General features: G+C 55.4%; 106 protein-coding genes, 3 tRNA genes, 1 other RNA gene, 2 pseudogenes and 1 riboswitch (2 of these 113 running past the window's edge). Of the genes and pseudogenes, 78 read left to right on the top strand and 34 right to left on the bottom strand.

What is annotated here, in order from left to right; all coding sequences use genetic code 11:
• On the top strand, positions 1–449 hold the final stretch of the coding sequence (gene pgm / locus QNH99_RS15775) for a phosphoglucomutase (alpha-D-glucose-1,6-bisphosphate-dependent) (RefSeq protein WP_063878773.1). It extends 1,192 nt beyond the left edge of the window; 449 of the gene's 1,641 nt are visible here — the last part of the coding sequence; its start codon lies beyond the left edge, outside the window; its stop codon occupies positions 447–449.
• Positions 450–488: 39 nt separating this feature from the next.
• Here the strand turns inward: pgm and kdpE are convergent, their stop codons facing one another.
• Positions 489–1,163, bottom strand: a complete 675-nt coding sequence (gene kdpE, locus QNH99_RS15770; RefSeq protein WP_063878774.1) for a two-component system response regulator KdpE — start codon at positions 1,161–1,163, stop codon at positions 489–491.
• A 256-nt stretch (positions 1,164–1,419) separates the two neighbouring features.
• Between kdpE and QNH99_RS15765 the strand changes: the two genes are divergently transcribed.
• From QNH99_RS15765 to QNH99_RS15710, 12 genes are all read left to right on the top strand, one after another.
• Entirely contained in the window at positions 1,420–1,620 is a 201-nt protein-coding gene (locus tag QNH99_RS15765; protein ID WP_063878775.1) for a DUF2517 family protein, read from the top strand.
• A gap of 175 nt (positions 1,621–1,795) precedes the next feature.
• Positions 1,796–2,755, top strand: a complete 960-nt coding sequence (locus QNH99_RS15760; protein ID WP_063878776.1) for a YbgA family protein — start codon at positions 1,796–1,798, stop codon at positions 2,753–2,755.
• A gap of 12 nt (positions 2,756–2,767) precedes the next feature.
• On the top strand, positions 2,768–4,195 hold the full coding sequence (phrB, locus tag QNH99_RS15755; protein ID WP_410516905.1) for a deoxyribodipyrimidine photo-lyase: 1,428 nt from the start codon (positions 2,768–2,770) through the stop codon (positions 4,193–4,195).
• A gap of 17 nt (positions 4,196–4,212) precedes the next feature.
• Positions 4,213–4,956, top strand: a complete 744-nt coding sequence (locus QNH99_RS15750) for a type 2 GTP cyclohydrolase I (RefSeq protein ID WP_241567166.1) — start codon at positions 4,213–4,215, stop codon at positions 4,954–4,956.
• A gap of 157 nt (positions 4,957–5,113) precedes the next feature.
• Positions 5,114–5,770, top strand: coding sequence for a 5-oxoprolinase subunit PxpB (pxpB, locus tag QNH99_RS15745; RefSeq protein WP_241567164.1), 657 nt, complete (start codon positions 5,114–5,116; stop codon positions 5,768–5,770).
• Positions 5,764–6,696, top strand: a complete 933-nt coding sequence (gene pxpC / locus QNH99_RS15740; protein ID WP_256853143.1) for a 5-oxoprolinase subunit PxpC — start codon at positions 5,764–5,766, stop codon at positions 6,694–6,696. Before pxpB ends, pxpC begins: the two co-directional genes overlap by 7 nt.
• Entirely contained in the window at positions 6,686–7,423 is a 738-nt protein-coding gene (gene pxpA, locus QNH99_RS15735; RefSeq protein ID WP_145393806.1) for a 5-oxoprolinase subunit PxpA, read from the top strand. The genes pxpC and pxpA overlap by 11 nt, the downstream gene beginning before the upstream one ends.
• A gap of 58 nt (positions 7,424–7,481) precedes the next feature.
• The gene (locus QNH99_RS15730) at positions 7,482–8,210 is read left to right on the top strand and encodes a DUF969 domain-containing protein (RefSeq protein ID WP_410516904.1); all 729 of its coding nucleotides are present in this window, start codon (positions 7,482–7,484) and stop codon (positions 8,208–8,210) included.
• Positions 8,210–9,226: a DUF979 domain-containing protein gene (locus tag QNH99_RS15725; protein ID WP_096012123.1), complete on the top strand. Its 1,017-nt coding sequence runs from the start codon at positions 8,210–8,212 to the stop codon at positions 9,224–9,226. Before QNH99_RS15730 ends, QNH99_RS15725 begins: the two co-directional genes overlap by 1 nt.
• Positions 9,227–9,232: 6 nt before the next feature.
• Positions 9,233–9,880 (top strand): pyroglutamyl-peptidase I, encoded by a 648-nt coding sequence (gene pcp / locus QNH99_RS15720; protein ID WP_410516903.1) that lies wholly within the window; start codon positions 9,233–9,235, stop codon positions 9,878–9,880.
• 11 nt (positions 9,881–9,891) lie between these two features.
• Positions 9,892–10,680, top strand: a complete 789-nt coding sequence (gene nei, locus QNH99_RS15715; protein ID WP_096012125.1) for an endonuclease VIII — start codon at positions 9,892–9,894, stop codon at positions 10,678–10,680.
• 82 nt (positions 10,681–10,762) lie between these two features.
• Complete coding sequence (locus QNH99_RS15710; protein WP_410516902.1) at positions 10,763–11,335, top strand: GNAT family N-acetyltransferase; 573 nt, start codon at positions 10,763–10,765, stop codon at positions 11,333–11,335.
• Positions 11,336–11,493: 158 nt separating this feature from the next.
• On the opposite strand, the gene QNH99_RS15705 is transcribed toward QNH99_RS15710, so the two are convergent.
• On the bottom strand, positions 11,494–12,777 hold the full coding sequence (locus tag QNH99_RS15705) for a citrate synthase (protein ID WP_063878786.1): 1,284 nt from the start codon (positions 12,775–12,777) through the stop codon (positions 11,494–11,496).
• A 590-nt stretch (positions 12,778–13,367) separates the two neighbouring features.
• On the opposite strand from QNH99_RS15705, the gene sdhC reads away from it, so the two are divergent.
• From sdhC to QNH99_RS15590, 23 genes are all read left to right on the top strand, one after another.
• Entirely contained in the window at positions 13,368–13,790 is a 423-nt protein-coding gene (gene sdhC / locus QNH99_RS15700; protein ID WP_162287606.1) for a succinate dehydrogenase cytochrome b556 subunit, read from the top strand.
• On the top strand, positions 13,784–14,131 hold the full coding sequence (gene sdhD / locus QNH99_RS15695; RefSeq protein WP_063878787.1) for a succinate dehydrogenase membrane anchor subunit: 348 nt from the start codon (positions 13,784–13,786) through the stop codon (positions 14,129–14,131). Before sdhC ends, sdhD begins: the two co-directional genes overlap by 7 nt.
• Entirely contained in the window at positions 14,132–15,898 is a 1,767-nt protein-coding gene (gene sdhA, locus QNH99_RS15690) for a succinate dehydrogenase flavoprotein subunit (protein WP_063878788.1), read from the top strand.
• A gap of 14 nt (positions 15,899–15,912) precedes the next feature.
• A complete protein-coding gene (locus QNH99_RS15685) occupies positions 15,913–16,629 on the top strand; it encodes a succinate dehydrogenase iron-sulfur subunit (protein WP_410516901.1) in 717 nt (238 codons plus the stop codon).
• Between the two features lie 200 nt (positions 16,630–16,829).
• The gene (gene sucA, locus QNH99_RS15680; RefSeq protein ID WP_063878790.1) at positions 16,830–19,637 is read left to right on the top strand and encodes a 2-oxoglutarate dehydrogenase E1 component; all 2,808 of its coding nucleotides are present in this window, start codon (positions 16,830–16,832) and stop codon (positions 19,635–19,637) included.
• A gap of 15 nt (positions 19,638–19,652) precedes the next feature.
• Complete coding sequence (gene odhB, locus QNH99_RS15675) at positions 19,653–20,873, top strand: 2-oxoglutarate dehydrogenase complex dihydrolipoyllysine-residue succinyltransferase (protein ID WP_109717171.1); 1,221 nt, start codon at positions 19,653–19,655, stop codon at positions 20,871–20,873.
• A gap of 68 nt (positions 20,874–20,941) precedes the next feature.
• On the top strand, positions 20,942–22,108 hold the full coding sequence (gene sucC / locus QNH99_RS15670) for an ADP-forming succinate--CoA ligase subunit beta (protein ID WP_013025065.1): 1,167 nt from the start codon (positions 20,942–20,944) through the stop codon (positions 22,106–22,108).
• Complete coding sequence (gene sucD / locus QNH99_RS15665) at positions 22,108–22,983, top strand: succinate--CoA ligase subunit alpha (protein WP_410516900.1); 876 nt, start codon at positions 22,108–22,110, stop codon at positions 22,981–22,983. Before sucC ends, sucD begins: the two co-directional genes overlap by 1 nt.
• 630 nt (positions 22,984–23,613) lie before the next feature.
• Positions 23,614–25,185, top strand: a complete 1,572-nt coding sequence (gene cydA, locus QNH99_RS15660; RefSeq protein ID WP_063878792.1) for a cytochrome ubiquinol oxidase subunit I — start codon at positions 23,614–23,616, stop codon at positions 25,183–25,185.
• 11 nt (positions 25,186–25,196) lie between these two features.
• Positions 25,197–26,336: a cytochrome d ubiquinol oxidase subunit II gene (gene cydB, locus QNH99_RS15655; protein ID WP_063878793.1), complete on the top strand. Its 1,140-nt coding sequence runs from the start codon at positions 25,197–25,199 to the stop codon at positions 26,334–26,336.
• A gap of 15 nt (positions 26,337–26,351) precedes the next feature.
• Positions 26,352–26,465, top strand: coding sequence for a cytochrome bd-I oxidase subunit CydX (gene cydX, locus QNH99_RS15650; RefSeq protein ID WP_063878794.1), 114 nt, complete (start codon positions 26,352–26,354; stop codon positions 26,463–26,465).
• Positions 26,465–26,758, top strand: a complete 294-nt coding sequence (ybgE, locus tag QNH99_RS15645) for a cyd operon protein YbgE (protein WP_410516899.1) — start codon at positions 26,465–26,467, stop codon at positions 26,756–26,758. The genes cydX and ybgE overlap by 1 nt, the downstream gene beginning before the upstream one ends.
• A 181-nt stretch (positions 26,759–26,939) precedes the next feature.
• On the top strand, positions 26,940–27,344 hold the full coding sequence (gene ybgC, locus QNH99_RS15640) for a tol-pal system-associated acyl-CoA thioesterase (protein WP_063878796.1): 405 nt from the start codon (positions 26,940–26,942) through the stop codon (positions 27,342–27,344).
• Entirely contained in the window at positions 27,341–28,027 is a 687-nt protein-coding gene (gene tolQ, locus QNH99_RS15635) for a Tol-Pal system protein TolQ (RefSeq protein ID WP_063878797.1), read from the top strand. The genes ybgC and tolQ overlap by 4 nt, the downstream gene beginning before the upstream one ends.
• Positions 28,028–28,040: 13 nt before the next feature.
• Positions 28,041–28,469: a colicin uptake protein TolR gene (gene tolR, locus QNH99_RS15630; RefSeq protein WP_014606291.1), complete on the top strand. Its 429-nt coding sequence runs from the start codon at positions 28,041–28,043 to the stop codon at positions 28,467–28,469.
• A 26-nt stretch (positions 28,470–28,495) separates the two neighbouring features.
• Positions 28,496–29,767, top strand: a complete 1,272-nt coding sequence (tolA, locus tag QNH99_RS15625) for a cell envelope integrity protein TolA (protein ID WP_410516898.1) — start codon at positions 28,496–28,498, stop codon at positions 29,765–29,767.
• A 115-nt stretch (positions 29,768–29,882) separates the two neighbouring features.
• Positions 29,883–31,178, top strand: coding sequence for a Tol-Pal system beta propeller repeat protein TolB (gene tolB / locus QNH99_RS15620; protein WP_063878800.1), 1,296 nt, complete (start codon positions 29,883–29,885; stop codon positions 31,176–31,178).
• A gap of 52 nt (positions 31,179–31,230) precedes the next feature.
• Positions 31,231–31,755, top strand: coding sequence for a peptidoglycan-associated lipoprotein Pal (gene pal / locus QNH99_RS15615; RefSeq protein WP_063878801.1), 525 nt, complete (start codon positions 31,231–31,233; stop codon positions 31,753–31,755).
• A 9-nt stretch (positions 31,756–31,764) separates the two neighbouring features.
• Positions 31,765–32,568, top strand: coding sequence for a cell division protein CpoB (gene cpoB, locus QNH99_RS15610; RefSeq protein WP_063878802.1), 804 nt, complete (start codon positions 31,765–31,767; stop codon positions 32,566–32,568).
• Between the two features lie 166 nt (positions 32,569–32,734).
• Positions 32,735–32,810, top strand: a tRNA-Lys gene (locus tag QNH99_RS15605).
• Positions 32,811–32,870: 60 nt separating this feature from the next.
• A tRNA-Lys gene (locus tag QNH99_RS15600) sits at positions 32,871–32,946 on the top strand.
• A gap of 54 nt (positions 32,947–33,000) precedes the next feature.
• Positions 33,001–33,076 (top strand) — tRNA-Lys (locus QNH99_RS15595).
• Between the two features lie 43 nt (positions 33,077–33,119).
• A non-coding RNA gene (locus QNH99_RS15590) (RtT sRNA) lies at positions 33,120–33,252 on the top strand.
• 171 nt (positions 33,253–33,423) lie between these two features.
• Here the strand turns inward: QNH99_RS15590 and QNH99_RS15585 are convergent.
• Together QNH99_RS15585 and QNH99_RS15580 are read right to left on the bottom strand one after the other, a co-directional pair.
• On the bottom strand, positions 33,424–35,259 hold the full coding sequence (locus QNH99_RS15585; protein WP_283355897.1) for a methyl-accepting chemotaxis protein: 1,836 nt from the start codon (positions 35,257–35,259) through the stop codon (positions 33,424–33,426).
• A gap of 127 nt (positions 35,260–35,386) precedes the next feature.
• Entirely contained in the window at positions 35,387–36,829 is a 1,443-nt protein-coding gene (locus tag QNH99_RS15580; protein WP_410516897.1) for an AlkA N-terminal domain-containing protein, read from the bottom strand.
• A 158-nt stretch (positions 36,830–36,987) separates the two neighbouring features.
• On the opposite strand from QNH99_RS15580, the gene QNH99_RS15575 reads away from it, so the two are divergent.
• The 3 genes from QNH99_RS15575 (at position 36,988) to pnuC (ending at position 39,437) form a co-directional block, all read left to right on the top strand.
• On the top strand, positions 36,988–37,494 hold the full coding sequence (locus QNH99_RS15575) for a methylated-DNA--[protein]-cysteine S-methyltransferase (protein ID WP_096012134.1): 507 nt from the start codon (positions 36,988–36,990) through the stop codon (positions 37,492–37,494).
• 133 nt (positions 37,495–37,627) lie between these two features.
• On the top strand, positions 37,628–38,689 hold the full coding sequence (gene nadA, locus QNH99_RS15570; protein WP_063878806.1) for a quinolinate synthase NadA: 1,062 nt from the start codon (positions 37,628–37,630) through the stop codon (positions 38,687–38,689).
• Positions 38,690–38,714: 25 nt separating this feature from the next.
• Positions 38,715–39,437, top strand: a complete 723-nt coding sequence (pnuC, locus tag QNH99_RS15565; protein WP_063878807.1) for a nicotinamide riboside transporter PnuC — start codon at positions 38,715–38,717, stop codon at positions 39,435–39,437.
• On the opposite strand, the gene zitB is transcribed toward pnuC, so the two are convergent.
• The 4 genes from zitB to QNH99_RS15545 all read right to left on the bottom strand — a co-directional run bounded on the left by zitB (position 39,431) and on the right by QNH99_RS15545 (position 44,454).
• Positions 39,431–40,387 (bottom strand): CDF family zinc transporter ZitB, encoded by a 957-nt coding sequence (zitB, locus tag QNH99_RS15560; protein WP_109717176.1) that lies wholly within the window; start codon positions 40,385–40,387, stop codon positions 39,431–39,433. The two genes, pnuC and zitB, sit on opposite strands and share 7 nt — an antisense overlap.
• The gene (locus QNH99_RS15555) at positions 40,365–43,436 is read right to left on the bottom strand and encodes an ATP-binding protein (protein WP_410516896.1); all 3,072 of its coding nucleotides are present in this window, start codon (positions 43,434–43,436) and stop codon (positions 40,365–40,367) included. Before QNH99_RS15555 ends, zitB begins: the two co-directional genes overlap by 23 nt.
• Entirely contained in the window at positions 43,418–43,999 is a 582-nt protein-coding gene (locus QNH99_RS15550; RefSeq protein WP_410516895.1) for a LuxR C-terminal-related transcriptional regulator, read from the bottom strand. The genes QNH99_RS15555 and QNH99_RS15550 overlap by 19 nt, the downstream gene beginning before the upstream one ends.
• A 101-nt stretch (positions 44,000–44,100) precedes the next feature.
• Complete coding sequence (locus tag QNH99_RS15545; protein ID WP_145395023.1) at positions 44,101–44,454, bottom strand: YbgS-like family protein; 354 nt, start codon at positions 44,452–44,454, stop codon at positions 44,101–44,103.
• 294 nt (positions 44,455–44,748) lie between these two features.
• On the opposite strand from QNH99_RS15545, the gene aroG reads away from it, so the two are divergent.
• On the top strand, positions 44,749–45,801 hold the full coding sequence (aroG, locus tag QNH99_RS15540; RefSeq protein ID WP_096012139.1) for a 3-deoxy-7-phosphoheptulonate synthase AroG: 1,053 nt from the start codon (positions 44,749–44,751) through the stop codon (positions 45,799–45,801).
• A gap of 58 nt (positions 45,802–45,859) precedes the next feature.
• Here the strand turns inward: aroG and gpmA are convergent, their stop codons facing one another.
• The 6 genes from gpmA to modE all read right to left on the bottom strand — a co-directional run bounded on the left by gpmA (position 45,860) and on the right by modE (position 52,532).
• On the bottom strand, positions 45,860–46,612 hold the full coding sequence (gene gpmA / locus QNH99_RS15535) for a 2,3-diphosphoglycerate-dependent phosphoglycerate mutase (RefSeq protein WP_063878813.1): 753 nt from the start codon (positions 46,610–46,612) through the stop codon (positions 45,860–45,862).
• Positions 46,613–46,761: 149 nt separating this feature from the next.
• Complete coding sequence (gene galM / locus QNH99_RS15530; RefSeq protein ID WP_410516894.1) at positions 46,762–47,796, bottom strand: galactose-1-epimerase; 1,035 nt, start codon at positions 47,794–47,796, stop codon at positions 46,762–46,764.
• A complete protein-coding gene (gene galK, locus QNH99_RS15525) occupies positions 47,790–48,938 on the bottom strand; it encodes a galactokinase (protein WP_063878815.1) in 1,149 nt (382 codons plus the stop codon). The genes galM and galK overlap by 7 nt, the downstream gene beginning before the upstream one ends.
• On the bottom strand, positions 48,935–49,981 hold the full coding sequence (galT, locus tag QNH99_RS15520; RefSeq protein WP_096012142.1) for a galactose-1-phosphate uridylyltransferase: 1,047 nt from the start codon (positions 49,979–49,981) through the stop codon (positions 48,935–48,937). The genes galK and galT overlap by 4 nt, the downstream gene beginning before the upstream one ends.
• A gap of 220 nt (positions 49,982–50,201) precedes the next feature.
• The gene (modF, locus tag QNH99_RS15515; protein ID WP_096012143.1) at positions 50,202–51,674 is read right to left on the bottom strand and encodes a molybdate ABC transporter ATP-binding protein ModF; all 1,473 of its coding nucleotides are present in this window, start codon (positions 51,672–51,674) and stop codon (positions 50,202–50,204) included.
• Positions 51,675–51,749: 75 nt separating this feature from the next.
• Complete coding sequence (gene modE, locus QNH99_RS15510; RefSeq protein ID WP_410516893.1) at positions 51,750–52,532, bottom strand: molybdenum-dependent transcriptional regulator; 783 nt, start codon at positions 52,530–52,532, stop codon at positions 51,750–51,752.
• 140 nt (positions 52,533–52,672) lie between these two features.
• Here modE and QNH99_RS15505 point away from each other — a divergent pair, with 140 nt between their 5' ends.
• The 4 genes from QNH99_RS15505 to modC all read left to right on the top strand — a co-directional run bounded on the left by QNH99_RS15505 (position 52,673) and on the right by modC (position 55,486).
• Positions 52,673–52,828, top strand: coding sequence for an AcrZ family multidrug efflux pump-associated protein (locus QNH99_RS15505; protein WP_074181002.1), 156 nt, complete (start codon positions 52,673–52,675; stop codon positions 52,826–52,828).
• A gap of 140 nt (positions 52,829–52,968) precedes the next feature.
• Positions 52,969–53,742 carry a molybdate ABC transporter substrate-binding protein gene (gene modA, locus QNH99_RS15500; RefSeq protein WP_181377131.1) on the top strand — a complete coding sequence of 258 codons (774 nt, stop codon included), beginning with the start codon at positions 52,969–52,971 and terminating at the stop codon, positions 53,740–53,742.
• Entirely contained in the window at positions 53,739–54,428 is a 690-nt protein-coding gene (modB, locus tag QNH99_RS15495; protein ID WP_063878820.1) for a molybdate ABC transporter permease subunit, read from the top strand. Before modA ends, modB begins: the two co-directional genes overlap by 4 nt.
• The gene (modC, locus tag QNH99_RS15490; RefSeq protein WP_410516892.1) at positions 54,428–55,486 is read left to right on the top strand and encodes a molybdenum ABC transporter ATP-binding protein ModC; all 1,059 of its coding nucleotides are present in this window, start codon (positions 54,428–54,430) and stop codon (positions 55,484–55,486) included. The genes modB and modC overlap by 1 nt, the downstream gene beginning before the upstream one ends.
• Before the next feature lie 36 nt (positions 55,487–55,522).
• On the opposite strand, the gene QNH99_RS15485 is transcribed toward modC, so the two are convergent.
• Positions 55,523–56,344, bottom strand: coding sequence for a pyridoxal phosphatase (locus QNH99_RS15485; RefSeq protein WP_283355908.1), 822 nt, complete (start codon positions 56,342–56,344; stop codon positions 55,523–55,525).
• 155 nt (positions 56,345–56,499) lie between these two features.
• Here QNH99_RS15485 and pgl point away from each other — a divergent pair, with 155 nt between their 5' ends.
• Positions 56,500–57,501 carry a 6-phosphogluconolactonase gene (pgl, locus tag QNH99_RS15480; RefSeq protein WP_109717184.1) on the top strand — a complete coding sequence of 334 codons (1,002 nt, stop codon included), beginning with the start codon at positions 56,500–56,502 and terminating at the stop codon, positions 57,499–57,501.
• Positions 57,502–57,561: 60 nt separating this feature from the next.
• Here pgl and QNH99_RS15475 read toward each other — a convergent pair whose 3' ends face one another.
• Positions 57,562–58,038 (bottom strand): kinase inhibitor, encoded by a 477-nt coding sequence (locus QNH99_RS15475; RefSeq protein ID WP_145395030.1) that lies wholly within the window; start codon positions 58,036–58,038, stop codon positions 57,562–57,564.
• Positions 58,039–58,112: 74 nt separating this feature from the next.
• Positions 58,113–59,405 (bottom strand): adenosylmethionine--8-amino-7-oxononanoate transaminase, encoded by a 1,293-nt coding sequence (bioA, locus tag QNH99_RS15470; protein WP_410516891.1) that lies wholly within the window; start codon positions 59,403–59,405, stop codon positions 58,113–58,115.
• Between the two features lie 85 nt (positions 59,406–59,490).
• Between bioA and bioB the strand changes: the two genes are divergently transcribed.
• Genes bioB through bioD form a run of 4 tightly spaced genes read left to right on the top strand, consistent with a single transcriptional unit; the run spans position 59,491 to position 63,095 of the window.
• Entirely contained in the window at positions 59,491–60,522 is a 1,032-nt protein-coding gene (bioB, locus tag QNH99_RS15465; protein ID WP_063878826.1) for a biotin synthase BioB, read from the top strand.
• Positions 60,522–61,673: an 8-amino-7-oxononanoate synthase gene (gene bioF, locus QNH99_RS15460; RefSeq protein ID WP_410516890.1), complete on the top strand. Its 1,152-nt coding sequence runs from the start codon at positions 60,522–60,524 to the stop codon at positions 61,671–61,673. The genes bioB and bioF overlap by 1 nt, the downstream gene beginning before the upstream one ends.
• Positions 61,657–62,412 (top strand): malonyl-ACP O-methyltransferase BioC, encoded by a 756-nt coding sequence (bioC, locus tag QNH99_RS15455; protein WP_410516889.1) that lies wholly within the window; start codon positions 61,657–61,659, stop codon positions 62,410–62,412. The genes bioF and bioC overlap by 17 nt, the downstream gene beginning before the upstream one ends.
• Positions 62,409–63,095: a dethiobiotin synthase gene (gene bioD, locus QNH99_RS15450; RefSeq protein ID WP_410516888.1), complete on the top strand. Its 687-nt coding sequence runs from the start codon at positions 62,409–62,411 to the stop codon at positions 63,093–63,095. Before bioC ends, bioD begins: the two co-directional genes overlap by 4 nt.
• Here the strand turns inward: bioD and QNH99_RS15445 are convergent.
• Complete coding sequence (locus tag QNH99_RS15445; protein WP_096012522.1) at positions 63,081–63,803, bottom strand: ABC transporter ATP-binding protein; 723 nt, start codon at positions 63,801–63,803, stop codon at positions 63,081–63,083. The two genes, bioD and QNH99_RS15445, sit on opposite strands and share 15 nt — an antisense overlap.
• Positions 63,804–64,689: 886 nt before the next feature.
• Between QNH99_RS15445 and uvrB the strand changes: the two genes are divergently transcribed.
• On the top strand, positions 64,690–66,711 hold the full coding sequence (gene uvrB / locus QNH99_RS15440; RefSeq protein WP_096012154.1) for an excinuclease ABC subunit UvrB: 2,022 nt from the start codon (positions 64,690–64,692) through the stop codon (positions 66,709–66,711).
• A gap of 1 nt (position 66,712) precedes the next feature.
• Here the strand turns inward: uvrB and QNH99_RS15435 are convergent, their stop codons facing one another.
• Positions 66,713–67,618: a gluconeogenesis factor YvcK family protein gene (locus tag QNH99_RS15435; protein ID WP_283355914.1), complete on the bottom strand. Its 906-nt coding sequence runs from the start codon at positions 67,616–67,618 to the stop codon at positions 66,713–66,715.
• A 202-nt stretch (positions 67,619–67,820) separates the two neighbouring features.
• Positions 67,821–67,954: riboswitch (molybdenum cofactor riboswitch) on the top strand.
• On the opposite strand from QNH99_RS15435, the gene moaA reads away from it, so the two are divergent.
• The 5 genes from moaA to moaE all read left to right on the top strand — a co-directional run bounded on the left by moaA (position 67,941) and on the right by moaE (position 70,639).
• Complete coding sequence (moaA, locus tag QNH99_RS15430) at positions 67,941–68,930, top strand: GTP 3',8-cyclase MoaA (RefSeq protein ID WP_164484295.1); 990 nt, start codon at positions 67,941–67,943, stop codon at positions 68,928–68,930. (Overlaps the previous riboswitch by 14 nt.)
• A 14-nt stretch (positions 68,931–68,944) precedes the next feature.
• On the top strand, positions 68,945–69,460 hold the full coding sequence (moaB, locus tag QNH99_RS15425) for a molybdenum cofactor biosynthesis protein B (RefSeq protein WP_096012155.1): 516 nt from the start codon (positions 68,945–68,947) through the stop codon (positions 69,458–69,460).
• A 2-nt stretch (positions 69,461–69,462) separates the two neighbouring features.
• Positions 69,463–69,948, top strand: coding sequence for a cyclic pyranopterin monophosphate synthase MoaC (gene moaC / locus QNH99_RS15420; RefSeq protein WP_063878835.1), 486 nt, complete (start codon positions 69,463–69,465; stop codon positions 69,946–69,948).
• Positions 69,941–70,186, top strand: a complete 246-nt coding sequence (moaD, locus tag QNH99_RS15415; RefSeq protein WP_410515566.1) for a molybdopterin synthase sulfur carrier subunit — start codon at positions 69,941–69,943, stop codon at positions 70,184–70,186. Before moaC ends, moaD begins: the two co-directional genes overlap by 8 nt.
• The gene (gene moaE, locus QNH99_RS15410; protein WP_410515565.1) at positions 70,187–70,639 is read left to right on the top strand and encodes a molybdopterin synthase catalytic subunit MoaE; all 453 of its coding nucleotides are present in this window, start codon (positions 70,187–70,189) and stop codon (positions 70,637–70,639) included.
• Here the strand turns inward: moaE and QNH99_RS15405 are convergent.
• Entirely contained in the window at positions 70,636–71,421 is a 786-nt protein-coding gene (locus tag QNH99_RS15405; RefSeq protein WP_410516887.1) for an OBAP family protein, read from the bottom strand. The genes moaE and QNH99_RS15405 overlap by 4 nt on opposite strands.
• A gap of 117 nt (positions 71,422–71,538) precedes the next feature.
• On the opposite strand from QNH99_RS15405, the gene QNH99_RS15400 reads away from it, so the two are divergent.
• Positions 71,539–72,633: a DUF1615 domain-containing protein gene (locus QNH99_RS15400; protein WP_063878839.1), complete on the top strand. Its 1,095-nt coding sequence runs from the start codon at positions 71,539–71,541 to the stop codon at positions 72,631–72,633.
• 95 nt (positions 72,634–72,728) lie between these two features.
• On the top strand, positions 72,729–73,436 hold the full coding sequence (locus tag QNH99_RS15395; protein ID WP_014593230.1) for a Bax inhibitor-1/YccA family protein: 708 nt from the start codon (positions 72,729–72,731) through the stop codon (positions 73,434–73,436).
• A gap of 42 nt (positions 73,437–73,478) precedes the next feature.
• On the opposite strand, the gene QNH99_RS15390 is transcribed toward QNH99_RS15395, so the two are convergent.
• From QNH99_RS15390 to QNH99_RS15380, 3 genes are read right to left on the bottom strand one after another with little or no spacing between them, the layout of a single operon-like run.
• Complete coding sequence (locus QNH99_RS15390) at positions 73,479–74,444, bottom strand: lysylphosphatidylglycerol synthase domain-containing protein (protein ID WP_410516886.1); 966 nt, start codon at positions 74,442–74,444, stop codon at positions 73,479–73,481.
• Positions 74,444–75,688 (bottom strand): cardiolipin synthase ClsB, encoded by a 1,245-nt coding sequence (clsB, locus tag QNH99_RS15385; RefSeq protein WP_410516885.1) that lies wholly within the window; start codon positions 75,686–75,688, stop codon positions 74,444–74,446. The genes QNH99_RS15390 and clsB overlap by 1 nt, the downstream gene beginning before the upstream one ends.
• Complete coding sequence (locus tag QNH99_RS15380) at positions 75,685–76,446, bottom strand: endonuclease/exonuclease/phosphatase family protein (RefSeq protein ID WP_063878842.1); 762 nt, start codon at positions 76,444–76,446, stop codon at positions 75,685–75,687. The genes clsB and QNH99_RS15380 overlap by 4 nt, the downstream gene beginning before the upstream one ends.
• 178 nt (positions 76,447–76,624) lie before the next feature.
• On the opposite strand from QNH99_RS15380, the gene QNH99_RS15375 reads away from it, so the two are divergent.
• The 3 genes from QNH99_RS15375 to dusC all read left to right on the top strand — a co-directional run bounded on the left by QNH99_RS15375 (position 76,625) and on the right by dusC (position 79,545).
• On the top strand, positions 76,625–77,017 hold the full coding sequence (locus tag QNH99_RS15375) for a YbhQ family protein (RefSeq protein ID WP_063878843.1): 393 nt from the start codon (positions 76,625–76,627) through the stop codon (positions 77,015–77,017).
• Positions 77,018–77,239: 222 nt separating this feature from the next.
• The gene (gene rhlE / locus QNH99_RS15370; RefSeq protein WP_410516884.1) at positions 77,240–78,583 is read left to right on the top strand and encodes an ATP-dependent RNA helicase RhlE; all 1,344 of its coding nucleotides are present in this window, start codon (positions 77,240–77,242) and stop codon (positions 78,581–78,583) included.
• 2 nt (positions 78,584–78,585) lie between these two features.
• A complete protein-coding gene (gene dusC, locus QNH99_RS15365) occupies positions 78,586–79,545 on the top strand; it encodes a tRNA dihydrouridine(16) synthase DusC (protein WP_410516883.1) in 960 nt (319 codons plus the stop codon).
• A gap of 58 nt (positions 79,546–79,603) precedes the next feature.
• On the opposite strand, the gene ppk2 is transcribed toward dusC, so the two are convergent.
• A complete protein-coding gene (gene ppk2, locus QNH99_RS15360) occupies positions 79,604–80,521 on the bottom strand; it encodes a polyphosphate kinase 2 (protein ID WP_096012159.1) in 918 nt (305 codons plus the stop codon).
• Positions 80,522–80,535: 14 nt separating this feature from the next.
• Entirely contained in the window at positions 80,536–82,140 is a 1,605-nt protein-coding gene (locus QNH99_RS15355; RefSeq protein WP_410516882.1) for an inorganic phosphate transporter, read from the bottom strand.
• A gap of 163 nt (positions 82,141–82,303) precedes the next feature.
• Here QNH99_RS15355 and QNH99_RS15350 point away from each other — a divergent pair, with 163 nt between their 5' ends.
• A complete protein-coding gene (locus tag QNH99_RS15350) occupies positions 82,304–83,326 on the top strand; it encodes a transporter (RefSeq protein WP_063878848.1) in 1,023 nt (340 codons plus the stop codon).
• A 98-nt stretch (positions 83,327–83,424) separates the two neighbouring features.
• Here QNH99_RS15350 and QNH99_RS15345 read toward each other — a convergent pair whose 3' ends face one another.
• A complete protein-coding gene (locus QNH99_RS15345; protein ID WP_096012160.1) occupies positions 83,425–84,606 on the bottom strand; it encodes a L,D-transpeptidase family protein in 1,182 nt (393 codons plus the stop codon).
• Between the two features lie 195 nt (positions 84,607–84,801).
• A complete protein-coding gene (locus QNH99_RS15340; protein ID WP_410516881.1) occupies positions 84,802–86,616 on the bottom strand; it encodes a glycoside hydrolase family 15 protein in 1,815 nt (604 codons plus the stop codon).
• Positions 86,617–86,772: 156 nt separating this feature from the next.
• Between QNH99_RS15340 and QNH99_RS15335 the strand changes: the two genes are divergently transcribed.
• Positions 86,773–87,546, top strand: a complete 774-nt coding sequence (locus tag QNH99_RS15335) for an SDR family oxidoreductase (RefSeq protein ID WP_145395043.1) — start codon at positions 86,773–86,775, stop codon at positions 87,544–87,546.
• Here QNH99_RS15335 and QNH99_RS15330 read toward each other — a convergent pair.
• Positions 87,540–88,121 (bottom strand): DedA family protein, encoded by a 582-nt coding sequence (locus tag QNH99_RS15330; protein WP_410516880.1) that lies wholly within the window; start codon positions 88,119–88,121, stop codon positions 87,540–87,542. The genes QNH99_RS15335 and QNH99_RS15330 overlap by 7 nt on opposite strands.
• Positions 88,122–88,329: 208 nt before the next feature.
• Between QNH99_RS15330 and QNH99_RS15325 the strand changes: the two genes are divergently transcribed.
• The 3 genes from QNH99_RS15325 to QNH99_RS15315 all read left to right on the top strand — a co-directional run bounded on the left by QNH99_RS15325 (position 88,330) and on the right by QNH99_RS15315 (position 92,641).
• The gene (locus tag QNH99_RS15325) at positions 88,330–88,917 is read left to right on the top strand and encodes a Yip1 family protein (RefSeq protein ID WP_410516879.1); all 588 of its coding nucleotides are present in this window, start codon (positions 88,330–88,332) and stop codon (positions 88,915–88,917) included.
• Between the two features lie 175 nt (positions 88,918–89,092).
• Complete coding sequence (gene pbpG / locus QNH99_RS15320) at positions 89,093–90,040, top strand: D-alanyl-D-alanine endopeptidase (protein ID WP_063878854.1); 948 nt, start codon at positions 89,093–89,095, stop codon at positions 90,038–90,040.
• Positions 90,041–90,175: 135 nt separating this feature from the next.
• Complete coding sequence (locus QNH99_RS15315; RefSeq protein ID WP_172897780.1) at positions 90,176–92,641, top strand: DUF3772 domain-containing protein; 2,466 nt, start codon at positions 90,176–90,178, stop codon at positions 92,639–92,641.
• 64 nt (positions 92,642–92,705) lie between these two features.
• Here the strand turns inward: QNH99_RS15315 and dld are convergent, their stop codons facing one another.
• A complete protein-coding gene (gene dld / locus QNH99_RS15310) occupies positions 92,706–94,409 on the bottom strand; it encodes a D-lactate dehydrogenase (RefSeq protein ID WP_410516878.1) in 1,704 nt (567 codons plus the stop codon).
• A 151-nt stretch (positions 94,410–94,560) separates the two neighbouring features.
• Here dld and bglX point away from each other — a divergent pair, with 151 nt between their 5' ends.
• The 8 genes from bglX to QNH99_RS15270 all read left to right on the top strand — a co-directional run bounded on the left by bglX (position 94,561) and on the right by QNH99_RS15270 (position 104,871).
• Entirely contained in the window at positions 94,561–96,858 is a 2,298-nt protein-coding gene (gene bglX, locus QNH99_RS15305) for a beta-glucosidase BglX (protein WP_283355921.1), read from the top strand.
• Between the two features lie 199 nt (positions 96,859–97,057).
• On the top strand, positions 97,058–98,164 hold the full coding sequence (locus tag QNH99_RS15300) for a suppressor of fused domain protein (protein WP_096012167.1): 1,107 nt from the start codon (positions 97,058–97,060) through the stop codon (positions 98,162–98,164).
• 180 nt (positions 98,165–98,344) lie between these two features.
• The gene (locus QNH99_RS15295) at positions 98,345–100,240 is read left to right on the top strand and encodes a methyl-accepting chemotaxis protein (RefSeq protein WP_096012168.1); all 1,896 of its coding nucleotides are present in this window, start codon (positions 98,345–98,347) and stop codon (positions 100,238–100,240) included.
• Positions 100,241–100,388: 148 nt separating this feature from the next.
• The gene (gene idi, locus QNH99_RS15290; protein ID WP_145395046.1) at positions 100,389–100,922 is read left to right on the top strand and encodes an isopentenyl-diphosphate Delta-isomerase; all 534 of its coding nucleotides are present in this window, start codon (positions 100,389–100,391) and stop codon (positions 100,920–100,922) included.
• Positions 100,923–101,130: 208 nt separating this feature from the next.
• A complete protein-coding gene (locus QNH99_RS15285) occupies positions 101,131–102,033 on the top strand; it encodes an ABC transporter substrate-binding protein (RefSeq protein WP_241567315.1) in 903 nt (300 codons plus the stop codon).
• A 3-nt stretch (positions 102,034–102,036) separates the two neighbouring features.
• Complete coding sequence (locus QNH99_RS15280; RefSeq protein ID WP_410516877.1) at positions 102,037–103,218, top strand: ABC transporter permease; 1,182 nt, start codon at positions 102,037–102,039, stop codon at positions 103,216–103,218.
• Complete coding sequence (locus QNH99_RS15275; protein ID WP_063878863.1) at positions 103,205–104,140, top strand: ABC transporter ATP-binding protein; 936 nt, start codon at positions 103,205–103,207, stop codon at positions 104,138–104,140. The genes QNH99_RS15280 and QNH99_RS15275 overlap by 14 nt, the downstream gene beginning before the upstream one ends.
• Positions 104,140–104,871, top strand: coding sequence for an ABC transporter permease (locus QNH99_RS15270; RefSeq protein WP_410516876.1), 732 nt, complete (start codon positions 104,140–104,142; stop codon positions 104,869–104,871). The genes QNH99_RS15275 and QNH99_RS15270 overlap by 1 nt, the downstream gene beginning before the upstream one ends.
• 172 nt (positions 104,872–105,043) lie before the next feature.
• Here QNH99_RS15270 and QNH99_RS15265 read toward each other — a convergent pair whose 3' ends face one another.
• Complete coding sequence (locus QNH99_RS15265; RefSeq protein WP_063881135.1) at positions 105,044–105,778, bottom strand: MerR family transcriptional regulator; 735 nt, start codon at positions 105,776–105,778, stop codon at positions 105,044–105,046.
• A 147-nt stretch (positions 105,779–105,925) separates the two neighbouring features.
• Between QNH99_RS15265 and QNH99_RS15260 the strand changes: the two genes are divergently transcribed.
• The 4 genes from QNH99_RS15260 to ybiB all read left to right on the top strand — a co-directional run bounded on the left by QNH99_RS15260 (position 105,926) and on the right by ybiB (position 110,364).
• Positions 105,926–106,489 carry a helix-turn-helix domain-containing protein gene (locus QNH99_RS15260; RefSeq protein ID WP_410516875.1) on the top strand — a complete coding sequence of 188 codons (564 nt, stop codon included), beginning with the start codon at positions 105,926–105,928 and terminating at the stop codon, positions 106,487–106,489.
• Complete coding sequence (locus QNH99_RS15255) at positions 106,486–107,004, top strand: GNAT family N-acetyltransferase (protein WP_145395050.1); 519 nt, start codon at positions 106,486–106,488, stop codon at positions 107,002–107,004. The genes QNH99_RS15260 and QNH99_RS15255 overlap by 4 nt, the downstream gene beginning before the upstream one ends.
• 201 nt (positions 107,005–107,205) lie before the next feature.
• Positions 107,206–109,368 (top strand): ATP-dependent DNA helicase DinG, encoded by a 2,163-nt coding sequence (dinG, locus tag QNH99_RS15250; protein WP_063878867.1) that lies wholly within the window; start codon positions 107,206–107,208, stop codon positions 109,366–109,368.
• 27 nt (positions 109,369–109,395) lie between these two features.
• Positions 109,396–110,364 carry a DNA-binding protein YbiB gene (ybiB, locus tag QNH99_RS15245; RefSeq protein ID WP_410516874.1) on the top strand — a complete coding sequence of 323 codons (969 nt, stop codon included), beginning with the start codon at positions 109,396–109,398 and terminating at the stop codon, positions 110,362–110,364.
• Here the strand turns inward: ybiB and QNH99_RS15240 are convergent.
• Together QNH99_RS15240 and QNH99_RS15235 are read right to left on the bottom strand one after the other, a co-directional pair.
• Positions 110,361–111,524, bottom strand: a complete 1,164-nt coding sequence (locus QNH99_RS15240; RefSeq protein ID WP_109717202.1) for a M20 aminoacylase family protein — start codon at positions 111,522–111,524, stop codon at positions 110,361–110,363. The genes ybiB and QNH99_RS15240 overlap by 4 nt on opposite strands.
• A 142-nt stretch (positions 111,525–111,666) precedes the next feature.
• Positions 111,667–111,828 (bottom strand): annotated as a pseudogene (locus QNH99_RS15235) (substrate-binding domain-containing protein); the annotation flags it as partial.
• On the opposite strand from QNH99_RS15235, the pseudogene QNH99_RS15230 reads away from it, so the two are divergent.
• Positions 111,799–111,966: pseudogene (locus QNH99_RS15230) on the top strand (MFS transporter); the annotation flags it as partial. The pseudogenes QNH99_RS15235 and QNH99_RS15230 sit on opposite strands and share 30 nt — an antisense overlap.
• A 145-nt stretch (positions 111,967–112,111) precedes the next feature.
• Here the strand turns inward: QNH99_RS15230 and hutU are convergent.
• Entirely contained in the window at positions 112,112–113,794 is a 1,683-nt protein-coding gene (gene hutU, locus QNH99_RS15225) for a urocanate hydratase (protein WP_172897773.1), read from the bottom strand.
• Between the two features lie 10 nt (positions 113,795–113,804).
• A protein-coding gene (gene hutH, locus QNH99_RS15220; RefSeq protein ID WP_410516873.1) for a histidine ammonia-lyase crosses the window boundary here: on the bottom strand, positions 113,805–115,343 show its 3' portion. Its footprint extends 18 nt past the window's final position; 1,539 of the gene's 1,557 nt are visible here — the last part of the coding sequence; the start codon falls outside the window, past its right edge — the gene reads right to left on this strand; the stop codon is at positions 113,805–113,807.

Genomic DNA, 115,343 nt, shown 5'->3' with positions numbered 1-115,343 from the left:
TGCGCTTTGACGGTACGCCATGGTCAACTGACAAAGACGGCATCATCATGTGCCTGCTGGCAGCAGAAATTACGGCCGTTACCGGCAAGAACCCGCAGCAGCACTATGACGAACTGGCCGCACGCTTTGGTGCACCAAGCTATAACCGTCTGCAGGCATCCGCCAGTTCGGCGCAGAAAGCGGCGCTGTCTAAGCTGTCACCTGAAATGGTCAGTGCGGATACGTTAGCGGGCGATCCGATTACCGCGCGCCTGACGGCGGCGCCAGGTAATGGCGCGTCTATCGGCGGATTGAAAGTCATGACAGAAAACGGCTGGTTTGCTGCCCGTCCATCGGGCACCGAAGATGCGTACAAAATCTATTGTGAAAGTTTCCTGGGCGCAGAGCACCGTGCACAGATCGAAAAAGAAGCGGTAGAGATTGTCAGCGAAGTGCTGAAAAACGCCTGATAAGCCAGTTAAATGAAAAAAGCGCCGCTGGCGCTTTTTTTATGGCATAAAGCGGTAGCCGATGCCGGTTTCCGTTAACAGATGTACTGGCTGAGTAGGATTCGCCTCCAGTTTCTGTCGCAGGTGTCCCATATAGATGCGCAGGTAGTGGCTGTGCTCGACGGCGTTCGGCCCCCAGACCTGGCTTAACAGCTGACGCTGGGTCAACACTTTACCCGCGTTGTTCAGCAGGGTCGTCAGCAAGCGAAACTCTATAGGGGTGAGATGAACTTCCTCTCCGCCGCGCAGCACTCTGCGCGCCGCAATATCCACGGTGACATCGGCGAAGCTGACTTTAGGATCGGCATGTTGTCCGGCGTGGCGACGCAACGCAACGCGCACCCGTGCCAGCAGTTCACCAATGCCAAAGGGTTTGGTCAGGTAATCATCAGCGCCTGCGTCCAGCGCATCGATCTTATCCTGCTCGTCGATTCGGGCCGACAGAACAATCACGGGCAGCGCGCTCCACTGGCGTAGCTCGCCAATAAAGGTTTTGCCGTCGCCGTCAGGCAGCCCGAGATCGAGAATGACCAGATCGGGTTTTCGCGTCGCTGCCTCGATCAGCCCGCGCTGCAGCGTCTCGGCATCGAAAACCTTCAGGCCTTCACTTTCCAGCGCGATGCGCACGAAGCGGCGAATTTCTTTCTCATCTTCAATGATTAAAACCGTGGTCACACCAAGCCTGCCATTGCCTGAAAAGGGAAAACACACTGTACCAACTTTTCAGTCGTTCGTCCGTGTTGCCATAAACCTGCCTCAAAGATCATCGCTACAACCGTTATTTAACCAAAATGTAACTAATTTTCAAATTGCCGAAAGAAGAACAAAAAAAGCTCAAATATAGTGGTCAGATGAGTAGTAAAATTACACAATCAGGCGTAATATTAGACGCAGATCACATTTAACCCCGATTTCGCGCCAGGAGGAATCCATGTACCGGACCTATTCACGCCATAAAATCATTTTGCGCCGTACGCTGGTTATCCTGTTGGGCCTGCTGGCACTGCCGGTCATGCTGTTTCGCCAGGATCGCGCACGTTTTTACAGCTATCTGCATCGTATGTGGTGTAAAACCAGCGCAAAACCGGTCTGGCTGGCGCAGTCTGAAGCCGCAGCCGGTATTTTTTGGTAAGCAGGCTGCGCTAACCGCATCCATCTGCTCACCGACAGGCCTGTTCCCTTGCTCGACTCGAAGGGAACGGGCTTTTTTTTGGGCGTTATCGCACTCTGCTTCATGGTGAAGGCTGATTTCCGTTATTTTTTAAGCTACACTTAAACCTCTACAAGTTTTCGGAGGTTGTACAAGTATGAGCGAAAAAATTCCGGTTGGAATCAGCGCTTGCTTGCTGGGTGAGAGCGTCAGATTTGATGGCGGCCACAAACGCCTGGCTTTCGCCACTGAGCAACTTACCCCATTCGTGCGTTTTGAACCTGTCTGCCCTGAAATGGCGATCGGCCTTCCTACGCCCCGTCCAGCGCTTCGCCTCGTTAAAACCGGCGATGATGACGATCTTCACCTGTGCTTTAGCAAAGAAGGCGGGGAAGATATCACCGATAAAATGCGCAACTGGTCCGAAAACCGGGTTAAATCTCTCCATCATCTTTGCGGCTACATTCTGTGTGCAAAATCACCCAGCTGCGGGATGGAACGCGTACGCATTTATGAACCGGCCACGAACAATAATCGCAAAGCGGGGACCGGCATTTTTACCGAATTTCTGCAACGTGAAATGCCCTGGTTGCCGCTTGAAGAAGATGGACGCCTGAACGATCCGGCGCTACGCGAAAATTTTATTGGTCGCATCTGCGCGCTCCATGAGTTTTATCAGATGTGGAAAGCGGGCCTGACGCGCCACAGCCTGATTGCCTTTCACAGCCGCTACAAGCTGCTGCTGCTGGCCCATTCGCAAAAAAAATACCGTGAGCTGGGGCCCTTTGTCGCCTCAATGAACCAGTGGGAATCACTGGAGGCTTTTGCCTCTGAGTACCGCAACCGGCTGATGGATTTGATGTCTCAGCCCGCTTCTCGCACCAACCACACCAATGTTTTGATGCACGTTCAGGGATATTTTCGTAGTCAGTTAAGCTCGCCTCAGCGTAAAGAGCTGACGTCGCTGATTGACTGCTACCGCCAGGGAACGCAACCCCTGTTAGCGCCCATCACCATCCTCAAACACTACATGGCGGAATACCCACATCCGTGGCTGACGCAGCAGCGTTACTTCGATCCATATCCCGAAGCCCTGCGCCTGCGATATGGACAATGATTCAGGAGCATTATGACCACCCATTTAGTCTGGCTGCGAAACGATCTGCGCATTAACGATAATCTGGCACTACACGCGGCCTGCAATCAACCTGATGCCAACGTGATTGCGCTGTTTATCGCAACGCCGGGACAGTGGCAACAACATGAGATGGCGCCCCGACAGGCCGCTTTCATTCACCAGAATCTGTGCATACTTCAGTCTTCCCTGGCGGAGCGGGGCATTCCGCTGCATTTTCATCAGTGTGATGATTTTGCGGCCAGCATCGGGTTCCTGGTCGCATTCTGCAAAAAGCAGCAGGTTGATCGGCTGTTTTATAACTATCAGTACGAAGTTAACGAACGTGAGCGGGACGCCAGGGCTGAAAAACGGCTGCATGAAGTGGACGTGGTTTGTCAGGGCTTTGATGACAGCGTACTGCTGTCGCCGGGGAGTATTCAAACCGGTGATGGCGAGATGTACAAAGTGTTTACGCCGTTCAGCCGCGCCTTTCTCCGTCGGTTACAGCAGGGGCTACCTGAGTGCGTACCCGCCCCTAAAGCCCGCGCAGGTGCGCCGCTTAGCGGACAAGAAAGTATCCCGCCTTTCGATTATCCCCACGCCGATATTGACGCGTCGCTGTTTCCGCCCGGTGAACAGGCGGCGATTAAGCGATTGCGTGAGTTCGCCAAAAAAGCGGTTCTCGATTATTCAACGCAGCGCGATCTGCCTGCGCTGGACAGTACCAGTCGTCTGTCGGGCTATCTCGCTGTCGGCGTGCTCTCGCCACGGCAATGCCTGCATCGCATCCTCCATGAACAGCCGAAAGCACTGGATAACAGCCCGGCAACCGTATGGATCAATGAACTGATATGGCGTGAGTTCTATCGCCATCTCATCGTGGCGCACCCGCGTTTGTGTAAACATCAGCCCTTTGTCCACTGGACGCGCAATGTGGAGTGGCAACGCAACAGTGCGCATTTCGAGGCCTGGAAAGCGGGTAAAACCGGCTATCCCATCGTGGATGCGGCCATGCGCCAGATGCATATGCTTGGCTGGATGCATAACCGACTGCGTATGATTACGGCCAGTTTTCTGGTTAAAGATCTGCTTATCGACTGGCGGGAAGGCGAGCGTTACTTTATGCAGCAACTGATAGACGGTGATTTGGCTGCCAACAATGGCGGCTGGCAGTGGGCGTCCTCAACCGGAACGGATGCTGCACCCTATTTCCGCATTTTCAACCCGACCACCCAGGGCGAGCGCTTTGATAAAGTGGGTGAGTTTATCCGCCGCTATCTACCTGAGCTGAGCGCGGTCCCTGATAGTGATATTCATCAGCCGCATCAGTGGGCGCAGAAAAATAACAAGACACTCGATTATCCAGCGCCAATCGTGGAACATAAAGACGCACGTAAAAAGACACTCGACGCCTTTGAGCGCGCGAAGAACGCGGCCTGAGGCGGCAAGGAGCAGAAATGAATCATCATGAGTTAGAAAACATCGTCAACCAGCAGCTGGACACCCACAGCTTCAGCGATTACGCGCCAAACGGCCTTCAGGTTGAAGGGCGCGCCGAGGTAAAAACGGTGATTACCGGCGTCACCGCCTGCCAGGCGTTACTGGATGAAGCCGTGGCCCGTCATGCCGATGCGGTGCTGGTGCATCACGGTTATTTCTGGAAAAACGAGCCTGCGGTCATTAAAGGGATGAAGCGCCAACGGCTGCGTACCCTGTTGACTAACGATATTAATCTCTATGGCTGGCACTTACCTCTGGATGCGCACCCTCAACTGGGTAATAACGCGCAGCTGGCTAAACTGCTGAGCATCAAGGTGATGGGTGAGATCATGCCGCTGGTGCCCTGGGGCGAATTTACCCAGCCAGTGACAGGTCAGCAACTGGCCCAGCGCATTACCGAGGTGCTGGGGCGTGAGCCGTTGCACTGCGGCGATAATGCGCCTGCTGAAATCCGCCGTGTGGCCTGGTGCAGTGGTGGCGGTCAAGGGTTTATCGACAGTGCGGCTGCCTTTGGGGTGGATGCTTTCATAACGGGTGAAGTGTCTGAGCAAACCATTCACAGCGCACGCGAGCAGGGCCTGCACTTTTTCGCCGCCGGTCATCATGCGACCGAACGGTGCGGCATCCAGGCGCTGGGTGAGTGGCTGGCGACAGAACATGGCCTTGATGTGACCTTTATTGATATCCCTAATCCTGCCTGATCCTGTGGGTTCTGTATAACGCGACAGAACCCAAATCTGTTGACACATCTCTGTCACTTTCGCATAACTACCTTCTTCAGGCCACAACACCAGGGCCTGCTTTTGGACGCCAGCATGATGCCTGAGCGCAATCATTCAGTTTACCGGGAGGTGCGTGTTGCAAAAAACACGATGCTATATGTTGGGCGAACGTGCGGTGGTGCTGGAACTGGCACCGCCGGTTTCACTGGAAAGCCAGCAGCGAATATGGCACCTGAGTCACCGCATGCAGTCACATGATGCGATACGGGACGTGATTCCCGGAATGAACAATCTCACCTTGCTGCTGCACGATGCGCCCGCTGATGCGCAGCAGGCGATCGAACAGCTCAACCACTGGTGGCAGGAAAGTGAGGCACAGGTCATCGAGTCCCGTGTAATGCAGATACCGGTTATCTACGGCGGTGAGGTGGGGCCAGACCTGACGCTGGTGGCGGAAAACGCCGGCATGTCAGTAACACAGGTGGTGGAGTTGCACAGCAGTCGCGATTACGACGTTTTTTTTATTGGTTTCCAGCCAGGATTTCCCTATCTGGCCGGGCTTGATCCTCGTCTGCACATGCCGCGCCGTGCGGAACCCCGCGTTGTCGTCCCTGCCGGTTCGGTAGGGATTGGCGGGAGTCAAACGGGGGTTTATCCGTTAGCTTCGCCCGGCGGCTGGCAGCTCATTGGTCAAACCCAGCTGGCGCTCTTCACGCCACAGCAGCAGCCACCCACGTTGCTGCATCCGGGTGATAAAGTCCGTTTTGTTCCGCAAAAGGAAGGCATATGTTAACAATTCTTCGGGCGGGGCTGGCAACCAGTATTCAGGATTTCGGCCGCAATGACTGGCGGCAATACGGTATCGGCGTGAGTGGCGTTCTGGATCAGCCCGCCATGATCACGGCAAATTTACTGGTCGGTAATCCACCGGGCAGCGCTGTGCTGGAAATTGTCCTGGGTCAGTTCAAAGCAGAATTCAGACGTAATGGCTGGTTCGCCTTAACGGGGGCCGGCTGTCAGGCCGAACTGGATGGCAAGCCCGTCTGGACCGGTTGGCGGCTGCCGGTCAAAAAAGGTCAGGTGCTGGTGCTAAAGAAACCGGTCCACGGGATGCGCAGTTATCTGGCAATACAGGGCGGGTTCGATGTGCCGGACGTGCTGGGTTCATGCAGCACGGATTTGAAAGCCGGATTTGGCGGTTTTCAGGGGCGCACCTTGCAGGATGGCGATCGTCTTCCTTTAGGCCAGCCGGGGCAGCCTTTCACCCATAAAAAAGGCGTAAAGCAGTTGCTGTGGGGAAACCGCATTCGCGCGCTGCCGGGGCCGGAATATCACGAATTCAGTGAAGAGGCCCAGCAAAAGCTGTGGCGAGCGGCATGGACACTCAATCCACAAAGTAACCGCATGGGCTACCGCTTGCAGGGGCCTGCCTTGCAACGTGAAACCTCACGCGAGCTGTTATCCCATGGCCTGGTGCCGGGCGTCATTCAGGTGCCGGGTAGCGGGCAACCTATCGTATTGCTGGCCGATGCACAAACGACCGGCGGCTATCCGCGCATTGCCTGCATTATAGAGAGCGATCTCTACCATCTGGCGCAGATCCGTCTGGGGGAACCGATCCATTTTGTGCCCTGTACGCCACAGGAGGCGCGGGTAGCAAAACGGCAACAGCAGCACGCACTGGATCAAATAGCATGGGGACTGGCTAATGAAAATTGACTTAAACGCCGATCTGGGCGAGGGCGGCGACAGCGATCGTGCGCTGTTGCAACTGGTGAGCTCCGCCAATATCGCCTGTGGGTTTCACGCGGGCGATGCACAGACGATGCTGCAATCCGTGCGCTGGGCCAGCGCATTTGGTGTGGCGATTGGCGCACATCCCAGCTTTCCTGACCGTGAGAATTTTGGCCGCAGCGCCATGCAACTGCCGCCCGAAACTGTTTACGCCCAAATTATCTACCAGGTGGGCGCGCTGAAAAGCCTGGCGGAGAGCGAAGGGCAATCGCTGGTCCATGTAAAGCCCCATGGTATGTTGTACAACCAGGCTGCCGCCGATGCCGTGCTTGCGGACGCCATTGCCCGCGCCGTTAAGGCTATCGATGCCGGACTGATTGTCGTGGGGCTGGCGAACAGCGAATCCATTCGAGCGGCGGCCCACTACGGCCTGAAAACCCGCGAAGAAGTGTTTGCCGATCGCGGCTATCTCAGTAGCGGTGCCCTGGTGCCTCGGGGTCAACCTGGCGCGCTAATTGAAGAGGAAGCGCAGGCTATCGACCAGACCCTGGCGATGGTGCAGCAGGGGCGGGTAAAAAGCCTGAGTGGTGAGTGGGTTGCGGTCAATGCTCAAACCGTCTGTGTGCACGGTGATGGGGAACATGCACTGCAGTTTGCGCAACGATTACGTGCCAGCTTCGCCAATAACAATATTGCTGTAACCAGTCAATAAAGCGGCACAGCCGGGCTGATAAGCTCAGGCTTTTTTTCATATCTTACGAGGGGAAAATATGGATAGCGTAGTGAATCTCTGGCCACTCCTGGGCATTGCTGCCATCGTAGTCGGCTTCGTTTTGCGCTTTAATCCGGTGCTGGTGGTGATCGTCGCGGGCTTTGTCACCGGACTTGCCGCCATGATGCCGCTGGGCGATATTCTGCAAAAACTGGGTGAAGGTTTTCTGAATACCCGCAATCTGCCGCTTATCCTGCTGTTGCCGCTGGCGGTGATCGGCTTACTGGAACGCCATGGTTTGAAACAGCGTGCCCAGACGTGGATTGCTCAGATTAAAACCGCGACGGCGGGGCGACTGCTTATCGTCTATCTGTTTGTGCGCGAAATAACCGCGGCGCTGGGGCTGACCAGCCTCGGTGGGCATCCGCAAATGGTGCGGCCATTGCTGGCCCCGATGGCCGAAGGTGCCAGCGAAAGCCGGTACGGCGCGCTGTCTCCTGAGATACGCCAGCGCCTGCGTGCCTTGTCTGCCGCAACGGATAACGTCGGTTTATTCTTTGGCGAGGATATCTTTGTCGCTTTCGGTGCCATCATCTTCATGCACAATTTTATGCAGGAATCCGCCGGTATTCAGACCGAGCCGCTGCATATCGCCTTATGGGGCATTCCGACGGCTGTCGCTGCCTTTTTGATTCACTCCGCGCGTCTGTTAAGGCTGGATCGTCAACTGGCACGTGAACTGAGCGCTATTAACAGTCAGACCAGCAAAGCCAAAGGAGCTCGCTAATGTTCCAGCAACAGTATTTGATGTGGCTGGCCGGCGTTATCTTGCTGGTGGTGGCCTTGTTGTCCTGGCGCGACAGCGCGAACCCGCGCCGTTTTACTACCGGACTGTTTTGGGGACTGTACGGCCTGATTTTTCTGGTGGGTGACTGGACCACGCGCTGGATGTCACAGCTCATGGGGTCAACAGAGAGCGGTACGCGCACCCTGCATATTACCGTCGGCGTTGCGGTCGTGCTGATGGGGTTGATTGCCGGATGTGGGGGCGTAAAGCTCGGGCGCTATCACCAGCGCAGCGAAGAGGAAAAGCAGGCCAGCGCACAACGCCTCAAAAATAAACTCTTTCTGCCCGCCTTAGCGATTCCTGTCGTAACGGTTATTGGTGTCCTGGCCTTTAATAATATTCCCGGTTTACAGAGCGGGTTATTTGGGCCAGGCAACCACTCTACCCTGGTCACGCTGTTTTCCATGACGGTGGGCTGCCTGCTGGGTTGGCTGATTGCCATGAAACTGACCCATGAAAAGCCGGTGCAGTCGATGCAGGAAACCCGACGCCTGCTGGATTGTGTGGGCTGGGCCTTTCTTTTACCGCAAATCCTGGCCACGCTGGGGCTGTTATTTACTGCTGCAGGTGTGGGCGGTGCCATTTCCCATATTACCGAACAGTATCTGGCGGTGGACAACCGCTTCATTGCGGTAACCGTTTACGCGGTCGGTATGGCGCTGCTGACAATGATCATGGGGAACGCCTTTGCTGCCTTCCCGATTATTACGGCGGGCATCGGTATTCCCATTCTGGTGCTGCAGCATGGTGGTAATCCGGCGGTGATGGCGGCAATCGGTATGTTTTCAGGCTACTGCGGTACGCTAATGACCCCGATGGCGGCCAACTTTAATATCGTGCCTGCGGCGCTGCTGGAGTTGCCAGATCGTAATGCGGTTATCAAAGCTCAGGTCCCGACCGGTGTGCTACTGTTAATCGTTAACGTTTTTTTACTCTATTTCCTGATGTTTCTGTGAGGCAGCATGAAAACGGTATTAATGACGGCGTTTGAACCCTTTGGTGGCGAATCCATTAATCCATCATGGCAGGCGGTGAGTGCGCTGGAAGGCCAGCAGATTGCCGGTGCGCGTATTATCACGCGCCAGTTACCGGTCGTGTTCAGCGAGGTGCTGGACGTGTTGTATCAGGCGCTGGATGAGATTAAGCCGGATGCCATTATTTCCGTCGGACAGGCCGGTGGGCGCAGCGATATTACCGTCGAGCGCATTGGCATTAATGTTGATGACGCGCGCATCCCCGATAACGCGGGTCATCAACCCGTGGATGAGCCGATTGTGCAGGATGGACCGGCTGCCTATTTCTCACGCCTGCCGATCAAAGCCATCGTGGCTGCTGTGCGCAAAGCCGGAATTCCGGCCTCGGTGTCGCAAACCGCCGGCACCTTCACCTGTAACCGGGTGATGTACGGTTTGCTGCACTGGCTGCACCAACACGGCAGTGCGGCACGGGCGGGATTTATCCATATTCCTTACCTGCCTGAGCAGGCAGCGCATCATCCAGGCCAACCCAGCATGGCCGCCGCAACCGTGATCGAGGCGCTGAAAATTGCTGTACACACCACGCTGGAAACCACCCAGGATCTCAAGGAAGCGGGTGGCGCAACCCATTAAGAGGACGAGTGATGCCAGAAGGACCGGAGATCCGCCGCGTGGCGGATCAGCTTGAAGTTGCCATTGTCGGTCAGCCTTTAACCGACGTCTGGTTTGCTTTTCCTGCGTTAAAAACCTACGAGCCAGCATTAGTGGGGGAGAAGGTGGCGTCAATTGAGACGCGCGGCAAAGCGCTGCTGACACACTTCAGCAACGGTCTGACGCTCTATTCTCACAACCAGCTTTACGGCGTCTGGCGCATTGTGCCGCCCGACGTGCAGCCAGAGACCCGGCGACAGTTACGCGTGCGTCTGGCGACAGCAGACCAGGCGATATTGTTGTACAGCGCCTCAGATATTGCGTTGCTGAATGCGGAAACGCTGGCCAGCCATCCGTTTCTCAATCGCATTGGGCCAGATGTGTTAAGCCATGCGCTGACGGTGGAGAACGTCACGCAGCGGCTGCTTTCAGCGCGGTTTCGTCGTCGCCAGTTCAGCGGCTTATTACTGGATCAGGCGTTTCTGGCTGGATTGGGTAACTATCTGCGTGCGGAAATCCTCTGGCTGGCACAGCTGCTGCCGCACCACAACGCGCAGTCACTGACCGGGTCACAGCTTGCTGCCTTCAGTGATGCGTTGCTCTCTGTGCCGCGTCATGCCTATCGTATGCGCGGGACAATGAAAAAGTATCACAGCGAAGCGGCCTTTCGCTTTGAGGTGTTCCACCGTCAGGGTAAGCGGTGTCGGCGCTGCGGTGAGACGATTGAAAAGGGAGTGTTATCCTCCCGACCGTTTTACTGGTGCCCGGGCTGTCAGATGTAAACGCCAGACGGCTCTGACCGACAGCGTGGCAGCAAAACGATGGCTCAGGTTAATTCACAGGTTTCTGTTGCAGGACATCACGATGACGCCTGAAATTGTGACTGAACGACTGATATTAAAACCGCTGACGTTGCGGGACGCTGACGCGATGCAAGCGACGTTTCCCCGATGGGAAATCGTCCGCTACCTGATCGATTCGGTTCCCTGGCCTTATCCGGACGGGGCCGCCAGAGACTATATCGCCAATGTGGCATTACCCGCCGTCGCCGCGGGAAAGGGCTGGTACTGGACGTTACGCCGCCGGGAAGAAGAACAGGTGATGATTGGGGCGATCTCCCTGATGGACACGCCGGACAACCATCGCGGCTTCTGGCTGGTACCGGAATGGCAGGGGCAGGGTTACATGACTGAGGCCAGCAATGCCGTTACTGATTTCTGGTTCAATGTGCTTCAAAAAACGGTACTGAGAACACCCAAAGCCGCGCCAAATCAACGTTCGGTCGCTATCTCGGTTAAAAGCGGTATGCGTTGTATCAGAACGGAAAAGCAACGCTATGTTTCAGGCGAACATGACTCCGAACTCTGGGAAATAACGCGGGATGAGTGGCGCAAATTCAGAGCGGCTCAGGCTGGCGAAACAGCCGCGAAAAAGTAACATTGTGCGGTGATCCGACAGCATCTTTAGCGATAAGGTTAAACCTGTCCGACCTCAACGGAATCTGCATCCTTCGGGCACAAAAAAACGGCTATGCCTTGTCAGCATAGCCGTTTTGTCGTTGATGGCCCGGTGCGATATTCGCCCAGGCGACAGGCTTATTTATCCAGCTGTGACGTAAAGTCGCGCTCGGTATAACCGGTATACAGCTGACGAGGACGGGCAATTTTCATGCCTTCGTCGTGCATCTCTTTCCAGTGGGCGATCCAGCCAACGGTACGAGCCATGGCAAAAATCACGGTAAACATGGAAGACGGAATGCCCATGGCTTTCAGGATAATACCGGAGTAGAAGTCCACGTTTGGATAGAGTTTACGCTCGATGAAGTACGGGTCGTTCAGCGCAATGTGTTCCAGCTCCAGCGCCACTTCCAGCAGGTCATCTTTCATGCCCAGCTCGTTCAGCACTTCATGACAGGTTTCACGCATGACGGTTGCGCGTGGGTCATAGTTTTTGTAAACGCGATGACCAAAGCCCATCAGGCGGAAGGAGTCGTTTTTGTCTTTTGCACGACGTACGAATTCTGGAATGTGCTCAACTGTGCTGATCTCTTCCAGCATGCGCAGACAGGCTTCGTTTGCGCCACCGTGCGCCGGTCCCCACAGGGAGGCGATACCTGCAGCGATACAGGCAAACGGGTTAGCGCCAGACGAACCGGCGGTACGCACGGTAGAGGTGGATGCGTTCTGCTCATGATCGGCATGCAGAATCAGAATGCGATCCATGGCGCGTTCAAGCACAGGGTTAACCTTGTATTCTTCGCAAGGTGTCGCAAACATCATGTGCAGGAAGTTACCCGCGTAAGAAAGGTCGTTACGTGGATAAACGAACGGCTGACCGATTGAATACTTGTAACACATCGCTGCCATGGTAGGCATTTTCGACAGCAGGCGGAACGCGGCGATTTCGCGATGGCGTTCAATGTTCACGTCCAGCGAGTCGTGATAAAACGCCGCCAGTGCGCCGGTCACGCCGCACATCACGGCCATTGGGTGCGAATCGCGGCGGAAGCCGTGGAACAGACGCGTAATCTGCTCATGAATCATGGTGTGGCGGGTAACGGTGACTTTAAAGTCTTCGAACTGTTCCTGCGACGGTGCTTCACCATTCAGCAGGATATAACACACTTCAAGGTAGTTTGAGTGGGTTGCCAACTGGTCAATTGGGAAGCCACGGTGAAGCAGGATACCTTCATCGCCATCGATAAAGGTAATTTTTGATTCGCAGGACGCTGTAGACGTGAAACCAGGATCGAAGGTAAACAGGCCGTTAGAACCCAGTTCGCGGACATCAACGACATCCTGGCCCAGCGTGCCTTGTAACACACTCAGTTCAATAGGCTTTTCGTCGGGTAGGGTTAGCGTCACTTTTTTATCTGTCATTTTCGTCTCCATAGCGCCTTGGGCAGGTAAGGATCTTTCGACACCTGAAACGCGTGCATGTTGCATTTAGGCAGTACTTCACGGTGTCACTCTGCATTATAAGCAGTGAAGGGTACAGAGTGAGAGGCGCGTTCCACAGGAAATGTAAAGCCGTGACATGTGCATATCGCGGTTGTTAAAGATCCGGTCAGGACATAACTTCTTTGTAACCAATAACCTGATGGTTTTAAAAACTGTTACTGGCAATGTTACATAACTTAAGCTTAGGAGAAAGTGTATCCCCATAACTTTTGTGCATCATAGGATTTTATCGGATTAGTTTGTAACTGAATTGTTGAACTATTGTCAAATCAGATAATTAAATTTGTATGAATTGTGAAAAACGTGAGAATGATCACTGTTCCACCCAAAATTCTCCAAAGAGTTTGTAGGGGAATTGTAATCAGAATGTGATCGTCCTATACTTCCGGCCAGGTCTCCGGAATACCCTGACACCAGGAGCCACCCAGCGTTTGTACCACGTCATTTAACACTGGATGTTGCTATTTTGGTGACGGATAAAGTCTGAACAGCGTTGCGGTTCAGGTCTTATGTCCGGAGGAAGCAAAATAAAAAAGAGCTGTGTGGGCAAAACCGTGAAAAAACAAAGACCTGTCAACTTGGATCTCTCGACGATCCGGTTTCCCGTTACTGCAATATCGTCCATTCTTCATCGCGTCTCCGGCGTCATCACTCTGGTTGCTCTCGGCATCCTGTTATGGCTTCTCGGTCTTTCTCTCTCTTCTCCTGAAGGTTTCCAGCACGCAGCGTCTATCATGAATGGCTTCTTTGCGAAGTTTATCATGTGGGGCATTTTAACTGCGCTGGCCTATCATGCAGTGGGCGGGATACGTCATATGTTAATGGATTTTGGTTATCTGGCCGAAACGCTGGAAGCGGGTAAGCTTTCTGCGCAGGTGACGTTTGGTATTACTGTCGTGCTTTCAATTTTAGCAGGAGTCCTCGTATGGTAAGCAATGCATCCGCGTTGGGTCGCAATGGCATTCAGGACTGGCTGTTGCTGCGCGCGTCGGCAATCCTCATTACGCTTTACATCATCTACATCCTTGGTTTCGTGGTGATGACAGACACGCTAACGTATGACATCTGGCGTGGCTTCTTCGCCTCTGCATTTACAAAAGTGTTCACGCTCCTGACGCTGTTTTCCATTCTGATCCACGGCTGGATTGGTATGTGGCAGGTGTTAACGGACTACGTTAAATCCGTGGCGGCGCGTCTGCTGTTACAGTTGGTTATCGTAGTGGCGCTGTTGTCATATGCTATTTATGGATTTGTTGTGGTGTGGGGTGTGTAAATGAGTTTACCAATCAGAGAATTTGATGCCGTGGTAATCGGCGCAGGCGGCGCAGGTATGCGCGCGGCACTGCAAATCTCCCAATCGGGCCAGACCTGTGCCCTGTTGTCTAAAGTCTTCCCGACCCGTTCTCATACGGTATCCGCGCAGGGCGGTATCACCGTTGCGCTGGGTAATACCCATGAAGATAACTGGGAATGGCATATGTACGATACCGTCAAAGGTTCCGACTATATCGGTGACCAGGACGCCATTGAATACATGTGTCACGTCGGCCCGGAAGCGATTCTGGAACTGGAGCATATGGGTCTGCCATTCTCCCGTCTTGATGACGGTCGCGTGTATCAGCGTCCGTTTGGTGGTCAGTCGAAAAACTTCGGCGGTGAGCAGGCGGCGCGAACTGCCGCAGCGGCCGACCGTACTGGCCACGCTCTGCTGCATACGCTGTATCAGCAGAACCTGAAAAATAAAACGACGATCTTTTCCGAATGGTATGCGCTGGATCTGGTGAAGAATGACGACGGTGCGATTGTAGGCTGTACGGCAATCTGCATGGAAACCGGCGAAACGGTCTACTTCAAAGCGAAAGCCACCATTCTGGCGACCGGCGGTGCAGGACGTATTTATCAGTCCACCACGAACGCCCACATCAATACCGGCGACGGTGTCGGCATGGCGCTGCGCGCTGGCGTGCCCGTGCAGGACATGGAAATGTGGCAGTTTCACCCGACCGGTATTGCCGGTGCAGGTGTACTGGTCACAGAAGGTTGTCGTGGTGAAGGCGGTTATCTGCTCAACAAACACGGTGAGCGTTTCATGGAGCGCTATGCCCCTAACGCCAAAGACCTCGCCGGTCGTGACGTTGTGGCGCGTTCGATGATGGTGGAAATCCGTGAAGGTCGCGGTTGTGAAGGTCCATGGGGCCCGCATATCAAGCTGAAACTTGATCACCTGGGCGCGGAAGTGCTGGAATCCCGTCTGCCAGGTATCCTTGAGCTGTCCCGTACCTTTGCTCACGTTGACCCAATTAAAGAGCCGATTCCGGTCATTCCAACCTGCCACTACATGATGGGCGGCGTGCCGACCAAAGTGACGGGCCAGGCGCTGCGCGTTAACGAGCAGGGCGAAGATGAAGTGATCCCGGGCCTGTTCGCCGTGGGCGAAATCGCCTGCGTATCAGTACACGGCGCCAACCGTCTGGGCGGTAACTCGCTGCTGGACCTGGTGGTATTTGGCCGTGCGGCTGGCGTGCATTTGCTTGAGTGTCTGGAAGAGCAGGGCGAACTGCGCGAAGCCAACCAGGAAAACATTGATGCTGCGATGGCGCGCTTCAATCGCTGGGAAAACAACACGACGGGTGAAGATCCGGTTGAAATCCGTAAAGCGTTGCAGCGCTGTATGCAGAACAACTTCTCGGTCTTCCGCGAAGGCGATGCGATGCGTGAAGGGCTTGCTGAGCTGAAAGAGATCCGTGAGCGTCTGAAGTCGGCCCGTCTGGATGACCGTTCACCTGACTTCAATACCCAACGTATTGAGTGCCTTGAGCTGGACAACCTGATGGAAACGGCTTACGCCACTGCTGTGGCGGCCAACTACCGCACCGAGAGCCGTGGCGCACACAGCCGTTTCGATTATCCGGAACGTGATGATGCAAACTGGCTGTGCCATAGCCTCTATGTTCCGCAAACGGAAAGCATGACGCGCCGTGAGGTGAACATGCAACCGAAACTGCGTGCGGCCTTCCCGCCTAAAGCGCGTACCTACTAATTGCGGAGATCATCATGAGACTTGAATTTTCGATCTATCGTTACAATCCGGATGTCGATGACAAACCGCGGATGCAGGACTATACCCTGGAAGCGGAAGACGGCCGTGACATGATGCTGCTGGATGCGTTGATCCGTCTGAAAGAGAAAGATCCTACGCTGGCGTTCCGTCGCTCATGCCGTGAAGGCGTGTGCGGTTCAGACGGTCTGAACATGAACGGTAAAAACGGCCTGGCCTGCATCACGCCGGTTTCGGCACTGGGCAACGGCAAGCAGAAAATCGTTATCCGTCCTCTGCCTGGCCTGCCTGTGGTGCGCGACCTGGTGGTGGACATGGGGCAGTTTTATGCCCAGTATGAGAAAATTAAGCCTTTCTTATTAAACGACGGTGAAAACCCGCCAGCGCGTGAGCATCTGCAGTCGCCGGGCGAGCGTGCACATCTGGATGGATTGTATGAGTGCATCCTCTGCGCCTGCTGCTCCACCTCTTGCCCGTCGTTCTGGTGGAACCCGGACAAGTTCATCGGTCCTGCAGGCCTGCTGGCCGCTTACCGTTTCCTGATTGACAGCCGCGACACCGAAACCGATGTGCGTCTGGATAATCTGAGTGATGCCTTCAGCGTTTTCCGCTGCCACAGCATCATGAACTGTGTAAGTGTTTGTCCTAAAGGGCTTAACCCAACGCGCGCTATCGGCCATATCAAGTCGATGCTGCTGCAACGCGGCGCCTAGTTGTACCACCGGGAACCTCAGGTTCCCGGTGTTTTACGGAAGCCTCTGTAAACGCGGTTCCGACCACGTTTACAAAGGTTCCCTTACGGGCCGGGCGCGCGCTGCGCACAGTGCTCGTATCGCTGAACTCACTACGGCTAACCGCGAAAGCGGCAACAAATGAAACCTCAAAAAAGCATAACATTGCTTAAGGGATCACAATGCAGAACAGCGCGATGAAGCCCTGGCTGGACTCCTCCTGGCTGGCCGGCGCGAATCAGTCTTACATAGAGCAACTCTATGAGGATTTCCTGACCGATCCTGACTCTGTGGATGCAGTGTGGCGCTCGATGTTCCAACAGTTACCAGGCACGGGAGTGAAACCTGAGCAGTTCCACTCCGCGACTCGCGAATATTTCCGTCGCCTGGCGAAAGACGCATCTCGTTACACCTCCTCAGTCACCGATCCGGCAACCAACTCCAAACAAGTGAAAGTGCTGCAACTGATAAACGCGTTTCGTTTTCGCGGACATCAGGAAGCCAATCTCGATCCGCTTGGCCTGTGGAAACAGGACCGTGTTGCCGATCTCGATCCCGCCTTTCACGATCTGACCGACGCCGATTTTCAGGAAAGCTTTAACGTAGGTTCTTTTGCCATTGGCAAAGAAACCATGAAGCTGGCCGATCTGTTCGACGCGCTGAAGCAGACTTACTGTGGCTCTATTGGTGCAGAATACATGCACATCAATAACACCGAAGAGAAACGCTGGATTCAACAGCGTATTGAATCCGGTGCAAGCCAGACCTCATTCAGTGGTGAAGAGAAAAAAGGTTTCCTGAAAGAGCTGACCGCGGCAGAAGGCCTTGAAAAATATCTGGGCGCGAAATTCCCGGGTGCGAAACGCTTCTCGCTGGAAGGCGGTGATGCGCTGGTGCCGATGCTGCGCGAAATGATTCGTCATGCGGGCAAAAACGGCACACGTGAAGTGGTACTGGGGATGGCGCACCGCGGCCGTCTTAACGTACTGATTAACGTACTGGGTAAAAAGCCACAGGATCTGTTTGACGAATTCTCTGGCAAGCACAAAGAGCATCTGGGCACTGGTGATGTGAAATATCACATGGGCTTCTCTTCGGATATTGAAACCGAAGGCGGCCTGGTGCATCTGGCGCTGGCGTTTAACCCGTCTCACCTGGAAATTGTCAGCCCGGTGGTCATGGGATCGGTGCGTGCTCGTCTGGATCGTCTGGCTGAGCCGGTCAGTAATAAAGTGCTGCCTATCACCATTCACGGTGATGCTGCGGTTATTGGCCAGGGCGTCGTTCAGGAAACGCTGAACATGTCTCAGGCGCGCGGCTATGAAGTCGGCGGTACGGTTCGCATCGTCATTAACAACCAGGTTGGTTTTACCACCTCCAACCCGAAAGACGCGCGTTCAACCCCGTACTGTACTGACATCGGCAAAATGGTGCTGGCCCCGATTTTCCACGTCAATGCTGACGACCCGGAAGCAGTGGCTTTTGTAACACGTCTGGCGCTGGACTATCGCAATACCTTTAAACGCGATGTGTTTATCGATCTGGTGTGCTATCGCCGTCATGGTCACAACGAAGCGGATGAGCCAAGTGCAACGCAGCCGTTGATGTACCAGAAAATCAAAAAGCATCCGACGCCGCGTAAAATCTACGCCGATCGTCTGGAAGGTGAAGGTGTTGCCTCTCAGGAAGATGCCACTGAAATGGTGAATCTGTACCGCGATGCGCTCGATGCGGGCGAATGCGTGGTGCCTGAATGGCGTCCAATGAGCCTGCATTCGTTCACGTGGTCGCCTTACCTGAACCACGAGTGGGATGAGCCTTACCCGGCACAGGTTGACATGAAACGCCTGAAGGAACTGGCATTACGCATCAGCCAGGTCCCTGAACAGATTGAAGTACAGGCACGCGTTGCCAAGATTTACAACGATCGTAAGCTGATGGCCGAAGGCGAGAAAGCGTTCGACTGGGGCGGTGCAGAAAATCTGGCCTACGCAACCCTGGTTGATGAAGGGATTCCGGTTCGCCTCTCGGGTGAAGACTCCGGTCGCGGTACCTTCTTCCATCGCCATGCAGTTGTTCACAACCAGGCGAACGGCTCAACCTATACGCCGCTGCATCATATTCATAACAGTCAGGGCGAGTTCAAAGTGTGGGACTCGGTCCTGTCTGAAGAAGCGGTGCTGGCGTTTGAATATGGCTATGCCACTGCAGAGCCACGCGTGCTGACCATCTGGGAAGCGCAGTTTGGTGACTTTGCTAACGGTGCTCAGGTTGTTATTGACCAGTTCATCAGCTCTGGCGAACAGAAGTGGGGCCGTATGTGTGGCCTGGTGATGTTACTGCCGCATGGCTACGAAGGTCAGGGCCCGGAGCACTCCTCTGCACGTCTGGAACGCTATCTGCAACTCTGCGCCGAGCAGAACATGCAGGTTTGTGTCCCTTCAACACCGGCTCAGGTGTATCACATGCTGCGTCGTCAGGCGCTGCGTGGTATGCGTCGTCCGCTGGTGGTGATGTCGCCGAAGTCGCTGTTACGTCACCCGCTGGCTATCTCTTCTCTGGAAGAACTGGCGAATGGCAGTTTCCAGCCTGCGATTGGCGAAGTCGACGATCTGGACCCGCAAGGCGTTAAGCGCGTCGTGATGTGTTCCGGTAAGGTTTACTACGATCTGCTGGAACAGCGTCGTAAAGACGAGAAAAACGATGTTGCCATCGTGCGCATCGAACAGCTTTACCCGTTCCCGCATCAGGCGGTACAGGAAGCATTAAAAGCTTATTCTCACGTACAGGATTTTGTCTGGTGCCAGGAAGAGCCGCTGAACCAGGGCGCCTGGTACTGTAGCCAGCATCATTTCCGTGATGTCGTGCCGTTCGGTGCCACGCTGCGCTATGCAGGTCGCCCGGCATCGGCTTCACCGGCCGTGGGTTATATGTCCGTACACCAACAACAGCAGCAAGACCTGGTTAATGACGCTCTGAACGTCAATTAATTAAAAGGAAAGATAATGAGTAGCGTAGATATTCTCGTTCCCGACCTGCCTGAATCGGTTGCAGATGCCACAGTAGCAACCTGGCACAAGAAACCAGGCGATGCAGTAAGTCGCGATGAAGTCATCGTCGAAATTGAAACTGACAAAGTCGTGCTGGAAGTGCCAGCTTCTGCCGATGGCGTGCTGGAAGCGGTGCTGGAAGACGAAGGGGCAACGGTTACCTCCCGTCAGATCCTGGGTCGCCTGAAAGAAGGCAACAGTGCTGGCAAAGAAAGCAGTGCCAAAGCGGAAAGCAATGAATCGACGCCATCTCAGCGTCAGACGGCTTCTCTGGAAGAAGAGAGCAGTGACGCACTGAGCCCGGCTATCCGCCGCCTGATTGCCGAGCATAATCTTGATGCTTCGCAGATCAAAGGCACCGGCGTGGGTGGACGTTTAACCCGTGAAGATGTTGAAAAGCATCTGGCGAACAAACCGCAGGCAGATAAAGCCGCAGCGCCCGCGGCGGCACCTGCTGCTCAGCAGCCAGTGGCTAACCGCAGCGAAAAACGTGTACCGATGACGCGTCTGCGTAAGCGTGTTGCGGAGCGTCTGCTGGAAGCCAAGAACAGCACCGCCATGTTGACGACCTTCAACGAAATCAACATGAAGCCCATTATGGACCTGCGTAAGCAGTACGGCGATGCGTTCGAGAAGCGTCACGGTGTGCGTCTGGGCTTTATGTCGTTCTACATCAAGGCCGTCGTGGAAGCGCTGAAGCGTTACCCTGAAGTCAACGCCTCTATCGATGGCGAAGATGTGGTTTACCACAACTACTTCGATGTGAGCATTGCCGTTTCTACGCCACGTGGCCTGGTGACACCGGTACTGCGTGATGTTGATGCGTTAAGCATGGCTGACATCGAGAAGAAAATTAAAGAACTGGCTCTTAAAGGCCGTGACGGCAAGCTGACGGTTGAGGATCTGACTGGCGGTAACTTTACCATCACCAACGGTGGTGTGTTTGGTTCACTGATGTCTACGCCAATCATCAACCCGCCACAGAGCGCGATTCTGGGCATGCACGCGATCAAAGATCGTCCAATGGCGGTCAATGGTCAGGTTGTGATCCTGCCAATGATGTACCTGGCTCTCTCCTACGATCACCGTTTAATCGATGGCCGTGAATCTGTCGGCTATCTGGTCGCAGTGAAAGAGATGCTGGAAGATCCGGCGCGTCTGCTGCTGGATGTCTGATTCATCACTGGGCACGCGTTGCGTGCCCAACCTCAATACTCTTTTCAGATCTGAATGGATAGAACATCATGAACTTACACGAATACCAGGCTAAACAGCTGTTTGCACGGTATGGCATGCCAGCACCGACCGGCTACGCCTGTACTACACCACGTGAAGCAGAAGAAGCAGCATCGAAAATCGGTGCAGGCCCGTGGGTAGTTAAATGTCAGGTTCATGCCGGTGGCCGCGGTAAAGCGGGCGGTGTGAAGGTGGTTAACAGTAAAGAAGACATCCGTGCTTTCGCCGAAAACTGGCTGGGCAAACGTCTGGTAACTTACCAAACTGACGCCAATGGTCAGCCGGTAAACCAGATTCTGGTTGAAGCCGCGACCGATATCGATCAGGAGCTGTACCTGGGCGCCGTGGTTGACCGTGCGACGCGTCGTGTCATCTTTATGGCCTCGACCGAAGGCGGCGTGGAAATCGAGAAAGTGGCAGAAGAAACGCCACACCTGATCCACAAAATGGCGCTTGATCCACTGGCCGGTCCACAGCCTTATCAGGGCCGTGAGTTAGCCTTTAAACTGGGCCTGACCGGTAAGCAAGTCAGCCAGTTCACTAAAATTTTCATGGGTCTGGCCACCATGTTCCTGGAGCGTGACCTGGCGATGGTTGAGATCAACCCGCTGGTGATCACCAAGCAGGGCGACCTGATCTGTCTGGATGGCAAACTGGGTGCCGATGGCAATGCCCTGTTCCGTCAGCCAGAGCTGCGTGAAATGCGCGATCCAAGCCAGGAAGATCCTCGTGAAGCGCACGCGACACAGTGGGAACTGAACTATGTTGCGCTGGAAGGCAACATCGGTTGTATGGTTAACGGCGCAGGCCTGGCTATGGGTACCATGGACATCGTTAAGCACCACGGTGGCCAGCCAGCGAACTTCCTGGATGTGGGCGGCGGCGCGACCAAAGAACGCGTAACCGAAGCCTTTAAAATCATCCTGTCTGACGACGCCGTGAAAGCGGTATTCGTTAACATCTTCGGCGGCATCGTACGTTGCGACCTGATCGCAGACGGCATCATCGGTGCAGTAGCAGAAGTGGGTGTTAACGTACCGGTCGTGGTACGTCTGGAAGGTAACAACGCTGAACTGGGCGCTAAGAAACTGGCGGACAGTGGTCTGAACATCATTGCAGCAACCAGTCTGACAGACGCGGCACAGCGTGTTGTTGCTGCTGCGGAGGGTAAATAATGTCCATTTTGATCGACAAAAACACCAAAGTCATTTGCCAGGGATTCACCGGCGGACAAGGGACTTTCCACTCTGAGCAGGCGCTGGCATACGGCACGCAACTGGTTGGCGGCGTTACGCCAGGTAAAGGCGGCACCACACATCTGGGCCTGCCAGTCTTTAACACCGTACGTGAAGCGGTGGAAGCGACCGGCGCAACGGCAACTGTCATCTATGTTCCGGCACCGTTCTGCAAAGACGGTATCCTGGAAGCCATCGATGCCGGTATCAAGCTGATCATCACCATCACCGAAGGCATCCCGACGCTGGACATGCTGACCGTGAAGATGAAGCTGGATGAAGCGGGCGTACGCATGATCGGTCCAAACTGCCCAGGTGTGATCACCCCAGGCGAATGTAAGATCGGTATCATGCCGGGCCACATTCATCAGCCGGGCCGTGTTGGTATCGTATCGCGTTCAGGCACCCTGACCTATGAAGCCGTTAAGCAGACCACCGATATCGGTTACGGTCAGTCAACCTGCGTTGGTATTGGCGGTGACCCGATCCCAGGTTCTAACTTCATCGACATCCTGAAAATGTTCCAGGACGATCCACAGACGGAAGTGATCGTCATGATCGGTGAAATCGGTGGTAGCGCTGAAGAAGAAGCCGCTGCTTTTATTAAAGAGCTCGTGACTAAACCGGTTGTCGGCTACATTGCCGGCGTAACGGCCCCGAAAGGCAAACGTATGGGCCACGCTGGCGCCATCATTGCCGGTGGTAAAGGTACAGCAGACGAGAAGTTTGCTGCGCTGGAAGCGGCAGGCGTGAAAACCGTACGCAGTCTGGCTGATATCGGCGATGCCGTTAAAGCCGTCCTGCCAGCTAAATAACAAGCCTGAGCATTATCACAGAGCCACCTTCGGGTGGCTTTTTTACGTTTTTGCATTGAATAATCCACGGCACCGCGTGGTTAATTTTAGTACCGACCATAAATAACATAAAATAATCTTAAGTATTCCTGTGGTGTTTGCTATTATTCATTTAGCTCAGGATTTCCTCCTGGCCGCAAAAAAAGTTATTCAATAAGATATAAAGTTAAATATTTATAGAAAAGCAAATTACCCGATGACAGTTTTTTAACAAAGTCTTCGTGAGAACATATTTCCCATCTCTTTTCATTATTCCAAATCAATTTTCTGTCATTTATAACAAACTTTACTGCTAGCAAAGGATGCGGTTAAGCGCTTAAATTGCGCTGCATCAATCCAGCCTTTTAAAAAAATATTCATACGTTTGTTCAAATACGGGAAAGCATCAATTTTTCATTTATTACCCGCCAAACGTTTGAGCCACGCTGCTGCATTGGTGTTTCACAGGTTTCTGTTAACCGTTACGCCCTCATCCCAGGCCGCACACAGATCTGTCCTGTCGATGACAAAACTGGAATCAATAATCAGTCGTTCCTGACTCTTATTCAGTCTGTACGGATACAGAGTTAAGGTGAGGAGCAAGGAGTCATTATGCTAGATATTGTCGAGCTGTCGCGTTTACAGTTTGCCTTAACGGCGATGTACCATTTCCTTTTCGTCCCATTAACGCTCGGTATGGCGTTTTTGCTGGCAATAATGGAAACGGTCTATGTGCTGAGCGGTAAACAAATTTATAAGGATATGACGAAATTCTGGGGCAAGTTATTTGGTATTAACTTTGCGCTGGGCGTGGCAACCGGGCTGACGATGGAGTTTCAGTTCGGCACCAACTGGTCTTACTATTCTCATTATGTCGGCGATATTTTTGGTGCGCCGCTGGCCATTGAAGGTTTAATGGCATTCTTTCTTGAGTCTACCTTTGTTGGCCTGTTCTTTTTCGGTTGGGATCGTCTGGGTAAAGTTCAGCACCTGGCTGTCACCTGGCTGGTGGCGCTGGGCTCCAACATGTCTGCACTGTGGATTCTGGTGGCAAACGGCTGGATGCAGAACCCCATCGCCTCTGAGTTTAATTTTGAAACCATGCGCATGGAGATGCTGAGCTTCTCGGAGCTGGTGTTAAATCCGGTTGCCCAGGTGAAATTTGTTCACACCGTCGCGTCGGGTTACACCACAGGTGCCATGTTTATTTTGGGCATCAGCGCATGGTATTTACTGAAAGGGCGAGATCTGGCTTTTGCTAAACGCTCTTTTGCCATCGCCGCCAGTTTTGGTATGGCAGCCATACTGTCCGTCATCGTGCTGGGTGATGAGTCAGGTTACGAGATGGGGGATGTTCAGAAAACCAAGCTGGCTGCCATTGAAGCCGAATGGGACACCCAGCCCGCACCGGCCGCGTTTACCCTGTTCGGTTTGCCCGATCAGGCATCGCAGCAGAATCATTACGCCATCCAGATTCCCTATCTGTTGGGGCTGATTGCTACCCGCTCAACGGATACGCCCGTAACCGGTCTGAAAGAACTGATGGCCCAACATGAAGTGCGCATTCGAAACGGCATGAAAGCCTATGCACTGCTAAACGCGCTGCGCAGCGGCAATACCGACCCGGCCGTGCGTGAGGCGTTTAATCACAGTAAAAAAGATCTGGGTTATGGCCTGCTGTTGAAGCGCTATACGCCAAACGTCTCTGATGCCAGCGAGGCGCAAATCAAACAGGCAACGCAGGATTCCATTCCGCGCGTGGCACCGCTGTATTTTGCTTTCCGTATCATGGTGCTCTGTGGGGTGCTGTTGCTCGGCGTTATCGCGCTGTCGTTCTGGAGCGTCATTCGTAATCGCATCGGCAAAAATCGCTGGTTACTTAAAGCCGCGCTGTATGGCATTCCGCTGCCGTGGATTGCGGTTGAGGCAGGGTGGTTTGTCGCAGAATATGGCCGTCAACCCTGGGCGATAGGTGAGGTGCTGCCTACGGCCGTGGCGAATTCGTCGCTCACCGTTGGGGATATTCTGTTCTCAATGGGGCTGATTTGCGGCCTCTATACGCTGTTCCTGGTGGCCGAGATGTATCTGATGTTTAAATTTGCCCGCCTGGGGCCAAGCAGCCTGAAAACGGGTCGTTATCACCATGAGCAGATGGCGAAAAATGTTCAGCCGGTACGTGGATAAGGAGAACCGCCATGTTTGATTATGAAGTTCTGCGCTTTGTCTGGTGGCTGCTGATCGGCATTTTGCTGGTAGGCTTTGCCGTCACTGATGGCTTCGATATGGGCGTCGGCATGTTAACGCGTCTGTTAGGCCGAACCGATACCGAGCGTCGGGTAATGATTAATACTATTGCGCCGCACTGGGACGGCAACCAGGTCTGGTTAATTACCGCAGGTGGTGCGCTGTTTGCTGCCTGGCCGATGGTTTATGCCGCCGCGTTTTCAGGGTTTTATGTGGCGATGATCCTGGTGCTGGCTTCGCTGTTTTTCCGTCCGGTAGGCTTTGATTACCGCTCAAAGATTGAAGACAAGCGCTGGCGCGGGGCCTGGGACTGGGGCATTTTTATCGGCAGCTTCGTACCGCCTTTGGTGATTGGCGTGGCTTTTGGCAACCTGTTGCAGGGCGTGCCGTTTCACGCCGATGAGTATATGCGCCTTTACTACACCGGAAACTTCTTCCAGTTGCTGAACCCGTTTGGCCTGCTGGCCGGTGTGGTAAGCGTGGCGATGATACTGGCGCAGGGGGCAACCTATCTGCAAATGCGGACAACCGGCGAACTCTATCTGCGTTCACGTACCACCGCACAGATCGCCACACTGGTAATGATGGTGTGTTTTGCGCTGGCTGGTTTGTGGGTGAAGTACGGTATTGCGGGTTATGTGGTGACCAGCACGCTTGATCACTATGCCGCTTCTAATCCGCTGGGCAAAACCGTGGTGCGTGAAGCCGGTGCCTGGATGGTGAATTTCCAGCAGCATCCTGTGTTGTGGCTGTTCCCACTGCTGGGCGTTGTGCTGCCCCTGCTGACGGTGCTGTGCTCACGGATGAACAAAAGCGCATGGGCGTTTGTGTTCTCTTCACTGACGCTTGCCTGCGTCATCATGACGGCCGGTATTGCCATGTTTCCGTTCATTATGCCTTCCAGCACGGTACCGGGCACCAGTCTGACTATGTGGGATGCGACATCCAGTTTGCTGACGCTGAAAACCATGACCTTTGCCGCGATAATTTTTGTGCCCATCATCCTGCTTTACACCAGTTGGTGTTACTGGAAGATGTTTGGCCGCATCACCAAAGAGCATGTTGAAAGCAACAGCAACTCACTGTACTGATTAAGGAGTCAACACATGTGGTATTTTGCCTGGATTCTTGGCACCTTGCTGGCGTGCGCCTTTGGTATCATCACGGCGCTGGCCATAGAGCATATTGAAGACGGCGCGACGTCGGATCGGCAACCCTGATGGGCCGGTTGATTCAGACGGCGTATCGTCTGATGGATAAGGGTCCGTTCCGGGCCCTTTCACTGATTCTGGCACTCTGGCTGGCGGGATGCCTGTTATGGAATCCCGCACGTTTTGCCAGTGGCTCGGGCGGCATTCTGCTGTGGCAGGGGATGTTGCTTATCTGGGCGGTGTGCACGGGCATTATTCACGGCTCCGGGTTTCAGCCGCGCCGATTGCGCTGGCGCGCTTTTTTTACCCCTTTACCTGCCCTGGTGGTACTCTTGTGGGGGGTGAGCCGGTTTTATCTCTGACTGCCTGGCAGCATAACGCGCTGAAACGTGAGTTTACTTCAGCGTCTGGTCAAGAAGCCTCCATTAAAGCCTTCCGGTTGTAACCAACTGATAATTATTTTCTCCTGGCCCTGGCAGCCCATTCCCAACCCCAATTGTCTTGCGTATAGTAGCAACGTTTAAAACGAGGCCGGGATGTAGAGTGAGTACAACGCTGTTTCGCTGGCCGGTTCGGGTCTACTATGAAGATACCGATGCCGGTGGTGTGGTTTATCACGCCAGCTATATCGCTTTTTATGAACGAGCACGTACCGAAATGTTGCGTCAGCATCATTTCAATCAGCAGACGCTGTTAGAACAGCAGATTGCTTTTGTGGTACGGCGCATAACGGTGGACTATCTTTCGGCGGCGCGTCTTGACGATCTTCTGGAAATTCAGAGCGAAGTGACATCAATGACCCGGGCGACGATGACATTCACCCAGCGTATCGTGAATGCAGAAGGCAAAGTGCTCAATGAGGCAGAGGTCCTGATTGCCTGCATCAACCCACACCTAATGAAGCCGATTGCGCTTCCCAAGTCTATTGTCGCGGAGTTCAAGCAGTGACTGACATGAACGTTCTTGATTTGTTCCTGAAGGCGAGCCTTCTGGTCAAACTTATCATGTTGATTTTGATCGGCTTTTCGATTGCTTCATGGGCAATCATCATCCAGCGCACGCGTATTCTGAATGCGGCGGGAAGGGAAGCTGACGCCTTTGAAGACAAATTCTGGTCCGGCGTTGAGCTTTCTCGCCTTTATCAGGAAAGCCAGGCGCGTCGCGAAGAGCTGTCAGGCTCAGAGCAAATTTTTTACGCCGGTTTCAAAGAATTTGCGCGTCTGCATCGAGTCAACAACCATGCACCTGAAGCCGCAGTGGAAGGGGCGAGCAGGGCAATGCGCATTTCCATGAATCGTGAGCTGGAAGCGCTGGAAAACCATATTCCTTTCCTTGGCACCGTCGGTTCCATCAGCCCGTATATCGGTCTGTTTGGTACGGTGTGGGGGATCATGCATGCCTTTATTGCCCTCGGAGCAGTAAAACAGGCAACGTTGCAGATGGTTGCGCCAGGTATCGCAGAAGCCTTGATCGCTACTGCCATCGGTTTGTTCGCGGCGATTCCAGCGGTAATGGCGTATAACCGACTGAACCAGCGCGTGAATAAACTGGAACAGGGCTATGACAACTTCATGGAAGAGTTCACGGCTATCCTGCATCGTCAGGCCTTTTCCAGCGACAGCGCTAAGTAAACAGAGGTAAATGATGGCCCGAGTGCGTGGTCGCGGTCGCCGCGAGCTAAAGTCGGAAATCAACATTGTTCCGCTGCTGGACGTTCTGCTGGTGTTGTTGCTGATCTTTATGGCGACAGCCCCAATCATAACCCAAAGCGTGGAAGTGGATTTGCCGGATGCGACGGATTCTAAAACGGTTTCCAGCGATGATAATCCTCCCGTGATTGTAGAAGTGTCGGGTGTCGGCCAATACAGCATGGTAGTGGATCACGATCGTTTATCGCAGCTACCACCGGAACAGGTGATTAGTGAAGCGCAACGTCGTCTGGAAGCGAATCCGAAAACTGTCTTTCTGATCGGCGGTGCGAAAGAGGTGCCTTATGATGAAATCATTAAGGCGCTGAACCTGTTGCATCAGGCTGGGGTTAAATCTGTCGGTTTGATGACGCAGCCGATTTAAAGTCGAACCGTTTTTGGGAACCGAGTGTGTCGAAGGCAACCGAGCAAAACGAAAAGTTAAAGCGCGCGATAATCATTTCGGTGATTCTGCATATCGTGCTGATTGCCCTGCTGATATGGAGCTCGTTTAATGAGCATATCGAAGCCAGCGGCGGTGGCGGCGGTAGCGATATCGAGGCGGTGATGGTCGATCCCGGTGCGGTGGTTGATCAATATAATCGTCAGCAGAATCAGCAAAGTGACAGTCAGCGCGCGGAACAGCAGCGCCAGAAACAGTCACAGCAGCAGGCCGAAGAGCTACAGCAGAAACAGGCGGCTGAACAGCAGCGGCTGAAAGAGCTGGAAAAAGAGCGCTTACAGGCACAGGAAGACGCGAAACAGCAGGCGAAAGCCCAGGCTGAACAGCAGAAGGCGGCGGAAGCCGCCGCGAAACAGGCCGAGTCACAGCAGAAAGCCGCAGAAGCGGCTGCAGCGAAAGCCAAAGCGGATGCTAAAGCGGAAGCCGATGCGCAGGCCAAAGCGGCCGCTGACGCGAAAATAAAGGCTCAGGAAGACGCTAAGCAGGCCGCAGCAGAGGCGAAGAAGCAGGCCGAGCAACAGGCGAAAGCCGCGGCAGCAGAAGCGAAGAAGCAGGCTGAACAGCAGGCCAAAGCCGAAGCGGCCGAGGCCGCTAAACAGGCCAAGGCGGAAGCGGCCAAGCAGGCTAAAGCGGAAGCGGCTAAAGAAGCCAAGGCCGCTGAAGCCAAAGCTGCCACTGAAGCCAAAGCCGCAGCCGCTCAGGAAGCCAAAGAAAAAGCAGCGAAAGAAAAAGCGGAAGCCGCAGCAAAAGCCAAAGCCGATGCTGCCGCGAAAGCAAAAGCAGACGCGAAAGCCAAAGCGGAGGCCAAGGCCAAAGCCGCAGCGGATGCAGCCAATGACAGCGACGTTGATGATTTGCTGGGCGGCTTAGCGTCCGGTAAGAATGCGCCGAAAAGCGGAGCGTCCGGTGGAGCAGCCGGGCAGGGCAACCAGAAAAAAGCGGGTGCCTCTGGGGCCGAGGTGAATGCTTATCTTGGGCAGATTACCAGTGCTATTCAGAGCCGTTTTTACGATGCCGATCTTTATAGCGGTAAAAGCTGTGACTTACGTATTAAACTAGCGCCTGACGGTATGCTGATTGATGTGAAATCAGAAGGGGGCGATCCGGCTCTCTGCCAGGCCGCAATCGCAGCGGCGAAGCAGGCACGCATTCCGAAACCGCCTTCACAAGCGGTGTACGAAGTGTTTAAAAACGCACCGATGCGTTTCAGACCGCAATAATGCAGTAACCTGCGGCAGGTTGATCTATGGTTAGCTTGCCGTACTCTAGTTGTACTCGTGGTTTTCAGGAACAGTGCCAATTATCGCGGACTCAGGTTCAGATAAGGGAGATAAAATGAAGCAAGCTCTTCGCGTAACGTTAGGCTTTTTTATCCTGTTGTGGGCAGCGATGCTGCATGCAGAGGTTCGCATTGAAATCACCCAGGGCGTAAACAGCGCGCGTCCAATCGGTGTGGTTCCGTTCAAGTGGGTTGGCTCAGGCGCGGCACCGGAAGATATCGGTGGCATCGTCGCGGCTGACCTGCGTAACAGCGGTAAATTCAATCCGCTCGACCGCTCTCGTCTGCCACAGCAGCCGACCAGCCCCCAGGAAGTGCAGCCTGCTGCATGGAGTGCGCTGGGTATTGATGCTGTCGTGGTAGGACAGGTTCAGCAAAACGCCGACGGCAGCTATCAGGTTTCTTATCAACTGGTCGATACTGCAGGTGCACCGGGCACCGTGCTGGCGCAAAACTCCTATAAAATCACTAAACAGTGGCTACGCTATGCGGCGCACACCGTCAGTGATGAAGCGTTCCAGAAGCTGACGGGCATTAAAGGTGCGTTCCGTACCCGTATCGCCTATGTCGTGCAGACCAACGGTGGTCAGTTCCCTTACGAACTGCGCGTTGCCGACTACGACGGCTATAACCAGTTTGTCGTGCATCGCTCACCGCAGCCGTTGATGTCACCAGCCTGGTCGCCAGACGGCAGCAAAGTGGCCTATGTGACCTTTGAAAGCGGTAAGTCAGCGCTGGTTATTCAGACGCTCGCTAACGGCGCGGTACGTCAGGTTGCCTCATTCCCACGTCACAACGGTGCACCGGCGTTCTCGCCTGATGGCACTAAGCTGGCGTTTGCGTTATCGAAAACCGGCAGCCTCAACCTGTACGTGATGGATCTGGGCTCGGGTCAGATTCGCCAGATCACCGACGGTCGCTACAACAGTACTGAACCGACCTGGTTCCCGGATAGCCAGACTCTGGCTTACACCTCTGATCAGGCTGGCGCACCACAAATTTATAAGATTGGTATCAATGGTGGTTCACCACAGCGTATTACCTGGGAAGGTGCTCAAAACCAGGATGCTGATGTGGCCAGCGATGGTAAATCAATGGTGATGATTAGCACCAGTGGCGGTGCTCAACACGTCGCCAAACAGGATCTGGTAACGGGAGCCGTTCAAACGTTAACGGACACGTTCCTGGATGAAACGCCGAGCATGGCACCCAATGGCACCATGGTAATCTACAGCTCTACTCAGGGTATGGGTTCTGTGTTGCAGTTGGTTTCCACTGACGGTCGTTTCAAAGCGCGTCTTCCGGCAACTGATGGACAGGTCAAATTTCCTGCCTGGTCGCCGTACCTGTAATGTTTGAGCTTTCTGACATTACAAAAAAATAAACAATAATGGGAATTTTCAAATGCAACTGAACAAAGTACTGAAGGGTTTAATGCTGGCTCTGCCAATCATGGCAGTTGCGGCGTGTAGCTCACACAAAAATAACAACAACGACCAGTCTGGCGCAGGTGCTGATGGCGCTTACGGTGCGAACTCAGGCATGAACGGCAACGGTAACATGTCTTCTGATGAGCAGGCGCGTCTGCAGATGCAACAGCTGCAACAGAACAACATCGTTTACTTCGGCCTGGACAAATTTGATGTTCAGTCTGACTACGCTCAGATGCTGGATCAGCACGCTAACTTCCTGCGTAGCAACCCATCATACAAAGTGACTATCGAAGGTCATGCGGATGAGCGCGGAACGCCAGAGTACAACATCGCCCTGGGCGAACGTCGTGCTAACGCCGTTAAGATGTACCTGCAAGGTAAAGGCGTGTCAGCCGATCAGATGTCTATCGTTTCTTACGGTAAAGAGAAGCCGGCCGTTCTGGGCCACGACGAAGCGGCTTACGCTAAAAACCGTCGTGCCGTACTGGTATACTAAGAGAATCACATGGTTAGTAACTTCAGACATCACCTGTTGAGTCTGTCGTTACTGATTGGCGTAGCGGCCCCCTGGGCCGCTAATGCCCAAGCGTCAATCAGTAGCGTTGGCTCCGGCTCGGTCGAAGACCGTGTCACCAGTCTTGAAAGAATCTCAAATGCCCAGGCACAGCTGATGCAGCAACTGCAGCAGCAGATGAGCGATAACCAGCGGGATATCGACTCATTGCGTGGGGAAATCCAGCAAAATACCTATCAGCTGAACCAGGTTGTTGAGCGCCAGAAGCAGATCTATCAGCAGATCGACAGTCTGAGCAGCAACAACAGCAATGCCAGTCAGCCAGCCGCCGGTGCCAGCGATAACGCCGGTGCAGGTGCTGCAGCCTCTGGCACGGAGTCTGGTGCAGCTGCAGCCGGTGGTAGTGCGCCGGTCCAGAGCGGCGATGCCAACAGCGATTACAATGCTGCTGTCGCGCTTATTCTGGAGAAAAAACAGTACGACCAGGCGATCACTGCGCTACAGGCGTGGGTGAAGCGCTACCCGGATTCGACGTATCAGCCGAATGCCAATTACTGGCTGGGACAACTGTTTTATAACAAAGGCAAGAAAGACGACGCGGCGTATTATTACGCCACGGTGGTGAAGCAGTATCCAAAATCCCCCAAGGCTGCTGAAGCGTTGTTAAAGGTTGGCGTGATCATGCAGGAGAAAAACGACACGGCGAAAGCCAAAGCCGTTTATCAACAGGTGATCAAACTTTACCCGGATACCGAATCTGCTAAGCAGGCGCAAAAACGTTTGTCTGGTATGTAATTTGTGCAGGTTTGACCGGATATCGTGTGATTTCTGGTCTTGCCGCATGAAAGGTAGGCAATTGAACCCCTTAACAGAAAATAAGGGTTGCGCTACCTCGGTAAATCAGTAATATATGCCGCCGTTGCCGGGACACATTGCAGATGTGTCTGGCAAGCCTGAAGATGGGTCGTTAGCTCAGTTGGTAGAGCAGTTGACTTTTAATCAATTGGTCGCAGGTTCGAATCCTGCACGACCCACCATCTCCCGCAGGACGTTGTTCCCCAAGAGAACCTTCAGTATTGCTTCACAACCATTAAGATGGGTCGTTAGCTCAGTTGGTAGAGCAGTTGACTTTTAATCAATTGGTCGCAGGTTCGAATCCTGCACGACCCACCATCTTAATCTCAGGCATCATTGGTGAATGTGTTTGAGCGGTTGTAAGCCCCGAGCGGGTCGTTAGCTCAGTTGGTAGAGCAGTTGACTTTTAATCAATTGGTCGCAGGTTCGAATCCTGCACGACCCACCAATACAGAAAAGAGCGCCTACCGGGCGCTCTTTTCGTTTCTGCACTCCGATGTCTGGCGTGCAGGATGAGAACCTGCTGCAGGTTCGACTGAATCGCGCAGCGATTCAGGCTGATGCGCCAGCATCACCCGAAGGGCGAGGCCCGAACGGGCCGAGGCAATCCTGCACGACCCACCAATACAGAAAAGAGCGCCCTCTGGGCGCTCTTTTCGTTTGTAGGCTGCGCAGTCAAACATGCAGGATAAGAACCTGCAGCAGGTCAGCCTTACCCAGTGGGCGACCTCACCGTTAATACCATAAAAAAAGCGCCCAACGGGCGCCTGTAATCATGGTGTTACTGCGAGTCGCTTAGCGCTGTATCGCTTGACCCGGCTCCAGATTGAACTGTTTTAACAGCGTTTCAAGCCGCAGTGCCTGATCTTCCAACGCCGTAGCGGACAGGGCAGACGCGGAGACCAGCGTGGCATTTTGCTGCGTGGTACTGTCCAGCTCCGATACTGCACGGGCAATCTGCTCAATACCGCGGCTTTGCTCGTCAGAAGCAGAAGAGATCTCACCGACAATGTGATTGACGCGGGAAATGGCATTCACCACCTGTCCCATTCTTTCACCCGCACGCGCCACACGATTGTTGCCCTCGGTAATCTGACCGACTGACTCACTGATCAGGCGTTCAATGTCTTTTGCTGCCTGAGCGCTTCGCTGCGAAAGATTGCGTACCTCACTGGCCACCACCGCAAATCCGCGCCCCTGTTCACCGGCACGTGCCGCTTCAACTGCCGCATTAAGCGCCAGGATATTGGTCTGAAACGCGATGCTGTTAATGACGGCGGTGATTTCGGCAATTTTCTTTGAACTGGCCGAGATGTCGCCCATGGTTTGCACGACTTCGCTGACCGCGGCACCGCCTTGTTCAGCCTGCAGAGAGGCTTCAGCCGCTATCTGACTGGCATGGCGGGCGTTGTCGGCGTTGTGCTTAACGGTAACAGTCAACTGCTCCATACTGGCCGCGGTCTGCACCACGGCCGCGGCCTGTTGCTCAGTCCGTGAAGAAAGGTTGTGATTGTCGCTGTTGATACTGCTCGCCGCCTGGGAGACGGTGAAGACGCTGTCGCGCACTTCCTGAATAATCGTCCGCAGACGGTGATTCATTGCTCCCATTGCCCCCGCCAGTTTGCCCAGCTCATCACGGCCGCCAGGCGTGATAGTGGCACTTAAATCACCGCTGGCGATACGCTCTGCCAGCATCAGGTTTCTTCTCACCGGATGTGTAATCTGGCGGCTAATCAGCCAGGCGATCAGGATGCCCAGCAGCACCGCAATGCTCACCGTCAGTAGCGTCAGGTTGATAGCGCCGTTGGTCAGGCTGCTGTTTTGCGATTTCATCTGCTGCAGAATATTTTTGATAATGGCACTGCTTTTATCGCCGTCTACTTTAACCGCGCTCTCCGCCACGTTGAGGGCACGAAAGCCCGCTGCATAACGCTCACTGAGTTGCTTCACGTCGAGAGTCGCGCTCCATAATGCGTTCAGCTGCGTCTGTGCTTCTGGCGGCAACTGCGGCAACAAGGCCGTGATGCTGGACTGAATCGCGTTGGATTGCTGTTGAAGCTGCACGTCTAGCGCAGCAGCATTGGCGGGATCGTAACGGAGTAACTGAAGCTGGTCGCGTAACTGGCTGATGGCAAGAAGTTGCTGGAACAGCACGCTGGCATCAGTCACCTGGGTCTTAATCAACGCTTCATACAGTGTTGACTGGCTTTGCATGTTGCGTTGATCAAGCTGTTTTCCCGTTGCCGCCAGCGCCTGCATGGCTTGCGTCATCGCGGTGATACTGCTCTGAAAGTGGCTGAGTTGGCTGGCGATATCCTGAAGCTGGGTTTGCTGTTCCGGCTGCCACGGGTACTGCTGAGCATCCTGGGTGAGCAGAGAGGCATGAGCAATGTAATCTGCCATGACTTTTCCCGCTTTTTCATCCCCATACAGCAGTTTCAGCCGGTTTATTTTTGCCTGGAATACATCGATGTTGATGTCGTAAATCACGTTGCTCTGTTCATAAACGTCATGGATGTTTTTAAAGCGTAATACGCTAATACTGCCCGATCCCACGACTAACAATAAAACGAGTCCAAATCCCAAACTGAGTTTATGCGCTATTTTTGTATTTTCTAACCGCAACGCCATGACTGCTGCCTCCTGCCCATGTCAACGATGTTAAGCCAAATTGGTTATCGGTTGTCCGGCGCAGGAGTTTAGTGAGGATGCGGTTATTTTTCTGATTATGCGTAATCGCAAAATTGCTGCGCGATCATCACAGGCTTTTCCAGATATGCATCACAGCATAGCTGCGCCAGGGACGCCATTGCTGTGAACGCGCTTCTACGGCCTTGGGCGTCAGGCCACCCAGGTTATTCCGTATGGCGATATCTTCTTTTGGAAACGCATCCGGCCAGCGCAGAGCGCGCATGGCGATATAATGGGCCGTCCAGGGACCAATGCCCGGAAGTGCCACCAGACGCGCCATGATGTCATCAGGCGTGAGCGTGGCGTTAAACCGTAAGCTGCCCGCCACACAGGCGTCAGCGAAGGCCAGAATCGCTCTGGCGCGTGCGCTGACAATGCCAAGGCTGGCAATCTCATCGACCGTCGCCTGCGCAATGCGCTGCGGTTGGGCAGAGTAGCGAGACAGGTCCGCGAAAGGCGTCGAGCAAGGCTCACCAAATGCCTGGGCAAACCGGCTGCTGAGGGTTGTCGCTGCTTTAACGGTGACCTGCTGGCCCAGAATGGCGCGGACGCCCATTTCAACGCTGTCGAACGCACCGGGCACGCGCAGGCCGGGAAAGTCATGAAGGCTTTGTGCCAGCAGTGGGTCCTGCTGCAGGTGGGCAGCAATGCGTTGTGGCTGGGCGTTCAGGTCAAAAAGATCGCGCAGGCGGCGCAGTAGCGCTGGCAGCACGGGCGTCAGAGACGGGGTGAACTCGACCTTGAGCGCCTGCTTAGCCGGAAGGTTCGACACGCTGACCCAGCCACGATATTGACCCAGCACGACGGTCCGTCGATAGGTTTGCCCCTCAACGCTCTCGATCTCTTTCATCAACCGTAACTGCAAAAAATCCAGCATCGCCTGCCAGTCGTAAGGCGGACGATAGCTGAGCTGTAACTGCATGGTATCGCCAGGCTGCTGAACGGACTGCGCAGCCGTTTTACGTAAAGCACCCGGCGTCATACGATAGCGGGCCTGGAATACGTCATTAAAGCGCCGCAAACTGCCAAAACCGCTGGCATAGGCAATATCGGTCACCGACAGGGTGGTTTCGGTCAACAGCTGTTTAGCCAGTAACATGCGACGTGTCTGTTTAAGCTCCAGCGGGGTAACGCCCAGCTCCTGGTGCACAATCCGGCGCAGTTGACGTGCGCTGATGCCAAACTCGGTGGCGATATCGTCCAGCCCTGTATGCTCTTCCAGCAAACCTTCTTCGATGCGCTGCACCAGGCGATCGGCCACTCTGTGCGAATTGTCTACGGGCGCATTGCCCGGTGCCAGCTCAGGACGACAGCGCAGGCAGGGGCGAAAACGGGCTTTCTCCGCGGCTTCCGCGCTGCTGAAGAACAGACAGTTTTTTTTCATCGGCGGCTTAACCGGACATATCGGGCGACAGTAAATGCCGGTTGAGGTTACGCCAACAAAAAATACGCCGTCAAAACGCGTATCCCGCGACGTTAGCGCCTGGTAAGCCGTATCTGGATCAAACATGGTTTCTCTCCGGCAAATAGCGACAGCGTAGCGCTGGCAGAAAGGGTTGACTGGCTGTTTTCGGACAGCACATCAGTTTATTGTAATGACCGAAAACAGCCAGTTTAGCGCTAAAAAAATGCGATAATGCCAGACAGAATTGTGATGGGAGGAACAGCATGTATTACTGCAAACCTGTAACAACCCCGGTGGGAGAGCTGACGCTGATTGCCAGCGATCGTGGCCTGGCGGCTATTTTGTGGCAAGACGAAGTACGCAGGCATCCTCGCTTATCGCCCGTAGAGCGGGACGATAACCATCCGGTGCTTCAGGAAACGGAAACCCAGTTGCGCGAATATTTTGCAGGGACGCGCCAGCGCTTTACGTTACCACTGGATTTCGCCGGCACGGCATTCCAGATAAAAGTGTGGCAGGCATTACTGAACATTCCTTTTGGCGAAACGCGCAGCTATCGGCAAATTGCCGAGCAGATTGGTCATCCTGCCGCGGTGCGCGCGGTGGGGGCAGCAAACGGTCGAAACCCGTTGTCGATTGTCGCGCCCTGTCATCGTGTCATTGGGACCAACGGCAAACTGACCGGTTTTGCAGGCGGGCTGGCAGTAAAAGCGTTTTTACTCCAGCTGGAAGCACCACAGCCGGGCCTGGTGGGGCTCTCTTCAACATGACCGCGAAATAAAACACGACACTCCGCCGCTTTTCCGCTATCGTGTTTAGCATATAAAACACGATGGCAGTATTTACGTCCTGTTAAGCCATAACTGGCGATTTTCGTTAATTTTACAGAACGAGAGCGGTGTCATGAGTACAATCTTCGATCCTGAAAACGCGGTTTATCCTTTTCCGCCCAAGCCTGCCCGGCTGAACGACGAGCAAAAAACCTTTTATCGGGAAAAAATCAAAGCGTTGCTGAAAGCCCGCAATGCCGTGATGGTAGCGCATTACTACACCGATCCGGAGATTCAGGCCCTGGCAGAAGAAACCGGCGGCTGTGTCTCTGACTCGCTCGAAATGGCGCGTTTTGGCAGCCATCACACCGCCAGTACGCTGCTGGTGGCCGGGGTGCGGTTTATGGGGGAAACGGCCAAAATCCTCAGCCCGGAAAAAACGGTACTGATGCCCACGCTGGAAGCAGAGTGCTCGCTGGATCTGGGCTGCCCGATTGACGAATTTAACGCTTTTTGTGATGCCCATCCCGATCGTACGGTGGTGGTGTATGCCAATACCTCGGCGGCGGTAAAAGCGCGCGCCGACTGGGTGGTCACCTCCAGCATTGCCGTGGAATTGATAGAACATCTGGATAGCCTGGGGGAAAAAATTATCTGGGCACCCGATCGGCATCTGGGGCGCTACGTCACCCAGAAAAGCGGCGCCGATGTTTTATGCTGGCAGGGTGCCTGTATTGTCCATGACGAGTTCAAAACCCAGGCGCTCCAGCGGATGAAAGCGCTGTATCCCGATGCGGCGGTATTGGTTCATCCCGAGTCGCCCCAGGCCATCGTGGATCTGGCCGATGCGGTTGGCTCAACCAGCCAGCTGATTCAGGCCGCTAAAACCTTGCCCCATCCCCAGATGATCGTCGCCACCGATCGCGGCATTTTTTATAAAATGCAGCAGGCGGTGCCCGACAAAATATTGCTGGAAGCGCCAACAGCCGGTGAGGGCGCCACCTGCCGCAGCTGTGCGCACTGCCCCTGGATGGCGATGAACGGCCTGAAAGCCATCGCCGATGCGCTGGAGTCCGGTGGTCAGGCTCATGAGATTCAGGTGGAGGCGGCCCTGCGGGAAGCCGCGCTGGTGCCGCTTAACCGTATGCTATCCTTTGCGGCAGATCTTAAACATAACGTGAAAGGAAACGCGTAACGCGCGTCGTTAACAGGTGCCTCATATGGATTTTTTTAGCACGCAGAATATTTTGGTTCACATCCCTCTTGGCGCCACGGGGTACGATCTGTCATGGATCGAAGCCGTCGGAACGCTCGCTGGCCTGCTGTGCATCTGGCTGGCCAGCCTGGAAAAGATTGTTAACTACGCCTTTGGTCTGATCAACGTCACGCTGTTTGCGGTGATCTTTTTCCAGATCCAACTCTACGCCAGCCTGCTGCTACAGCTGTTCTTCTTCGCGGCCAATGTCTATGGCTGGTACGCCTGGAGTCGACAAACATCTGACAATCAGGCGGCGTTAACCATACGCTGGTTACCGCGGACAAAAGCCATCGGCTGGGCTGTTGGCTGCGTCATCGCGGTGGCCTTAATGACGGTGTATATCGATCCGGTATTTGCATTTCTTACCCGAATTACGGTCGCCATTATGAACGCGGCGGGCTTTGCCGTGGCCATGCCGACACTGCAGCCGGATGCGTTTCCGTTCTGGGATTCCTGCCTGATGGTGCTGTCGATTGTGGCCATGGTGCTGATGACGCGGAAGTACGTGGAGAACTGGCTGCTGTGGGTGATTATCAACGTGATTAGCGTGATGATTTTTGCCCGCCAGGGGGTTTACGCCATGGCGCTGGAATATGCCATTTTGACATTGATTGCGCTGAACGGCTCAAGGATGTGGATAATCAGCGCACGAAAACAGGGTTCTCGTGCGCTGTCTGCTCAGTGATGATGCGCGTGCTCACCGTGCTCGTGATGGTGGTGAGCACCCTCAATCACCGGCGTGTTCAGTGCGCAATCCGGTCCGACACAGGGCTGAAACTCCATCTGTACCGTCGCATGTTCAATCTGGTAATGGTCGTGCAGGTAAGTGTGAATGCGGCGCAGCAGGCCGTCATGATCCCGTGGCGGGATAACCTGCACGTGCAGCGTTAATACCGGCTTCTCGCCTACCTGCCAGACGTGCACATGATGAACATCGCGCACTTCGGCGATTTGACGCTTCAGATCGCGTCTGAGCTGATTCACGTCCAGTGAATCAGGTGCGCCTTCCAGCAGTTCGTGAAAACTTTCCCGCAGCAATGCCCAGGCGTTACGCAGTATCAGCAGTGACACCAGAATCGATAAAATGGGGTCAGCGGGCGTCCAGTTCGTGAGCAGAATGATCACCGCGGCAATGATGGCACCAACCGAACCCAGCAGGTCGCCCATCACATGTAAGGCTGCCGCCCTCACGTTCAGGTTCTTCTCTTCACTGCCGTGATGCAGCAGCCAAAACGAGAGAATATTAGCCAGCAAACCGCCAATGGCGATGCCCAGCATCAGGCCGCCGGTGATTGGCTGCGGATGGGAAAAGCGCTCAATGGCCTCCCAGACGATCAGCAGGGTAATCAGGATCAGGGCAATGGCGTTAACAAAGGCTGCCAGTGTGGTGAGCCGCAGCAGACCAAAAGTATGACGATCGCTGGGTTTGCGTTTAGCGAACTGGACTGCCAGTAAGGCCATCAGCAGCGCAGCGGCATCGGTCAGCATATGACCGGCGTCGGCCAGAAGGGCCAGTGAGCCAGAAATCCAGCCGCCAATGACTTCTGCCACCATAAAGATGGCCGTCACGGCAAAGGCCGCCATCAGGCGCTTACGGTTGGTGTCCTGACCGCTATGAGAGTGCGTGTGTGCCATATGTTTCCAGTTTGAGTAATAACCTGTCGGTCAATGATATCAGCAATTGCCACTCAGCGGAGAGAGCCTGATGTTGCTTCGCCTTGTCCGACAGCTGCTGACAAAGCGTTGCCCCTTCTTCAATACCTATCAAAAGCCAGCTTCCTTTCATACGGTGTGCTGACTCGGCTAACTGCATAGCGTCGCCTGCCTGATGTGCGGCGTGCAGTTGTGCCAGGTCCTTCTCCAGGGTATCACGTAACGTTTTGCCCAGGCGGTTAAGAAATTTCTCGTTTTGCTGCGCCAGCTGCCACAGGTTGTCATCTAGTGATGCCAGTGGATCGTCATGAAAGGCCGTCAGCACCTCGCCGATATCCTGTAGCTGTACCGGTTTAATCAGCACGCGTTCATGCTCACCCAACTGCACGTTAAGTAACTGGGCGTCGGCAGAACACAGCACCCGTAACTGCACGCCGCCGCGCTGACGCTGGCGACGTCGCAACAGACGCAACAGGAGCGTGCCATCAGGGCGCGGCATCATTTGATCGATAAACAGCAGGTCGTAAGGGCGCTGCGCATCGGCCAGCAGCAGGTCGCGACCCTGTTCAAAACAATCCGCCTGAATCGCGAAGCGGGCAAGCTGCTGCTCCATCACGATCAGGTTCGTAGGATGATCGTCTACCACCGCCACGCGCAGGCCAGGAAAGCCCGGCAGGGCAGTTGGATCGCTATCCGGAAGCCGATCGCAGGGGATCAGCGGCAGGGTGATGGTCACCTCCGTGCCTTTGCCAGGCACAGAATGCAGGGAAATATCGCCACCCATGCGTTGCACCATCTCCCGACAAATAAACAACCCTAAACCGCTGCCCTGGACCGATACGGTTTTACCCGAGGGTGCCTGATACCAGGGATCGAACAGTTTAGGCTGCTCCTCCAGCGGGATTCCGCTGCCGTTGTCGCTGACGGTTAGCTGCAGCATGTCCGTGGCCGATAGCGTCAGACGAATCAGGCCCTGACGGGTAAATTTAAATGCGTTGGTGATGAGATTGTTCACCACCTGCTGCAGGCGATCGGCATCCATCATCACCGCGTCAGGCAGTGGCGTCAGCGCTTCAACCTGCAGACGCGGGCCGTCCGGGCGCATCAACGGATGATAAAAATGGCGCTGCTGCGCCAGCCACGGCGCCAGCGCCAGCGGACGCGGCGACAGGGTAAAGCTGTTATTTTCAATACGGGCGTGATCTTGAAGATCGTTAAGCAGCGTCATCAGTGACTGCGCGCTACGGTGCAGAAGCTGCAGATTTTCACTGGAACGCTGCTGTTTTTCCAGCTCCAGCAAGCCCAGAATCGCCTGCATGGGCGTGCGCAGCTCGTGACTGACCGTGGCTAAAAACTGGCTTTTCATGGCGTTGGCGCGTTCGGCCTGCTCACGTTGTTGGCGATCGCGCCGCTGCTGCCAGTAACGTCGGGCAAGCAGCAGTAGCAAAATAACGATGGCAACACCGGCCGCCACCAGAACGGCTACCGGCAGGACGCGCATGGCGGTAACGCTGCCAGGCTGAGGTGGCATTGACCAGCGATCGCGCATCTGATTTTGTGTCTCGACGGGGATCTGCTGCAACGCGCGATCCAGCAGTGAACGCAGTACGGGTTGATCGGATGCGATGCCAACCGCAATGGGCCAGGCAATATCGCTGGCGGCAAAGGCCAGATGAATCTGCGGATCGTTACGACTGGCAATCCGCCAGCGCGCGGACAGCACATTATCGACTAAGGCGTCAATCTGACCGGCTGCCAGCGCATCGTACAGGCTGTTTCGGTCAACATAACGTTGAACCTGCATATTCTCAGGGATAAGGCGTTGCGCCAGGTCATCCTGCAGAATACCTATGCGCTTGCCTGCCACATCGCTCCAGTGCGACCAGCCAGCTGGCTGGCGGATATAAATGCCCCACAGCGCGCGCCAGACGGGCAGGCTGGTGCTTTGGGTTTCGCCGTTAAGCGGCTGCATCAGTTGCAACATAACCTGATGTTGAGCCAGCAGGCTGGCAGCCTGCTGAGGGTTACTGACCCAGCGCGGGGTAAAACGTAATCCGGTGCTTTGGGCGATGGCGTTAAGCAGGTCGATCCCGTAGCCGCGGGCAGTGCCGTTACTGTCACGGTAGCTCCAGGGATAGTTATCCGCTTCAGCCGCGTAGGCAACGATCGGGTGGTTCGTCATCCACTCGCGCTCGCTGGCGCTGAGCATCAGGGTCTGCGTGTCCTGATAGCGGGGAAGGTTGCTGCTCCAGCGCGCCTGCAGGGTGCTCATCAGCTCGGCGGGAAGCTGGCGCAGGCTTTGATTCAGCCACTCGATAAGCGCCGGATCGCGTGCGACGGCGCGCAGGTTGAGCTGTCCGGCATCGATACCGGAGGCAATCTGATAAATTTGCCCCTGCTGTAACTGGCTTAGCAAGAAACCGGCGCTGGTTTCATCTGCCACCACATAATCGTTCTGCTGATTCAGCAACGTATAGAGCGCCTGAAGATCGCTGCCGTAGGTGCGCCACTGATGGCGGGCTGCCAGCGCCGGTGGCAGTTGTGCCAGCGTGAGTTGGCTGATTGCCAGTTGGGCATTATGACTGTTGAACATCACGGCACGCTGGTTCTGCTGGTTACGATAAATGCGCAACGGGCTGCTAAACCAGCTGTCACTGGCCAGCGTATTCATGGGTAAAGGCGGGGCTATCATTCCCAACGCAAAATCAATCTGTCCGTCGTGCAGCGCGCGCAATAAGTCTGCCTGAGTGGCATATAAACGGAGCGTGAACTGCGCACCGGTTAACTGATGCAGCGCCGCCAGGTAATCGGCATCGATGCCATAAAGGTCTTTACCGACCAGCATCGTCCAGGGGGCGTTATTCTCCTCCAGCAGACCGACTCGCAGCACTTTGCCCTGCATCAGCTCGGCACCTTTCACCGGCATCATCATGGGCAAGTTGATGCTGCTGACGGGGCGCACGTCGCCGTAGGCCAGCGAGGTAAAGAGCAGCAGGAGCAGCAGCCAGCGTATCACTGCTGTGCTTTCCACAAATCGGCTAACTCAACCACAGAGTGGGCACCGGTCTTTTCCAGGATGTTCTTTTTATGGGTGCTGACGGTTTTGTTACTGATATGCAGTCGTTCGGCAATTTGCAGGTTGGATAATCCACTGGCCAGCAAAGCCAGTATCTGACGTTCTTTACTGGTTAACGGCAGTTCCGGCTCGTCGGGACAGCCGGGGAAGGTGGCATGTCCACCGAGCACCGCCAGAATCGCACTCAGCAACTGCTCCATGCGCTGGCTCTTCACCACATAGCCAGCGGCACCCAGCGCCTGGGCTCGCCTGACGTAATGGCGGGTTTGCTGGGCTGAATAAATCAGAACCGGGCAGTCGGGTAAATGGATTTTCAGGCGGCGCAAGATCTCCAGCCCGTCACCATCGGGTAAGCCGATGTCCAGCACGATAATATCGGGTGGCAATTGCAGAAAAGGGCGGGCGGACTGTTCGCTGCTGGCGGAAAAAAGTTGCATGGGAATCGGTGATTTAGCCAACGCAGCTTCAAGTGCTACTTCAACCAGTGGATGATCGTCAATCAGAAGCAGTGAGGCCATGAACATTTCCCTGTTAATTTAACAGGCTCAGCATAGCGGAAGTTACGGCAGGATAAAATAAAGGAGAGCCAGGCTCTCCTTATCAACTCAACCGTCCGGTCTTACTGCGTGGTGCCGTCGGTTTTGGTATTAACGTGACCGCCACCTTTTTTGGTATGAACTTTTTTGTTCATATCAGGGCATTTACCGTCTTTACACTGGCTATTCTTATCAATCTCGTCAGCCGTCATATGTTTGCTGCTGGACATGCTGTCAGCGGTCGGAGACGATTTCTCGGTGCCTGTGTTATTAATTTTGCTGTTATCGACTTTGTTCGGTGGCAGGTTCTCGTTAGCACCGCCAGCTACTGCGCCTGCGGCGGCGGCCTGGTTAGAGTTTCCGTTAGCAGCCATTGCTGCGCCACTGCCCAGAGTCATTGCTGCCGTCAGAAAAATTATTGCAAACTTATTCATCATTATGCTCCCGTTAATAAATGATATTTGCTGTCTCTAACCCGCTGCGATGTTTGGTTCAGAGAAAAAGCGCCCTGAGCGAAATAAAATTTCGCTGGTTAGCTTAAAGACAGGTATTAATAAAAGTAAGTCACCGTTCCTCAGTGGTTACCCTTAAAAGTCTAGACGCATAACCCATTTATGCAAATTTCACGCATACATTATACGTTCATCAGGAATTTACACCCCGTGCGCTTCGGGCTACATTGGCTGGGTTGTGTCCGGCGGGCGCCGGGCCAGAAATTATATGGAATGAGTATGAATTACCAGAACGATGATTTACGCATTAAAGCGATCAAAGAACTCCTGCCACCCGTAGCCTTACTGGAAAAATTCCCTGCAACCGACCGTGCTGCGCAGACCGTTTCGCAGGCTCGCCAGGCGATTCACCAGATTCTGAAAGGTGAAGACGATCGTCTGCTGGTGGTGATTGGGCCTTGCTCCATTCATGATACCGAAGCCGCACAAGACTATGCTGCGCGTCTGTTAACCCTGCGGGAACAGCTTAAGGGTGAACTGGAAGTCGTGATGCGCGTTTACTTCGAAAAACCGCGTACCACCGTCGGCTGGAAAGGGCTAATCAACGATCCTTATATGGATGGTTCCTTCCAGTTGAACGACGGCCTGCGTCTGGCGCGTAAGCTGTTGGTAGAGATTAACGATTCTGGTCTGCCTGCCGCTGGCGAGTTTCTGGACATGATCACGCCGCAGTACGTTGCCGATCTGATGAGCTGGGGCGCGATCGGCGCACGCACCACCGAATCGCAGGTTCACCGCGAACTGGCTTCTGGTCTTTCCTGCCCGGTCGGGTTTAAAAACGGCACGGACGGCACCATCAAAGTGGCGATTGATGCCATTAACTCCGCCAGTTCACCGCACTGTTTCTTGTCAGTCACCAAATACGGGCACTCTGCGATCGTGGAAACCCGCGGCAACGGCGACTGCCATATTATTCTGCGTGGTGGTAAAGAACCGAACTACAGCGCCGCGCACGTCAGTGCAGTTAAAGCCGGTCTGGAAAAAGCCGGTTTACCGCAGCAGGTGATGATCGACTTCAGCCATGCCAACAGCAGCAAGCAGTTTCAGAAACAGATGCTGGTAGCAGATGATGTGGCGCAACAGATGATCAATGGCGAGCGCGGCATTATCGGCGTGATGATTGAAAGCCATCTGGTTGAAGGGAATCAGAGCCTGGAAAGCGGCGAACCGCTGGTATACGGCAAGAGCGTGACGGATGCCTGTATTGGCTGGGACGATACCGAGAAGGTGCTGCGTCAACTGGCCGATGCGGTCAAACAGCGTCGCGGTTAACAGGGCGCAATAAAAAAGGGCCAGACAGTGTCTGGCCCTTTTTACAGAGAAGCAAAACTTACTTCGCTTTACCCTGATTCGCCACGGCTGCGGCTTTTGCTGCGATCTCGTCAGCATCACCCAGGTAGTAGCGTTTGATCGGTTTGAAGTTTTCATCGAACTCATAAACCAGCGGTACGCCGGTCGGAATATTGAGTTCAAGAATCTCATCTTCGCTCAGGTTGTCCAGGTATTTCACCAGGGCACGCAGTGAGTTGCCGTGTGCAGCAACAATCACTTTCTCACCGCTTTTGATACGCGGCAGAATGGATTCGTTCCAGTAAGGAATGACGCGTTCGATGGTCAGGGCCAGACTTTCGGTGGTCGGCAGCTGCTCAGGCTTCAGCGAAGCATAACGCGGGTCGTGTCCAGGGAAACGCTCATCGCTACGATCCAGCTCTGGCGGGGTTACCGCGAAGCCACGGCGCCACTGTTTTACCTGCTCGTCGCCGTATTTAGCGGCGGTTTCTGCTTTATCCAGACCCTGCAGCGCGCCATAGTGACGTTCATTCAGACGCCAGGATTTCTCAACGGGCAGCCAGGCCTGATCCAGCTCATCCAGCACATTCCACAGGGTGTGAATGGCGCGTTTCAGCACGGAGGTGTACGCGAAATCAAACACGAAACCTTCTTTCTTCAGCAGCTGTCCGGCTGCTTTAGCTTCGGTACGGCCCTTGTCAGAAAGGTCTACATCATACCATCCGGTGAAGCGGTTTTCGTTGTTCCACTGGCTTTCGCCGTGTCGCACCAGAACCAGCTTAGTTACAGCCATAGCTTAACTCCTTAATACTTGATGTTTCTGAGATAATGGAAACCTGCTGTCGCCAGCCCGTTGGCTGACCAATTGCGTTCTACCATAGCGGAAAACAGCGCACTGCGTAAGTCTGTCTGTGACGCACTGCGCGTTTTTCACCCGGTTGCTCAGCGTGGCGTAAAGCGATAGCGCGTGACGGATTCCCAACGATCTCCCGGCTGTAACCAGCAATCATCCTGTGGCCACTCGGGATGATTAGGCGAATCCGGTAAAAATTCACTCTCCAGCGCGATCCCCTGAAACGCAGTATAGCGTTCCTGCTCCCGGGCGCGCGTACCGGCCAAATAGTTACCGCTGTAGAACTGCAATGCCGGCGCCGAGGTGGTGACGCTTAACTGCAGTTTACCGTCCTGCGACCACAACTCAGCAGCAGGCTGACTGTCATCGCCTGCGCTGTTGAGCAGGAAAGCATGGTCATAGCCTTTAACCGCCTTCTGGTCGTCATCGGCAAGAAAATCCTGCTCAATGCTTTTGGCCTGACGGAAATCGAAACTGGTGCCGTCCACCGCCTTAAGTGGTCCGTTGGGAATCCCCTCGCTATCCACGGGCAGGTAACGATCGGCGTGCAGTTGTAATCGATGCTGACGTGCATCGCCATGATGCGCGTCAAGATTAAAGTAAGCATGATTGGTCAGATTGACCGGGCAGGGCTGATCGCACTGCGCCTGATAGTGAATCGACAGGCAATTATTGTCGTCCAGGACATAGCGTAAATCAGCAATAAGATTGCCGGGATAGCCCTGATCGCCATCGGGCGAGTCGAGTCGATAATGCACTTCACTTTCTGACTGGCTGACGATTTGCCAGCGGCGTTTATCAAACCCCTCAGGGCCACCGTGTAGCTGGTGGTCGCCCTGATTCGCGGCCAACTGCCGGCCTGTTTTAGTCAGTTTTGCGCTGGCGATACGGTTAGCATAACGGCCTACCGTGGCACCCAGATAGGCATCCTGATGCAGGTAATCGGAAGGCGTTGCGCAGCCAAGCAATGCTTCACGTACGTGACCATCCTGCAACGGCACCCGCGCCGATAACCAGGTCGCGCCCCAGTCCATAAAGGTGGCAATCATGCCATTGGCATTGCGCAGCACGGTGATGCGCCACGGCTGACCGTCCGGCGCATGGGAATTGACATCGCTTAACATTGGCCTGCTCCTTCTGATGCTTTACAAACGTAGAAGGTCTCCTTGATGCCCGTTTTGGCTTCATACTGGCTGGCGACGGCGGCCTGCACCTGATCCACCAGCTCAAGCGGCATCAAAGCAACAATACAACCGCCAAAACCGCCGCCGGTCATACGGACACCGCCACGATCGCCGATCTCGGCTTTAACAATCTCGACCAGCGTATCGACCGGTGGCACGGTAATTTCAAAGTCATCACGCATTGATGCGTGAGATTCGGCCATCAGTTCGCCCATGCGCGCTAAATCACCACGAGAGAGCGCCTCGGCGGCCTCCAGCGTACGGGCATTTTCGGTGATGACATGACGTACGCGCTTAGCGACCTGGGGATCTAACTGAGATTCCGCGGCGTTAAACTCAGCGAGTTCGACATCCCGTAGCGCCTTTTTGTTAAAGAAGCGCGCGCCGGTTTCACACTGCTCACGGCGGACATTGTATTCGCTGCCCACCAGGCTCCGGCGGAAGTTGGAGTTAATGATAACCACGGCAATATCGTCCGGCATAGAAACCGGCCGGGTGCCGAGCGTCCGGCAATCCAGCAGCATGGCATGATCTTTTTGACCCAGCGCGGAAATCAGCTGATCCATGATGCCGCAGTTACAGCCCACGAACTGGTTTTCGGCTTCCTGACCGTTCACCGCAATCGCCGCACCGTCCAGCGCCAGGTTAAACAGCTGCTGGAAAACCGTCCCGACAGCCACTTCCAGCGAGGCAGAAGAGCTGAGGCCCGCACCCTGTGGCACGTTGCCACTGATCACCATATCGACACCGCTAAAATCCGGCGCGCGCTGCTGTAAATGCTTCACGACGCCGCGAACATAGTTCGCCCACATGGGTTCTTTTACGCTGGTAATCGGTGCATCCAGCGCAAAGGTGTCCTGCGCCTGATCGTAATCGACGGCGACAACACGAACCTGGCGGTCGTCACGCTTCGCACAGGCGATAACCGTTTGGTAATCGATGGCACAAGGCAGCACGAAACCGTCGTTGTAATCGGTGTGCTCGCCAATCAAATTGACGCGGCCTGGGGCCTGAATCGCGTGGGTTGGCGCATAGCCAAAGGTTTCAGTAAAAACCTGCTGCGTGATGGTTTTTAAGCTCATTGTTGTGCCTCACGGAAATGAATATCGCTCACGGAACGCAGGCGTTCTGCTGCCTGTTCTGCGGTTAAATCGCGTTGGGTTTCAGCCAGCATCTCGTAGCCGACCATAAATTTGCGCACCGTTGCTGAACGCAGCAGCGGGGGATAAAAGTGGGCGTGCAACTGCCAGTGTTCATTGTCGTCACCGTTGAACGGCGCGCCGTGCCAGCCCATGGAGTAGGGGAAGGAGCACTGAAACAGGTTGTCGTAACGGCTGGTCAGGCGCTTGATGGCGTTAGCCAGATCGTCACGCTGCGCATCGGTCAAATCGGTCAGGCGCTTAACATGGGTTTTTGGCAACAGCAGAGTTTCAAACGGCCAGGCTGCCCACCACGGCACCACGGCCAGCCAGTGGTCCGTTTCTACCACGGTACGGCTGCCATCCTGCTGTTCACGCGCGCTGTAATCCATCAGCATCGGCGAGCCCTTTTGGGCAAAGTAGCGGCGCTGAAGATCGTCTTCACGCTGGGCTTCATTAGGCAGAAAGCTGTTGGCCCAGACTTGTCCATGTGGATGGGGATTGGAGCAGCCCATGGCGGCGCCCTTGTTCTCAAAGACCTGTACCCACGGGTAGTGCTGACCCAGTTCTGCCGTTTGTTGTTGCCAGGTGCGGACGACTTCTTTCAGTGCGCTCAGGGACATTTCTGGCAGCGTTTTACTGTGATCGGGCGAAAAGCAGATAACACGGCTGGTACCGCGCGCGCTTTCGCAGCGCATCAACATGTCATCACTTTCTGGCGCATCTGGCGTATCCGTCATCAAGGCCGCGAAGTCATTGGTAAAAACGTAGGTGCCTTGATAATCAGGATTCACATCACCTGTAACGCGCGTGTTGCCCGCACACAGAAAACAGTCAGCATCGTGCGACGGCAGCGTATTCACCGCAGGCGTTTCCTGAGCACCCTGCCAGGGACGTTTGGCACGATGAGGAGAAACCAAAATCCACTGGTCAGTCAGGGGATTGTAACGGCGATGGGGATGATCGGCCGGGTTAAATTTTTCCATGTTGCATCCTGGTCAGCGTCAAAATAAAAAAGGCATCGATAAAACGTAGCACATCAGCCGCGTTGAAAACGTGATCCAGTCTGGATAAGTGGTATCGTTTACACAAGCTGAATATTCTTATTTAAAGGCGAAGTGGCACATTGCGCACATAAAAAGTGGGTTTAAATGGTAACGTTTACATTTTATGGGAAACAACGCCGGGGTGACGGCGTTGATAAGGTCAAACGCTGTCCTGCCGGTAGCGATAACCGCCTTCGGGCTGCGCCACAAAATGCAGCCGGTGAGTAATACATTGGGGGGCATCTTCCGCATGGTGGGACACGAACAGCAACTGGGTTCGTCCTTCACCAATTAAGATATCGACAAAACGTCGCACTAACTGACGATTAAGCGGATCTAATCCCTGTAACGGTTCATCAAGTATTAACAGGGTAGGATGTTTAACCAGCGCCCGGGCGATTAACACCAGCCGTTGTTGTCCCCAGGATAAACCGTGGAAGGGCATATCGCCCATCGCTGAATCCATACCCAGCAGCGCCAGCCACTGACGCGCCAGGGCCATTTGTCGATCGGAGACGGCCTGATAAAGCCCAATAGAGTCAAAAAAGCCGGATAAAATCACGGTGCGCACGTTGGCGCTCACCCGGTAATCAAGATGCAGGCTGCTGCTGACATAGCCAATATGTTGTTTGATATCCCAGATGGTTTCCCCACTGCCGCGGCGAAGGCCGAACAGAGTTAAATCATTGCTGTAGCCCTGCGGATGATCGCCGGTGACCAGGCTGAGCAATGTCGATTTGCCCGCGCCGTTTGGCCCAATAATATGCCAGTGCTCACCAGCATTAACCTGCCAGTTAAGCCCGTCAATGATGCGCTGGTCGTTATAGGACACCACGCCGTTACGCAGGATGACCCGTGGCGCATTATCGGCCAGCTGGGGAAGTGCATCCGCGACATCGGCCTCTGGCAGTGCCATCCCGTCCAACTGCTCACTGCGTGCCAGCTGTGCGACCAGCGCCTGCGCCAGAATCGCCTCGCGCGGCCCGACGTGCGTCAGGCTGCATTCGGCCAGCACGCCAACCTGGTCAACATAATCCGGAATATCGTCAAAGCGGTTAAGCACCAGCACCAGGGTAAAATCTGCCTGCTGCAGGTTATTCAGGGTGGCTGTCAGGTTGGCGCGTGAATCCACATCCAGACCGTCAAAAGGCTCATCCAGGATCAGCAGGTCAGGCTGCTTCATTAACGCCTGGCACAGCAACGTTTTACGCGTTTCACCCGTTGACAGGTATTTAAAACGGCGGTTAAGCAGGCCGGTGATACCAAACTGCGCCGCCAGGTGTTCACAGCGCGTCCTGTCTTTGACCTCATCCTGAATGATTTCAGCCGTGGTACGGCCGGTGTCATCCTCACCCTCACTCAGCAGATCGGTATTATTTCGTTGCCATTCATCGGCGACCAGCTGTTGAAGTTGCTCCAGAGACAGGCGGCTGGGACGCTGGAAATCACGCGTAACCTCACCTGACAGCGGCAGTAGCTCACCTGACAGGGCGCGGGCCAGCGACGATTTGCCGCTGCCGTTGGCCCCAACAAAGGCCCAGCGTTCACCGCGTTGCAGATGAACATCGGCCAGAGACAGCACCCGGGTATCATTAAGATGAAATATGCCTTGCGAAATTTGCAATGAAGCCATGATTCGTTCCATTTTTTGCAGCGTTAACCGTTGTTTTAGCCACTGCATCGGATGAAGTCAAACCAGGATAACACATCAACGCAACGAGGCGACGATGGCATGGCTGGCGCTGAAGCTGGCGATCACGGCGTTGCCGGGCTGCCACTGCCGCCGTTCGATTTCACCGTTATCCAGCGTGGCGCACAGCGTTTCACCGCCCGGCAGGCGCATCAGGACTTCACTGACCTGCTCGCCACGCTCGATAGCGCTTATCGTGGCGGCAAGCTGATTCTCCGCCTGAGTGGGTTGAGTATGAAGGCTGATCCAGGGGGCTTTGATCAGCACCAGCACCTCTTTACCGCTCTTAAGCTGCAGGCGTTCCGCACTGCGCTCGGTGAGGGCGACCTTGAGCCGGGTTAGGCCGTCGGAGAGCAGAATGGTCAGGTGCTGCACAACGTGCTGTGCGTCGTTGTCTGTTACCGTGCCAAACAGTTGATTACGCGCGCTGGTTTGCAACGAGGCGCGGGCAATAGCGGCCAGCAGGCTGTCCAGCGGCAGGCTATCCTGCTGCAAAGCATCAAAGGCATGTTGCTGAATCTTTTCCATCAAACCAAACAGCTGAACCAGGCGCTCGCCATAGCGGGTTAACTGCGCACCACCGCCGCCTTTTCCGCCGGTTGCGCGCGCCACGATTTCCTGTTCAGCCAGCTGGTTCATCTCGTTGATGGCATCCCAGGCGCTCTTGTAACTGATGCCCGCCAGTTTCGCCCCCTGGCTGATCGAACCGGTTTGCTGCACGCGTTTTAGCAGTTCAATGCGGCGTGGATCGGCAAACAGTTTTTGCTGCAGGCGGATATGAAGGGTGAGTTCGGCTTGCATGGTGGCTCCGGCAAAGGGTGATCGCGTTATCGGGCAGATGATAGCGAGCTTTCCGTCTCAAAGTAAAAGCACGAAAAGGACTGCGCAAAATTTTACTGAGCCGTTACAATCCCATCTTTATACGCAAAGTGGGACTTTCCATGCTGGAACTTATTAAAAGCCTCGCCGTGGCGGTGATCATGGTACCTGTGGTTATGGCAATCATGTTAGGCCTGATTTACGGCCTGGGTGAAGTGTTCAACCTCATCTCTAAAACGGGTCGCCGCGACGATAACAAGACCCGCTCTCAGCATTAATTCTCCTGCAACGTCCGCCTCAGCGCGGACGTTGTGGTTTTTACCCCACATCACGTCTCCTCTCCGCTTTTGCTAATTTGGTCATGGTGTCAGATAATGCGTTGTATTATCCGATATATAACGATCACTGGAGAGAAATCATGCGTTTCGCATTTTATCGTTTGAGTATGGCGGCAGTATTGACGGTTTCCCTGAGCAGCCAGGCGCTGGCCGCCGAAAAAGTGACTGTTTTTGCCGCGGCCTCATTAACCAACGCGCTGGAAGAGATAGCCGCACAGTACAAAAAAGCGCACGGCACGGAGGTGGTGTCATCTTTTGCTTCTTCTTCTGTGCTGGCACGTCAGATTGAGCAGGGCGCGCCAGCCGATCTGTTTATCTCAGCCGATCAGCAGTGGATGGACGATGCCGTTGCCAAAAAAAGTATGATCGACACCAGCCGTTATACGCTGCTGGGTAATGACCTGGTGCTGATTGCACCGCGCAGCGACGGTGCCAAACCGGTGACGATTAACGATAACACCAACTGGAAAAGCCTGCTGAAAGGTGAACGCCTGGCCGTGGGCGACCCTGATCATGTACCGGCCGGCATCTATGCCAAAGAGGCGCTGCAGAAACTGGGTGCCTGGTCTTCCCTGTCCCCGGCACTGGCGCGCGCCAATAATGTGCGTGCCGCACTGGCACTGGTCGAGCGTAATGAAACCCCGTACGGCATTGTTTACGGCTCAGATGCCGTGGCCAGTAAAAAAGTCCAGGTGGTGGGCACCTTTCCGGAAGACAGTCACAAACCGGTCGAATATCCTGTGGCGATTGTTAAAGATCGCGACAACGCGGCCGTTAAGGCTTTCTATAACTACCTGAAAGGGCCGGAAGCGGCCGCAGTGTTCAAACAATACGGATTCACGCCTAAAAAATGATACTCAGCGATGTTGAATGGCAGGCGGTCATGCTCAGTCTGCAGGTGTCAGGCATAGCCGTGCTGTGCAGTCTGCCATTCGGTATCCTGATGGCATGGGTGCTGGTACGTTGCCGCTTCCCCGGCAAAGCCATCCTCGACAGTGTGATCCACTTACCCCTGGTGCTGCCACCGGTGGTGGTGGGTTATCTGTTGCTGATAGGTCTGGGCCGACGCGGTATCATCGGTGAAAAACTGTATGACTGGTTTGGCTTTAGCTTCGCGTTCAGCTGGCGTGGAGCGGCGCTGGCCTCGGCGGTGATTGCCTTTCCACTCATGGTGCGGGCCATTCGTCTGGCACTGGAGGCGGTGGATATCCGGCTGGAGCAGGCGGCGCGGACGTTAGGTGCCGGGCGCTGGCGGGTTTTTTTTACTATTACGCTGCCCTTAACCCTGCCCGGTATCATCGTCGGTACGGTGCTGGCCTTTGCCCGTTCCCTTGGCGAGTTTGGTGCCACTATCACCTTTGTGTCTAACATTCCTGGCGAAACCCGCACGATTCCCCTGGCCATGTATACGCTGATTGAAACACCGGGTGCCGAAGGCGCCGCCGCACGTCTGTGCGTGATCGCGATCGTTCTGGCGCTGGCCTCGTTACTGATTTCTGAATGGCTGGCGCAGTGGGGCCGGAAACGGATGGGCTCCTGATGCTGACGCTTAACTTTGCTCAACGGCTGGGCGAGCACCAGCTTGAGATTGACGTGACGATTCCCGCCACTGGCATCACCGCGATATTCGGCGTATCCGGTGCGGGCAAGACCTCATTGATTAATGCCATCGGCGGCTTAACCCGGCCCCAGCGTGGACGCATTCAGCTCAATGACCGGATACTGTTCGATGCAGAACAGCAGGTCGCCTTGCCGCCGGAAAAGCGCAACATTGGTTATGTTTTTCAGGACGCACGGCTGTTTCCGCACTACAGCGTGCGGGGCAATTTACGCTACGGCCTCTCGACCAGTATGAAAAGCCAGTTCGATTCGCTGGTGGCGCTATTAGGCCTTAACTCCTTACTGAACCGTTTCCCGCTGTCGCTCTCGGGCGGAGAAAAGCAGCGCGTTGCCATCGGACGCGCCTTGCTCAGCGCACCCGACATCCTGCTCATGGATGAACCGCTGGCGTCACTGGATGTGCCGCGTAAGCGTGAGCTGATGCCTTACCTGCAGACGCTGGCGAAGCAGGTCGATATTCCCGTATTGTATGTTTCCCATAGCCTGGAGGAGATACTGCAGTTGGCGGATAACGTGCTGGTGCTGGATGAGGGAAAGGTAAAAGCCTTTGGTCCCCTGGAACGCGTCTGGAGCAGCAGCGCGATGCGGCCATGGCTGCCCGCAAGCGATCTGACCAGTGTGCTGCGGGTGCAGGTACTGGAGCATCATCCGGACTATCCTATGTCGGCGCTGTCTCTGGGCGATCAACATATCTGGGTCAGCCGGGTCAATTTGCCGGTTAAATCGCCGTTGCGGATACGCATTGCCTCGGCGGATGTTTCACTGACGCTGCAGCCCGCACAAAACAGCTCCATCCGAAATGTGCTGCCTGCGCAGGTCGTCGAGCTTATTGAGGTAGGCGATCAGGTTGAAGTGAAGCTGCGTATTGGCATCAGTGAGCTGTGGGCGCGTATCTCGCCCTGGGCGCGCGACGAGCTTAATATCCGGCCCCAACAGTGGCTGTATGCGCAGATTAAAAGCGTGTCGGTCACGACCTGAGGTGCCCGGTGGTATGTTGTCCCACCGGGTCAGACATCATGACAGGACGTGCTGATAAAGCGTGTCGGCGATACCGGTTTCAAGGTTGGTGCCAGTCACCATTTTTGCCCGCGACTTGATGACGTCGTCCGCATTGCCCATTGCCACGCCCAGCCCGACGTTTTCCAGCATGCTCAGGTCGTTGTAGTTATCGCCAAACGCAATCACGTCATCCATTGTCAGCCCCACAGACTCGACCCACTGCGCCAGACGCTTCCCTTTGCTGTTGCCGCCGCGCGCAACGTCAACCTGATCGTGCCATGACCACTCGCAGGCCAGCCCCAGTTCGGCTTCTGCGCGCTGGGCAAACTGCTGCAGTTCTGCGGTGTTCTCGTGGGAAAGGGCAAACTTCCAGATCGACTGCGCCTCTTTGGCGGCCTGCGCCAGGCTGTCCACCTGGGTAAATACGGGGCGCTGGTGCGGCGGGAGCGACTCACTCCACTTCAGCGTGCGAATCACATGACCGGTCGGGGTTTGATACAGCATCGCATCGTCCACATACAGCAGGCCGTGAATCTGATGTTCGTCCAGCATCTCAATCACGCGTAGCGCAACCTGCGCATCCAGCGGGTCAGAAGCCAGCACTCTTTTGGCCGGATAGTCATACAGATAGGTGCCATTACAGCAGATGGCGGGCGTATCCAGATTTAAGGCCTGATAGAAAGGATGAATGGCGCAGTGGTGACGTCCGGTCACGATAATCACCTTGACGCCAGCCTTGCGCGCTTGCGTAATCGCTTCCACGGATTGTGGCAGAATGGTTTTCGTCGGAGTCAACAGCGTGCCGTCAAGGTCGAGGGCGATTACACGATAGCTCATTAATCCTCTCATCGGAATGGGTTAGCAGAGCAGCAAGTCTACACCCGACCAGGGTACGGAAACAAAAATCAGGGCACAAATCATTCCTGCGAGACAGAAAAAAACGCGCTACAGTGACCTGCAGAACAACATGAGTCAGCGAAAAAGGAGAATACATGAAGCAAGTTGTCTACACCGCCAGTCCTGAGAGTCAACAAATCCATGTCTGGCAGTTGAATGAAGATGGCACCTTGACGCTACTACAGGTTACGGACGTTGCGGGTCAGGTTCAGCCTATGGTGGTGAGTCCGAAAAAAGATTTCTTGTATGTAGGCGTGCGTCCCGACTTCCGCGTACTGGCGTTTCGCATCGCCCCGGACGGCACGCTGACCGAAGCCGGACAGGCACCGCTGCCGGGAAGCCCGACCCATATCTCCACCGACCATGCTGGCCGGTTCCTGTTTTGTGGTTCCTATAACGATGCGTGCGTCAGTATCAGCCCAATAGGCGAAGACGGCGTGCCACAGGCACCGAGCCAGGTGATTAACGGTCTGGCGGGATGCCACTCCGCCAATATCGACAATGCCGATCGCACGCTGTACGTACCTGCGCTGAAGCAGGATCGCATCTGCCTGTTTGATCTTGGCGCTGATGGTCAGTTAACCCCGCATGCACAAGAGCAGGTCACGACGGCGGAAGGGGCCGGGCCGCGGCACATGGCGTTTCATGCCAACGGACAGTACGCCTACAGCGTCAATGAGCTCAACAGCACGGTCGAGGTCTGGGCGCTGAACAATGCGCATGGCAAGGTCGAGTCGGTGCAAACGCTGGATATCATGCCGCCAGATTTTACCGGTACCCGTTGGGCTGCGGATATTCATCTGACGCCAGATGGCCGTTTCCTGTATGCCTGCGATCGCACCAGCAGCATGTTAACGGTATTCAGCATCAGCGAAGACGGCGCCGTTCTGACGCGGGAAGGGTTCCAGCCTACGGAAACCCAGCCGCGCGGGTTCAATATCGATCATACGGGTCAGTACCTGGTGGCGGCAGGGCAGAAGTCGCACCACATTGAGGTGTATAACATTACCCCGCCACAGGGATTACTGAAGCCGGTAGGCCGTTACGCCGTTGGACAGGGTCCAATGTGGGTGGTGGTTCATCAACTGGCAGGGTAACGTTCAGGATGGCCGCTTCCGGTAAGACGTTTAACCGGAAGCGGCATTGTCAGGCGACGATCAGACGTAATGAACAGTTAACGCTGCGCTGGCTAACACGTGAAAGTGCACGTTAAACCCAACCATCGCGCCGCTGGCACCCTCATCAACCTCGATTTTATCCACATCCAGCGCATGAACGCTGAAGATATAACGATGGGTTTCACCGGCGGGTGGTGCCGCGCCGCCGTAGCCGGCCTGGCCAAAATCGGTGCGTGTCTGCAGCGCGCCGGCTGGCAGCGCGGCTTTACCGGAACCCGCTCCCTGCGGCAGCGATGTCGTGTCGGCCGGAATATTCGCCACCACCCAGTGCCACCAGCCTGAGCCTGTAGGCGCATCCGGATCGAAGCAGGTGATCACAAAACTTTTGGTGCCCTCTGGCGCGTCTTCCCAGGCCAGGTGGGGGGAAAGATTATCGCCCTGATAACCCATTCCGTTAAAAACGTGTTTTTCCGGCATTTTGTCGCCGTCATGTAAATCCTGGCTGTAAACTCGCATCACATCTCCTTGCGTTAATGGTCACTGCCTTTTCATCTTAACCAAAAGCCGGTTTACGTCCAGCCGTTGAAACATTAAGAAAGAAAGTGTGTCGGCTTCTCAAGCGCCGCACCTATCGCATTGACCAGCGTATGCAGCGCCTCAGGCGTGATGATATAAGGTGGCATCAGATAAATCAGGCGACCAAAGGGCCGAATCCAGACGCCCTGGCTGACAAAAAATTGCTGTAAGGCTGCCATGTTGACCGGGCGATGGGTTTCCACAACGCCGATGGCTCCCAGCACGCGAACATCGGCCACTTCGGGGGCGTGGCGCAGGGGCAGCAGCGAGTCACGTAGCTGACGTTCTATTGCGGCAACCTGATGACGCCAGTCGCCTTCCTGCACTATCGCCAGGCTTTCTGTTGCGACGGCACAGGCCAGCGGGTTCGCCATAAAGGTGGGGCCGTGCATAAAACAGCCCGCCGGACTGTGACTGATGGTATCAGCCACCTCCCGCGTCGTGAGGGTGGCGGCCAGGCTCATGGTGCCGCCGGTCAGGGCTTTTCCGACACACATCATATCCGGCGTAATCGCCGCATGTTCGCAGGCAAACAGCTTACCGGTGCGGCCGAAGCCGGTGGCGATTTCATCGGCGATCAGCAGGATGCCATAGCGGTCACAGCACTCGCGCACGACCTGCAAATAGCGCGGATGATAAAACCGCATCCCACCTGCGCCCTGAACCACGGGTTCCAGAATCACCGCCGCCAACTGGCTCTGATGTTGCTGGATCAGCCGGACAAAATCCTCAGCATCGCGCGCCTCCCACTCATCATCAAACCCGCACTGCGGTGCTTCAGCGAAATGGTGCTCGGGCAGGTAGCCGCGCCACAGGCTGTGCATGGAATTATCCGGATCGCATACCGACATCGCGGCAAAAGTATCGCCGTGATAACCCCGTTTGAGCGTCAGAAACTGCTGACGCGTTTCTCCTCGCCCCAGCCAGTATTGCAGCGCCATCTTCATCGCCACTTCGACGGCAACGGAGCCGGAATCCGCCAGAAACACGCACTCCAGCGCGTCTGGCGTCATGGTGACTAACTGGCGGCAAAGGGCCACGGCGGCAGGATGGGTAATGCCGCCGAACATCACATGGGACATCTGCGCCATCTGCTGTTGCAGCGCCCGATTCAGGCGCGGATGGTTATAGCCATGTATCGCCGCCCACCACGACGACATCCCGTCCACCAGCTCGCGACCATCTGCCAGTTGCAGATGGTAATCCCGAGCCGCAACAACCGGATAGCAGGGCAGTGGCTGCGCCATTGAGGTATAGGGATGCCAGATATGCTGGCGATCAAATTCAGCGTCCTGTGGAGTAAACATTGGAGTTGTAAACCAAAATAAAAAGATTTAGTTTACAAGTATAACCACGTTAACTGTCGGGATGACACCTTTTTTGGAGTATGTAATGTCACAACGTTGGACTATAGCCCAGGCGCAGGCGCTGTTCGATCGGCCTTTTCTTGAACTGATGTTTGAGGCACAGCAGGTGCATCGCCAGCACTTCGATCCCCGTCAGGTTCAGGTCAGCACGCTGCTGTCGATCAAAACCGGGGCCTGCCCTGAAGACTGCAAATATTGCCCGCAAAGCGCCCGTTACAAGACCGGTCTGGAATCGGAGCGCCTGATGGAAGTGGATGAGGTACTGCGTTCCGCGCAAAAGGCCAAAGCTGCCGGTTCGAGCCGCTTCTGCATGGGTGCCGCGTGGAAAAACCCCAGTGACCGCGATATGCCTTACCTGGAAAAAATGGTGGAAGGCGTTAAAGCGATGGGCATGGAAACCTGTATGACGCTTGGCACGCTGAGCGACAGCCAGGCCCAGCGTTTAGGTAGTGCCGGACTCGATTTCTACAACCACAACCTGGATACCTCGCCGGAGTTTTACGGCAATATCATTACCACACGTAGCTATCAGGAACGCCTGGATACGCTGGGTAAAGTGCGCCAGGCGGGCATTAAAGTCTGTTCTGGCGGGATTGTGGGCCTGGGTGAAACGGTGAACGACCGCGCGGGCCTGCTGGTGCAACTGGCGAACCTGCCTACGCCGCCGGAAAGCGTGCCGATCAACATGCTGGTGAAGGTCAAAGGCACTCCGCTGGCAGAGAATGATGACGTTGAGCCGTTCGACTTTATCCGCACCATCGCCGTCGCCCGTATCATGATGCCGACCTCGCATGTTCGCCTGTCGGCGGGCCGTGAGCAGATGAGCGAACAGACCCAGGCGATGTGCTTTATGGCAGGTGCGAACTCCATTTTCTACGGATGCAAACTGCTGACCACGCCGAACCCGGAAGAAGATAAAGATATGCTGTTGTTCCGCAAGCTGGGGCTGAATCCTGAACATACCCAGACTGACAACGGCGACAATGCACAACAGCAGCAGTTAACGGAGCAACTGCTTCACGCCGACACAGAAAAATTCTATAACGCGGCGCTGTAATGAGCTGGCAGCAACGCATGCAGCAGGCGCTGACGCAGCGCCGGGCTGAAGATGGCTGGCGTGAACGGCGGGTGATTGAGGAGAACCAAACGCGCCTGATCCGCCATGCCGGTCAGATGTATCGCCACTTTTCCAGTAACGACTATCTTGGACTGAGCCAGCATCCTGCCGTGATCGCGGGCTGGCAACAGGGCGTGGCGCAGGCGGGTGCTGGCGCGGGCGCATCAAGCCATGTCACCGGCTATCATCGCCTCCATGCTGAGCTGGAAGCCCAACTGGCGGACTGGCTGGGCTATCCGCGCGCACTGCTGTTTATTTCGGGCTTTGCGGCCAACCAGGCGGTCATTCACCTGTTAGCCGAGAAAAATGACCGCATCCTGGCCGATAAACTCACTCATGCTTCGCTGCTGGAGGCCGCCAGCCTCAGCCCGGCGCAGCTGCGCCGTTTTGCACATAACGATCCACATAGCCTGGCTGCCCGGCTGGATGCGCCCTGCGAGGGGCAAACGCTGGTGGTCACCGAAGGCATTTTCAGTATGGATGGCGATAGCGCGCCCTTACAGGCGATTGCTGCTCAGGCGAAACAGGCCCGCGCGGGGTTGCTGGTCGATGATGCGCACGGTATTGGTATCACCGGCGAACAGGGGCGGGGCAGCTGTTGGGCGCAGGGCATCAAACCTGACCTGCTGGTGGTGACCTTTGGCAAAGCCTTCGGTGTCAGTGGCGCCGCGTTGTTGTGTGATGAGGCTACCGCCGATTATTTTCTGCAATTTTCCCGCCATCTGATTTACTCCACCGCGATGCCGCCGGCCCAGGCCAGCGCGCTGTTAGCCGCGCTTAAACAGGTGCAGGCGGGCGATGAATATCGCCAACGTCTAGCTCACAACATCGCCCATTTTCGTCACGGGGCGGCCTCATTGCCCTGGGCGCTTATGGATTCGTCCAGCGCGATTCAGCCGTTGATCGTTGGCGATAACGGGCAGGCGCTGGCGCTGTCTGCGCGCTTAGCCCGTGCGGGCTGTTGGGTCAGTGCGATCCGTCCACCAACGGTGCCACCGGGGACAGCGCGTTTACGTATTACGCTGACGGCCGCCCATCAGCCAGACGATATTGATGTCTTACTGGAGGCGCTGCATGACGCTGCAGGTTGATAAACGCGCCGTTGCCAGAGCCTTTGGTCGCGCGGCCTCCCAGTATGATCACCATGCCGAACTCCAACGGTTGAGCGGTGATGCACTGCTGGCGTGGGCCCCCGCGCGCACTGGCCTGCAGGTGCTGGATGCCGGTTGTGGGACCGGCTGGTACAGCCGGATATGGCACGAGCGGGGCAAACAGGTCACCGCGTTGGACCTGTCGGCGCAGATGTTGCACCAGGCCCGGCAAAATGGCGTCGCACATCACTATCTGGCAGGGGATATCGATGCGCTGCCGTTGGCAAACCAGTGCGTTGACCTGGTATGGAGCAACCTGGTGGTGCAATGGAGCGAAGATTTGCAGGGGGCGCTAACGCAGTTTAACCGGGTACTAAAGCCTGGCGGCTGTTTGCTTTTTTCCACCCTGAGCGCGGGCTCTCTGCACGAAGTCCATCAGGCCTGGTCGCACCTGGATGGCAGCCTGCACGCTAATCGCTTCCTGCCCGCGCAGGAGATTGCCGCCGCCTGTGAAACTCAGCATCTGCACTGCCATGCACAAACCTTTATCTTGCATTTCCCCGATGCCCTCAGCGCGATGCGCTCTCTGAAGGGCATCGGGGCAACCCATTTGCATAGCGGGCGATCCGCCTGTTTGTTGACGGGTCAACGTCTTGCTCAACTCGAAGCCCACTGGCCCCGGGATGAGCAGGGTTTTCGCCTCAGTTACCATGTGATGTTTGGAGTGACGAAATCATGAAACGCTGGTTTGTGACCGGCACCGACACCGAAGTCGGTAAAACGGTGGCCAGTGCGGCGCTGCTGCAGGCTGCCACGGCTGCAGGTTATCGTTGTGCAGGCTATAAACCTGTTGCCTCGGGCTGTGAGTTAACTGCGTCAGGCGTGCGTAACAGCGATGCGCTGGCGTTACAGCGTTACAGCAACGTCGCGCTGCGCTACGAGCAGGTGAATCCGCTGGCGTTTATGGAGCCAACCTCGCCGCATATCGTCAGCGCGGATGAGGGCAGACCGATTGAGTTTGCCACCCTGTCGGCGGGGCTGCGTGAACTTGAGCCGCTGGCCGAGTGGATTCTGGTCGAGGGAGCAGGCGGCTGGTACACGCCGCTTTCTGAGACGCAAACCTATGCAGACTGGGTAGAGGCGGAGCAACTGCCGGTGATTTTGGTGGTGGGCGTTAAGCTGGGATGTATTAATCATGCCATGCTGACGGCCGATGCTGTCCGCGCGCGCGGTCTGCGACTGGCGGGCTGGATCGCCAATACGGTACAGCCGCCCGGTCGGCGCTATCAGGAATACCTCACGGCCTTAACACAGCGCCTTCCGGCACCTTGTCTGGGTGTGATTCCCTGGTTAACGGATGAGGGCCAGCAGGCTGACTGTGGTCAGTACCTGACGCTGCCTGGCGAATCAGGCCACGGTTAACCATTTATCCAGGGTACCGTCATCCAGCTGGGTGACGTTGCCCTGAGCCACATTGCGGCCGCGATGCAGCAGTAAAAAGTTGTCAGCCACGCGGCGAATCAATGAAACCCGCTGTTCAAGCAGCAAAATCGTCAGGCCATAGTCGCGGTTCAGGCGACGAATCAGATTCCCCATCTCTTCTTCCAGCCAGGGTGCCATACCGTCGGCAGGCTCATCCAGAATCAGCAGGCGCGGCTGTAAGACCAGCGCACGGGCCAGCGCCAGTTGCTGCTGCTGATAGACGGGCAAATCGCCGCTACGCTGTTGACGCAACGAATAAAGCGCCGGCAGCAGGTCGAATATCATTTCCGGGATAGCCCGATAGCCGTCACGCGGTTGTGCGCCTGCCAGTAAAGCGATGAGTAAATTATCCTCGACGCTCATCTGAGTAAAAATATGTCGCCCCTGCGGAACATAGCCAATGCCCTGACGGGCGCGCAGCTCTGCAGGCTGGGACAACAGGTCCTCAGGCGGCGAACCATCCTGCTGCCAGCTAATGGTCCCGCTGTTTATAGGCAGCTTCCCCATAATGCAGTTGACCAGGGTGGTTTTCCCCATGCCTGGCCGTCCCAGTATGCCGGTGCAGGTGCCGGGAGGCAGGTCCAGATCCACATTCCAGAGAATATGATTTTTACCGTAAAACTGATTCACCGACCGTAAACTTAACATCTGACGCGCTCCTTCCAGATAATTAACCTGAATGCTTTCGCCGTTCATCTCTGGTAAATCGCTCTAATGAGATAGCGGGATCTTCAACACCGCTATTGCCTGTACTACGCTGGTAAAACGTTATGCAATTCCCAGGCCAGAGTCATTATTGCCCCCTGTGGCTGGCTTAACCTGCGGAAATACCATCATTTAAAGATAAAGAAAAATGAACAATGCCAGCCTTAGCTTAAGGCGCGGTGCAACGGCGGTGCAGGCGAAAGGCGTGATGAAGTGCGTCTGCTCGCTAATGGGGCAGGTGCCAGACCACAAAAAATAAAAAAAAGAAAAGGGGTTGTCGCAGATCAAGGCGAGTGCCGCTGCGGTAGCTCAATCCTGCCAGTTAGTGTCAGAAATTAAGCGAAAAAAAAATTTTTTTTAGGGCCGCCATGACGACGAAAAAAATTATACACAGCTGATGTGCAAAGGGCTGTCATCAGTTATCCACTATTCCTGTGGATAACCTTGTGCATTAGATAATGAAAACAGGTTAGAAGCGAGGAAATACGGGGCCTGGTAACTGGATGATGAGAATCTGGGCTTTTTAAAGTAGCGGCTATAAATCAATGGGTTATCAAAAAACAAGCCTGCCGGATTGGTGCCGATTCATCAAACTGCAATTTTATGACACATGCTTGACAAATGTTAAATCAGGGCCTGGCTTGGGGATAACCTGGCGCAACAAAAACAGCCGACAGCAAGGGATAAAGCCAAAGAGTCAAGCGGAAAGTGATGTCCGTTACTGTGCATCATTACTGTTATTATATCCAGTATTTTTTTCTGGCAAAATCGGCATAGCAGAGTAAAATAATGGGCTGCCCGCCGTCTTTCTTCTGCAGGAACCCTATTCATGAGTAAAGATTTTAAACTGAACTCCGCTTTCAAGCCTTCTGGCGATCAGCCGGAAGCGATTCGTCGTCTGGAAGCCGGACTGGAAGATGGACTGGCGCACCAGACGTTATTAGGCGTCACCGGATCGGGTAAAACCTTTACCGTCGCTAACGTAATCGCCGATCTCAATCGGCCCACCATGGTATTAGCGCCCAACAAAACCCTGGCGGCGCAGCTGTATGGTGAGATGAAAGAGTTCTTTCCGGACAACGCCGTGGAGTTTTTTGTCTCTTACTACGATTACTACCAACCTGAAGCCTATGTGCCGAGTTCCGACACCTTTATCGAAAAGGATGCCTCGGTTAACGAACACATTGAGCAAATGCGTCTTTCCGCCACAAAAGCCTTGCTGGAGCGGCGCGATGTTATCGTCGTCGCATCGGTGTCGGCGATTTATGGCCTGGGCGATCCCGATCTTTATTTGAAAATGATGCTGCACTTAACGCGCGGTATGATTATCGATCAACGCAGCATCCTGCGCCGCCTGTCAGAGCTGCAGTACACCCGCAACGATCAGGCGTTCCAGCGCGGGACCTTCCGGGTGCGCGGCGAGGTTATCGATGTGTTCCCTGCGGAATCTGACGACATTGCGCTACGGATCGAATTATTTGATGAAGAGGTGGAGCGCCTGTCATTGTTTGACCCGCTCACCGGCCAGGTTGAGTCAGTGGTGCCGCGCTTTACGATCTATCCCAAGACGCACTATGTCACACCGCGTGAGCGCATTTTACAGGCCATGGAAGACATCAAAGTCGAGCTGGCCGACCGGCGTAAAAACCTGCTGGAAAATAACAAACTGCTGGAAGAGCAGCGTATCACCCAGCGTACCCAGTTTGATCTGGAGATGATGGGGGAGCTGGGCTACTGCTCCGGCATCGAAAACTACTCGCGTTACCTTTCGGGCCGTGGGCCTGGAGAAGCGCCGCCGACCCTGTTTGACTATCTCCCGGCAGATGGCCTGCTGGTGGTGGATGAGTCCCACGTGACGATTCCGCAAATTGGCGGCATGTATCGTGGTGACCGGGCGCGTAAAGAGACATTGGTGGAATACGGTTTCCGTCTGCCCTCGGCGCTGGATAACCGCCCAATGAAGTTTGAAGAGTTCGAGGCACTGGCACCGCAAACGATTTATGTATCGGCAACGCCAGGCAAATACGAGCTGGAAAAATCCGGCGACGAGGTGATTGACCAGGTGGTGCGTCCGACCGGCCTGCTGGACCCGATCCTCGAAGTGCGGCCCGTCGCGACCCAGGTTGACGATCTGCTGTCAGAGATCCGCAAACGCGTCACCGTCAATGAACGTGTACTGGTTACCGTCCTGACCAAACGCATGGCGGAAGACCTGACCGAGTACCTGGAAGAGCACGGCGAAAAAGTGCGCTATCTGCACTCGGATATTGATACCGTGGAACGTATGGAAATCATCCGTGACCTGCGTCTGGGTAAATTTGACGTATTGGTGGGGATTAACCTGTTGCGAGAAGGGCTGGATATGCCCGAAGTGTCGCTGGTGGCGATTCTGGATGCGGACAAAGAGGGCTTCCTGCGTTCGGAACGCTCGCTGATTCAGACCATTGGTCGTGCGGCGCGTAACATCAACGGTAAAGCGATTCTCTACGGCGATAAAATCACGCCTTCAATGGCGAGGGCGATTGAAGAAACCGATCGCCGCCGTGAAAAGCAGCAGCGCCACAATGAAGAAAACGGCATTGTGCCGCAGGGCCTGAATAAGAAAATCACCGATATCCTGGAGCTGGGCAATAACGTGGTGAAAACCCGCGGCAAAGCCAAACCCAGCAAACGCGGTGCGGCCGAAAGCAATGCCGATTACCTGGCGTTATCGCCGCAGGCATTGCAGAAAAAGATTCACGAGCTGGAAGGGCAGATGCAGCAACATGCGCAAAACCTGGAGTTCGAACAGGCGGCTGGCCTGCGCGATCAACTGCAAGAATTGCGCACGTTATTTATTGCGGTGTCGTAATTCAGTTAAACCCCTGAATAGCGTGTTCCAGCGCGGCGCGGAGCAGCTGGCGGTCGTGACGATATTTGATATCGGCCGCCTCCAGCGGTTCACGAATAATCAGGCGGTTTTCCACCCGGCTGACATCCGTGGACGGGCCAACCACGATGGCGTCAATCACCCGCTTGCCAATGTAGTGTTCCATCATCGCCAGTTTATCGGCCACGGTAAGTGTGGCCGCCGCAGGACTCAACTCCCGGCCCAGATTGCCGATAAACACCATATTGGCGGGGGTGCGCCGTAACGCCTGGGCCATCTCTTTCATGAGCAGAATGGGCATCAGGCTGGTGTAAAAACTGCCAGGCCCAATCAGGATCAGATCGGCCTCTGCAACGGCGTCGAGCGCTTCCCGGGTGGGGTGTACGGCAGGGTGCAGCATCAGTTCCTGAGGCGGAAGTTTCATCTCGTCGATGGCGGTTTCACCGTAAACGGCATTGCCCTCGACATCGGTTGCCACTAAATCAACCGGCTGTTCAGACATAGGAATTAAAAAGGCGTCGACCTTTAGCAGGTTTCGGATGATGTTAACCACTTCCAGCGGGCGTACGCTAAGGTGATCCAGCGCTTTGAGTATCAGGTTGCCCAGGTTGTGTCCGGCCAGTTCACCGTTGCCGGTAAAGCGGTATTCGAACATGGCAGATGCCACGCTCGGCTCGGTAATCAACTGGTTAATACAGTTACGCAAGTCGCCCCAGGCAATACCGCCTTCGGCGCGACGAATGCGGCCTGTGGAGCCGCCGTTATCGGTGGTGGTGACAATGCCTGTCAGGCGTGAACCCAGGGGAGACAGGGCAGACATCACGCGTCCTAATCCGTGTCCGCCCCCTAAGGCCACCACGCGATCAAGGTCCGCCAGTGTTCGATTCATACTTCTCCTTTTTCGCGTCTGCGGCGCTTATGCGCACTATTGATGCAGACGAGGGTGATTTACGTCAATGCTTACCGGCCATGTTAACTTATCCTGTGGGCGAAATACGGTGAAAGTTAACGTTACTGGAGCACAGAGAGTAAAAGCCGTGGATGGCGCATAATCACTAATCGCGCTACCATCTGTAGACCGCGTTGACCAGCCGGTTAACGTACACTCAAGCCTGAATGCCTACGTCTGCGGATAGGGGATTCAGGCCGTAGCCTTCGCGCTGCCAGGGTGCAGGAAGAAATGACTGCATCTCCCGAACTGGAAAGGTGTTCTGGTGTCACAATTTACTGATGCATTTTCGCGCAAATTTTACTATTTGCGCCTGTCGGTCACGGATGTCTGCAACTTCCGTTGTACCTATTGCCTGCCGGATGGCTACCAGCCAAACGGTATCCGCAATAAAAGCTTTCTCTCGCTGGATGAAATTCGTCGGGTCACCCGCGCCTTTGCGGCGGCGGGCACAGAAAAAGTACGCCTGACCGGTGGCGAACCTTCCCTGCGCCGCGACTTTACCGACATCATTGCGGCGGTCAGGGAAAACGCGGCGATTCGTCACATCGCGGTCACCACCAACGGTTACCGGCTGGCGCGTGACGTTAAGCAATGGCGCGATGCCGGACTTACCGCCCTTAACGTCAGCGTAGACAGCCTTGACGCACGCCAGTTTCACGCCATTACCGGCCAGGATAAATTCCATCAGGTGATGGCGGGCATTGACGCGGCGTTTGAGGCTGGGTTCAGCCAGGTCAAAGTCAATAGCGTGCTGATGCGCGATGTGAACAGCCATAATCTGACGACCTTTCTTGACTGGATTCGTACCCGTCCCATTCAGCTGCGTTTTATTGAGCTGATGGAAACCGGTGACGGCGGTGCGCTGTTTCGCGAGCAGCATGTGTCCGGCGAGGTGATCCGCGATAAGCTGATCGCGCAGGGCTGGCAGCGCCGCATCAGCGGTCGCAGCGATGGCCCGGCCCAGGTGTTTTATCACCCCGATTACGTGGGTGAAATCGGGCTGATCATGCCGTATTCCAAAGATTTTTGCGCCAGCTGTAACCGCCTGCGGGTTTCCGCGCAGGGCAATCTGCACCTCTGCCTGTTTGGTGACGGCGGGATTCCGTTACGGGATCTGCTCGCGTCAGACGATCAGCAGCAGGAACTGCAGGCGCGTATTGCCAGCAGTCTGGGACAGAAGAAACAGACGCATTTCCTGTTACAGGGGAATACCGGTATTACACAGAATCTTTCTTATATTGGCGGTTAATTGCAGGAGCAAATATGGGTAAACCAGCCAGCGCGTTTCAACCGTTACAGCTTGCTACGTTAACGGTTTCAGACAGCCGCGATGCCAGCAACGATACATCCGGTGATTATCTGCGTGAAGCCGCGATCGAAGCTGGACACAGCGTTATCGACCACGCCATCGTCCCAGACAATCTCTACCGTATCCGGGCCATTGTGTCACGCTGGATCGCCAGTGAAGACGTGCAGGTGGTGATCGTTAACGGCGGAACCGGTTTTAACCTGAAAAACAGCACACCCGACGCGCTGCTTCCCCTGTTCGATCGGGAAATCGAAGGCTTTGGCGAGCTGTTTCGCATGATTTCCTATGAAGAGATTGGCGGATCGACCTTACAGTCCCGCGCGGTCGCCGGCCTGGCAAACCAGACGTTGATTTTTGCTGTTCCCGGCTCGACGTCGGCCTGCACCAGTGCCTGGGAGCGCATCATCGCCGATCAACTGGATGCCCGTACGCGTCCCTGCAACTTTGTCACCCATTTAAAGAAACGTTAAGCATGTCACAACTCACACACATTAACGCCGCCGGTGAAGCCCATATGGTGGATGTATCCGCTAAAAATGACACCGTACGCGAAGCCCAGGCTGAAGTGCTGGTGCTGATGAAGCCAGAAACGTTACAGATGATCATCGAGGGCAGTCACCACAAAGGGGATGTGTTCGCGACGGCGCGCATCGCGGGCATTCAGGCAGCAAAACGCACCTGGGAGCTGATCCCGCTTTGCCATCCGCTGATGCTGAGCAAAGTGGAAATCGCACTGGTGGCGGAACCGGAATCGAACCGGGTGCGCATTACGTCCCTGTGTCGGCTCAGCGGGAAAACCGGCGTGGAAATGGAAGCCCTGACTGCGGCTTCCGTTGCGGCACTGACAATCTATGACATGTGCAAGGCCGTACAAAAAGACATCGTGATCGATCAACTGCGTTTGCTGCATAAAAGCGGCGGCAAAAGCGGCGATTTTCAGGCGGTTGCCCATGATTAAGGTGCTTTTTTTTGCTCAGGTGCGGGAACTGGTGGGAACCGATTCGCTCACCCTGGCTGCGGAGTACCCCAACGTGGCTGCGCTGCGCGCGGCGCTGGCGCAGAAGGGCGATCGCTGGGCGCTGGCACTGGACAGTGAACGTTTACTCGCCGCCGTTAACCAGACGCTGACCGCGATGACTCATCCCTTGCAGGACGGGGATGAAGTGGCCTTTTTCCCACCGGTCACCGGAGGATAAATGGAAACGCAAATTCGGGTGGGCCCGGCTGCTTTTGATATGGCCCAGGAGTACCAGTGGCTGGCGGCATGTAAAGAAGACGGCGCCGTGGTGACCTTTACCGGCAAAGTGCGCAACCATAATTTGGGTGATGATGTCGCCGCCCTGACGCTGGAACATTATCCCGGCATGACGGAAAAGGCACTCAAGGACATCGTCGATGAGGCACGCCAGCGCTGGCCGCTGCAGCGCGTTTCAGTGATTCACCGCATCGGTGAACTCTTCCCCGGCGATGAAATTGTGTTTGTCGGCGTCACCGGTGCACACCGCGGCAGTGCATTTGCCGCCGCGGAGTTCATTATGGATTACCTGAAAACCCGCGCGCCGTTCTGGAAACGTGAAACCACCGGACAGGGCGATCGCTGGGTCGATGCGCGCAACAGCGACCGCGAGGCCGCTCAGCGCTGGGATTAAGGCGTTGAAAGCTGTTCTGCGGGGGCAAACTGGGTCTTGCCATGTGCGTGTTCGCCTCCGCCCTTGCCACGTTGCAACTGAATGACGTCACCGTCCTGCCAGGCGTTGGCACCGGGAACCACCGGGTGCGCGTCAATATCGGCCCGTTCAGCACGAATTTTGTGACTGTCGAGAGCAAAACGGCGATCGCGATCGGCCAGAAAGCGCGAGTCCATTTGCCCATCGGCGGTAAAGCCCATCATCAACGCTGGAATCCCCAGCGGCAACTGTTTGTCACGGTCGGTGTGCCAGGTATGCCACGTTTTACCGTAGGTGTTGACGATGCGCGTCATCAGCGCATGTTCCGCGGCGGCAGGCAGGCCGGGTGCGACCAGCGAACCGGATTTCACCTCGTACTGATGGCTGTGCCACAGCTTCTTTTCCTCGTTGGGCAAGGTCCGGTACAGCCGTTCGCTGATGATATATTCCACGCCCATCAGGCGCGCATCGCGCGTGTTGCCGTCATAAATAACCGCCTGCATAACGTCATCATTTAAGACCGTGACATAGTGATGCGCTTCCATCTGACCGTTTTTGTCGCCGTTATAGAAGTGAAAACCATCCAGATAGGCATTGATCGCGTCAATCGGCGGTCGTGATTGCAGCAGGGCGGCACCGCTGTCCAGCGCTTTCAGGCCAGGAGAGGTTGGGGCGCCAGGCGAACGGACCTGCGCGGGCGTTGTGTTACCGCCGCAACCGGCCAGTAACAGGCTGAGTAGGGTAACTGCCCAGAGTTTTGACATAAAGCATCCCTTTTTCGCTAATTTCGCTAAAAGAGATAACCTTAGTTCAGATAATCAAACCTGCCCTGCGAAGCGGGGCAGTGTTAAGCTAGGTTTTTTCCCCCTCAGAGGACAGGTATGTCATTCACTTCATTACCAAAACGTCTGACGCTGCTCGCCATACTGATCCTGGCGGGCTGTAGCAGTAAAAAAACGCCGGAAGCGCCTGCAACGCAGCCTGAGGATGTGAAAGCACAGATTCAGCGCCTGCTGCCTGCCAACGTCAGCAACAAATCAGGCTGGGCTGATGATATCTATACCTCGTTCCGTACCCAGGGGCTTGAGGCCAGCGACAGCAACCTGTGCGCGGTTATTGCCGTCGCGGGGCAGGAGTCAGGTTTTGATGCCAGTGGGAATGTACCCGGGATGTCAAAAATTGCCTGGGATGAGATTGACCGTCGGGCGGCTAACGTCCATGTTCCGGCGTTTTTAGTGCGCACCGCGCTGTTAATTAAGTCCACCAACGGCGAAAGCTATGCCGCGCGGCTGGATAAAGCGAAAAGTGAAAAAGATCTGAGCGATATTTTCGACGATTTTATTGAGATGGTGCCCATGGGGCAAACGCTGTTTGGCAACCTCAATCCTGTGCACACTGGCGGGCCGATGCAGGTCAGCATTGCCTTTGCTGAGGCACATGCCAAAGGCTATCCGTGGCCGGTAGAGGGATCGATACGACGTGAAGTGTTCACCCGGCATGGCGGGGTTTACTTCGGCACGATGCACCTGCTGGGCTATCCCGCCGATTACAGCAAGCCGCTTTACCGTTTCGCGGACTATAATGCGGGCTGGTTCGCCAGCCGCAATGCCGCTTTCCAGGCGGCGGTGTCCCGCGCCACAGGCATGAAACTGGCGCTGGATGGCGATCTGATTCAGTATGGCTCCGACAACGCGGGATCGACGGAACTGGCGGTGCGTACCCTGGCGAAGCGCCTCGATATGAGCAACAGCGAAATTCGCGACGATCTTGAGCTGGGCGAAAAGGCCGAATTCAGCGACAGCGACGTGTGGAAGCAGGTCTTTGCGCTGGCGGATAAAATGGCCGGACGGCGATTGCCGCGTGAAATATTGCCGGGAATCAAGCTTGAAAGTCCCAAAATCACCCGCAATTTAACCACGGCGTGGTTTGCACAGCGCGTCGACAGCCGGTATCAGCAGTGCATGTCACGTCGATAAGCACGGCGTTGTGGCGCAGTTGAACAGAGCTGTGCCACACTTAACCAGGCTCCCCTGTCAGGGGAATAACCCATTCGTTTAACAAGAGGTGCATCATGGACCGATATCCACAGAATGATTCAATAGTTCAGCCTGCATCTCGCGGGTTGCAGGCTTACATGGCACAGGTTTATGGCTGGATGACCTGCGGATTATTACTTACCGCGTTCGTTTCCTGGTTTGCCGCCCGCACGCCAGCGGTCATGGAGCTGGTTTTTGCAAACCGGATAACCTTTTTCGGCTTGATCATTGTGCAACTGGCACTGGTGTTCTTCCTCTCCGGCATGGTGCATCGCCTGAGCGGTGCCGTGGCGACCGGGTTGTTCATGCTTTACTCGGCGCTGACCGGGTTAACCATGGCCAGTATCTTCCTGGTGTATACCTATTCGTCTATCGCCAGTACGTTCTTTGTGACGGCGGGGATGTTTGGTGCCATGAGTTTTTACGGCTACACCACGAAACGCGATCTGAGTCGCCTGGGCAGCCTGCTGTTTATGGCGCTGATTGGTATCCTGCTGGCATCACTGGTGAACTTCTGGCTGAAAAGCCCGGCGTTAATGTGGGCGATTACTTACATCGGCGTGGTGGTGTTTGTGGGGCTGACGGCGTATGACACGCAGAAACTGAAAAACATTGGTGAGCAGATTGACGCGCGCGACACGGAAAACCTGCGTCGCTACTCGATCATGGGCGCGCTGACGCTCTATCTTGATTTCATCAACCTGTTCCTGATGCTGCTGCGTATTTTCGGTAACCGCCGTTAATAAAACAGGCTGCTCTGGTTTGCCAGAGCAGCCGCTCCTCGGTTATGACTTCTGCAGTTTCTGCTCGTTTTTATGGCGCATATGTTTCGCGCGGCTCTCCAGTCCCAGATACAGCACCAGTGCCAGCAGCAGGGGCAAAATAAAATAGAGCACCCGGTAGGCCAGCAGGGCCGCAATAATCGTACCGTGAGAGAGATCTTCGCCGCTCAACAGCGCTAAAAACACCGCTTCAAGCACGCCAATCCCCGCCGGAATATGAATAATCACCCCCGCAATGCTGCTGATCAACAGAACGCCCAGCACCATCGGATAGCCGACATCCTGGCCCAGCAGCAGCCAGATAATGGTGCCCATCACCATCCAGTTGGCACAGGAAACGGCAAACTGAAACAGCGCCATGCGCAATGAAGGCAGTTGCAGCGTCTGGCCTTTGACCGTCCAGCGGCGACGTTTGGAAAAGGCACAGGACCAGAGATAGAACGCCACCAGCACCAGCAGGACAACCCCAATCAGTCGCAACGTGGTTTCGCCAATAAACCAGCCGCTGGGAATGGAAACCATGCCAGCGCTGAATACCACGCCCGCCAGCAGGATATAGCCCAGCCAGTTGGTGGCGATGCTGAGTGAGAAAATGCGCGTAATAGTGCCGCTGTCCAGGCCAAGGCGCGAATAGAGCCGGTAACGCATCGCCACACCGCCAACCCAGGTACTGAGCGTCAGGTTAAAGGCATAGCAAATAAACGACACCAACATCACCTGACGCTTTGCCAGTTTATGGCCGCAGTAGGCCCGGCCAATCAGGTCGTAACAGCCATAAACAAGGTAACTGACAATGACCAGGGCGGCCGCGGTCAGCACCACGTAGCGGTTATAGTTAACGATGACGTCATAAACGTCACCCCAGTTCACCTTACCTGCATAGATGACCAGCAGCACAATGACGGCAACAAAGAACAGGCCGGTAAGAATCTTTTTCGCCAGCTTCCAGCGCGGATGCGTATTTGCCATCAGGATTTCGCTCCTTCGTTATTGGTTTCGACGCGGTCTTGCGTCTCCATTTCAGGCTGAACAGGCGGATCGATCTGGGCCAGCTTAGGGGTATGTGCAGGTAGCCATCCGGCGATAGCAGGGAAGTGCCGCAGGAAGTGGAACACGACCACGCTTTTGGTCAGTTGCCACCAGGTGCGCGGCGGCAGTTTGTCCTCCTGAACACGCTGACAGTCTTCTGCCAGTAAATGCTCAAGATTGTCGCGTAATGTCTCGTTAAAGTGGCGATCGTGAATGATCAGGTTGGCTTCGAGGTTCAGCGACAAACTTAAGGGATCAAGGTTACTGGAACCCACTGTCGCCCACTGCTGATCTTTCACGGCCACTTTACCGTGCAGGGGCCGACGGCAATATTCGTAGACTTCAACGCCCGCATCCACCAGATAGTTATAGAGCAGTTCTGCGCCCACTTTAACGATCGGCATATCCGGTTCGCCCTGCACAATTAAACGGACCCGAACCCCGCGCTGCGCGGCATTGCGCATTTCCCGTAGCAACCGGTAGCCGGGGAAAAAGTAAGCATTAGCAATGATCACATCCTGTTTGGCACTGCGCAGCATGTCCAGGTAGTGCTGTTCGATATCGTCCCGGTGCTCGTTATTGTCGCGATAAACGAACAGCACCTGCGCGTCACCGGGCAGGGCATTTTTCGCCGGGCGATGTGAGCGCTGTCCCCACCAGCGGCGCGTAGTGGCTTCACTGCCAATCGCTTCTTGCAGGTAGCGGGTAATATCGGCCACCACCGGGCCTTTCACCTCCACGGTGTAGTCTTGTTTCGCTTCAGGACCGTAATCCGTGTTGTGCTCGGCAGAGAAATTGATACCACCGACAAACGCGATAACCCCATCAACCACCACGGTTTTTCGATGCAGGCGGCGGAAGACATTGGTGCGCATGCCCATCACCAGCGGACGCGGATCGTAATAGATAAAGCGGACACCTGCCCGGGTGAGGCTGTTCACAAAGTCGTCTGACAACTCGGAAGACCCGTAGCCATCCACCATCATTTCAACCTTTACGCCGCGCTCTGCTGCCGCCAGCAGTTCACGGTGCAAGGCATTGCCCACATCATCTTCAAACAGGATAAAGGTTTCCAGCAGCACGCTGCGTTCGGCGCGCTGAATGGCGCCAAACACCCGAGGAAAAAACGTATCGCCATTTTCCAGCAAGCGCAGTTTGTTGCCTTCATGCCATTCAAAATTCATAGATGGATCTCCACCGCCAGCGGCGCGTGATCGGAAAGGTGTGACCAGGGTTTACGCGGCAGCGCCCAGGGATGACTCACCGTGGCGTTGCGGACGTAAATACGATCCAGTCGCAGAAGGGGGAAACGTGCCGGAAAGGTGCGCGCCGGTCGGCCATTTTTGAGGCTAAACACCTCTTTCAGTCCCGCCCCTTTTTGCAATATTTTATTGGCCCGGCCTTGCCAGTCGTTGAAATCGCCGGCCACCACAACCGGAGCATCGGGCGGCAGCGCCTTGACCATCTCGTTCAGCATCGCCATTTGGGCGCGACGGTGGGCCGCTTTCAGGCCGAGATGGACACAGATGACGTGCAGCGTACCGTAAGGCTCGGGAAGTGCGATTTTGCAGTGCAACATGCCACGGTTTTCACTCCCGGCAACGGAGACATCGCGGTTCTCATAGTCGGCAATGGGAAAGCGCGACAGCACGGCGTTGCCGTGGTGTCCTTCCGGATAAACGGCGTTGCGGCCATAGGCGAAATCGTTCCACATGGTGTCAGCCAGAAACTCATAATGTGAGGTGTTGGGCCAGTTTTCATGTTGCAGTGGGTGGATATCATGTGTTCCCATCACCTCCTGTAACAAGACGATATCTGCCGATGTTGCACGTACCGCGTCGCGCAATTCAGGCAAGATGAAGCGTCGGTTAAACGGGGCAAAACCTTTGTGGGTATTGATCGTCAGGACTTTAATTGAAAATCCTTGCTTAATTTGTGGCATACTCGCGACGCGCTCCTTTTCATCTTCGTTAACGACAAAGTGTAGTCTTTGTCACAAATGGAGGGTGAAGAAGAGGAATAATTAAGGCGTTATCTGAAATTTGCTTTACATTGAGGAAACCGTCCCTGGCCGGATTCGGTTGCATTTGAGCAACTCGCCAGGTCTGCAGGAGAAAAATATGAAATTGTCTAATCGCTTTCAAATTATTACCGGTCAAACCTGGGCCCACATCGCTATGCACGTGTTGGTGATTGCCGCGCTGGTATGGGGCTGGAAACATAAAGCACTGGTCGAAGTGTGCAGTACCCTGGTGGTGACGTATGCAGGGGTGTTTATCGCCATGCTGATCACGCAGCGTAGTGCCCGTTTACGCACCCTCGGTGATTACCTGGAAGAGGCGACCACCACCTACTATTTTGGCGCCGCCATGATGATGCTGTTCCTGGTCTCGCGCATCTTCCACAACAACCTGCTGTTAGCCAGCCTTGGCATGGTTATGCTGCTGGGCCCGGCGCTGGTTTCTCTGCTGGTGAAAGAGCCCGCACGACGTATTGAGAAAAAACGCAGCTAAGTTAGCCGCCCAATGAAAAGCCACCGCAAGGTGGCTTTCTTGTTTTAGGGGTTATGTAATCAATTGTGAGCTATCTCGCACAGAGACGTTAAAGCTGTTACACTCCGCCGCTTATGCATCGTAGTTTGCACCCTTTTCACGCGTCAGCGTCAGCTGGCGTCACTATCCCTCTGAAAACTACACCGTGAAACACGGTCAGAGTGGACCGGAGTAATACTCGTCATGTCTTTTGACTCTCTCGGCCTGAGTGCCGATATTTTGCGTGCGGTTGCTGAGCAAGGCTACAGCGAACCCACTCCTATCCAGCGCCAGGCTATTCCTGTGGTGCTGTCCGGTCGCGATCTGCTGGCAAGCGCGCAGACCGGCACCGGCAAAACGGCCGGTTTTACGCTGCCTTTATTGCAGAAGCTGTCGGCAAATGCGGGCGCGGTGCGTGGACGCCGTCCTGTGCGTGCCCTGATCCTGACGCCAACCCGCGAACTGGCCGCCCAGGTCGGTGAAAACGTGGTTGAATACAGTAAGTATTTACCGCTTCGTTCACTGGTGGTTTTCGGTGGGGTAAGCATTAACCCGCAGATGATGAAGCTGCGCGGCGGGGTCGATATTCTGGTGGCAACGCCAGGCCGTTTGTTGGACCTGGTCCATCAGAACGCGGTTGACCTCTCCCAGGTCGAAGTGCTGGTACTGGATGAAGCCGATCGCATGCTCGACATGGGCTTTATCCATGACATTCGTCGCCTGCTGGCAAAACTGCCTGCCAAACGTCAGAACCTGCTGTTCTCGGCGACGTTCTCAGATGAGATTAAAACCCTGGCAGAAAAACTGCTGCATAACCCAGAGCAGGTGGAAGTGGCGCGCCGCAACACCGCCTCTGAGCAGGTTTCTCAGCAGGTGCATTTTGTTGATAAGAAACGCAAACGGGAATTGCTGTCGCAGCTGATCGGCGAAGGTAACTGGCAGCAGGTACTGGTGTTTACCCGAACCAAGCATGGTGCTAACCACCTTGCCGAGCAGTTGGGTAAAGACGGCATTACCGCAGCGGCGATTCACGGTAACAAAAGCCAGGGAGCACGTACGCGCGCACTGGCCGATTTTAAATCCGGTTCGATTCGCGTACTGGTTGCTACCGATATTGCGGCCCGTGGCCTGGATATCGAAGAGCTGCCACACGTCGTGAACTACGAGCTCCCCAACGTGGCTGAAGACTATGTGCACCGTATTGGTCGTACCGGTCGTGCCGCGGCTACTGGCGTCGCATTGTCACTGGTGTGCGTGGATGAACACAAGCTGCTGCGTGATATCGAGCGTCTGCTTAAGCGTGAGATTCCGCGTCTGGCCGTGCCTGGCTATGAGCCCGATCCGAGCATCAAAGCTGAGCCTATTGTGAATGGCCGTCAGTCGCAGCAACCCCGTGGTCGTAGCCAGGGTGGACAGGGTGCGGGTGGTGCGCGTTCACAAGGGGATAAACGTTCCCAGCCGCGTCGTCAGGGACCGGCAGCGAGCCAGTCTGATAAGCCTGCTGCTCGCCCACGTCGCCCTGCGCCTAAGCGTAGCGGAAACGCCTGACAGTGCGGGTTTTGCTGGCACCAATGGAAGGCGTACTGGATTCCCTGGTACGCCAGCTGTTGACGGAGGTCAACGACTACGATCTGTGCATTACAGAGTTTCTGCGTGTCGTTGACCAGCTCCTGCCGGTAAAATCCTTCTATCGTCTCTGTCCAGAACTGCAGCATTCCAGCCGGACGCCATCGGGCACGCTGGTCCGTCTGCAGTTGCTCGGACAGCATCCTGACTGGCTGGCGGAAAATGCCGCCCGCGCGGTCACTCTGGGTTCCTGGGGCGTCGATCTCAACTGCGGTTGTCCGTCAAAGCTGGTCAACGGCAGCGGCGGCGGTGCCACCTTGTTAAAAGATCCCGATTTAATCTACCGCGCGGCGAAAGCCATGCGCGCCGCTGTGCCTGACGCTTTGCCGGTCACGGTGAAAGTCCGTCTTGGCTGGGATTCCAGCGCACGCAGCATGGAAATTGCCGATGCTGTCCAGCAGGCCGGTGCCAGCGAGCTGGTGGTACATGGTCGTACCAAAGAAGATGGCTACCGCGCCGAGGCGATTAACTGGCAGGCCATCGGGGAAATCCGTCAGCGCCTGCGTATTCCGGTTATCGCCAATGGTGAGATTTGGGACTGGCAAACGGCCCAGGATTGCCTGCAGACGACCGGCTGTGATGCCGTGATGATTGGTCGTGGCGCGCTCAACGTGCCTAACCTGAGTCGGGTCATCAAATACAATGAAGCCCCGCTGCCCTGGCCGGAGGTGGTCGCGCTGTTGCAAAAGTACACCCGGCTGGAAAAGCAGGGCGATACCGGCATGTACCATGTGGCACGTATCAAACAGTGGTTGGGTTATCTGCGCAAAGCCTACGGTGAGGCCGGCGAGCTGTTCGGAGAGATTCGCGCGTTAAAATCTTCTCAGGAGATTGCCACAGCGATTGACCGTTATGCCGAATGGCACGGGCAGACCTGTCATTAATCGTGCGGCGTTTTGTGGCGTCAACAACGGGTAGCGCAGCGTCCTGCCGCGCAGACCATTAATACTTTTCAGGCACAATCATATTGTCCGGCACGTCGTTACGACGGTAATCCTCAGACCGTTCGCGCGGTGGCAGAACGATTTCATCATGGGGAGAGTCTTCATAAGGCACCTGTTGCAAAAGGTGGCTGATGCAGTTCAGACGCGCACGCTTTTTATCCACGCCCTGAACGACCCACCAGGGCGCATCCGGGATATTGGTGCGGCTCAGCATCTCTTCTTTTGCTTCGGTATAGTCTTCCCAGCGGCGGCGACTTTCCAGATCCATCGGGCTGAGTTTCCACTGTTTGAGCGGATCGTGGATGCGGCTCATAAAGCGCAACTCCTGCTCCTCGTCAGTAATGGAAAACCAGTATTTGACGATTTGAATACCGCTGCGAGTCAGCATTTTTTCAAACTCCGGCACGCTGCGATAAAACTCCTCGACCTCCGCCTCATTACAAAAGCCCATTACGCGTTCCACGCCCGCCCGGTTGTACCAGCTCCTGTCGAACAGCACCATTTCGCCCGCAGCAGGTAAATGTGCAATGTAACGCTGGAAATACCATTGCGTTTTTTCGCGATCGTTAGGAGCTGGCAGTGCGGCAACCCGGCAGGTACGTGGGTTGAGGCGCTGCGTAATGCGTTTAATCACGCCACCTTTACCGGCAGCATCGCGGCCTTCGAACAGGATAACCAGGCGGTGACCGGTGCGCATCACCCAGTCCTGGAGCTTAACCAGTTCACCCTGCAGGCGCAGCAGTTCGCGAAAATAGTGACGACGCCAGGCCTTTTCATCCGTTCCGGCTGGCGTGGTATCGCCAAAACGCAGATCGTCGAGTTCCAGCTCCAGTTCTTCATCGTAGCTGTCGTAGAACTCCTGCAATAAACGCTGATTAAACGCGTCGCGGTTGAAACTGTTATCGTGTGTTGCCATGACGATTCACCTGGTCAGATGTGGATAAACAGCCCGTAGAGCAGGGCCGAAAGTAAGACGGAAACCGGCAGCGTTAATACCCAGGCCACAGCCAGATTCCGCAGCGTGGACATTTGCAGGCCTGAACGGTTTGCCGCCATGGTTCCTGCTACGCCGGACGAGAGAACGTGCGTGGTGGACACGGGCAAACCGAATGCGTCGGCCGCACCGATGGTCACCATCGCCACCATTTCGGCGCTGGCACCCTGGGCATAAGTCAGATGTGTTTTACCGATACGCTCGCCCACGGTGACCACAATTCGTCGCCAGCCAACCATGGTGCCCAGCCCCAGCGCGATAGCAACGACCACCTTCACCCACATCGGAATAAAGCGCGTGGCGCTGTCCAGCTCGGTCTTGACGGCTTTCAGGTTACGTTGCGTCTGATCCGGTAGGGCGACGTTAGCGGCTTGCAAATGCTTAATGGACTCCGAAGCCAGATACATTTGATTTCGGGTATTGGTTACGGATTGCGCCGGAATATTTTCCATGGAACCGTAACGGCGAATCTGATCGCCCACGTCGTGCAGTGTCATGGCCAGCGCAGGCAGAACGTTGGGATTGGGTTTCCCGCTGCTGACAAAATCGGTTAACACGTCGCGTGGAACAGGCGCGGGCGTGGCGGCAGGCTGAATATGCAACAGCTGTTGTGCCGTGACTTCGGTCAGTGCGGCAACGCGGGGTATCTGGTCGGACGGCAGAGAACGGTTCAGGGCATAGGCGATCGGCATGGTGCCGACCAGAATCAGCATGATCAGCCCCATGCCTTTTTGTCCGTCGTTCGACCCATGGGCAAACGAAACACCGGTACAGGTCAGAATCAGCAATCCACGGATCCAGACGGGCGGCGGCTCGTTGCTCTGCGGAGCCTGATAAAGTTGGCGATTACGAATAAACAGCTTCATCGTCCACAGCAGCAGGGCGGCGCAGACAAATCCCACCACCGGCGACAGCAGAAGGGCATAACCGACTTTCAGGGCCTGCTCCCAGTCAACGCCACTCAAGCCACTGCGACCGTGCAGCATGGCATTCGCGACGCCGACCCCGATAATGGAGCCAATTAAGGTGTGCGAGGAGGAGGAGGGCAGGCCGAGATACCAGGTCCCCAGGTTCCAGATAATCGCCGAGAACAGCAGGGCATAAATCATGGCAAAGCCGTTACCGCTGCTGGCCTGCAATATCAGCTCGACGGGCAGCAATGAAATAATGCCAAAGGCAACCACGCCGCTGGAGAGCATCACGCCAAGAAAATTACACAGCCCTGACCAGACCACGGCAACACCGGGCGTCAGAGAGTGGGTATAGATGACCGTGGCGACCGCATTGGCGGTATCGTGAAAGCCGTTCACAAACTCAAAGCCCAGCGCAATCAGCAACGCCAGGCCTAGCAGAAAGAACGGCAAATAACTGGTGACGGGCGTATTGGTTTTTTCAACATCGTGGAACAGGTTAAACCCGGCAAAAGCCAGACCGGCGATCAGCAGAACAATGAAGATCGTTTTTGTGAAGCGGCTACCTTTGCCATTGAAATCAGGGCGTCCATGAGTCGAACCTGAAGAGGGTAAACTGTTTTCGCTCATGCAAAACCTCTTAGCGGATGCAGATGCGGATTTACATCTGGTTAACGCTGTTTGATACCCGCTTTTTGTGACAAAAAAATGATCTACGCCGTGCGAGGTCATTTTGCTGTAACAAAACTGCAGCAGGCTGAGAGTCTTTATTGATGATGCTGACAGGATTGCCATGGCGACAGACGTTGTACTTCCCCCACAAAAACGTGATTTTGATGATGATGTGGCCGGACTCATCCATGGTTATCTCTTTTCTCCCGACGCTCTCCCTGTCCGCCTGAATGCCCGTGAAGCGGTCAAACTCGGGGAGGCGCTGCCTGACGACGGCTTTCTCTGGCTGCATATCAACCTGAATCATGCCCGCGCGCAGAACTGGGTGCAGAGTCACTTCCAGGTGGATGATGACTTCTTCGACGAAATTCACTCTGCTTCACCGCGTACCCGACTGGCGGAGCAAAGTAGCGCGTTGCTGGCGGTGCTAAACGATGTCACGCTCAATCAGGAAAACCGCAGTACGCAAAATGCGACCCTGTGGATCTGGTGTCGGCGCAATCTGGTGGTGAGCGCCCGTTATCGCCCGTCGGTGATGATTGAAAAGATGCAGCAGGGGTTAACCCGACACAGCTTTCCCAGTGCAGAAGCCTTGCTGCTTTATCTTCTTGGCGAGCAGGAGTTACAGCTGGAACAGGTGGTGCGGCGTATCAGTCAGGTGGTCGACAGCATAGAAGAGCGCTTATTAAGTACGGCGATTAAAGCTAACCGCAGTGAGCTGGGGCATTACCGACGTATGCTGTTGCGGATTCAGCGTCTTCTGGCACCGGAACCGGCGGCACTGTTTCGCTTGCTCAACCGGCCTCCGGCCTGGCTAAACCGCGACACGCTTCGCGAGCTGCGTGCGTTTACGGAAGAGTTCAGCGTGGTGCTTAACGATCTTGCCAGCCTGATGGAGCGCATCCGGCTTCTGCAGGAAGAGATTGCGGCTCGCCTGATGGAGCAGAGTAACCGGACGCTTTACCTGTTAACCGTCATTACGGTGCTGGCGCTGCCGATTAATATCGTGGCGGGGTTTTTTGGTATGAACGTGGGCGGGATTCCGCTGGCCTCGAATCCGCACGGTTTTTTACTGCTGGTGCTGATCGTATTCGTTTTTACCTTGCTGGCAGGCTGGCTGACCTTTCGACGACCCTCGGCGTAGCGGCCTGAGCGCGTAAGATCGGGCCGGGGTGACGTCATAAAAAAAGCCAGCGCGGATTATCCTGCGCTGGCTTTTTAACAACCTGAAGACGGAGAGTCTTACAGGCTACCGTTACCCGCTGGAGCCGGCTGCGACGGCTGTACGGGCTGTTGCTGGGCAGGCTGTGACTGCGGCTGTACAGGCTGCTGCGGAGCAGATTGCTGTTGCTCTGCAGGCTGCGACTGTTGAGGTGCAGGTTCCTGCTGTACAGCGGCCGGGTTAGCAGGCTGTGACGTCAGCGGCGTCATTGGCCCTTCTTTCGGCTCGGCATCTTCACCTTCGGTCATCTGAACGGGCGCGGGCACGACGTTGTTTTCGGGTGCGTTAACCTGAACAGGCATACCAGAGCGGTTCTGAATGGCTTTATCCACCTGAGACTGGTTGATGCTGCCATCGACCAGCACTTTGCCAACGGCCTGGGTCAGCGTAATCGGCACCAGCTCACGAGAGTTAAACTGCTCTTCCGTGGTAGACAGTGGATTATGGACTTCCATCCAACGTGAACCGTCTGGCTCAACCGAGGCTTTTACCGGCTGGTTGATAAACTGCACGCGCGTGCCAACCGGCACGTGGTCAAACAACCACTTGATATCGTCGGCACGTAAACGCACGCAGCCGTGGCTCACACGCAGGCCAATACCGAAGTTGGCGTTGGTACCGTGAATGGCGTAAAGACGACCGATATAGAGCGCATACAGCCCCATTGGGTTATCCGGGCCAGCCGGGAAGACAGCAGGCAGGTTCTCACCCCGAGACGCGTACTCAGCATGCATCGCTTTCGTTGGCGTCCAGGTTGGACCATCTTTTTTACGCTGAACGGTCGTTGTCCAGTTCAGCGGCGTGTCTTTACCCAGTTCACCGATACCAATAGGCAACACCACAACCGTTTTGCTGCCTTTCGGATAGTAGTAAAGCCGCATTTCAGCACTGTTAATCACAATGCCTTCACGCGGTGCGTCAGGTAACAGTAACTGCTGTGGGATGATCAGTTTGCTGCCAGGTTTAGGCAGATAAACGTCAACGCCCGGATTGGCTTCCAGCATATTGCTGAGGCCCATTTGAAACTGTGCTGCAAAAGCTTCCAGAGGCAATTTACTGTCCTCAGGAATGGTAATTTCAACGTTTTGCCCGGTCAGACGGCTGTTAGCCGGCGGTAAAGGGTAAACAACAGCAAGGGCTGACTGACTGAATGCCGCCAAAGCCAATGCAAGTGAAGCGAACGCGCGAATGCTTTTTTTCATATTTTACAAGTCTTTATCGCCATGTTTCAGGCTTGTCAATGTATCGAACCCATGCTGGTCACTATGACCTGCTGCGCATTATATGTTCATTAAACTGATGTTGTGAATCAGGATTTTAACCACTTTGAAATACTTTACCTGACTCACCTGCGTTATCCGCCGTTGTTCTTTACCATTTTGGGCGGAAACAGGCCCTTATGGTTGCCATAAGGTAATGTCCCCGTTCAGCTTACGGTTGAGAAAAAACGCGGCACTGATCAACGCAAGATGCGTCAGCGCCTGGGGCGTATTGCCTAATGCCTGGCCATGACTGTCAAACTCTTCAGCATATAAACCCAGCGGATTAGCGTAGCTCAGTAATTTCTCGAACTCAAAATGTGCCTCGCGAATGCGTCCGGCACGCGCCAGACATTCCACATACCAGAACGAGCAGGCACCGAAAGAGCCCTCTGCGCCCGTCAGCCCATCTGCTGGCGTTTCATGGATGTTATAACGGCGTACCATGCCATCGCTCACCAGGTTCACCTGGATGGCATCCAGCGTTGCGATCCAGTCCGGATCGGTCGCACCGACAAAGCGGACTAACGGCATCAACAGCATTGAGGCATCAAGGTGTTCACCGTGACGGGTAGAAACAAAATGCCCGCGTTCGCTGTTCCAGAAATTTTTCCAGATATCATCACGAATCTCGCGACGGGTTTTGTCCCAGCGCTCATAAGGCATCGGCAGTGAACGTTTCATCGCAAGGCGCAGGCCACGATCCAGGGCAACCCAGCACATCAAGCGGGAATGAAGGAAGTGCTCGGGCTCACCGCGCATTTCCCAGATCCCCGCATCCGGCTGATGCCAGTTATCGCACAGCCAGTCCAGCATCTCTGACACATGGTTCCAGCCACGTTGAGAAATGGCTTCGCCGTATTTATTTGAAAGATAGATGGCATCCATCAGTTCGCCATAAATATCTAACTGTTTTTGCCGCCAGGCACCGTTACCAATGCGCACCGGACTGGAGTTGGCATAGCCGGACAGGTTAAGCAGCGACATCTCCTGAAGATCCGTACTGCTGTCCAGGCGGTACATCACCTGCAGCCGCATTTCATCATGGTGGCTGTTCTCTACACAGCGACCGACCCATTCCGTAAAGTGCCTGGCTTCGTCCACGTAACCCAGCCGCATCAAGGCGTACATGCTGAATGAGGCATCGCGTATCCAGGAGGCACGGTAATCCCAGTTGCGTTCGCCGCCCAGTTCCTCGGGCAGGCCAAAGGTGGCAGCCGCAGCGATGGAGCCGTGTTGCCAGGAGGTCAACAGTTTAAGTACCAGTGCAGAGCGTTGTACCATCTCCTGCCAGCGACCGTGATAGGTGCTGCGGCTGCTCCATTCACGCCAGTAGCTCAGCGTTTCTTCAAAGCAGTTAGCGGTGGCCAGCTTTTCGATGTGGGCATCGTGTACGCTGCCAAATTCGAATTCGGCATGTTCACCGGCTTTAAGCTCAAAGCTGGCGGTGGCGTGATTGCCTTCCAGCGTCATCACCACCGTCGCCGCCAGGCGCAGCGACGGCTGATCGGTGGCGTGAAAATCAATACAGCCACGTTGTACCTCAGCGCGCGTGTCTGCACGGGCGTAATCATGATGCGGGGAACAGACCATGTTAAAGCGCGCCCGGCCGCGTACCATTTTTACCCGACGGATGATACGCGGCAGCTTATCCTGGCGATCGCAGATCGGCATGTAATCGGTGATTTCAGCCACGCCTTCTTCAGACAGCCAGCGGGTCTGTAAAATGTTGGTATCAGGAAGATAAATTTGCTGACGACGGGCGTTTTGCCAGTCGGGTGCCAGGGAAAACAGGCCTGCCTCATCGCTGTCCAGTAAGGCTGAAAACACTGACGGGCTGTCCAGTTCCGGCCAGCAGAGGTAGTCAATAGTGCCATCGTTTGCGACCAGCGCGCAGGTGCGTAAATCGCCTATTACGCCATGATCGTCAATCTTACGTTTAACCTTACTCATCGGTTTCTCCCTGTCAGTGTCAGCCTTAACTATAGCCGGGTGCCTGCATACCGCTTCGTTCTGGCACAGATCGTTAACCTGCCCGCTGCTCCGCCCGCTAAGGGCACAATTTTCATTGCGGTATATACTTTTCATACACTTCCAGAGGAGACCGTCATGACTACACCACAACGAAAAGTGGCAATCGTTACCGCGTCGGATTCAGGCATTGGCAGTCGTTGTGCTGAAATGTTAGCAGAGCAGGGATTCGATATTGGCATCACCTGGCGGTCGGACGAAGAAGGCGCACTGCGAACGGCAAAACGGGTGGAGGAGAGTGGGCAACGCGCCGAGATGATCCAGCTCGACCTGGCCGATCCACCCGCCGGAGGCAAGGTGCTGCAGCAGTTGATCGATAAGCTGGGCCGCATCGACGTTCTGGTCAACAATGCCGGAGCAAATTTCAAAGCCGACTTTATGGACGTGACCTGGGAAGACTGGCGTAAGACCTTTAGCGTGGATGTGGATGGCGTTTTTATCTGCGGGCAGGTGGCGGCACGCAACATGATTAAGCAGGGGCAGGGCGGACGCATCATTAATATCACCTCCGTGCACGAACATACGCCGCTGCCGGGTTCCGTCGCTTACACCGCAGCAAAACATGCGGCAGGCGGATTAACCAAGTCGATGGCGTTGAGTTTGCTGCCGCACAATATTCTGGTGAATGCGGTGGCACCGGGCGCGATTGCCACGCCGATGAATAAAATGACCGATGCCGATGCTCATAACGTCAAAATGCCTGAGATTCCTGCGGGCCGCCCAGGTGATACCCATGAAATTGCCAGTATGGTGGCCTGGCTTAGCTCCGAATGGGCCACCTATACCACCGGTCAGTCCTTTATTATTGACGGTGGCTTTATGCTGGCGAACCCGCAGTTCAAGGGTTACTGATCGTCAGCTCGACGGTTATTCCAGTGGCGAATCGCCCAGCGCAGCACGAAGGCAAACACCAAGGCGGCTGCCAGCCATAAAAGGTGTTTAAAGTGCTGATCGAGCTTGTGCAGCCAGGGGGCGATAATGCCGCCTGCAAAATAGCCGAGCGTGACAAACAGCAGTGACCAGATAGCCGCCCCGATGATGTTGAGCACCAGAAACTTCAGCGGATTAAGGCGGCTTGCACCAATAATAATCGGGCCAATCAGGCGAAAGCCGTACATAAAGCGCGCGCCAATCACGAACAGGCTGGGGCGGCGCTTGATCAACCGGTTGGCTTTAACAATTTTGTCCTGATGCTTTTTAAAGCGCCGTAAAATACGGGTACCAAAGCGTCTGCCAACCCAGTACAGCAGCTGATCGCCCATAATGCCGCCCGCCATTGCCGCCAGCACCACGCCGGAATAATGCAGTAACCCCTCATGAGCGGCCACGCCGCCCAGCAATAAGAATGTTTCTCCTTCGGCAATACAGCCGATAAACAGTGCCAGATAGCCATACTGCGTAATTAATCCGTTGATATCCAAATGCAAGATGCACTCCCTGTGTGAAGACATTTTCTTTCAGTTTATACCTGATTTGTTACGTCATCCGTTTACGTGTTAATAAGCGATCTTTTTTGCCGTTTTTTTGCACAAAGCCCACAGAAATTGCCTTGCCGTTTATACTGTAAGCAATGCTGCCCTTACGTGGTTCCTGCATCAGAACGGGGTAGCCCAACTGCATCAGAGGAGTAAGCGTATGAACCATGTCTGGGGTTTGTTAGCGCATCCTAATCAGGAAATGCGCACTATCAAGCAAGAGAACGAAACGGTTTCGCACCATTACACTCATCACGTTCTGTTGATGGCGGCCATTCCGGTCATCTGCGCCATGATCGGAACTATGCAGTCAGGCTGGAACCTGGGTGAGGGGCAGTATGTACAGCTGAATATGCTGACAGCATTGGGCTTAGGTATTCTGTTTTATCTGTTGATTTTGGGCGGCGTGGCGGTGATGGGGCGGGTTATCCACTGGATGGCGCGTGACTATCCTCAGCGTCCCGGCGTCCAGCGCTGTACCGTGTTTGCGGGCTACGTGGCGACACCGCTGTTTTTAAGCGGCCTGGTGGCGCTCTATCCACTGGTATGGCTGTGCGTATTTGCGGGCGCGCTGGCGTTGCTGTATACGGGTTATCTCTTGTACGTGGGCATTCCGCTGTTTCTGAATATCGACCGGGATGAGAGCCTGCGGTTTTCCAGTTCCACGCTGGCCATCGGCGTACTGGTGTTTGAAGTTTTACTGGCCTTAACGGTGATTCTGTGGGGCTACGGCCCGAACCTGTTTTAGCACCCTGTTGCCGCTTCACCAGCGGCAACATCTTTTTAACGCTCAGAAACAATCTCACCAGGAAAAGTTCACGGCTTCAGCGTATGATGCTGCGGCCAGCCCGCGCTCTGCCTGCTCAGTCGTCGGCGGCCTGTGTTTTCACAGCGCACAATCTTAACCGGGTCTTTTTTCCACGATGCCTGCAAAAATTCGCTTTTCACTGTTAACGCTGGCGCTGCTCGTTTCCGGGCAGGTTTTCTCACTTCCAGCACAGGCGACCACCACGCTGTCGCAAATGGCCCCCATTGCTCAGCCGCAAATCGCCTCAGGCAGTGCCCTGATCGTCGATCTGACGAGTGGCAAAACCTTATTCTCCAGTCACCCCGACCGGGTGCGGCCTATTGCCTCGATCACGAAACTGATGACGGCGATGGTGGTGCTGGATGCGCATCAGCCAATGAACGAGATGGTCACGGTTGATATCAGTCAGACGCCGGAGATGCGCGGGGTGTTTTCACGCGTGAAGCTGAACAGCCAGATCAGCCGCCGGAGCATGCTTATGCTGGCGCTGATGTCATCAGAAAACCGTGCGGCGGCCAGCCTGGCCCATGCTTATCCCGGCGGATACAATGCCTTTATTAAGGCGATGAATGCCAAGGCGCGCGCGCTCGGGATGAACCATACGCACTACGTGGAACCCACGGGTCTGTCGATCCAGAACGTTTCCAGCGCAGAGGATTTGGTGAAGCTGTTAAAAGCCACGCGCGAGTATCCTCTGATGGGCGAACTGAGTACCACCAAAGAAGAAACCGCCGTCTTTACGCACCCCAGCTATGCGTTGCCGTTCCGTAACACCAATCATCTGGTTTATAAAAATGGCTGGCACATTCAGCTGACCAAAACGGGCTACACCGATGAAGCGGGACACTGTCTGGTCATGCGCACCATGATTAAAAACCGGCCGGTCGCGCTGGTGGTACTGGACGCATTTGGTAAATATACCCATTTTGCTGATGCTAATCGTCTGCGTGACTGGCTGGAAACGGGCAAAGCTGCCCCGGTTCCGGCTGCTGCGCTGGCCTACAAAAAACAGAAAGCGGGTGAGGTTGCCAGCAACGCCGCCAGCGGTTCTACTGAAGAATAAAACCTCGCCGGGTCGTTGCTGGCGGCCCGGTCGATATTGATCGGTATTCCTATAGTTTCATGGCAGGCGACCACCTAAACTACCCGCAAATGGCGAGGGTGATTCGCCTGATTACTGTGCCGGAATCTCATTCATATGCTTACGTTACGATCGTTTATTGTTCTGATATTTTTAGCGTCGTTCACCCTTGCGCCTGCGTTAAGCGTTGCCGCGGATGATCCGGCTCAGGCGACCCCCGCGACGCAGCAGCCCGATGACAAGCCCAAGGTCAACGCATCAGTCGATCTGCCCAAAATGCAGAAAATCCTCGACAAAATTAAGAGCCAGGTGTCCGTTGAAAGTGACGAGAACAAGCTCAGCCGACTTAATGAAATGGCGCTGGAGCTGTCAGGCAATACCGATACGCTTGCTCAGGCTTTGCAGCCCGATCGTCAGCAGCTCGAAGCTCAGCTGGCGGTGCTTGGTCCGGCACCCAAGCCGGAGAGTGGCGTAAAAGAGACGGCAGACGTCACGCGCAAACGCAGCGCGCTGGAAAGTCAGAAAAGTAAGCTCGACGATCAGATTAAGCAGGCGGAAGGCATTAAAAACAGTGCCTTGATGCTGTCATCGCAAATCGTCAACCTGCGTCGCGATCAGCTAAAAAACAAACTGGCACTTAACTCGGGCAGCATTTTTGGGCCGCGTTTCTGGTCGCCGGTATTTAGCAGTCAGGATCTTGACGATGAAAAAATTGGCGATTTCTTAAGTGAGCTCAAGGCTACCGCTGCGCTGTCCTGGGAATCGGGCTGGCGTCTTGGCACGATTGGCTGGTTGCTGGCCGCCGTGCTGGTGATGACGCTGGGACGCCGCTATGGTGAAGAGTTTTTAGCCTGGGTCAGCATCAACAAATTGCCGGAAGGACGCCTGCGCCGTAGCTTTTTAGCGACCGCCGTGGCCCTGACCAGCCTGGCGGCGGTGGTACTGACCTTTGCGTTTGTGTCCCAGGCCTTTACCCGCCGTGATGAAGTGTCCAGCGACGTGCAGGATTTTATCTACCGCCTGGTCGAATTAAGCGTTTATAGCGGTTTGATTGCCGGGCTGGGGCGTGCCTTCCTGTCCACGCGTCGTCCAAGCTGGCGTTTACCCACCATTTCCAATGAGGTGGCGCTGGCCCTGAAACCTTTCCCGCCGATCACCGCACTGTTGGTGTTTATTTTCCAGACGGTGGAGTCCTTTAACTACACCGCCGGCACCAGCCTGAATACCAGTATTTTTGCCAATGGCCTGACTGCCTTGCTCATCGGCAGCACGGCGCTGGCAATCAGCATGCGCACCAAGCGCGTACGTCGGCGTCTGGCCCAGGAAGGAACGCCGCCGGAAGCGCGTTCTACGCTGGTCGGGCTGATTCAGATGGCCCTGACGCTGACCTCCCTGACGATTCTGGGGTCGCTGGTGATTGGTTACGTCACGCTGGCGCGGTTTTTAAGCTACGAGCTGGTGTGGTGTGGCATTTTGTTTGGTTCGTTTTACATACTCAGTCACCTGATTAACGACGGTTGTGAAAGCCTGTTCTCAGTCAATAACACCACGGGCAAGCGCATTCAGGGCTCACTGAATATTGATGAGCGCCACCTGCAGCAGGTTGCCATCATTCTTGCGGCGATCGGCAAAACCTTCCTGATCTTGTTCGTGGCCCTGGCATTGCTGAACGGCACCTTTGCCTCCTCAACCCCGATTGAGCTGCTGCAAAAGGCGATTGAGTTTTGGGGCGGTAAGGGCCTTGAGTCGCTGAATATTGTCCCGGCGCACCTGGTTAACGCGCTGCTGTGCCTGATCGTCGGTATTTACATCCTGCGCTCGGTACGTCGCTGGCTTGATAACGACTTCCTGCCAAAGACCACGATGGACAGCGGCATGCGCATGTCATTGGTGACGCTGTTCAGCAACGTAGGCTATGTCCTGATTATTTTGCTGACGCTGTCAATCATGGGGCTACAGTGGAATAAACTGGCCTGGATCGTCAGTGCCCTGTCGGTGGGTATTGGTTTCGGCCTACAGGAAATCGTTAAAAACTTTATTTCCGGTCTGATTTTGCTGACCGAACGCCCGGTCAAAGTTGGGGATTTGGTGACGATCAGCGGGGTTGAGGGGGATATTCGCCGCATCAACGTGCGTGCCACCGAAATTCAGTTAGGGGATAAATCGACGGTGATCGTACCTAACTCGCAGTTCATCTCTCAAAACGTGCGTAACGCCACCATGGGCAATGCCCAGGGCGTAGTGACCATTACGCTCACGTTCCCGCTGGATATTGATCCGGTGCGGGTACGGGAGATCCTGCTGGAAGTGTATGAGGAAAACGAGCGCATCCTGGAGAACCCGGAACCCTCGGTGTCTTTCAAAGATCTTACGTCCCAGGGCATTGTGCTGAGCGTCACCGGCAACGTCGCCAGTCAGCGCCAGATCGCCGGGGCAAAGAGCGATCTGTTGTTCGATATTCTGACCCGTTTACGCAAAGAGGGCATTGTCCTGTCTACGCCGCAAACCATGATTATTGAGCGCCGCCAGCTGGTTGCTGCTGACGCGGCTTCTGACCTGACGTCAGACGAGCAGCCTCGCTAAATAAACGGGCGGCCGTTTTTGCCAGCCGCCCGTATTTCTCGGTGTCGATATGCTTTTTGCGCAATCAGGGCTGCTTTACCGCCCAGCCTTTCAGTTTACTGGTTTTACCAATTCCCGGATTAAAGCTGTTTGTCGGATCGAGCTTGCGATAAAACGAGGCCAGCTGCGGCTGGGCTTCATAAAGATGCCCGACGTTATGCTCTGCCGGATATTCCGCGCCGCGAGTATGCAAAATGGCCAACATCTTTTCTTTTAACGCATGCACGTCAACGCCTTTTTTCACAATGTAATCCTGATGGAAGACATGACAGAAGAAGTGCCCGTAATAGAGGCGATGGCTTAATGACTGGGTAATCTCATCAGGCAGGTTTTCAAACCACGCTTTATCGTTACGACGCAGAGCAATATCCAGCGCCAGAATATCTTCCACCTCATCAGCATGAACCGCGTGATAACGCACCGCCGCGCCTGCTGCGGCAAACCGATGCAGGAAGGCATGCGCCCCTTCTTTGCCCTCACATTCGAAAAACTCGCCACCGCCCTCGCGAAAAAACTCACGCAGGTAGTCGCGTGCTTCCGCAATGCCGTCGCCCGACATTTTCAGCATCAAATAATGTTGGTATTTATCACGGTACTGTTTCATGCGCCTGGGAAGATGGGCAGGAAAGAGACGGCTGAGGCGTTGCAGCAGTCGATCGCTTAAATGGGGTTTGATAAACGATACTTTACTTAACCAGCCATCAACCCGGCCTTTGAGCGTGAAAAACAGCGGCATCTTGTCGGTGCCCAGCTTATCAATCATCAGGAAGGTGTCTTTGCCATACACTTCGGCGATGTCGTAAATATCCCGATGCATATATTCAGCGGCGACGGGCAGGTTTTTAAAATTCGCCAGCATATGACAGCGCAGATCGCCCAGGACGCTGGCATCATTGGTGCCGATATAAAACACCTGCTGCTGGGGTTCGCGCGCAAAAGTATCCAGGCGCACCGCAAACACCGCCAGCTTACCTGCGCAGCCGGACGCCTCAAACAGGCGGCGGGCATCGGCGTTAAAGCGGGCGGGCGTATCGGCATGGACGTCGCGCACGCGTTCGGCATAGTCGTGGTCGGACGCATGGCGGCCGTCATGCAAAACGTCGTTCGGTTGCCAGCGGTCATCGTCCAGCCGTCCCAGAATTTCTTCCGGCGAGGTACCCAGATCGATACCGAGATGGTTGACTAACTTCAGCCGTCCCTGGGCATCAATTTGGGCAAACAACGCCATCTCACTGTACGCCGGGCCGCGCTTGATCAGCGAACCGCCGGAGTTGTTGCAGATGCCGCCCAGCACCGACGCGCCAATGCAGGATGATCCAATCACGGAATGCGGCTCACGGCCCAGCGGCGCAAGTATTTTTTCCAGCTGATACAACGTACTGCCGGGAAAAGCCAGCACCTGTTTGCCCTTCTCGATCAGCTGTAGCTTATCCAGCCTCAGGGTACTGATAATCACCAGCGGGCGGTCGTAGTCGTTCCCCTGCGGGGTTGATCCTTCAGTCAGGCCGGTATTGGCTGCCTGCATCAGAATAATGGCATCCGCATTAACCAGCGTTTGCAGTACGCGCCACAGTTCCAGCAGCGTCGCAGGAAAGACCACGGCCAGAGCATCTCCGTCACCAGAACGGAAGCCTTTGCGATAGCGGGCGGTGTGAGCAGCCTCGGTAAGTAGGTTACCAGAGCCGACCAGGCGGCGGAGATCGGCGATCAGGGCAGAAGGTGTCATCATGGGCAATTCCCTTGTCTTATGCATGCGTCATTACTGTAGCACGTGAGTTGCATTGGGCGCAGTGTGATAGCGGCAGGCTACATGCTATGCTCTGAAGATGGCATCCTGCATTTAGTCGATATTGCGCAGTTACTTAAGAGAACCCAACCTGATGAAATGGATTTGCTCTGTTAGCCTCGCTGTTTCCCTTGCTATGCAACCTGCATTTGCCGGGGAGCCCACCGCTCACCATCCCATGACTGAAAAGGCGCGTGATGCCTACGTGAACAACCTGCTGAAAAAAATGACCCTGGACGAGAAAATCGGCCAGCTACGGTTAATCAGCGTGGGGCCGGATACGCCAAAAGAAGCCGTGCGTGAGATGATCCATAAAGGTCAGGTTGGCGCCATTTTTAATACCGTAACGCGTCAGGATATTCGCGCGATGCAGGATCAGGTCATGCAGTTGAGTCGCCTGAAAATCCCCCTGTTTTTTGCTTATGACGTGGTACACGGACAGCGAACGATTTTCCCTATCCCGCTGGCACTGGCATCAAGCTGGGATCTCGACGCCGTGCACGATGTGGGCCGTATTTCCGCCTATGAAGCGGCGGACGATGGGTTAAATATGACCTGGGCACCGATGGTTGATGTCAGCCGGGAACCACGTTGGGGCCGGGTTTCAGAAGGCTTCGGTGAGGATACCTATTTAACCTCTGCCATGGGGCGCACCATGGTGCAGGCGATGCAGGGCAAAAGCCCCGCGGACCGCTACAACATTATGACCAGCGTGAAACACTTTGCGCTCTACGGCGCGGTGGAAGGCGGACGGGATTACAACACCGTGGATATGAGCCCGCAGCGCATGTTCCAGGATTACCTGCCGCCGTATAAAGCCTCGCTGGATGCCGGCAGCGGCGGCGTGATGGTCGCGCTGAATTCAATTAATGGCGTGCCCGCCACGGCCGACAGCTGGCTGCTAAAAGATCTGCTGCGTCATGAATGGAAATTCAAAGGGATCACCATCAGCGACCACGGTGCAATCAAAGAGTTGATCAAGCATGGTGTGGCCAGCGATCCGCAGGACGCGGTACGTATCGCCATTAAATCTGGCGTCGATATGAGTATGAGCGATGAATACTACAGCCAGTATTTGCCCGACTTAGTGAAGCGTGGCGTCGTCAGCAAAGCCGAAATCGATGATGCGGCACGGCACGTATTAAACGTGAAATACGATATGGGATTATTTAACGATCCCTACAGTCACCTTGGACCGAAAGAGAGCGATCCGCAGGACACCAACGCGGAAAGCCGTTTACACCGTGCTGAAGCCCGTGACGTGGCGCGCAAAAGTATGGTGCTGCTGAAAAACCGCCTTGATACCTTACCGCTGAAGAAATCCGGCACCATTGCCTTAATCGGACCGCTTGCCGACAGCCAGCGTGACGTGATGGGAAGCTGGTCGGCGGCGGGCGTCGCCAAACAGTCAGTTTCGCTGCTGCAGGGCATGCAAAACGCGATGGAAGGCAAAGCCACGTTGCTGTATGCCAAAGGTGCCAATGTGTCAGATAACAAAGGCATTCAGGACTTCCTCAACATGTATGAACCGGCCGTAGCCGTCGATCCGCGTTCGCCGCAGGCCATGATTGATGAGGCCGTCGAAAAGGCGAAGCAGGCTGATGTGATCGTGGCGGCGGTAGGGGAAGCGCAGGGCATGGCGCACGAGGCGTCCAGCCGCAGTAATCTGATGATCCCACCTTCGCAACAGAAGCTGTTAGCCGCATTGAAAGCCACAGGCAAGCCGCTGGTGATTGTGCTGATGAATGGTCGCCCATTGACGCTGGTTGATGAAGACAGAATGGCCGATGCCATGCTGGAAACCTGGTTCAGCGGCACGGAAGGGGGCAATGCTATCGCGGATGTGCTGTTTGGCGATTACAACCCATCGGGTAAACTGCCGATGTCCTTCCCCCGTTCAGTGGGACAGATTCCGATCTATTACAACCATTTACCAACCGGTCGTCCTTACAATTTTGCCAAGCCGAACAAGTACACATCACACTATTATGATGCGGAAAACGGCCCGCTTTATCCGTTTGGTTATGGTCTGAGCTACACCACGTTCACCGTATCGCCGGTCACGCTGTCATCCGAAACGATGGCGCACAACGGCAGCATTGATGCCAGCGTCACCGTGACTAACAGCGGAAAAGTGGATGGTGCAACCGTAGTTCAGCTTTACCTGAACGATCCGGTTGCCAGCATCAGCCGTCCGGTAAAAGAGTTGCACGGCTTTAAACGCATTATGCTGAAAGCGGGTGAATCCCAGCAGGTCACCTTCAAGATTGACGTTGATGCGCTGAAGTTCTGGAATCAGCAGATGAAGCAGGTTGCCGAGCCGGGCAAATTCAATGTGATGATTGGTCTGGATTCTGTCCGTACGCAAAACACCCAGTTTACCTACCAGTAATCCTCAGCACGGGCCAGCGTCCCTGGCCGTGCGGGTGTAAGTACCGTTTCCCCTTCGGGGGAGCGGTTCTTACCCCTCTGCTTCTCATCCTGCCTGAACACATCCACTTTGAGAGTTTTACCCTTGCCTGTCATAGCGACAGACGTGATCCTGCTCTAACCTCGGGGAAAATGGATTCCTCAAGTATTGTCGAGGCGCTATGACGTATCAATCACTGATTGCTGAAGTCCACAATCAGCAGCGCACCCTGACGGCCATTGTCGAACAGGATGCGCGTACTGCTTATTTCTATATCTGGCCCACCGATCTGTTTCGTAGCCAGTTTGCGGTGCGTGGCTGCTGGTTACGTAACCTGCTACCTGCCCCTGTCGAGGAAGATCATCAGGCCATGGAGCAGGGCATTGCCCCTCTGCTGAGTGCGGAATACTGCCGTAATCTGGACGCTGAACCGCCACTGGATGCGGCGGGCCTGCAAATACTCTGGGAACCGGGCGATGCGGGTGCGGCACTGTGGTACTACGGGCAACTGCTGGCGGTGATCCCAGGCTGGAGCCTGTATCAGGATAAACAGGTCAGCTTTTCAGCGGGCTGTATCAAAAAGAACCGCCTTACCGCACCGCTCGGCTCTGCCTCCACCAATCATTACTATGCGCTTGCCGAACAGCAGCGCCAGTTCTGGCGTGAATGGCACGACGGAAGTGAATGGGACAAGGTGCAACAGGATTTACTGGCCTGCTATCAGGCGCAGTTTGGTGAGTCGGTAAAATACTATGCTATCGATCAGGGTAACTGGCCGCCCATGGCCCTGTCTCAGCACTATCACCAGGGCATCTGGTATTTCCTGACGCTGGGTATGAGCATTCGTCCCATGCCGCAGGTCGATTTTCTGTTTGATGAGCTGGCGCCACAGTATCGCCGCGCAGAGCTGGCGATGGCGGTCGATGGCGAGGTGATGACAGAAAGCAATGCGGTACAGATGGCCAGTGCACTGGCGGAATTTGTGCATCTGCCCTGGGCGCGACTGACCTGGCTGGGTGAGGGACATACGCTGGCGTCCGAGGTGGCACCGGTGGGGTTTGAAAGTTACCTGTTAGCGAACGAACTGGCCCCGGAAAGTGCCCAGTTTTCGTTGCCGCGGCGCGAGGGTGACCGGCCAACGCTGCTGTGGGCCACGCCTGTCACCGAAGCGGAACGCCAGTTTGCCCAGAGCGAAGCCCAAGGCGGGCAGCACCTGCGTGAGCGGCTCTCCGCCAGCGGGAATACGCATATATTCCGCCCGCGCGAGCAGGTCGTGAAGACAGAATAATCACCGCAGACAGGGCGGTGATACCGCCTGGCTTAAAAAAAGTTACTGACCTGGCGTAATTAAATTTCTTTATTGTTAAATGACTTGTTAAATTTGTGATCTGGTCTACTCAAGTTCCCCTTTGCCGTGCCGTTAACCCCGATCAGGCAATAGCGCCACGAAAGGTCCAGGGGAACAATGATGTTAAAGACCACGCAATCCCGCTTCACAGCAACACTCATCGGCTTTTTTGTTGCGCTAGTGTTAATCACTGTTTGGGTGATCAACCAGTTTGTCGCACCGCAACTGGTCGACAATGAAAGCCGCCTGATTCGCTATCAGGTGGATTCCCTGGCAACGGGCATTGTTGAGCAAATGAACCGTGTGCAGGCACAGCAACGTGCCATCACCGAGGCCGCGTCGGTGATCGACAGCGCCGCCATCGACACCTTATTACCAGCATTGGTCAACCAGTATCAGGACAGTAACGTCTTCGGCGGCGGGATCTGGCCTTTACCCAACCGTCGGGAGGCGGGTAAAGAGAAAGACAGCAGCTTTTTTGCACGCGATACCAGCAACAAGCTGCAGGTTAATACCTACTGGAACTCTGATGCAGCCGACAAATACTGGGAGCAGCCCTGGTATAAAGACGGTATGGCGGCACCAAAAGGGCAGTGCGCCTGGGCTAAAGCCTATCAGGACGCCGCCAGCCCACAGCCGCGTACCAACTGCGCCATGGCAATCTACCGCGACGGCTCCGTCTGGGGCGTTTCAACCATCGACGTTACGCTGGGTTTCTTCAACCAACTGGCTAAAAAAATGGGCGAGGCGATTCATGGAGACGTACTGATCGTTGAGGCCGACGGCAAAGTCGTGGGAAATGCGGCGCTGGTTAACGGCACGCCAAAACTCGAAAACCTGAGCGACCTGCAAAATCCGATGGCGGCACCGCTGAAAGCGATGCTGGCTAATGCGGGAACGAAGTCAACGGAATCCACTTACAGCGGCAATGACGGCGAGCAAACGCTGTTTCTGCAGGCCATTCCGGGCAGCCCGTGGTATCTGGCCAGTAGCGTATCGTCCAGCCTGCTGAAAGCCCAGTCGCACAACATGCTGATGCGTCTGGGGCTGGTGCAGATCCCACTGGCCATTATTCTGTTGCTGGTGCTGTTGGGTTTTATGCGCGCAATGATGAAGCGTTTGAGCATGCTCAACCAAAATATCGAAGCCTTGTCGACCGGCGGAGCCGATTTAACCCAGCGTCTGCCAGCCAGTAACAGCCCGGAGTTCAACGCGGTAGCGCAGAGCTTTAACCATTTTATCAGTTACCTACAGGGGTTAATGCAGCAGGTGGGCAGCAGCGCGCTGGCCATATCCGCAGCGTCGCGTGAAATTGCCAGCGGCAACACCAACCTTTCGTCACGAACGGAAGATCAGGCCAGTTCGATTGTTGAAACGGCGGCCTCAATGGAGCAGCTGACCGGCACCGTCCGCCAGAACGCCGACAATGCCACCCATGCTAACCAACTGGCCGGTGAAGCTTCGAAGGTTGCGGCGCGCGGAACGGAGGTTGTCCGTCAGGTGGTAACGACCATGGGCGAGATTCACCACTCTTCGCGTAAGGTGGTCGATATCATCAGCGTCATCGACAGCATCGCCTTCCAGACCAATATCCTGGCCCTGAACGCCGCTGTTGAAGCGGCACGTGCTGGCGAACAAGGCCGGGGTTTTGCCGTGGTCGCATCGGAAGTGCGCAACCTGGCGCAGCGCTCAGCCAACTCAGCCCGCGAAATTAAAAAACTGATTGAAGAGTCAGTCGCTAATATCGATGCAGGCAGTCAACTGGTTGAACAGGCAGGCCAGACCATGGACGAACTGGTGCAGGGCGTAAGCAGCGTGACGACGCTGATGAGCGAGATCATGGCCGCCAGCCGTGAGCAGAGCATGGGCATCGAGCAGGTTAACGTCGCGATCACACAGCTTGACGGGACGACTCAGCAGAACGCCGTGTTAGTGGAAGAGGTGTCTTCTGCCGCTCAGGCGATGGAAGCGCAGAGTCTTCAACTGGAACAGGTCGTACAGAGTTTCAAACTGTAATCGACAGTCAGGCCAGCCTCGGCTGGCCTGACGTTTTCTGCCGTCAGGGCCGTCCTCTGTCAGATTTGTGCATAAACAGCACAATTTTATCCCCTCAACCCCTCCGATCTTGTGCCAGAATAATGAGGAATAAACTCAAGGAATCCTCATGTCTGCTATTGAAGTTATCCTCGTCGACCATCTTGATCGTCCCACCGGCAAAATGGAAAAGCTGGAAGTGCATGAAAAAGGATTACTGCACCGCGCGGTAACGGTGTACGTTTTTAACGCCCGGCAAGAGCTACTGCTTCAGCGTCGCGCCAGTGATAAATATCACTGCGGCGGATTGTGGAGTAATACCTGCTGTGGACATCCTTATCCTCATGAATCCACCAAAGATGCAGCCGAACGTCGCCTGCGTGAAGAAATGGGAATGACGCTGTCGCTTTCCCCCATCTTTGAGCTGAGCTATAACCTGCCGCTCAGTAACGGGCTGACAGAGCATGAGTACGGTCATGTGTTTTTCGCGGTCAGCGACGAGCTGCCACAGCTTAATCCGCAAGAGGCGGACGCATTTGATTATCGCTCGATGCAGGACATTGCACAGCAAATGCAGCAGCAGCCGCAGCAGTTTACGCCCTGGTTCCTCCATACGTTTCCCCGTATTCCTGCCTATCTCGACCGTTTCAACTTCCCGGCCTAACCTGCGCACCCTGACCAGTGCGGTCAGGGTTTAGCGGTATCTGATTTCAGGACAAAACAGGTCGCGCAATGCGATTGCCAGGCTACGCTTTTATTGCAGCGAATAAAATATTGCAGCGAATAAAATGGTGGGCGTGCCTGTTACGGTATTCACACGGCCAACCGCTACTCCAGGTGAATGATTTAATAAGGAAAGTAACATGGCAAACATGCGCGGTTTGGTCGGCATCAGCGTTTTACTGCTTAGTCTGGGGATGGCGCACGCTGCCGATCCGGTACGGGTGGGCTCCAAGATTGATACGGAAGGTTCCCTGCTGGGCAATGTCATTCTGTTGGTGCTGGAGAAGCACGGTGTCAAAACCGTCAATAAAATCCAGCTCGGTGCCACTCAGGTGGTGCGGGGGGCAATTACCGCAGGAGAGCTGGATATCTATCCGGAATACACCGGCAACGGCGCCTTCTTTTTTAACGACGAAAAAGACAGTGCCTGGAAAAATGCCCGGGAAGGCTATGAAAAAGTCAAAAAACTGGATGCCGAGAAAAACCATCTGGTGTGGTTGACGCCCGCACCGGCTAACAACACCTGGACCATCGCGGTGCGCAATGATGTAGCCGAGAAAAACCAGCTTAACTCCCTGGACGATCTCAGCGCCTATTTAAAAAAAGGCGGCACCTTTAAGCTGGCGGCTTCAGCGGAATTTATCGAACGCGGCGATGCACTGCCCGCATTCGAAAAAGCTTATGGCTTTACGCTTAAGCAGGATCAGTTGCTGTCGCTGGCGGGAGGCGATACTGCTGTCACTATTGGCGCCGCCGCGCAGCAAACCTCCGGCGTCAACGCCGCCATGGCTTACGGTACTGATGGTCCGGTTGCCGCGCTGGGTCTGAAAACCCTGAGCGATCCTAAAGGCGTTCAGCCCATTTATGCTCCCACACCGGTCGTGCGTGAAGCGGTCCTCAAGGCTTACCCCCAAATGGACGCGTGGCTAAAACCCGTTTTCAGCGCGCTGGATGAAAAAACATTACAGCAGTTGAACGCCAAAATCGCAGTCGAGGGCCAGGATGCCAACAGCGTGGCGAAAGCGTGGTTAGTTCAGAACAAGCTGCTGTAGCCGATGTTGCTATCGCGGGAGGCGCTAAACCGGTCAAGGCGACTGCCGGTGGCCCTGGTGCTGGTTCTGTTACTGAGCCTGATGCTGAGCTGCCTGCCGTTTGTCAGTTTTGCCGCCAATCGTCTGGTGGCCGGGCAGCCGCTGATGTTCTGGCAAACGGCGCATGGCATGGTGATTCTGCCCCTGCTGGCTTTGCTGTGGTTGCTGGTGTGGGCCAGACCAACGCGTGTCCGTTTTGCGCTGCAGTTAATGAGCGCAGCCCTGCTGCTGGCCGCGATGATCTGGCTCAGCGGCGATCAGGCCAGGATACTGGCCGAACAGGGCAGCCAGTTATCACGCACCCGTTTTGCAAGCGGCATGTGGTGCGCCAGTGCCGTCACGTTGTTGCTGATCACGGACACCGCACGGGCGTTAACCCGTCATAAAGTGTGGCAGCTGTTACTGAATCTCCTGGTATGGTTTCTTCCTCTCTGGCTGCTGTTCAGCGGCCAGCTGGCCTATCTTTCCTTACTGAAAGAGTATGCCAATCGCCAGGCGGTGTTTGATGCGGCCTTACTGCGTCATCTGACGCTGTTAGCCGCGACCGTGCTGCCTGCTTTGCTGATCGCCTTCCCGCTGGGGAGTGCACTTTATCGCTATCCTGGCTGGCAAAGCAGCGTATTCGGCGTACTGAATGTGGTTCAGACGGTGCCCTCCGTGGCGCTGTTTGGTTTATTAATCGCCCCGCTGGCGGGGCTGGCAAAACGCTTTCCATGGACAGGCTCGTGGGGAATCAGCGGCATTGGTATGGCGCCCGCGCTGATTGCGCTGGTGCTGTATGCGCTGTTGCCGCTGGTACGCAGCGTAGTCACCGGACTGCAACAGGTGCCGCCGGAGGTGCGCGAAAGTGCGCGCGGCATGGGGCTGACTGGCAGACAACAGTTTTTCGCGGTAGATGTGCCGCTGGCCCTGCCGGTATGGCTGGCAGGTGTGCGAGTGGTGGTGGTGCAGACGCTGGGCATGGCGGTGGTGGCAGCCCTTATCGGTGCCGGCGGATTCGGCGCGATTATCTTCCAGGGGCTGCTAAGCAACGCACTGGATTTAGTGCTGCTGGGCGTGATACCGGTTATCGCTATGGCGGTGACGCTGGATGCGTTATTTCGACTGTTGATTTCCCTGCTGGAGAGAAAAGATGATTCAGTTTGATAACGTCACCACGTTTTTTGCCGGTAAAGCCGCGGTGAAAAACCTGTCGCTGACCGTCGAACAGGGCACCTTTAGCGTGCTGCTGGGCACCTCAGGCTCCGGTAAGTCGACCACACTGAAAATGATTAACCGCCTGGTGGAGTATGACCAGGGAGACATCCGTTTTGCGGGCCAGTCGATTCGCCAACTGGATGCGCAGGCATTGCGCCGTCGTATGGGCTATGCCATTCAGTCGATTGGTCTGTTTCCACACTGGACGATTGAAAAGAATATAGCCACCGTGCCCGCTTTGCTGGGCTGGTCAAAAGCGCGGCGGCGTGAACGTATTGCCGAGCTGATCGCACTATTGAATTTAGATCCTGCCTTACTCAGCCGCTATCCGCATCAGCTTTCAGGTGGACAGCAGCAGCGCGTTGGCGTCGCGCGGGCGCTGGCGGCCGATCCGGAGGTGCTACTGATGGATGAGCCTTTTGGCGCACTGGACCCGGTGACGCGCAGTGCCCTGCAACAGGAGATGCTGCGCATTCACCATCTCTCAGGGTGCACTATCGTGCTGGTCACGCACGATATCGATGAGGCCCTGATCCTGGCCGATAACATCGTGCTTATGCACGATGGTGAGATTGTACAGCAGGGCAAACCGATAGAACTGCTGACCCAGCCAGGCAATGACTTTGTGCGTGATTTTCTGGGGCGCAGTGAAATGGGGCTGCGGCGGCTGGCGCTTGGGCAAGTGGGAAGTGCGGTGCGCCGTGGGGAATGGCTGGAGGCCGAGCCGGTCACCGCTGAACTGACGCTACGTGAGGCGCTATCGCAATTTATCAGCCGCGGCACGGATAAACTGCCGGTGGTGGATGCGCATCAGCAACCCTTGGGCGTTCTCTACTTTAGCGACCTGCTTCATCACTCAGAGGGCCAGTGATGCGACGGTTAGCCAATCCTCTGCTGTGGCTGGTGCTGCTCTATCTGGGACTGCTGGCGGCAATGCCTTACAGCGGTCCGCTGTTTGCTGCCTGGTTTCCCGATCTTGCCCGTCCGCTCTATCAGCAGGACAGCTTCTGGCAGCTCACCCTGGCGCACCTGTTTCTTGTGGTGACCGCCAGCCTGATGGCCATTATGCTCGGCGTGGGAAGTGGCGTACTGGTGACTCGCCACGCGGGGCGGGCTTTCCGGCCGCTGCTGGAAACCCTTGCCGCTGCCGGACAGACGATCCCGCCGGTCGCGGTGCTGGCGATTGCCGTGCCCGTCATGGGGTTTGGCGCATGGCCTGCTATTGTGGCATTACTGCTTTATGGGTTACTGCCGATTTTGCAGGGAACCTTAGCGGGGCTTGATGGTGTCCCAGCCAGCAGCCGTGAGATCGCGGTCGGTGTGGGCATGAGCAGTTGGCAGCGTTTGTGGCAGGTGGAACTTGCGCTGGCGGCGCCGGTGATTATTGCGGGTATACGCAACGCCGTCATTATCAATATTGGCACGGCCGCGATTGCCTCCACGGTCGGGGCAAAAAGCCTGGGCTCGCCCATCATCATCGGTTTAAGTGGTTTTAATACGGCCTACGTGATTCAGGGAGCGTTGCTGGTGGCGCTGCTGGCCATCGTTAGCGATCGGCTTTTTGAGCGGCTCCAGCGCCGTTTTAGCGTGAATGAACGATAAGTGAATAGCCAACCAGCATAAGTCCACTGGTGCCGCCGATAGCCATAATGGCGAACAGCGTGGCAAAAAAGGTTTTTTTCCAGTTCATAAATAACCTGAGGGTGATGACGTCGAGGCGGGGATGATAGCGCGCGCAAGGCAGCCGTCATAGTGCCGAGCGTGCGTTTTTGTCTCAGTGTACGTCGTGCAAACGCACAGAGAATCCCTGTTCCTGCCAGTGTGCCAACTGTTCCTGCTGGCGGCGCGTCAGTCTTTTACCCGTAAAAACAAACATATTCAGCCCCGGGAACAGCTCCGGACGGGGAACGTCGAGGGGTTCTGCGAGCACATCAATGCGCCAGCCATGCTGGGATAAACGCCAGCCTTCCAGCCAGATGCGCGTACGATCTTCAATGCCCCAGCCAATAATCAGCGCTTCCTGACCGGCTTTTTTACGATTGCAAGCCAGACAAAACGCCACATAGTCGATCAAAATGCCATCCAGCAGGCTGCACATGGTGCGTGCAGTATTTTGATCAAGACTGAGCTTCTGCCTTATGGGCATAAAAACATGATCGATTAGGGCATCGACCGCATATTCACGACCAATTAAGGCGATTTTATTGCGTAGCTTAGCCGGCCTTACATGGCGCAGTATGCTGATGAGTTCGTCCTGCATGGCCGTCCAGCCATCATGGGCGTCAACATCTCCACCTTCCAGTAGCGCTTTGACTTTGCCCACTGGTACTCCACTTTCAATCCAGCGCATAATTTCCTGAATACGCTGAACATCTTCTTCATCGAACTGTCGATGACCGCCTTCGGTGCGTTGTGGCTTCAAGAGCCCATAACGTCGTTGCCAGGCGCGTAAGGTAACCGGGTTTATGCCACAGCGTTCGGCGACATCGCCGATACTGTATACGGTCATATTTACCTCTTTCACTGACCTGAGTGAGACCACCATAACGAAGCCTGTTAAGTTGTACAACCAATTTTTAGGTGTACAACTTGACGGCTGCGCTTAAATGTTGTTCTATCTCAATTATGAGATTTTATTTTCATAAGTGAGATAAGAATGTCTTTTGATAATACGGAACAGCGGTTAGCGGCTCGCCTGGCAGAATTGCGTCTCAAACGGGGCTGGTCCCTGGATGAACTCTCTACCGCCACGGGTATTAGCCGGCCAACATTATCGCGTATCGAGCGCGGGGAAACCAGCCCAACGGCCGCACTGCTTAACCGGTTGTGTGTTGCTTATAGCCTGACGATGTCGCGCCTGCTGAGCGAAGTCGAAGAGGGCAGCGATCTGCTGATCCCCCGTGAACATCAGCCGGTATGGAACGATGAAGCGACAGGGTTTAGCCGCCGCAACGTTTCACCGCCCGCCCATAATTTTCGCTGTGAACTTATAGAAGGCACGCTGCGGCCCGGCGCGCGCATCGAATATGATGCCCCACCGCTGCAGGGCATGGAGCAACATATCTGGATGCGCCAGGGGCAACTGACCATAACGATGGGTGCCCAGAGCTGGTTACTGGGGCCGGGCGACAGCCTGCGCTTCCATCTGACCGGCGCGTCTGCTTTTCAGGCGCATCTTACCGAAGGCGCTCGCTACTTACTGGTGGTGTGTAAATCATGATGACATATCAGCAACTCAGTGCCGGTGAGGCACTGCAGGTCTTACCCGAACTGGTGCAGGTTTTACAGGCCTGTGTCGCCGACGGGGCCAGCGTGGGTTTTATCGATCCTGACGACACTGCGGTCATGCAGCTTTTCTGGCAGAGACAGCTTGATGGGCTGGAAAAAGGCCAAAGTGAACTGCTGGTCGCCCGCCAGCATGACCGCGTCGTGGCGACCGTTATGCTCAACTACAGCGCCATGCCCAATGGGGACCATCGGGCCGAAGTCAGCAAGCTGCTGGTGCACCCACAGGCGCGACGGCAGGGGATTGCGCGCAGGCTAATGCAGCAGGCCGAACAACGGGCACGCCAGCAGGGGAAAAATTTACTGGTACTGGATACGCGAACGGGCGATGTCGCCAGCGATCTTTATCGTGCCCTGCACTGGCAGGTCGCGGGGTCGATTCCATCCTATGCACAGTCCATTCATGGCGAACTGGACGCGACAACGGTGATGTTTAAGCTGCTGCAATAAAAGCCTGCGCGCGGAACGGGTGCGTCAGCCTCATGCAGTCTGAAGCCCTGGGCAACGCTCACCGGCGGTGTGCAACCAGGCATTTAGCCAACAACATGCGCGGCCGTTTCGGAAGCCAGCACGAAAAAACAGACCTGAAAGCTGACGGCACTGCGATACTGTGTAAAAATACAGGCCATTTAGTAAAGCGGTAATCTTAACATGGCCCTGACAGCAGCATTAAAAAGCCAGATAGCACAGTGGTATAAAGCGCTGCAGCAACAGGTGCCAGACTTTATTCCTCGCCCGGCCCAGCGGCAGATGATCGCGGAGGTCGCGAAATGCCTGTCGGGTGATGACGGCCGCCATCTGGCAGTAGAAGCGCCAACGGGCGTGGGCAAAACCCTTTCGTATCTTATTCCCGGCATCGCCGTCAGCCGTGCAGAAGAGAAGCGGCTGGTGATCAGCACGGCAAACGTGGCGTTGCAGGATCAAATCTTCAGCAAAGATCTGCCGCTGCTCAAGAAAATCATTCCGGATTTAACCTTTACTGCGGCCTTTGGGCGCGGGCGCTATGTCTGCCCGCGCAATCTGGCTGCGCTGGTGGCAGACGATAATCAGCAGGCCGACCTGCTTTTCTACCTGGATGATGAGGCGATCAGCAGCACCAAAGAAGAACAGATCCAGTGCGGACGGCTGCAAAAGTCACTGGACCGCTACCAGTGGGACGGCCTGCGCGATCACAGCGAGGAAAACGTCAGTGACAGCCTGTGGCAACGTCTGTCCACTGACAAAGCCAGCTGTCTTGGCGTGCACTGCCGCTGGTACCGCGAATGCCCGTTCTTCATTGCGCGTCGGGAAATCGAACAGGTCGATGTGGTGGTCGCCAACCACGCGCTGGTGATGGCGGCCATGGAAAACGAGTCGGTGCTGCCTCCGGCCAAAAACCTGATGCTGGTCCTGGATGAAGGGCACCATCTGCCGGAAGTGGCGCGTGATGCGCTGGAGATGAGCGCAGATATCACGCCGGGCTGGACCAGCCTGCAGCTTGATCTGTTTGTGAAGCTGGTGGAGGCGATAATGAGCCAGATGCGGCCCAAATCGCCGCCACCGCTGGCCAACCCCGAACGTCTTAAAGCCCATTGCGATGAACTCCGCGAACTGTTAGCCACCATCGGTGAGGCGTTAAACCCGTTACTCCCGCCGCACAATCAACCGGGCGAATTTCGCTTTGTCCTGGGCGCATTACCTGACGAGCTGCTGGCGCTGTGTGCGCGGCTGTTCAAGCTGAGCGACGGGCTACGCGGGCTGAGTGAAGGGCTGATTAACGCCCTGAGTGAACAAACCGGGAGCGTCGATCTGGTGCGTTTACACCGCAATTTATTACAGCTTAATCGCCACTTTGGCTGGTTTGAGTCCATCAGCAAACTGTGGCGGCTGGCCGCCATGGAAAAAGCCTCTGGTGCGCCAGTTTCAAAATGGATTACCCGGGAACTGCGTGACGGTCAGGCACATCTGTTGTTCCACTGCGCGGGGATTCGCGTCTGCGATCAGTTGGAAAAAATGCTGTGGCGTAAAATCCCCCACGTCGTCGTGACCTCCGCCACGCTGCGCTCATTAAACAGCTTTAGCCGTCTGCAGGAGATGTCCGGGCTAAATGAAAAGGCGGGCGACCGTTTTGTGGCGCTGGAGTCGCCGTTTAGCCATGTCGATCAAGGCAAGCTGGTGATCCCGCAGATGCGCTACGAACCTCTGATGGCAAATGAAGCGGAACATATCGCGGAAATGGCGGCTTTTTTTCGCCAGCAAATGCAGGCTGAAAAGCATAAAGGAGTGCTGGTACTGTTTGCCAGCGGACGCGCCATGCAGCAGTTTGTCGAGGCGCTACCGGAATTCCGTCTGACGATGCTGGTACAGGGCGATCAGCCGCGCAGCCGCCTGATCGCGCTGCACCGTAAACGGGTAGAACAGGGCGATACCAGCATTTTGATCGGCCTGCAGTCGTTTGCAGAAGGGCTGGATTTAAAAGGCGAGCTGCTTAGCCAGGTCCATATTCATAAAATTGCTTTTCCACCCATAGACAGTCCGGTAATTTTAACCGAGGGTGAATGGCTGAAGAGCCTAAAGCGTTATCCGTTTGAGGTGCAAAGTTTACCCAGCGCCTCTTTTACGTTGATTCAGCAGGTAGGACGTTTGATCCGCAGCCATCAGTGTTTCGGTGAGATCGTTATTTACGATCGCCGCCTGTTGAGTAAAGCTTACGGGAGCCGACTGTTAGCGGCGCTGCCGGTGTTTTCGATTGAGCAGCCGGTGACGCCCGAACCCGAGGCCATAAGCACCAAACCCCATACCGGCACGCGTAAACCGCGTGCGAAGCGGCGTTAAGTCGTTGCCACTGACCGGAAATGCGTGATGGAACTGAATAAAATTATCAAAGAAGTGGGGCGGGGTAAGAATCACGCCCGTGATATTGATTTCGACAGTGCTGTGGCACTCTACGGCGCGATGCTGGACGGCGAAGTGCCGGATCTTGAAATGGGCAGCATTTTAATCGCTCTGCGAATCAAGGGCGAAGGCGAAGCGGAAATGCGCGGGTTTTATCAGGCGATGCAGTCGCGGGTGATGCGCCTGCATGCGCCAGCCGGTCGGCCGATGCCCATCGTCATCCCCAGCTATAACGGCGCGCGGCGTCAGGGCAACTTGACGCCATTACTGGCGCTGGTGCTGAACAGGCTCGGTTTTCCCGTGCTGGTTCACGGTGTGAGTGAGGATGCAACGCGTGTCACCAGCGAAGCCGTCTTTGCGTCGCTAGGGATCGCGCCGGTCGCCACGGCTGAGCAGGCCCAGTCAAAACTCGACAACGGTGAGCTGGTCTTTATCACCATCGATAACCTCTGTCCGCCCATGGCAAAACAGCTGTCGTTACGTTGGCGGATGGGCGTACGTAACAGCGCCCATACGCTGGCGAAGCTGGCAACGCCGTTTGCTGAACGCGAGGCACTGCGCCTGTCGAGCGTGTCTCACCCGGAGTATGTACCGCGCGTCGCAACCTTTTTTAGCGCGATTGATGCCCCGGCGATTCTGCTGAACGGGACAGAAGGCGAGGTTTATGCTAATCCGCAGCGCTGCCCGGCCATCAGCTATGTGGGTGGCGACGGGCAGCAGGCCGAAGTCTGGGTGGAGAGACAGCCGGAAGTCGCCGTGTCGTTGCCAACTGACAAATCCGCAGCCGAAACGGCCCGCTGGACGCAAGAGGTGCTGAATCATCAGCGTCCTCTTCCTGAGGCTCTCCGACTGCAAATTGCCTGCTGCCTGCGCGCCAGCGCTCAGTGTGCGTCGCTGGAAGCGGGTCTGGAAAGACTGACGGCGGCCGGTTTTTAACCGCGATCCTGCGGCAGTGCGTGTTCCACCAGGTTTTGCCAAAAGCGAATACCAGTGGGAATCAGCGCATCGTTGAAATCGTAGTGGGCATTGTGTAGCGGTGCGGATGGGGTGGCACCATCTGCGCCAAGCCAGAAATAGGCACCGGGGCAGGCCTCCAGCATGCAGGCAAAATCTTCCGAAGCCATAGAGGGATTCACCTGCCAGCGCGCCTGTTCTTCGCCCAAAGTCCTGACGGCGACGTCATGCACCTGCTGAGCCGGGCCGGCATGATTGGTGGTCACCGGATAGCCAGGCAGCCAGCGAATCGCCCCGCAAACGCCAAAGGGTTTCGGCAGCGTCGTCACAAAATCATCGATAAGCGTATGAACCCGATTGCGTACATCGTCTTGCAAACAACGCACGGTGCCGCGCAGAACAATCTGTTCTGGAATGACGTTAATCGCTTCGCCGCCGTGAATCTGGGTGATGCTCACCACGGCAGAAGACAGGGGCGACAGGCGACGTGACGGAATGGTTTGCAGGGCCAGGATCAGCTCAGCTGCTACCACCATTGGATCGGCACCGCTTTCCGGCATAGCAGCATGGCAACTTTTACCACTCAGGGTAATTTCAAAGGCGTCCAGCGAGGCCATCATCGCACCGGCGTTCACCGCCAGCGAACCCAGCGGTAAGCCCGGCCAGTTGTGCATGGCGTAAACGGCATCCATAGGGAAACGTGTGAACAACCCCTCTTCAACCATCTTGCGGGCACCGCCAAGGTTCTCTTCCGCTGGCTGAAAGATAAAATGAACTGTGCCGCTAAACTGGCGCGTGGCCGCCAGTTGTTTCGCCGCCGCCAGCAAAATGGCGGTGTGACCATCATGCCCGCAGGCATGCATCACGCCGGGTTTACTGGAGCGCCAGGCGGTATCGCCTTTTTCGTTAATTGGCAGTGCGTCCATATCCGCCCGCAGGCCGATAACCGGCCCGGTGCCATTTTCCAGCGTGCCAATCACACCCGTACCCGCAAGACCGCGAAACACCTGTAAGCCCGCCTGCTCAAGTTCATGAGCAACTTTGTCGCTGGTCTGATGTTCCTGATAGCCCAGTTCGGGTTCGCGGTGAAACTGGTGGCGCCAGCGCAGCGCATCATCGAGTAGGGCAGAGGAAAGAGTCATGCAGTATCGCGCTCCATATCATTCAGGAAGCTTCACTTTAGAGGCCGCGCGACAGCGCGTCTATCGCCAGAAGCGATAAAATGGACAATGCGCTAAATCAAAAAGGAATAAGTAATAAACAAGCGTGCAGGCGTGGCAGATTTTATGCCGACGCGCGTTTTATTAAATGAAAGCCGATATCAATAATGCTCTCGTCACCCGGGCGCTACTCGATACGGTCAGCCAGCAGGGTTGCGGCGCGTTGGCCCATAGCCACCCGATCGACGCTAATGGTGGTGATGGCAGGCCGATTGCTGGCGGCAAAAAAGTCTCAGAGAAAATCACGCTGGCTCAGTTCAAAAACGTTTGTGTCAACCGCATGATGATAGGGGGTGATATTGGGCCGTTCTGCGTAACCTCACTTACCGGGTTCTTTCTGACCTGGTTCCCCACCTACCTTTATTGTCGGGCCTGTAGATCGTATTACGCTGAACTCCGCTAAGTCTGAGTAAACCTGTTCATGCGTTTCGCTCCGCTGTTCCGGACATGCATGCCCCGGAACAGCGTTTTTTCAGCTTAACGGTATCTAAAAATACCGGCGTTGTGGTTTATTGCATGGGTAAGTTCAGACCATGTTTTGTCGCACAATTCTGTGCCAGCTCGTAGCCCGCGTCGGCATGACGCATCACGCCAGTCGCGGGATCGTTCCACAGTACACGGCCAAGGCGGGCATCAGCCGCTTCCGTACCGTCGCACACAATGACCACACCGGAGTGCTGTGAGAATCCCATGCCCACGCCACCACCATGATGCAGGCTCACCCAGGTCGCGCCGCCCGCCGTATTGAGCAGAGCGTTGAGCAGCGGCCAGTCTGACACCGCATCCGACCCATCTTTCATGGCCTCGGTTTCACGGTTTGGCGAAGCGACGGAGCCACAGTCCAGGTGATCGCGACCAATTACGATCGGTGCTTTCAGCTCGCCAGTGCGTACCATTTCATTGAACGCCAGCGCGGCAAGATGGCGCTCACCCAGCCCCAGCCAGCAGATGCGAGCCGGTAAGCCCTGAAAGGCGATGCGTTCCTGCGCCATATCCAGCCAGCGATGCAGCGTCTTATGCTCAGGAAAGAGTTCTTTGAGTTTGGCATCCGTTTTGTAGATATCTTCAGGATCGCCAGACAGCGCCACCCAGCGGAACGGCCCTTTGCCTTCGCAAAACAGAGGGCGGATATAGGCAGGCACAAAGCCGGGGAAGTCAAACGCGTTGCTGACGCCTTCATCCAGCGCGACCTGGCGAATGTTATTGCCGTAATCCACAGTAGGAATGCCCATATGACAAAAGTCGAGCATCGCCTGTACATGTACCGCCATGGACGCGCGAGCAGCCTTTTCTACGGCTTTGGGATGGGTTTCCCGCTCCTGCTGCCAGCGTGCAACGTCCCAGCCCAGTGGCAGGTAGCCATTGATGGGATCGTGGGCCGAAGTTTGGTCGGTGACGATATCGGGCTTAGGTCCGCCAGCTTTCGCGCGTTTCACCAGTTCTGGCAGAATCTCTGCGGCGTTGCCCAGCAGGCCAACGGAGATCGCTTTTTTCGCTTGGGTGGCGGCGTCAATCAGGGCCAGCGCCTCATCCAGCGAGGTGGCTTTATGATCGACGTAACGCGTACGTAAACGGAAATCGATACGCGACTCCTGGCACTCTATCGCCAGCACGCAGGCACCCGCCAGCACGCCTGCCAGGGGTTGTGCGCCGCCCATGCCGCCTAAACCGGCGGTCAGGATCCAGCGTCCGCTTAAATCATTGTTGTAATGCTGACGTCCTGCCTCGACAAAGGTCTCATAAGTACCCTGAACAATTCCCTGGGCACCGATGTAAATCCAGGAGCCTGCGGTCATCTGGCCGTACATCATCAGCCCGGCTTTATCCAGCTCATGGAAGTGATCCCAGTTGGCCCAGTGGGGAACCAGATTGGAGTTGGCCAGCAGGACGCGGGGCGCATCGGCATGGGTACGGAATACACCCACGGGTTTGCCCGACTGGATCAACAGGGTTTCGTCCGGCTGCAGCAGCTGGAGCGAGCGTAAAATTTGCTCAAAACATTCCCAGTTGCGCGCGGCTTTTCCGATACCGCCGTACACCACCAGGTCTTCCGGGCGTTCTGCCACGTCGGGGTCCAGGTTGTTCTGGATCATGCGGTAAGCCGCTTCAATTAACCAGTTGGCGCAGTGCAGTTCATTTCCATGCGGCGCACGAATCTCGCGTGCCACCGCTTTTGTCAGGGTTTCGCTCATTACGGATTCCTTATTTAACTGAATGTGTGCCCATGCTGGGTAACAATGCGGTGAGTGCCTGCGGCCAGTCGCAGCGGCTTGCCCACTGACGCATCGCCTCGATGTCCGGAGCCAGCAGGCGGTCTTCCTCAAGGAAGGCCACGCGTTCGCGGATGCTGTCGATGGCCTGCTCTATCAGGGCAGAACTTTGCAAGGGACGATGAAACTCAATGCCCTGTGCGGCCGCCATCGCTTCAATGCCCACCACGGCGGCGCTGTTAAAGCACATCTCGCCCAGACGGCGAGCGGCATAGGTCGCCATGGAAACGTGATCTTCCTGGTTGGCCGAGGTCGGTAAGCTGTCTACGCTGCCGGGATGGGCCAGTGATTTGTTTTCGGATGCCAGCGCCGCTGCGGTAACCTGGGCAATCATAAAGCCGGAGTTGACTCCTCCGTCGCGCACCAGGAAAGGCGGCAGCCCGGACAGGCCAGTATCCAGCAGCAGGGCCAGCCGACGTTCAGAAATCGCCCCAACCTCGGCAATGGCTAACGCAATAATGTCAGCCGCAAACGCCACCGGTTCAGCATGGAAGTTGCCACCGGAGATCACCTCGCCGGTTTCGCTGAAAACCAGCGGATTATCAGAGGCAGCATTGGCTTCAATTTGCAGGACGCGGGCGGCATGCGTGAGATTATCCAGGCAGGCGCCCATCACCTGTGGTACGCAGCGGATAGAGTAGGGGTCCTGTACGCGGCCACAGTGTGTATGTGATCCCAGGATCTCACTTCCTTCAATCAGGTGGGTGACCGCGGCGGCGACGGCAATCTGGCCATGCTGGCCGCGCGCCTGATGGATACGCGCATCGAAAGGCTTTAACGACCCCTTGATGGCTTCTAATGACAGCGCGCCCGCCATTAAGCCTGCGGCAAACAGGTTCTCGGCTTCAAACAGGCCACGCAGCGCCAGGGCCGTGGAAACCTGAGTGCCGTTGAGCAATGCCAGGCCTTCTTTAGGGCCAAGTACAAAAGGCGTCAGGCCGACGCTGGCCAGGCCCTCTGTGGCGGGGATCAGTTCGCCCTTGACCCGCACCTGACCTTCACCAAGCAGCATCAGCGACATATGTGCCAGCGGCGCGAGATCGCCCGAGGCGCCCACCGAGCCCTTTTCCGGAATGCAGGGCATGATGCCGGCATTAAACAGAGCCAACAGGGCGTCGACCAGTTCAATGCGCACGCCGGAATGGCCCCGCGAAAGGCTGATAATTTTACTGGCCACAACCAGCCGCGTCACACTATCGGGCAGTAAATTCCCTAACCCCACGCTGTGAGACAGCACCAGGTTACGTTGCAGGTCTGCAAGACGAGCCGCAGGGATTTGTGTCTGTGCCAGTTTGCCAAAACCGGTATTAATGCCGTAAACCACACTGCCGGAAGCAACGATCGCTTCGACGGTACGGTGCGCCTCGGCAATGGCGCGGCGGGCATCATCGTCAAGGCTGAGGGTGACGTTGCCGTGATAAATTGCGCGTAACGTCGCGAGATCGACGTTACCTGGAACCAGGTGTAATAC

This window comes from Pantoea allii (assembly GCF_046529425.1).
Taxonomy (GTDB): Bacteria; Pseudomonadota; Gammaproteobacteria; order Enterobacterales; family Enterobacteriaceae; genus Pantoea; species Pantoea allii.
The sequence above is the reverse complement of the archived record's forward strand: the minus strand, read 5'-3'. Positions and strand labels throughout refer to the sequence as shown.

Bases quoted from the DNA above. Each gene is read 5' to 3' on its own strand.
- QNH99_RS15765 (WP_063878775.1), top strand. From the start codon at position 1,420: ATGTACCGGACCTATTCACGCCATAAAATCATTTTGCGCCGTACGCTG.
- QNH99_RS15760 (WP_063878776.1), top strand. From the start codon at position 1,796: ATGAGCGAAAAAATTCCGGTTGGAATCAGCGCTTGCTTGCTGGGTGAG.
- phrB (WP_410516905.1), top strand. From the start codon at position 2,768: ATGACCACCCATTTAGTCTGGCTGCGAAACGATCTGCGCATTAACGAT.
- QNH99_RS15750 (WP_241567166.1), top strand. From the start codon at position 4,213: ATGAATCATCATGAGTTAGAAAACATCGTCAACCAGCAGCTGGACACC.
- pxpC (WP_256853143.1), top strand. From the start codon at position 5,764: ATGTTAACAATTCTTCGGGCGGGGCTGGCAACCAGTATTCAGGATTTC.
- pxpA (WP_145393806.1), top strand. From the start codon at position 6,686: ATGAAAATTGACTTAAACGCCGATCTGGGCGAGGGCGGCGACAGCGAT.
- QNH99_RS15730 (WP_410516904.1), top strand. From the start codon at position 7,482: ATGGATAGCGTAGTGAATCTCTGGCCACTCCTGGGCATTGCTGCCATC.
- QNH99_RS15725 (WP_096012123.1), top strand. From the start codon at position 8,210: ATGTTCCAGCAACAGTATTTGATGTGGCTGGCCGGCGTTATCTTGCTG.
- pcp (WP_410516903.1), top strand. From the start codon at position 9,233: ATGAAAACGGTATTAATGACGGCGTTTGAACCCTTTGGTGGCGAATCC.
- nei (WP_096012125.1), top strand. From the start codon at position 9,892: ATGCCAGAAGGACCGGAGATCCGCCGCGTGGCGGATCAGCTTGAAGTT.
- QNH99_RS15710 (WP_410516902.1), top strand. From the start codon at position 10,763: ATGACGCCTGAAATTGTGACTGAACGACTGATATTAAAACCGCTGACG.
- QNH99_RS15705 (WP_063878786.1), bottom strand. From the start codon at position 12,777: ATGACAGATAAAAAAGTGACGCTAACCCTACCCGACGAAAAGCCTATT.
- sdhC (WP_162287606.1), top strand. From the start codon at position 13,368: ATGTCCGGAGGAAGCAAAATAAAAAAGAGCTGTGTGGGCAAAACCGTG.
- sdhD (WP_063878787.1), top strand. From the start codon at position 13,784: ATGGTAAGCAATGCATCCGCGTTGGGTCGCAATGGCATTCAGGACTGG.
- sdhA (WP_063878788.1), top strand. From the start codon at position 14,132: ATGAGTTTACCAATCAGAGAATTTGATGCCGTGGTAATCGGCGCAGGC.
- QNH99_RS15685 (WP_410516901.1), top strand. From the start codon at position 15,913: ATGAGACTTGAATTTTCGATCTATCGTTACAATCCGGATGTCGATGAC.
- sucA (WP_063878790.1), top strand. From the start codon at position 16,830: ATGCAGAACAGCGCGATGAAGCCCTGGCTGGACTCCTCCTGGCTGGCC.
- odhB (WP_109717171.1), top strand. From the start codon at position 19,653: ATGAGTAGCGTAGATATTCTCGTTCCCGACCTGCCTGAATCGGTTGCA.
- sucC (WP_013025065.1), top strand. From the start codon at position 20,942: ATGAACTTACACGAATACCAGGCTAAACAGCTGTTTGCACGGTATGGC.
- sucD (WP_410516900.1), top strand. From the start codon at position 22,108: ATGTCCATTTTGATCGACAAAAACACCAAAGTCATTTGCCAGGGATTC.
- cydA (WP_063878792.1), top strand. From the start codon at position 23,614: ATGCTAGATATTGTCGAGCTGTCGCGTTTACAGTTTGCCTTAACGGCG.
- cydB (WP_063878793.1), top strand. From the start codon at position 25,197: ATGTTTGATTATGAAGTTCTGCGCTTTGTCTGGTGGCTGCTGATCGGC.
- cydX (WP_063878794.1), top strand. From the start codon at position 26,352: ATGTGGTATTTTGCCTGGATTCTTGGCACCTTGCTGGCGTGCGCCTTT.
- ybgE (WP_410516899.1), top strand. From the start codon at position 26,465: ATGGGCCGGTTGATTCAGACGGCGTATCGTCTGATGGATAAGGGTCCG.
- tolR (WP_014606291.1), top strand. From the start codon at position 28,041: ATGGCCCGAGTGCGTGGTCGCGGTCGCCGCGAGCTAAAGTCGGAAATC.
- tolB (WP_063878800.1), top strand. From the start codon at position 29,883: ATGAAGCAAGCTCTTCGCGTAACGTTAGGCTTTTTTATCCTGTTGTGG.
- pal (WP_063878801.1), top strand. From the start codon at position 31,231: ATGCAACTGAACAAAGTACTGAAGGGTTTAATGCTGGCTCTGCCAATC.
- cpoB (WP_063878802.1), top strand. From the start codon at position 31,765: ATGGTTAGTAACTTCAGACATCACCTGTTGAGTCTGTCGTTACTGATT.
- QNH99_RS15585 (WP_283355897.1), bottom strand. From the start codon at position 35,259: ATGGCGTTGCGGTTAGAAAATACAAAAATAGCGCATAAACTCAGTTTG.
- QNH99_RS15580 (WP_410516897.1), bottom strand. From the start codon at position 36,829: ATGTTTGATCCAGATACGGCTTACCAGGCGCTAACGTCGCGGGATACG.
- QNH99_RS15575 (WP_096012134.1), top strand. From the start codon at position 36,988: ATGTATTACTGCAAACCTGTAACAACCCCGGTGGGAGAGCTGACGCTG.
- nadA (WP_063878806.1), top strand. From the start codon at position 37,628: ATGAGTACAATCTTCGATCCTGAAAACGCGGTTTATCCTTTTCCGCCC.
- pnuC (WP_063878807.1), top strand. From the start codon at position 38,715: ATGGATTTTTTTAGCACGCAGAATATTTTGGTTCACATCCCTCTTGGC.
- zitB (WP_109717176.1), bottom strand. From the start codon at position 40,387: ATGGCACACACGCACTCTCATAGCGGTCAGGACACCAACCGTAAGCGC.
- QNH99_RS15550 (WP_410516895.1), bottom strand. From the start codon at position 43,999: ATGGCCTCACTGCTTCTGATTGACGATCATCCACTGGTTGAAGTAGCA.
- QNH99_RS15545 (WP_145395023.1), bottom strand. From the start codon at position 44,454: ATGATGAATAAGTTTGCAATAATTTTTCTGACGGCAGCAATGACTCTG.
- aroG (WP_096012139.1), top strand. From the start codon at position 44,749: ATGAATTACCAGAACGATGATTTACGCATTAAAGCGATCAAAGAACTC.
- gpmA (WP_063878813.1), bottom strand. From the start codon at position 46,612: ATGGCTGTAACTAAGCTGGTTCTGGTGCGACACGGCGAAAGCCAGTGG.
- galM (WP_410516894.1), bottom strand. From the start codon at position 47,796: ATGTTAAGCGATGTCAATTCCCATGCGCCGGACGGTCAGCCGTGGCGC.
- galK (WP_063878815.1), bottom strand. From the start codon at position 48,938: ATGAGCTTAAAAACCATCACGCAGCAGGTTTTTACTGAAACCTTTGGC.
- galT (WP_096012142.1), bottom strand. From the start codon at position 49,981: ATGGAAAAATTTAACCCGGCCGATCATCCCCATCGCCGTTACAATCCC.
- modF (WP_096012143.1), bottom strand. From the start codon at position 51,674: ATGGCTTCATTGCAAATTTCGCAAGGCATATTTCATCTTAATGATACC.
- modE (WP_410516893.1), bottom strand. From the start codon at position 52,532: ATGCAAGCCGAACTCACCCTTCATATCCGCCTGCAGCAAAAACTGTTT.
- QNH99_RS15505 (WP_074181002.1), top strand. From the start codon at position 52,673: ATGCTGGAACTTATTAAAAGCCTCGCCGTGGCGGTGATCATGGTACCT.
- modA (WP_181377131.1), top strand. From the start codon at position 52,969: ATGCGTTTCGCATTTTATCGTTTGAGTATGGCGGCAGTATTGACGGTT.
- modB (WP_063878820.1), top strand. From the start codon at position 53,739: ATGATACTCAGCGATGTTGAATGGCAGGCGGTCATGCTCAGTCTGCAG.
- modC (WP_410516892.1), top strand. From the start codon at position 54,428: ATGCTGACGCTTAACTTTGCTCAACGGCTGGGCGAGCACCAGCTTGAG.
- QNH99_RS15485 (WP_283355908.1), bottom strand. From the start codon at position 56,344: ATGAGCTATCGTGTAATCGCCCTCGACCTTGACGGCACGCTGTTGACT.
- pgl (WP_109717184.1), top strand. From the start codon at position 56,500: ATGAAGCAAGTTGTCTACACCGCCAGTCCTGAGAGTCAACAAATCCAT.
- QNH99_RS15475 (WP_145395030.1), bottom strand. From the start codon at position 58,038: ATGCGAGTTTACAGCCAGGATTTACATGACGGCGACAAAATGCCGGAA.
- bioA (WP_410516891.1), bottom strand. From the start codon at position 59,405: ATGTTTACTCCACAGGACGCTGAATTTGATCGCCAGCATATCTGGCAT.
- bioB (WP_063878826.1), top strand. From the start codon at position 59,491: ATGTCACAACGTTGGACTATAGCCCAGGCGCAGGCGCTGTTCGATCGG.
- bioF (WP_410516890.1), top strand. From the start codon at position 60,522: ATGAGCTGGCAGCAACGCATGCAGCAGGCGCTGACGCAGCGCCGGGCT.
- bioC (WP_410516889.1), top strand. From the start codon at position 61,657: ATGACGCTGCAGGTTGATAAACGCGCCGTTGCCAGAGCCTTTGGTCGC.
- bioD (WP_410516888.1), top strand. From the start codon at position 62,409: ATGAAACGCTGGTTTGTGACCGGCACCGACACCGAAGTCGGTAAAACG.
- QNH99_RS15445 (WP_096012522.1), bottom strand. From the start codon at position 63,803: ATGTTAAGTTTACGGTCGGTGAATCAGTTTTACGGTAAAAATCATATT.
- uvrB (WP_096012154.1), top strand. From the start codon at position 64,690: ATGAGTAAAGATTTTAAACTGAACTCCGCTTTCAAGCCTTCTGGCGAT.
- QNH99_RS15435 (WP_283355914.1), bottom strand. From the start codon at position 67,618: ATGAATCGAACACTGGCGGACCTTGATCGCGTGGTGGCCTTAGGGGGC.
- moaB (WP_096012155.1), top strand. From the start codon at position 68,945: ATGGGTAAACCAGCCAGCGCGTTTCAACCGTTACAGCTTGCTACGTTA.
- moaC (WP_063878835.1), top strand. From the start codon at position 69,463: ATGTCACAACTCACACACATTAACGCCGCCGGTGAAGCCCATATGGTG.
- moaD (WP_410515566.1), top strand. From the start codon at position 69,941: ATGATTAAGGTGCTTTTTTTTGCTCAGGTGCGGGAACTGGTGGGAACC.
- moaE (WP_410515565.1), top strand. From the start codon at position 70,187: ATGGAAACGCAAATTCGGGTGGGCCCGGCTGCTTTTGATATGGCCCAG.
- QNH99_RS15405 (WP_410516887.1), bottom strand. From the start codon at position 71,421: ATGTCAAAACTCTGGGCAGTTACCCTACTCAGCCTGTTACTGGCCGGT.
- QNH99_RS15400 (WP_063878839.1), top strand. From the start codon at position 71,539: ATGTCATTCACTTCATTACCAAAACGTCTGACGCTGCTCGCCATACTG.
- QNH99_RS15395 (WP_014593230.1), top strand. From the start codon at position 72,729: ATGGACCGATATCCACAGAATGATTCAATAGTTCAGCCTGCATCTCGC.
- QNH99_RS15390 (WP_410516886.1), bottom strand. From the start codon at position 74,444: ATGGCAAATACGCATCCGCGCTGGAAGCTGGCGAAAAAGATTCTTACC.
- clsB (WP_410516885.1), bottom strand. From the start codon at position 75,688: ATGAATTTTGAATGGCATGAAGGCAACAAACTGCGCTTGCTGGAAAAT.
- QNH99_RS15380 (WP_063878842.1), bottom strand. From the start codon at position 76,446: ATGCCACAAATTAAGCAAGGATTTTCAATTAAAGTCCTGACGATCAAT.
- QNH99_RS15375 (WP_063878843.1), top strand. From the start codon at position 76,625: ATGAAATTGTCTAATCGCTTTCAAATTATTACCGGTCAAACCTGGGCC.
- rhlE (WP_410516884.1), top strand. From the start codon at position 77,240: ATGTCTTTTGACTCTCTCGGCCTGAGTGCCGATATTTTGCGTGCGGTT.
- ppk2 (WP_096012159.1), bottom strand. From the start codon at position 80,521: ATGGCAACACACGATAACAGTTTCAACCGCGACGCGTTTAATCAGCGT.
- QNH99_RS15355 (WP_410516882.1), bottom strand. From the start codon at position 82,140: ATGAGCGAAAACAGTTTACCCTCTTCAGGTTCGACTCATGGACGCCCT.
- QNH99_RS15350 (WP_063878848.1), top strand. From the start codon at position 82,304: ATGGCGACAGACGTTGTACTTCCCCCACAAAAACGTGATTTTGATGAT.
- QNH99_RS15345 (WP_096012160.1), bottom strand. From the start codon at position 84,606: ATGAAAAAAAGCATTCGCGCGTTCGCTTCACTTGCATTGGCTTTGGCG.
- QNH99_RS15340 (WP_410516881.1), bottom strand. From the start codon at position 86,616: ATGAGTAAGGTTAAACGTAAGATTGACGATCATGGCGTAATAGGCGAT.
- QNH99_RS15335 (WP_145395043.1), top strand. From the start codon at position 86,773: ATGACTACACCACAACGAAAAGTGGCAATCGTTACCGCGTCGGATTCA.
- QNH99_RS15325 (WP_410516879.1), top strand. From the start codon at position 88,330: ATGAACCATGTCTGGGGTTTGTTAGCGCATCCTAATCAGGAAATGCGC.
- pbpG (WP_063878854.1), top strand. From the start codon at position 89,093: ATGCCTGCAAAAATTCGCTTTTCACTGTTAACGCTGGCGCTGCTCGTT.
- QNH99_RS15315 (WP_172897780.1), top strand. From the start codon at position 90,176: ATGCTTACGTTACGATCGTTTATTGTTCTGATATTTTTAGCGTCGTTC.
- dld (WP_410516878.1), bottom strand. From the start codon at position 94,409: ATGATGACACCTTCTGCCCTGATCGCCGATCTCCGCCGCCTGGTCGGC.
- bglX (WP_283355921.1), top strand. From the start codon at position 94,561: ATGAAATGGATTTGCTCTGTTAGCCTCGCTGTTTCCCTTGCTATGCAA.
- QNH99_RS15300 (WP_096012167.1), top strand. From the start codon at position 97,058: ATGACGTATCAATCACTGATTGCTGAAGTCCACAATCAGCAGCGCACC.
- QNH99_RS15295 (WP_096012168.1), top strand. From the start codon at position 98,345: ATGTTAAAGACCACGCAATCCCGCTTCACAGCAACACTCATCGGCTTT.
- idi (WP_145395046.1), top strand. From the start codon at position 100,389: ATGTCTGCTATTGAAGTTATCCTCGTCGACCATCTTGATCGTCCCACC.
- QNH99_RS15285 (WP_241567315.1), top strand. From the start codon at position 101,131: ATGCGCGGTTTGGTCGGCATCAGCGTTTTACTGCTTAGTCTGGGGATG.
- QNH99_RS15280 (WP_410516877.1), top strand. From the start codon at position 102,037: ATGTTGCTATCGCGGGAGGCGCTAAACCGGTCAAGGCGACTGCCGGTG.
- QNH99_RS15275 (WP_063878863.1), top strand. From the start codon at position 103,205: ATGATTCAGTTTGATAACGTCACCACGTTTTTTGCCGGTAAAGCCGCG.
- QNH99_RS15270 (WP_410516876.1), top strand. From the start codon at position 104,140: ATGCGACGGTTAGCCAATCCTCTGCTGTGGCTGGTGCTGCTCTATCTG.
- QNH99_RS15265 (WP_063881135.1), bottom strand. From the start codon at position 105,778: ATGACCGTATACAGTATCGGCGATGTCGCCGAACGCTGTGGCATAAAC.
- QNH99_RS15260 (WP_410516875.1), top strand. From the start codon at position 105,926: ATGTCTTTTGATAATACGGAACAGCGGTTAGCGGCTCGCCTGGCAGAA.
- QNH99_RS15255 (WP_145395050.1), top strand. From the start codon at position 106,486: ATGATGACATATCAGCAACTCAGTGCCGGTGAGGCACTGCAGGTCTTA.
- dinG (WP_063878867.1), top strand. From the start codon at position 107,206: ATGGCCCTGACAGCAGCATTAAAAAGCCAGATAGCACAGTGGTATAAA.
- ybiB (WP_410516874.1), top strand. From the start codon at position 109,396: ATGGAACTGAATAAAATTATCAAAGAAGTGGGGCGGGGTAAGAATCAC.
- QNH99_RS15240 (WP_109717202.1), bottom strand. From the start codon at position 111,524: ATGACTCTTTCCTCTGCCCTACTCGATGATGCGCTGCGCTGGCGCCAC.
- hutU (WP_172897773.1), bottom strand. From the start codon at position 113,794: ATGAGCGAAACCCTGACAAAAGCGGTGGCACGCGAGATTCGTGCGCCG.